We start from the raw sequence: 112,668 nt of genomic DNA on the forward strand, positions 1-112,668 counted from the left end.
TCGCCGCTATGAAACCCGCACACGCCTTTGCCGCCCTGCTGGCCGGCTTTTCGACCATCCTCGCCTCGGGCCCCGCGCTGGCCGACGCAGCACCAAGCAAGAAGGATTCCGCCCAAGTGAAGCAGTCCGCGAGCGTCGCGCCCCCTATCGCCGAGAAGCGCGACTACGAATATACCTATCACGGGATCACGATCGCCGATCCCTATCACTGGCTTCGCGACAGCAGCTATCCGGTGATCGACGACAAGGACATTCTCGATCACCTCAAGGCCGAGAACGCCTATTTCGAAGCCCAGATGGCACCGCACGAGGGGCTGGTCGAAACGATCTTCCAGGAGATCAAGGGCCGGGTGAAGGAAGACGACAGCTCGGTCCCGCAGAAGGACGGCGACTGGGTCTACTGGGAGGAAACCGAGGAAGGCGCGCAATATTCCAAGCACTATCGTCGCCCGGTGGCCGGCGGCGAAGCCCAATTGCTTCTCGACGAGAACCAGCTGGCGGAAGGTCACGAGTATTTCCGCCTCGGTGCCTTTTCCATCAGCAAGGACGGGCGCTACCTCGCCTATTCGACCGATACCGACGGGTCGGAGCGCTACACCGGTGTCGTCAAGGACCTGGGGAGCGGCGAACTGCTGCCCGACCGGATCGAGGGTATCAACGGCGGGCTGACCTGGCTCGCGAACGACACCATGCTCGCCTACGGCCGCGCCAACGAGCAATGGCGGGTCGAGCACGTCCGGCTGCACAGGCTGGGCACCGATAACGAGGCCGACCTGGAGATCTTCACCGAGCCCGGGCGACCTGGCTTCACCGTGTCGAAGTGGCTGTCGGCGCAGGAAGACTGGCTGATCATCTCGACCGGCAACCACGACACCAACGAGATCCGCATCGTGCGCGCCGACGATCCGACCGGCGAGCAAATCCTGGTCCGCGCGAGCCAGCCGAAGATCGAATATACGCTCGACGTGCGCGGCGACACGCTGTTCATCCGCGCCAACGACACCCACGACAATTTCCGGCTGGCGACCGCGAAGCTTTCCGAGCCGGGCAAGTGGTCGACGCTGATCGAGGGTTCGGACGAATTCTACCTGACCGATTTCGACCTGTTCAAGGATTTCTACGTCACCGAAGGGCGGATCGACGGCCTCGACCAGGTGCAGGTCCGCAGCTATGCGGACCCGGCCGATTTCAAGGCGATCAGCTTCCCCGAAGCGAGCTATTCGACCGGGCTGTCAGACAATCCCGAATACAACGTCGACAAGCTGCGCCTGTCGTATGATTCGATGGTCACGCCGAGCTCGGTCTATGACTACCACGTCGCAGACGGACGGCTCGAACTGCTCAAGCAGCGCGAAATTCCCTCGGGCTACGACCAGTCGCAATACGTGACCGAGCGGCTGTTGATCCCGGCGCGCGACGGCACGATGGTCCCGGCGACTCTGATGATGCGCAAGGATCGCGATGCCATCAACGGCGGGCCGGGCGGGCCGCTGCATGTCGAGGCCTACGGCTCCTACGGCAATGCCTTCCCGCCCTATTTCAGCGGGGCGCGCCTCAGTCTCGTCGATCGCGGCGTGGCCTATGTCATTGCGCATGTTCGCGGCGGCGACGACCTCGGCAAGCGCTGGCACGACCAAGGCAAGCTCAACGCGCGGACCAACACGTTCAACGACGTCATCGACGTTGCCGAGGGGCTGGCCGAGCGCGGCTATACCAGGGCCGGACGGATCAGCGCCTCGGGCGGCTCGGCGGGTGGCACGCTGATGGGCGTGATTGCCAACCAGCGACCCGACCTGTTCCGCGCCATCGTCGCCGACGTGCCTTTCGTCGACGTGCTCAATACGATGCTCGACGATACGCTGCCGCTGACCCCGGGCGAGTTCCCCGAATGGGGCAATCCGATCGCCAGCAAGCAGGCCTTTGCCTATATCCTCAGCTACAGCCCGTACGACCAGGTGATCGCGCAGGACTATCCCGCGATGCTGGTCACGGCCGGGCTCAACGATCCGCGGGTGACCTACTGGGAGCCGGCCAAATGGGTCGGCAAGCTGCGCGAACTCAAGACCGACGACAACACGCTGCTGTTCAAGATCAACATGGGCGCGGGGCACGGCGGCAAGTCGGGACGCTACGAGGCATGGCGCGAGACCGGCCAGCAGTACGCTTTCCTCCTGTGGCAGCACGGCCTGGCCAAGTGAGCGCGATTCGCAACATCGTCTTCGACATCGGCAATGTTTTCGTGCGGTGGGACCCGCTCGCCATAGTCGAGGCGGCGTTCGGTATCTCCGGGGATGACGCGCTGGCACGGCGCCAGGCGATCTTTGCGGACAACGACATCTGGCGTGCGCTAAACCGGGGCGAGTACACGCAGGACGGCGCGCGCGACGCCTATGTCGAAGCGGGCCTGTTCACGCAGGACGAGGCCCACGGCTTCTTCGCGGCGGTCTACGACAGCTTCCACCTTCTGGAGGACACACCTCCGCTCCTGGAGCGCTTGGTCGCCGCCGACTATCGCACCTTCGCGCTGACCGACAACGTGATCGAGGTGGTCGCGCACCTGTCGCAAACGCATGACTGGTGGGCGCATTTCGAAGGGGTGACCAATTCGGCCGAGGTGGGCGTGCTCAAGCCCGACCCGGCCATGTACGCGCACGTGCTCGAAACCAACGGCCTCGCGCCGCACGAGACGGTCTTCTTCGACGACATGCCGCGCAATGTCGACGGCGCGAAAGCGGCCGGCATGCATGCCTTCCTGTTTACCGACGCAGCGCAGGCGGAGCGCGACCTGGCAACACTGGGAGTGCAGGTTTGACGGCCCGCTTCAGGCAGGAATTCGTCGCCGAGCCGCAGCACATCGACGAGCTCGGCCACGTCAACAACACAGTCTGGGTCGGCTGGGTGCAGGACATGGCGACCGCGCACTGGCAGGCCGCCGCAGATGCAGAACATCGCGAGCGCTTCTTCTGGGTCGTGATCCGCCACGAGATCGATTATCGCGGCAATATCGGGCCCGGCGAAACGGTGACCGGTGAAACCTGGATCGAAGGCGGGCCGAAAGGCGCCAAGTCGCTGCGGCGGGTCGATTTTCGCGATTCCGAAGGCCGCCTGATCGTCTCTGCCGCTACCACCTGGGCGATGCTCGAGCGCGAGAGCCAGCGCCTCGCGCGGGTGCGCCCGGAAATTCTCGCCCCTTTCCAATAGCCTCGCCGCGACCTCGGCGCGATGTCGCGTTGTGGACATCTTTTGTGATGGTTTGTCACATATCCGTCATGCACGGCGCATAGAGGCGACCCCGAAACGTCACAAATGACATCAGGCGGGGTACCGACACATGAAATTCCCGATTACGAGCGCGGTGGTGGCCGTTGCGGTTGCAAGTGGCTGGGCGCTTCCCGCCCAGGCGCAGGACGCCGACAGCGCGGCCGTGCAGCAGGAACTTGCCGAGATGCGCGCGATGATGGCCCGCATGGCCGCCCGCATCGATACGCTGGAAGGCGAATTGGCGCAGGCCGAGGCGAAGGCCGACGCGGCGCAGACCAGCGCCGGCGAAGCAGTCGCAAGCGCGGCCGCAGCACAGGAAACCGCGTCCAAGGCTCCGTCGATTGCATGGAAGGGCGCCCCGCTGATCGAGGGCGAGGGTGGCTGGAGCTTCAAGCCGCGCGGGCGCCTGATGTACGACGTCGGCTTCAGCAGCGCGCCGTCTTCGACCGGGCGTGCCGACGGTTTCGGCAACGAGGCGCGCCGCGCCCGTCTGGGCGTCGAGGGCGATATCCCCGGCGGCTTCGGCTACAAGTTCGAGCTCGATTTCGCCGGCGGCGAGGTCGATGCGACCGACGCGTACCTCTCCTACGGCGATGGCCCGATCGAGGTGATCGTCGGCCAGCACAACAACTTCCAGTCGCTCGACGAGCTGACCAGCAGCCTGCATTCGAGCTTCATCGAGCGGGCCGCCTTCACCGACGCCTTCGGCTTCGAGCGCCGGGTCGGCGCTTCGGTGACATACAAGCAGGGCATCGTCCTCGCGCAGGCGGGCCTCTTCACCGACAACATCAACGACACGTCGAGCAAGAACCGCGGCGCGGATGCCCGGCTGGTGCTGATGCCCAAGATGGGCGACGCGCAGCTCCACCTCGGTGGCTCGGTCCATTACAACGACCTCGACGATCCGGCGGCGAGCGTGCGCTACCGCCAGCGACCTTTCGTCCACTTCACCTCGGAGCGCTTCGTCAACACCGGCAATCTCGCCGCTGCGAGCGAGACCGGCTACGGCCTCGAGGGCGCCGTCATCGCCGGGCCGTTCCACGCCGCGGCGGAAGGGTTCTGGCAACAGGTCTCGCGCCCCGGCGCGCTGTCCGATCCGACCTTCTTCGGCGGCTATGCGGAAGTCGGCTACTTCCTGACTTCGGGCGACAGCCGCGGCTACAAGAGCGGCAAGTTCGACCGCGTGAAGCCCGCCAACCCGGTCGGCAAGGGCGGCTTCGGTTCGGTCCAGGTCAACCTGCGCTACGACTATCTCGATCTCAACGATGCCGGCATTACCGGCGGCATCCAGAACGCCTACCAAGCCTCGCTGATCTGGAAGCCGACCGACTACGTCCTGTTCAGCCTCAACTACGGCAAGCAGGCCTACGACGACGCGGTCTATGCCGCGGCCGGCGGCGACACCTCCTACAGTGTCGATGCCTTCGGTGCGCGCGCCCAGGTCGACTTCTGATCGCCTGTCACGTTTGTGTCATGAACCGCGCCTAATCGCGCATGCATCCATCCAACGGGGAATACGAAAAATGAAACTCTTCAAATCCGCCTGCTTCGCTGCCGTCGCCACCCTGGCGCTTGCCGGTTGCGGCGAGAATTCGGCTGGCGGCGGCGCGCGCGATTCGATCCGTGCGGTCGGCTCGTCGACGGTCTATCCCTTTGCCAAGAACGTCGCCGAAAGCTTCGTGCGCTCGCACCCCGACTACAAGTCGCCGATCATCGAATCGATCGGTTCGGGCGCAGGCATCGCCGAATTCTGCAAGGGCGTCGGTGCCAACACCGCCGACATCGCCAATGCCTCGCGCCGGATGAAGGCGAGCGAGTTCGCCGACTGCCAGGCCAATGGCGTCAATGAAATCGTCGAAATCCAGGTCGGCCTCGACGGTATCGCGCTCGCTTCGGCCAAGGGCGGGATCGACATGGCTCTCACTCCCGAGCTCGTCTACAAGGCGCTGGCCGCCCGTCCGTTCGGCAAGGAACAGATCGCCAAGACCTGGAAGGACGTCGATCCCTCGTTCCCGGCCACCCCGATCCTCGTCTACGGCCCGCCGTCGACCTCCGGCACGCGCGACGCGCTCAAGGAGCTGATCCTCGAGGCAGGCTGCAAGACCGATCCGGCCACCGCGGCGCTCAAGGACAGCAACGAGGACGAGTTCAAGAAGGTCTGCACCGAAGTGCGTTCGGACGGCGCCTACGTCGACCAGGGCGAGCAGGACAACCTCATCGTCCAGAAGATCGAAGGCAATCCGAACGCCGTTGGCATCTTCGGCTACAGCTATCTCGAAGAGAACGCCGACAAGGTCCACGGCCTGACGATGAACGGGGTCGAGCCGACCTACGAGAACATCGCCAGCTTTGAATATCCGGGTGCGCGCCCGCTGTTCATGTACGTCAAGAAGGCGCATCTCGACGCCATTCCGGGCCTCAAGGAGTTCCTCGCAGAGTGGACGACGATGTGGTCGAAGGACGGCCCGCTCGCCAAGATCGGCCTGGTCGCTTCGCCCGATGACGTGATGGCCAAGAACCAGGCTGCCGCGACGCAGTTCACCACGCTCGATGGCAGCGAACTGAAGTAAGCCTGCGATCCGCCCCGGCGGAATGCAGCATCAAGAAAAAGGGCCGCTCCGTCAGTGCGACGGGGCGGCCCTTCTCGTTTGGGCAGGTGAGCCGGGTCAGAAGGTGACCGTGCCCCGGACGTAAAGGAAGCGGCCGCTGAACCCGAACGGCGAGAGCGAGGAATAGGGCAGGAAGCTGTTGTTCGTGCCGAAGTTCACCCCGTCGACCACGCCGACCGGCAGGCGGTCCGGATATTCGTCGAGCAGGTTGTTCGCGCCAACCGCCAGCTCGAAGAAGTCGGTCGGCTTCACCCGTGCCTCGAGGTCGACGACCCATTTCGGGCTCAGTTCGATGTCACCCGGCGCCTCGCCCGCAGGCACGCTGATGTCGTTGCGGATCTGCGGATTGGCGTCGGACGAAGCCAGGCCGTTCAGCGTCGCGGTGGTGACGCCATCGGCCAGCAGGATCTTGCCGTAGCGGTTCGCATTGACCGTGAGGCCGAACGGCCCGTTGTCGAGCGAGGCCCCCAGGTTCAGCTTGTTGCTCGGCTGACCGTCGGTCAGGCGCAAGCTTTCCTGCCGGGCGAACAGGCGGTTGGCGGTAAAGCCGCTGAAATCGCGCCGGTCGGTGATCTTGGTGTCGTTGATGTTAAAACCGACGTTGAGGCGCAGCGTGCCGATCCCGAATTCGGGGACACGGTAGCTGCCGACGATGTCGAGGCCCTGTGTCCGCGTGTCGATCCCGTTGATGAAGAACCGACCCGAAGTGCCGACCACGCCGGCGTTCTGCAGGATCTGCTCCACGTCGGCACCCTGCAGGTTCTCCGTCAGGACGATGCGGTCGTTGATCTCGATATTGTAGTAGTCGGCGGTGATGCTCAGCCCCGGGACCATGGTGAAGACCACGCCGGCGCTGAGGTTGAGCGATTCCTCGGGCTCGAGCGGCTGCGAACCGAGCGCGATCGCGATCGGCGAACCGACCGGGAAGGTCCCGACTTCGATCAGCTGACCGCCGACGTTGTTGGTCGAAGTGGTCGAGAAATACTGCTGGGCCATGCCGGGTGCACGGAAACCGGTCGATGCCGAGCCGCGGATGCCCAGCCCGTCGATCGGCTCGAAGCGCGCGGCCACCTTGCCGTTGATCGTGCTGCCGAAGTCCGAGAAGTGCTCGTAACGGCCCGCGACCTGGATGTTGAACATGTCCGACAGGTCGGTGTCGAGCTCGGCGTAGACCGCGTAACTGTCACGCGATTCGTCGATCGCCGTGCTCGGCGAGAAGCCCGGGAAGACCTGTGCGCCGGGGGCCGAGGCAGGTGTCGTGAAGGCGAACGGCCCGGCGACGTAGCTCTGCAGTTCGCCCGCAACGATCTTGTAGTTCTCGTTGCGCCATTCGGCACCGAGCGCGAGCGAGGAATCGCCGATGCCCAGGTTGATGTCGCGCTGCGCGTCGAAATTGACCGCCGTCTGGCCCGCACGCAGGCCGCCGGCGTTGAAATTGCGCTTGCTGACATCGCCGCCGAGCGAGGCGTTCCAGCTGTTCGACACGCCGTAATCCAGACGGTTCGAACCGTAGCCGATCGAGAGGTCGAGGTTCCATCCTGCGGCATCGCCGCGGACGCCAAAAGTGCCCGCGACATCCTCGATCGTGCTGTCGATCTGCGGCAGGAAGCCGTCGGGGTAGTAGGGCACCCCGCCGTTGGCGAGGTCGCGGTTACGGGTATCGAGCGATCGGCGGTAGAAGCCGGTGCCGTTGCCGTCGCGGATGCCGTAGCTGCCGAAGCTGTAGAGCTCCCAGTCGGCGCCGAGGTCCATCCCGGCGTTGACGAAGAAGTTGAACGCTTGCGATTCGCCGTCGCCATAACGGTGGCTGAAACGGTCGAAACTGGTTTCGCGCGGGTCGCCCGTGCCCGAATACTGGCGACGCAGGTCGGGGCCGGACCGGTTGGTCGGCGAACGGTCGACATATTCGGCGGTGAAATTGAGATAGCCGCCGACGCCGACCGGCAGACCGATGTTGGTGCCGATCGTCCAGGTTTCGCCGTCGCGGCGCTTGCGCTCCTCGTCGCTGAAGACGATGTTCGGATTGTCGCTCGCGCCGGTTGTCGGAGAGACGCTGGCGATCTCGAACACGTCTTCCATCGTGGTGCGGTACTTGCCGTAGGACGCGCGGGCGATCCCGCCTTCGCTCTTCTTGAGCTGGATGTTGATCACCCCGGCAATCGCGTCGGATCCGTAAAGCGACGAGGCGCCGTCGCGCAGCACTTCGATGCGGCCGATCGCCAGCGGCGGGATGGCATTCATGTCGACGCCCGCCGAACCGCGACCGATCGAGCCGTTGAGGTTGAGCAGCGAGGAGATGTGGCGGCGCTTGCCGTTGACCAGCACGAGCACCTGGTCGGGCGCGAGGCCACGCAGGGTCGCCGGACGCAGCGAGTCCGTACCGTCGGTCAGCGAGGGCTGGGGGAAGTTGAACGAGGGAACGAGATTGTTGAGCAACCTGTTCGTTTCGGTGGTTCCTTGCTGGAGCAGGGCATCGGATGAGATGACGTCGATCGGGACCGAGCTTTCGGCCACGGTGCGATCGGTCCGGCGGGTACCGGTGACGATGATCTGCTGTTCGGGCACGGCTTCGCCGGCTTCGCTGGCGCCGTCGATTTCCTGCGCCAGCGCGGGCTGGGCGAATGATGCCAGGCCGACGCCGCTGGCGGCCGCGAGCAGATAAGTCTTGAAACGCATAACCATTTCCTCCGCATGGTATGAACCGCGCGAGGATGGCCACTTGCGTCTCAAAAGATAAGCGTCACCGCCACTTGAACAGCATTATTTCACCGACTGTAACTTCTCCGTCACAATGCTGCGCGGATCACTTTGCGGCAGCTTCCGCCAGTCCCCGCGTGATCTGGTCGCCGACTGCTTCCCGCAGCGCCGCGCATTCCCGCACGACTGCCAGCGAACGATCGAGATCGAGCTGGCCGCTGCCCTGGCTGGCGATGAAGGGTGTCAGCGCGGCCTGGACCGCTTCCGCTTCGCTGGCGCTGCAGAACCCGCCGCCCAGCCCGAACATCTGGTTGCCGAAGCCGGAGAACCAGTCGGCCACGGTGTCGAAGTTCGCCACCGCGTAGTCGAAGGTCGCCTGCCGCGTGGCGGGTGAGCCGAGGAGCGGGAACAGCGTGTAGATCTTCTCGAGGCTGTTGAGCTTGGGATTGTCGGTCAGGCCGAAGACGTAGGGCGCGAGGTCCGGGCGATCGATGCCGCCCAGTGCCTGCACCCCCGCCTGCCGGAAGCGCGAGTCCGTGCTGGCGAGAACCGCTTCGAACAGGCGCTGCGAAGCCGGCTGGCCGCCTTGCTGTACGTAAGCCGAGAAAGCCTGCGCCTGGTATGCCGGGTCGAGCGCATCGGCGTCTCCGGCGAGCGACGCTGCAGCTGCCGCGGCGAGCTTGTCGCGCAGAGCCTCATCCTCGCCGGAGCCGAAAAGGAAAGCGACCAGGCGCTGGCGGAGCGAGGACACTTCGGGATCTTCGCTCGCGTAGGCACCGCGCGAGAAATCGGTGCCGAGGCTCGCCAGCCGCTCGGAGTAGAGCGAGCGGATGAAGGCGGCGTAGTTCTTGCGATCCTGTGCCGTCATCAGCCGGTTCTTGAGGCTCGACAGCTTGCCGGGGATGAAGGCGGCGACATCTGCTTCCGGGTGGGCTGCAAGGACTCTCGCCGTAGCGAGAACCTGGCTGAAATCGGTCGCGCCGGCCATGAAGCCGGCATAGGCGCTGTCGGCAACCGCCAGTGCTTCGCGCGCGGGCAGGCCGGGGGCAGCCGCGATCAGCCGGCTCCAGTCCTGTTCGGGCAGCGCGAAACGGTAATAGCCGTTGCCTCCGGCGTTGGGCATCAGATACGCGCCCTTGCCCACGTCGAAGCCGGGCAGATCCCCGCTCTTGCCGTCGAGCAAGGTGCATTCCTGCTTGATCCCGTTGCTCGCGCAGACCGGGATGATCCACTGCGACATGCTTTCGCGCTCGACCCCGATCGGCGTGAAGTGCGATTGGGCGATTGCATATCCGTCGCCCTTGCGGGTCACGGTAACCAGGGGCACGCCGCGCTGGCTGGTGAAGCTCTGGAACGCGGGAACGATGCGCGGGTCGTCCGACACGCTGCCGATCGAGTCGTAGAATTCCTCGGCCGTGGCATTGCCCCAGGCGAACCGCTGCAAGTGTCGGCGGACGCCCGCTTGGAAGGCCTGTTCGCCGAGGTAGCTTTCGAACATGCCGAGGACGTGGCCGCCCTTCTGGTAGGTGATTCCGTCGAAAGTCGCCTTGATGTCCTCGTTGCGCAGGACTTCCTGGTGGATCGGACGCCCGATGGTGCGCGAATCGTCGTCCATCGTGGCGAGCGCACCGGAAATCTGCGCGACCCCGATCCCGAGGCTCGGATCCCAGGCTTCGCCGATCTTGTCGCCCATCCAGCTGGCGAAGGCCTCGTTCAGCCAGATGTCGTCCCACCAGCGCGGGGTGACCAGATTGCCGAACCACTGGTGCGCCAGCTCGTGCGCGACGACGTTGCCGAAACTCGCCTTCTGCGAATTGGGCGCATCCTCGCCCATCAGCAGCAACGGGTCCATGTAGGTGATGAGCCCGGCGTTCTCCATCGCGCCGCCCATGATCGGCGAGGCGATCTGGTCGAGCTTTTCGTAAGGATATTCGATGCCGAAATAGTTCTCGAGCAGCCCGAGGATCTCGGGCGTTTCCGACAGGCCGTAAGCGAGCTTGTCTTCCTGCCCCGCGGTCGCGATGTGCCGCAGTTCGAGAGGCCTTTTCCTGACTTCGTTGGCCGGGACGGTCAGGCCCTTCTCGGTGAAATCACCGACCGCGAGCGCCACCAGATAGCTCGGCAGCGGCTTGGTCGGGGCGAAATCGTAGCGCACCCGGTCGCCTGCCAGCGGACGCTCGCGCACCAGCGGCGTATTGGCATAGGCCCACTGGTCCTTCGGCACGGTGATGGAGATCTGGTAGGGCGTCTTGTGGCGGGGTTCGTCGAAGCCAGGGAACATCCGCCGCGCATCGAACGGCTCCATCTGCGTCCACGCGTACCACTTGTCGCCGACCTGGACACGGTAGAGCCCCTCCGCGCCGACCCTGAACTGCGAGCTGTAGTCGAACACGAGCCGGTAGTCCCCGGCGGGCAGTTCGCGTGCGAAATCGAGCGCGGCGACGCCGGTGGTCAGGACCTGTTCGTAGGTCGCGCCGATCACGCTGCCATCGGACGCGACGGCGCTGACCGAGTGCATGTCGAGCCCCATCCCGTGCAGGTAGAGGCGGCTGGTCGCCTCGTTCAGCGTCATGTCGATTTCGGTGTGCCCGCTGAAGGTTTCCTTCGCCGGGTCGACGGCCATGTCGATGCGATAGGATCTGGGCGCGGCGCGATCGCTCAATTCGCCGACGGGCGGCTCTTCTGCGGCAATGGCTGCGGTGGTGGCGAAGAGCGAAGCGGACAGTGCGAGCACTGCGGAAAAGCGACGGCGCATACATTCTCCCGGAAAAGGAAAGGGCAAGCCGTCAGTCCCTCCGGCCCGCCCCGTCCGATAGCGCAACTGCTAACAGTTGAAACCGGTTTTGCAAGCGCCGACTGCGCCGCCTATTCCGCCACGGTCCAGCTGGTGACGATGCGGTTGGAAGGGCCGTCGGGCTCGATCACCACGATCGATCCGCGCGAGCGCAACCGCTCCGCCAGCGCTGCCACCGGCGCCTCCGGCCCCGCGAGCGAAACCGGGGTTCCGGTGCGCCGCGCCGCCCATTCGAGCAGGTGCAGTTGGTCGGTCGCGCTGTCGGGCACCTTGCCGTCTTCCACGGGGATGTCGGGCAGCGCGACCAGCGGCGGGCGCAGTTGCACGCTCCAGCCGGCCACGCTGGCGGAGATCCGCTGTTCGAGCGCGCGGTATCCGGACAATGTCAGCCCGTCGAGCGGCCTTGCCGTGACCATCGCGCGCCGGTTGCTCCGGTCGATCGTGACGTCTTCCTTGCCGACCCCGGCGACGAGCGCGAGCTCGCTGGTCATGGTCGCGATCTGGCGTTCGGTCGCGGCTTCCTGCTCGGCAGCGCGAGCCCGGGCAAGCTCGGCCTGCTCGGCAGCGCCCGGATTTGCGCCGACCCGGAACTGGTCGATCGACACGTTGGCATTTTCGCCGAGCTGGCGCTCGACTTCGGCAGTGACACTGGCATTGGCGCCCGACCGGAATTCCGGCGTCAGGACCGTCGCGGTGATGCCCACCGGACTGCTGTCCCAGTCGATCTCCAACGAGCTGATCCGTGCCTTGGGCGGAAAGGCAGCGGTGATCGCCGTGCGCGCGATGCGCGTCCCGTTCGTCTCGGTGACGATCTGTCGCAGCGACAGGAAAAGCGGAATGGCGAGCGCCACGAACACGACGAAGATCCCGATGCTCTGAAACCAGCCCTGCCGGCTCGAAAGCGTGGTCCTGAAGCCGTAAAGCCGCGCCATGACGGTTGCCGTCAATGCAATGGTCAGGAAGTTGGTCACGTAGAGCGCCAGTGCGCCGCCGAACACGGTCCAGTTGAGCGTCGCCAGGCCGAAACCGACGACCGCGAGCGGCGGCATGAGGGCGGTCGCGATGGCGACGCCGACGATTGTCCCCTCGCGCCCGCGGATCATCGCATAACTGCCGGCGAGCGAGGAAAACAGCGCCACCATCAGGTCGAAGATATTGGGCCGGGTGCGCGAGGCGATCTCCTCGGTGACCGTCTGTAGCGGCGAGACCAGCACGATAAGCGCGCTGAACCCGACCGCCACGATCGAACCGATGGCCAGCGACTTGGCGCTGATCCGCAGCCACTTCTGCTTGCCCGACGCCAGCGCGAATCCGACGCCGAGGATCGGGTTCATCAACGGCGAGAGCAGCATGGCCCCGATGACGACCGCGGGGGAACTGAGCAGCAGGCCCAGGATCGCGATGCCCGCCGACATCGTCGTCATGAAGATATAACGCGGCGTCGCCGGGCTTTCGGAAGCGATCTTGGCGATCACCGCCTGCTGGTCGATGCTGTCGCGCACGTCGCGCTGCCACCAGCCGCGGATCGGCGCGATGGCGCGGCCGATCGGACTGTAGACCCAGCTGGCGACCCGTTCCGCCTGTTCCATGGCGGTGGGATCGGGCCGACCGAGCGCTTCTTCTGCGGGCTCGCTATCGGCGCGTTGTTTGCCGGAGGTGGTCGTGGGGCTGTCCATGCGGCGGCGCGACTACAGCGGGTTGCCGTCCTGGTCGCGGAAAATCTCGCGCCGGCCGACGTGGTTGGCAGGGCCGACGAGGCCTTCGGACTCCATCCGCTCGATCCACTTGGCCGCCGTGTTGTAACCGACACCCATCTGCCGCTGGAGCCACGAACCCGATGCCTTCTGGTTCTCGATCACGATCTGGCAGGCCTGGCGATACTTGCGCTCGTCGGGATTGTCCGAGGCGGTGAACTCGTCCTCGAAGTTGAAGCCACCGCCATCTTCGGGCTCTTCGGTGACCGCATCGATGTAGTCCGGGCTGCCCTGGCCGCGCCAGTGGCTCGCCACTTCCTCGACTTCCTCGTCTGAGACGAACGGCCCGTGGACGCGCACCAGCGCCCCGGTCGACGGCTTGTAGAGCATGTCGCCGCGCCCGAGCAGCTGTTCCGCGCCCTGTTCGCCCAGGATGGTCCGGCTGTCGATCCGGCTGGTGACGTTGAAGCTGATGCGGGTCGGCAGGTTGGCCTTGATGACGCCGGTGATGACGTCGACCGAGGGGCGCTGCGTCGCCATGATCAGGTGGATGCCAGCCGCGCGCGACTTCTGGCTTAGGCGCTGGATCAGCACTTCGATTTCCTTGCCGACGGTGACCATCAGGTCGGCGAGCTCGTCGACGATCAGCACGATCTGCGGCAGCACCTCGTAATCGAGCTGTTCTTCCTCGAACAGTTCCTCGCCGGTGTCCGGGTCGAAGCCGGTCTGCACCCGGCGGCCCAGCGGCTTGCCCTTGGCGATCGCGGTCTTCACCCGGTCGTTGAAGCCGCCGATGTTGCGGGCGCCGATGCTCGACATCATGCGATAGCGGCGCTCCATTTCCTCGACCGCCCATTTCAGTGCGCGAACCGACTTGTGCGGCTCGGTCACGACCGGCGAGAGCAAGTGCGGGATATCGTCGTAGCTCTTGAGTTCGAGCACCTTGGGATCGATCAGGATCAAGCGGCATTCAGCCGGCGTGAACCGGTAGAGCAGGCTCATCAGGATGCAGTTCAGACCGACCGACTTGCCCGAACCGGTGGTCCCCGCGACCAGCAGGTGCGGCATGGCGGCAAGGTCGGCCACGATCGGCTCGCCCGCAATGTCCTTGCCCAGGATGATCGGCAGATTGCCCTTGTTGTCGGCGAAAGCCTCGCTCGCCATCAGCTCTTTCAGAGCGACCATCTGGCGATCGGCATTGGGCAGTTCGATGCCGAGCACGGTCTTGCCGGGAATCGACGAAACGCGCGCCGAGATCGCGCTCATGTTGCGGGCGATGTCCTCGGCGAGGCCGACCACGCGGCTCGCCTTGATCCCGGGTGCAGGCTCCAGCTCGTACATGGTCACGACCGGGCCGGTGCGGACAGCGGTGATCTCGCCCTTGACGTTGAAATCGTCGAGCACGTTCTCGAGCAGGCGCGCGTTGCGCTCCAGCGCCATCTTGTCGAGCTTGGGCGCATTGTTCGCCGGCGGATCGGTAAGCAGTTCCAGGCTCGGCAGCTCGTAATTGGCGAACAGGTCCTTCTGCTGCGCCTTGGGCTTGGCTTTCGCGGGCCGGGGCGGGGCACTCGGATCGGTGATTTCGGGTGCCCGGCGCGGCGCGATGGCGGTGGCTGCCTCGTCGTCCTCCTCCGCCGTCTCGCTCTTGCGCACGCGCCTGGTCTTGACCGGCTTGTAGGCAGCGTCGGCCTCGATCACGCGGCTCGAACGGTGGAACAGATTGCCCAGGAAATTGGGCAGGGTGAACAGGCGGCCCCAGTCGATCGCGAAAACGCGGGTCGCCAGCGCGATCCCCGCGGCCAGCCATGCGGTTGCAAGGCCCAGGACGACCCAGCCCTCGATCTCGGGGCCGAAACGCGCACCGATTGCTTCTGTCACGCGCGCACCCAGCAGTCCTGCGGTGCCGCCGAGGCTCGCCGGAAGCGAGCCGCCGACCCCCGGGATCGCCAGCGCAAGCACGGTCCCGACCAGCACGATCGCCAGCATCAGCATGCCGAGCGGCAGCCACCAGCGATAGTCGGTCTCGTCCTCTTCGTCCTCGACTCCGCGGATGAGGTTGCGGGCGGCGACATAGAGGAACGGCAGCAGCAGCAGGCCGGGCAGGCCGAACAGATAGAGCAGCTTGTCCGAGGCCCAGGCACCCGGCGCGCCCATCCAGTTACGGATGTCGTTGCCAGATGCCGCGGTCGATGCGCTCGGATCGGTCTGGGTATAGCTCGCCACCGCCAGGCCGATGAACACCATCAGCGCGAACAGCAGGCCGGCACCCGTTATCTGGCCCGCACGGCGCAGCGAACGACGGAAGGCGGCCCGCCAGTCGACGTTGCTCCGGCTCATCGCGCGGCTTGCCATGTGTGCTTCCCCTATCCGTAATCGCGGGAGAGATTCGCAGAGCGGGGACTCGCCGTCAAGAAAGCCCGTCGATAGCGGCCCAGCGTGGCCAATCGAGCACACGTGCCTTGGCGGACGTCATTCCGCCGAGCGCGATGACCGGAAGTCGCGCGTGCCGGGCAAGCAGGCGAAAGAGCGCCGGCCCGAGCGTGGCCGCGCCTTCGTGCGAGCGCGTCCCGAAGACCGGCGAGAGGAGCACCGCGTCCGCGCCGAGCCTGTTTGCAAGGCCGATCTCTGCCAGGTCGTGGGCAGTCGCGAGGTGCAGCAGTTCGCGCCGGCGCGGAACGAGGCTGCGCGGCGCGCCATAGATCCCGTCGGCTCCCCATTCGCGCGCCGTCAGCGCGCTGTCGGCGAGGACCACTACATGGCCGCGCGCCTTCGCCAGGTGACGCAGCTTGCGGAATCGCTGCCAGCGTTCGCGGTCGGGAAGGTGATAGTGCCGGTAGATGAAGCCGCTGCCGCGCGGCATCCGGACCAGCGCCTGTTCCAGCACGCTGTCGTTGCGCTCGTCGGAGATCAGCCAGAGGTGGGGGAGGGCCTTCCTATCCGTCACCGCCTCGCTATAGCGGCGCGCGATGGAAGCACCAGCCACAGCACTCGAAGAAGTCGAAGCGAACATAGCGCTCGCCTGCAAGCGCGCGCGTCGCGAAACCGGCGAAGTCACGCTGATCGCAGTCAGCAAGACGCATCCGCCAGAGGCCATCGAGCCGTTGCTGCAGGCCGGTCATCGCGTATTCGGCGAGAACCGCGTTCAGGAAGCGCAGGGCAAGTGGCCTGCGCTGCGCCAGCGCTATCCCGACGTCGAGCTGCACCTGATCGGGCAGCTGCAAAGCAACAAGGCAGACGATGCGGTGGCGCTGTTCGACTGCATCCATTCGGTCGACCGGTCGAGCCTGGTCAAGGCGCTCGGCAAGGCAATGGACAAGGCAGGCAGGCGCGTCCCGTGCTTCGTGCAGGTCGATGTCGGAGAGGAAGAACAGAAGGGTGGCTGCGCGATCGCCGAACTGCCCGACCTGCTGGCACAGGCGCGCGAGGCGGGCATTCCGGTCGCCGGCCTCATGTGCATTCCGCCCTTCGATATCGAACCCGCTCCATTCTTCGCGCTGCTCGACAGGCTGGCGGCGGACAACGGGCTTACCGGGCGGAGCATGGGCATGAGCGGCGATTACGAGACCGCCATCATGCTCGGGGCAACGCATGTCAGGGTTGGAACGGCGCTGTTCGGGCAGCGGGGGTGACGCGAGCGCGCAGATAGACCCCTGGTTCGCGGAAGCGATTCAGGGCCGCTCGTGGGGCTTGGTTGCGTCGGTCACGTTTTCGTCGTGGCCACTCTTGTCGCTGAAGAAGGCCAGCGCGAAAAGGCCGGTACCCAGAAGAACGGACACGAACACACCCAGTATCGTCGCTACGACCATGTGGATCGAAACCGGCCCCTGGCTACTGAGGAAGAACAGGGCGCCGACGACCATGAGAACGCCGGCGCCGAGGACTATCAGCAGCATTTGCTTAAGCTCGCGTTTTGCTTTCTCACGCCTCAAAGGCATTGTTGTCTCCGATCAGCCAGGCCCGGTAATTGGTGAATGGGCCAGCTCGATAGCTTCTATCTAAGCTCTTCGTGCCAAGCCTGGCCAACGCCTTTATCGGCTCACACTGAACGATCACCCCGATGATGGATGCTTGTCCATCGCCCGGCAAACCGCTGGTTCACGCGTCTTCGAGTTCGGCCTGCCGCTCGTCGCTCGCAGCTTCGAGCAGGCGCTCCTCGATCTGGCTCATCCGCCCCTTGCCCTCGACCTTGTGGCCGGTGAGATCGGTGACGTAGAACGTGTCGGTCGCCCGCTCGCCGTAATTCGTGACATGCGCCGAATGGACCACGAGGTTGCTTTCGAACAAGGCGCGCGCGAGCCGGTTCAGCAAGGCCGGGCGGTCGCGCGCGGTCACTTCCAGCACGGTGAAGCGGTTGGAGGCGCTATTGTCGAACACCACGCGCGGGCGCACGTCGAAGGCCTTGGCGCGGTTCCTCGCCAGCGGGCGCTGCGCGAGCCGGGGCACGAGTTCGATCCGGTTGCCCAGCGCATCGGCGATCGACTTGCGCAGCCGTTCGATCTGGCCATCCTCGCGGAAAGGTTGGCCGAGGGGATCCTGCACCAGGAAATTGTCGACCGCATAGCCGCGCCGCGAGGTGTGGATCCGCGCATCGATGATGTTGCCGCCGGCAAGGTGGATGCCGCCCGCGATGCGATAGAACAGGCCCGGGTGGTCGGCGGCAATGATGCTCACCAGCGTCGCCCCGCGTGCTTCGTAGTATTCGCAATGGATCGAGAGGTGTTCCTCGATCTCGCGCGCCACCTGGTACTGGACGAGGTTGAGCGCGATGATGTCGTCCGGCTCGGCGATCCAGTAGGCATCGTCCAGCAGGCCGCCGATCTCGTCGACCAGCGCGGCGCGCTCTCCCAGCCGCTCGCGCACCATTGCCTTCTTCGCCTCGACCCGCTCCTTGCGACCGTGCCGGACGTGGCCCAGTCGCAAACGCTCCTGCGCCGCGTCGTAGAGTTCCCCGATCAGCTGGCCCTTCCAGCTGTTCCACGTCCCCGGGCCGACCGCGCGAATATCCACCGCGGTCAGGATGGCGAGGTTCTTGAGCCGCTCGAGGCTTTGCACTTCGCCGACGAAATCCTCGATCGTCTTGGGATCGGTCAGGTCGCGCTTCTGCGCGGTCGAACTCATCAGCAGATGGAAGCGAACGAGCCAGGCGACGAGTTCGGTTTCCGCATCATCGAGCCCGAAGCGCGGGCACAGTTCCTCGGCGACGTCCGCGCCGAGCACCGAATGGTCGCCGCCACGCCCTTTGGCGATATCGTGGAGCAGCACCGCGACATAGAGAGCGCGGCGCGAAGCCAGCTTGTGAATCAGCTTGGTCGCGCGCGGGTGATCGACTTTCAGCTCGCCCTTCTCGATCTGGTTCAGCAGGCCGATCGCGCGGATCGTGTGTTCGTCGACCGTGTAGTGATGATACATGTCGAACTGCATCTGCGCGTTGACCTTGCCGAAATCGGGCACGAAGCGGCCGAAGACGCTCGCTTCGTTCATCCAGCGCAGCACCATCTCGGGATCGTTGCGGCCGCACAGCAGATCGAGGAACAGGGCATTCGCGCGCGGATCGTCGCGCACCTCGCGCCGGATCAGCCCGCTGTCGCGGTCCGCGATGCGCATCGTTTCCGGGTGGATTTCGAGCTGGTGTTCCTCCGCGATCTGGAAGATCTCGATCAGCCGGACCGGGTCCTTGCGAAACCAGTCGTCGGACGGCGCCGCGATCCGGCCACCATCGACCTTGTACCCCTTGAGCATGCGAGGCTTGGGATTGAAGCCGGCGAGCAAGCCGGTGCGGCGGCGACGCTTCGCGAAGGTCTCGTCGATGTGCGCCAGGAAGATGCCGGTCAGGCTGCCGACCCGCTTCGCCTGCAGGAAATAATACTGCATGAAGCGCTCGACCGCGCTCTTGCCGGGCCGGTCGGCGAAATTCATCCGCTCGGCGACTTCGCGTTGCAGGTCGAAGGTAAGCCGGTCCTCTGCGCGCCCGGTAATGATGTGCATGTGACAGCGCACCGCCAGCAGGAAGCCCTCGGCGCGGCGGAAGCTGCGATATTCGGCCTGGGTGAAAAGCTCGGCATCGACGAGGTCGGCGGCGCTCCTGACCCGGTGGATGTATTTTCCGATCCAGTAGAGCGTCTGCAGGTCGCGCAGCCCGCCCTTGCCGTCCTTCACATTGGGTTCGACGACATAGCGGCTGTCGCCCATGCGCTTGTGCCGGTCGTTGCGCTCGGCCAGCTTGTCGGCGACGAATTCGCGTTCCGTGCCGGCGACGACATCCTTGCGGAAACGGTGCGAAGCCTCGTCGTAGAGTTCCTGGTCGCCCCACACGTAACGCCCTTCGAGCAGCGCGGTGCGGATCGTTACGTCCTCGCGCGCGAGGCGTATCGAATCGTCGATCGTCCGGCTCGAATGCCCGACCTTGAGCTGCAGGTCCCACAGGAAATAGAGGATCGATTCGATCACCTGCTCGCACCACGGCACGCGCTTGCCGGGGGTCAGGAAGGCGATGTCCACGTCCGAATGCGGCGCCATTTCCGCGCGCCCGTATCCGCCGACCGCCATGATCGTCAGCCGCTCGCCCTGCAACCGGTTTCCCGGCGGATAGACGTGGGCGACGATGTGATCGTAGATCAGCCGGACCAGTTGATCGATCAGAAAGCTCTGCCCGGCGGTGCATTCGTGCCCGGCGGAAGGCTTCGCGTCCAGGCGGCGGGCTATCTCCGCACGCCCGTCGTCGAGCGCCTGCTTCAGGATCGCGACGACCGCCGGGCGCGACTTTTCCCCCTCGGCTTCCCACGCGGCGGCGATCGCCTCGGCCAGCGCTCGCCGGTCGATGATCTCGCGCTGCCTCGGGATGCCGAGATCGTTCAAGCGGCCTCGACCTGGCCCTGATAGGCCGCCTTGACGGTGCGCTTGTCGACCTTCTGCGTGCCCAGCCGCGGCAGCGGTTCCTCGCTCTGCCACAGGTGCTGCGGCACCTTGAAGGGTGCGATGTGATCGCGCAGGAACGCGGTCAGTTCTTCCGGTGACAGGCTCTCGCCCTCGCGAACGAAATAGACCGCCGCGACGACTTCACCCAGCCGTTCGTCGGGCAGGCCGAACACGCTGCATTCGGCGACCGCGGGGTGCGAATAGATCGATTCCTCCACCTCGATGCAGGCGATGTTCTCGCCGCCGCGGATGATGATGTCCTTCTTGCGATCGACGATGAAGAGATAGTCGTCCTCGTCCATGTAGCCGAGGTCGCCGGTGCGGAAATAACCGTCGTCGGTGAATGCTGCGGCAGTCGCTTCCTCGTTGCGCCAGTAGCCGTTGAAATTGCAGACCGAGCGGATCGAGACCTCGCCCACCTGCCCCGCCGGCAGCGGCTTTCCGGCATCGTCGAGGATTGCCATGTCGACCAGCGGTTTCGAGGGCATCCCGGTCGAGCCGGGTTTGGCGAGGTAGTTCTCGTTGAGATTGCCCGCGCCGACGCCATTGGTTTCGGTCAGGCCGTAGCCGAGCACCGGGAAGCCTTCGGGAAAGGCCTCGCGGATCTTCTTCACGTGCTCGGGCGGGCGGGGCGCGCCGCCGGCGGCAAAGGTCTTGCATGCCGACAGGTCGTATTTCTCGCGGTCCGGGTGGTTGGCGATCTCGTAGCTCATCAGCGGCACGCCGACGAAATAGGTCACCTGTTCTTCGGCCAGCAGTCGCAGCGCCTCGCCGGCGTCCCACCTGGGCATCAGCACGAGCTTGCGCCCCATCGCGAGGCTCTGGAGGAACAGCGGCACTTCGCCGGTGACGTGGAATAGCGGCACAGTGATCAGCGCGGAGGGCTGGACTGTCGGCATCTCGCCACGCTCGGTGAACAGCTGCACGATCATCGCGGTCTGCGCGACGTAGTTCATCACCCCGCTGACGACCCCGAGATGATCCGAGTAGGCCCCCTTGGGAAAACCGGTCGAGCCGGAGGTGTAGAGGATCGTGGCCAGGTCTTCCGGGCCGAGCTCGCCGAGCATCGCCATCGCGGTGTCGCCTTCGGCCCAGTATTCGGAAAGCCCCTTGGCGAGGTCTGCGTCGTGGTCGAACACCACGACCTTGGCGCAATGTTCCTCGCCTTCAAGCCGGGCGGCGCGCTGCGCGTCGGCCAGCACCAGAGAGCATTCGCACAGGTTGATGCCGTAGGCGAGTTCCTCGCCCGTCCACCAGCCGTTGAGCAAAGTGGCGCAGCCGCCCGCCATCAGCGTGCCCATGTAGCTGACGATCCAGCCGATCGAGTTGCGCGCGGCAATCCCGACCCGGTCGCCTTTCCGGACGCCCTGCCTGGTGGCAAGGCCGTGCGCGACGTTGCGTGCAGCGGCGTAGACTTCGCCGAAGGTCATCCGCTTGTCGCCGTCGACGAGGAAGAGCGCGTCCTTGTGCTCGTTGCAGAAGTGCGCGAAATAATGCGAGAGGCTGGGCGGCGCGTTCACGAAGGCGGGCATCTTGACCCCGCGCCGATCGATATCCTTGAGTTCGAACATCTGTCCCGGGGCGGTGACAGCGTTGGTGATGCGTTCGATATCCTTGTCGAGTTCGGTCGGCATGGTCGTGTCTGGTCCTCTCCAATCGGTGCGCAGCCGCTATCGGCCTTCGCTGTCTGAAATGGGCATGTGCGCGCAGGGTTTCCCCAAACCCCCTGCTATGCCAAAAGCCGCGCGAACGATGCCGCGTGGCGTCGAACCATTCCTAGGGGGTTCGCAACTTGCTGTCACTACTGCTCGCCCAGAGCGCTTCCGATGCGATCATGTGGGAAGATTTCGGGTTGCGGCCGGGCATCGATCTCGGCTTCTTCACCTTGCGATTCTACGCCCTTGCATACCTTGCAGGCATCGCGCTCGGCTACTGGCACCTGACCAGGATGATTAAGGCACCCGGCGCGCCGATGGCGCAGCGCCATGCCGAGGACCTGTTCTTCTACTGCACGCTCGGGATCATCCTGGGCGGACGGCTGGGATATTCGATCTTCTACATGCCCAGCCTGTGGGACAATCCGATCGACGTGCTCAAGACCTGGGAAGGCGGGATGAGCTTCCACGGCGGGCTGATCGGGGTGCTGATCGCGATCGGCTGGGTCTGCTGGCGCGGCAAGCTGCCGTTCCTGCGCGTGTGCGACTACATCGCGGTCAACGTCCCGTTCGGGATGCTGTTCGGGCGGCTGGCCAATTTCGTGAACGGCGAGCTGTGGGGCCGCCCGGCCGACGTGCCGTGGGCGATGATCTTTCCGACCGATCCGCTGCAGGTCCCGCGCCACCCGAGCCAGCTGTATGAGGCGGGTCTCGAAGGCGCATTGCTGGTCATCGTGATGCTCTATCTCTTCTGGCGCACGCGGGCGCGCTTCCGTCCGGGACTGCTGGTCGGCATCTTTACCGCAGGGATCGCGGCGGGCCGCTTCGTCGTCGAATTCTTCCGCGAGCCGGACGCCCAGCTGGCGGAATTCGCGCGCGAAACCGGCCTCAACATGGGCCAGTGGCTGACCATCCCGCTGATCCTGGTCGGCATCGGCCTCGCGATCTGGTCTCTGATGCGCCCGCCGCTGGCGAGTGGCGCGGCCACTGCACCCGCGGCGACCGGGGCCGGGACCGCTCCTACGACGTCATGAGCGATCATGCCCGCGGCGATGCGGCGGAGCGTTTCCGCCGGCTGATCCGCGCGCACGGGCCGATCTCGGTCCCCCAGTACATGGGCGAATCGAATGCGCTCTATTATGCCTCGCGCGACCCGCTCGGGGCCGCGCGGGAAAGCGGCGGCGATTTCGTCACCGCGCCCGAAGTCAGCCAGATGTTCGGCGAATTGCTGGGCGCCTGGCTCGCCGACATGTGGGCGCGGGCGGGCCGGCCGGAGCGGATCGCCTATGTCGAGGCGGGTCCAGGTCGCGGAACGCTGGCGCGCGATGCGTTGCGAGTGATGGGCGGGGCGGGTCTCGCGCCGCAGGTTCATCTGGTCGAGGCCTCGCCCGCCCTGCGCGCCATCCAGCGCGAGGCGTTGCCCGATGCGCAGTTCCACGACGATCCCGCGAGCCTGCCGGACGACGTGCCGCTACTGGTTCTCGCCAACGAGTTCTTCGACGCGCTGCCGATCCGCCAGATCGTGCGGCAGACGGCAGACGGCGAGGGCGGCTGGCGCGAGCGCATGGTGCGGCTGGACGAGGCCGGTTTCGCTTTCGTCGCCGGCGACCGGCCGATGGACCAGGTGGTGCCGCCCCGGTTTGCCGATGCGCCGGCGGGCACGATCATCGAAAGCAATCCCGGTGCCGCGGCTGTCATGCGCGAGCTGGCCGGACGGATCGCAGCCCAGGGCGGCGCCATGCTCGCGATCGACTACGGCTATGGCGAGCCGCGGACGGGATCCAGCCTGCAGGCTGTCCGCGCGCACGAGAAGGTCGATCCCTTCGCCCATCCGGGCGAGGCGGACCTGACCGCGCTGGTCGATTTTCACGCGCTCGTCGAGGTCGCTGGCGAAGCAGGCGCCAGGGTCCTAGGGCTGGCGGAGCAGGGTGCGTTTCTCGAAAGCCTCGGGCTCGCCGCGCGGGCGAGTGCCCTGGCGAGGAATGCGCCACAACGGCTGGAAGAATTGCGCGCCGCGCACCGTCGTCTCGCTCACTCCGAGGAAATGGGGTCGCTGTTCAAGGTGCTGGGCCTTGCCGCTCCGGACTGGCCTGACGGAGCGGGTTTCGCCGGCTAGCGCCCGATCCGCTCGGCCAGCCGCCGCGCAGCTTGCGCCGCCGAGAGCTTGTCGTCCTCGCGATCGACGCTGAAATTCGCTTCGCGCATGGCGGTTACGTCGATCGCGTCGACCAGTGGCTCCAGCGCCTGGAGCAGTTCCTCGTCCGCCGCGGCCTGTGAGTTCACGAGAACGATCGCGTCGTAATTGGGGAAGGCGCCTCGCGGATCCTCGAGCACGGTCAACCGGTCCGCGGCGATCCGCCCGTCCGAGGTATAGGCGCTGATGATGTCCGCCTCGCCCGACTTGAGCGCATTGTACATGAAGGTCGGAGAGAAATTGCGCTGCGCTTTGAATTTCAGGCCATAGGCATCGCGCACCGCGATCCATTCGGGGCGCTCGAAGAACTCGGGGTCGCCGCCGATGACCAAGTCCTGTCCGCGTGCCGCAACGTCCGCGATGCTCTCGAACTGGCCGAAGGTCGCATCCTCGCCCCGCATGGCGAGCCCGTATGCGTTCTCGAATCCCAGCCGGCCGAGCACATGCGTCCCGCTGGTCTCCCGCTCCCACTGGACGATGGCCGCGTACATGGCATCGCGCGGCGGTGTGTCCTCGCGCTTCATCTGGTTGGTCCAGATCGTGCCGGTGTAGTCGACGAGGATGTCGATCGCCCCGCTGGCGACGGCATTGTGCGCGATGGCCGAGCCAAGCCCGTCGCGATATTCGACCTCGTACCCTTGCGCCTCGAGACGCTGGCCGATCAGCCGGGCCAGGATCAGCTGTTCGGAAAAGGTCTTCGCCCCGATCACCACGCGCTCGTCCTCGCCGTATTCCATCTGCGAGGCGAATGCCGCGCCGACCCCCAGCACCACCGCCACGAGGCCGCCCAGCCACAGTGCCCTCGTGCGTGTCGCAAAGCCGCGTTCCACAAGGCCGAGCAGGAAGTCGGCAACCAGCGCGAGACCCGCCGAAGCCACGCAACCGGCCAGCACCAGCGCCCAGTTCTGGGTCTGCAATCCGGCGAAGATCGGATCGCCGAGGCTCGGCTGGCCGATGGTCGTCGCGAGCGTGGCCGCCCCGATGGTCCAGACGGCTGCGGTGCGGATCCCGGCCATGACGAAGGGCGCGGACAGCGGCGCTTCCACCAGCCGCAGCTTCTGCCATTTGGTCATGCCGACGCCATCGGCAGCCTCCAGCACGCCGGGGTCGAGATTGGCCTGCGCCGTCACCGCATTGCGCAGGATGGGCAGCAGTGCATAGAGCGCCAGTGCAAGCAGCGCGGGCAGGAAGCCGAGCGTTGGAAGCCCCTCGCCGAAGACGGCGCGCAGGCTCAGCAGGATCGGAAAGAACAGCGCCAGCAAGGCCAGCGCCGGGACCGTCTGCACCAGGCTCGCGAAACCCAGGGCCACGCGCGCCACGGTCTGCGATCGGCTCGCCCGGACGGCGACCGGCAGCGCGACGATTATGCCGAGTGCTAGCGCGGCGGCAGCCAGCACGACATGCGCGGCCAGCTTGTCGCCGAGGCCCAGCAGGTGGTCCCAGAAGCCGTTCATTGCTCCATCGCCGCCAGCTTCTCGGCCTGCGCCCGCGGCACGGCGACAAGGCCCTGGGCAATGTCGCCGCCGGCCCCGGCGAGCAGCGCGGCAGGCGTCTCATCGGCAACGATGCGCCCTGCATCCATCACCAGGACGCGGTCGGCCAGGAGCAGCGCCTCGGTCATGTCGTGCGTGACCATGACCGACGTCAGGCCGAGCCGGTCGTGCAGCGCGCGCACCCGCTCGCCCAGCGCATCGCGGGTGATCGGGTCGAGCGCGCCGAAGGGTTCGTCCATCAGCAGCAGCTTGGGATCTCCGGCCAGCGCGCGCGCCACGCCGACCCGCTGGCGCTGCCCGCCCGAAAGCTCGTCGGGCATCCGGCTCGCCATGGCCGGTTCCAGTTCGACCAGCTCCAGTAATTCGCCGATCCGCGCCTCGCCGATCGGGTTGCCCGCCAGCCGCGGCCCGATCGCGATGTTTTCGCCCACGTGCATGTGCGGGAAGAGGCCGATCCCCTGGAAGACATAGCCGACCGAGCGCCGCAGCGCGGACGGCGGCAGGCTGGCGACGTCGTCGCCGTCCAGGATGACCCGTCCAGTGCTGGGTTCGACGAGCCGGTTCACCGTCTTGAGCAGGGTCGACTTGCCCGACCCGGAAGCCCCGACCAGCGCGACGAAACTTGCCGCACCGATGGTCAGGTCGACGCCATCGACCGCGGTGACGTCACCGAAATTCCGGGCGATGCCGTCGAAGAGGAGGAACGCGCCCTGTTCCGGAATCAGTCTTCTTCCGCCGGCTGGTAATCGATCTGCTGCAACTCGATCCGCCGACCCGCAGAATCGATGGCGATCATATTGCCCTCGCTGTCCTGGTTTTCCAGCTCCCAGCAATCGCCCTCGACATTCTCGCCATCGGGAAGGAAACAAAGGGCATCGTCGTCGCGGATGTTCCACGTGCCGGTGCCGTTCGGCTCGCCGTTCTTGCGTTCGCGATAGGTCCCGTCGTCATCGAGGAAGGTCGCAAAGACCGACCCGTCCGCGCTTTCGCTGCGCCAGCCGCTGTGGCGCATCATCGGTCGCGGGCCATCCGGCTGGTCGCTGCCGGTCGGCGTGGGCGTGGGCGTCGTTTCGTTCCCGGCAGCCACATCGGCAGCGGTCGCGTTGTCTGCCGCCGCCTCCTCTGCCGGCGTGCAGGCGAGCAGCGCCAGCGCGAGCGTGGTGCAGGAGAGGGGAAGGATGATGCGCATCACACGCGGCCTTTCGGTTGCTTGGTGCGGCATTAGCGCGTGCGGCAACGAAAGGTCAAAGATCGCCGCTGCTTGTCCGTGTTCGCGGTTTGCGCCCGTCCGGCAGCTTCGCTAAGCGCCGCTTGCAACCGAAACCACATACCGTGCCAGGAGAGAGCATGCGCGCGACCCCCGATTTCGACTTCCAGCTGGGCGAGAGCGCCGAGATGATCCGCGAGACGGTCGCGCGGTTCGCCGACGAGCAGATCGCCCCGCTCGCCGCGCGCGTCGATCGAGAGGACTGGTTTCCGCAGGAACTGTGGCCCGCGATGGGCGAACTCGGCCTCCACGGCATCACCGTCGATCCCGAAGATGGCGGCCTCGGCCTCGGCTACCTCGAGCATGTCATCGCGGTCGAGGAAGTCAGCCGAGCGAGCGCGAGCGTCGGCCTTTCCTATGGCGCGCATTCCAATCTCTGCATCAACCAGATCCGCCGCTGGGGCAGCGACGAGCAGAAGGCGAAATACCTCCCCGGCCTGATTTCCGGCGAGCATGTCGGCTCGCTCGCCATGTCGGAGGCGAGCGCCGGGTCGGACGTCGTCTCGATGAAGCTCAAGGCCGAGGAAGTTCAGGGCGGCTACGTGCTCAACGGCACCAAGTTCTGGATCACCAACGCGCCCTATGCCGATACGCTGGTGGTCTATGCCAAGACCGATGGTCATGCAGGATCGCGCGGCATAACCGCTTTCCTGGTCGAAAAGGGCGACGAGGGCTTCTCGATCGGCCAGAAGATCGAGAAGATGGGCATGCGTGGCTCGCCCACGGCGGAACTGGTGTTCGACGACTGCCATATTCCCGAAGACCGCATCATGGGACCATTGAATGGCGGCGTCGGTGTGCTGATGAGCGGCCTCGATTACGAGCGCGTGGTGCTCGCCGGGCTGCAGCTGGGCGTGATGCAGGCGTGCCTCGACACCGTCATTCCCTATCTTCGCGAGCGCAAGCAGTTCGGCAAGCCCATCGGCAGTTTCCAGCTGATGCAGGCCAAGGTCGCCGACATGTATGTCGCGCTGCAATCGGCCCGCGCCTACACCTATGCCGTCGCCAAGGCGTGCGATGCCGACCAGACGACGCGCTTCGACGCGGCGGGCTGCATCCTTCTCGCATCCGAAAACGCGTTCCGCGTGGCCGCCGAGAGCGTCCAGGCGCTGGGCGGTGCGGGCTATACGACCGACTGGCCGGTCGAGCGTTACCTGCGCGATGCCAAGCTGCTCGACATCGGGGCAGGGACGAACGAGATCCGCCGGATGCTGATCGGGCGCGAGCTGATCGGGGCGGCAGGCTAGGCCGCCACGCAGTTCCCGTCGCGAACCCCGCTGACGCTCCCGACGCCGAGGACGATCTTCGCCCTGCGAGAGAAGGTCAGTGCCTGCCAGCGCCCCGAATTGCCGGTCGCCGTGCGGCTGCGCAGGAAGGTTAGGTTGAGCAGCTCGTACTGTTCAGGATCGATCCGCCCTGCATGGAGCATGCAGCGCCACTGGGCGACGTTCCACGCGTAATCGCGCCCGATCCCGTCCTGGTCGATCGTTTGCGAGATCGCGTCGTACCAGCCGAAGATCGCATCGAGCCGCTGCCAGTATTCCTCGCGCGGCATTGCCGAAAGCTTGCGGCGCAGACGATTGATGTCCTCCGACGAGGGAAGCCCGCCCTGCTGCACCCGCGTATCGATCGCCCAGCGAACCTTGCGCATGGTGATCGGCCCATTGGGGAAGACGCGCTGCAGGTCGCCGCGCACGAGTTGCAGCAGGTCGAGGTAATGATCGAGCTGGACCTGCAGCATCCGGGCGCTTTCGAAGAGCGCGGTCAGTTCGCCCATGATGACGGGGTTCAGCTTGCCGTCCGGCCCGTGCGCGGCGAGGATGCCTTCGCGACACGGCTCGCGCACCGGCACGGCGAGGCAGTCCTTGGAGAAGAGCAGCTTGCCATATACCGGAGCAAGCCGCGCGATCTCGCGCTTCGCCTTGCGTTTCGAGCCGAACGAACTGCGCCATTCGAGGAGTACCGGTTGCAGGCTCCCAGTCCCGTAATTCCATTGCGCCATGCCTACCGAGACCAGCTGGCTGTCGAAATTGCCGACCGGCATGGCCCAGCAACCCATGGTCTCGGGGATCGAGGTTTCCTGCATCCTCTCGAAGATCGCCGCCCGGTCGAGCCCGATTTCGGCCAGCTCTCCCGCTACCTGCGGCTCGATGGTCAGAGAAGGCACATCGCCGACCCTGTGACACGGCGGCGGTACGGGGGGCACGTAAGCTCCCTCCTGCGCGGCAACCGGTTGCGACAGAGACATGAACAGCAGCGCGGCTGCAAGCAGGCGGATCGACATCGTTTCCATTGTGACCGCTTGGCGATGCGATGCAAGACCGTTAGGGCGAGGCCCCAAGGAGACACGATGACCGCACCCGCACTCACCTCGAAAATCGACCGGGAAAGCCCGGAGGCAAAGGCGCGCTTCGAGCACAACAAGGGCCTCGCGCAGGAGCTGCGTGCGAAAGTCGCCGAGGCCGCGCTGGGCGGGCCGGAGAAGCACCGCGAACGCCATGTAAGCCGCGGCAAGCTGCTGCCGCGCGAGCGGGTGGAGCGCTTGCTCGATCCGGGCAGCCCCTTCCTCGAGATCGGGCAGCTGGCCGCCAACGGGATGTACGAAGGCGACGTCAACGGCGCCTCGATGATCTGCGGTATCGGCCGCGTCTCGGGTCGCCAGGTGATGATCGTGTGCAACGACCCGACGGTGAAGGGCGGCTCCTACTACCCGATGACCGTCAAGAAACACCTGCGCGCACAGGAAATCGCTCAGGAGAACCGCCTGCCGTGCATCTACCTTGTCGATAGCGGGGGGGCGAACCTGCCCTACCAGGCGGAGGTCTTCCCCGACCGCGAGCACTTCGGGCGGATCTTCTTCAACCAGGCGAATATGTCGGCGCTCGGCATCCCGCAGATCGCCTGCGTGATGGGCAGCTGCACCGCGGGCGGCGCTTATGTCCCCGCCATGTCTGACGAGACGGTCATCGTGCGCAACCAGGGCACGATCTTCCTTGCCGGCCCGCCACTGGTGAAGGCCGCGACCGGCGAAGAGATCAGCGCCGAGGACCTCGGCGGCGGCGACCTCCATGCGAAGAAATCGGGCGTCGTCGACCACCTTGCCGAGAACGACGAACACGCGCTTACCATCGTGCGCGACATCGTCAGTCACCTGGGAGAGAATACCGGTGCGGCGAAGGACGTCTCGCTGAAGGAGCCGCGCCCGCCCAAATTCGATGCGGACGATCTCTACGCAATCGTGCCCGATGACGTGCGCGCGCCCTACGACGTGAAGGAAATCATCGCGCGCCTCGTCGACGGCAGCGAGTTCCACGAGTTCAAGGCGCAGTACGGCAGCACGCTGGTCTGCGGTTTCGCCCACATCTGGGGCATGCCGGTCGCGATCCTCGCCAACAACGGCGTGCTGTTCTCTGAAAGCGCGCAAAAGGGCGCGCATTTCATCGAACTCGCCTGCCAGCGGCGCGTGCCCTTGCTGTTCCTGCAGAACATTTCGGGCTTCATGGTCGGCGGGAAATACGAGGCGGAGGGCATCGCCAAGCACGGCGCAAAGCTCGTCACCGCCGTCGCCACCGCGACCGTACCGAAGATCACCGTCGTCATCGGCGGCAGCTTCGGCGCAGGCAATTACGGGATGGCAGGCCGCGCCTATTCCCCACGTTTCCTCTTCACCTGGCCCAATGCGCGCATCAGCGTGATGGGCGGGGAGCAGGCCGCAAGCGTGCTGGCCACCGTCCACCGCGACGCCGACAGCTGGACGCCCGAAGAGGCCGAAGCCTTCAAGGCCCCGATCCGGCAGAAGTACGAGGACGAAGGCAACCCCTATTACGCCACCGCGCGGCTGTGGGATGACGGCGTGATCGACCCGGTGCAGACCCGCGACGTCCTGGGCCTTGCCTTTGCCGCCTGTCTCGAGGCCCCGATCGCAGAGCGCCCAGCCTTCGGCGTGTTCCGGATGTAGGAACGCAGTAGCGCAAGCGGCGTTGGGAGACTCGTAAGGGGTGGACGGGGAACAAGGAGAGTTCCCGTGAACGACCAGACTACCACACTCCTGATCGTCGCGCTGATCGTGGTAGCCGGTGCTATTGTCGGCTGGCTGCTCATGCAGCGCCGACAGACCAAGGAATTGCGCGAACGCTTCGGCGACGAATACGACCGCACGCTCGATGCGCGCGGCGGTCGCAGCAAGGCCGAAGCCGACCTGCTCGAACGCGAAAAGCGCGTTGCCGAACTCGAAATCCGCAAGCTGACACCTGCCGAGCACGATCGCTACGCCGCCGACTGGACGGCGACCAAGGCGCTGTTCGTCGACGACCCGAAGGCTGCGGTCGGCAAGGCCGATGCACTGCTGACCGACGTCATGCAGTCCAAGGGCTACAAGGTGTCTGACTTCGAGCACCAGCATGCAGACCTCACGGTCGAACATGCCGACGTGGCCACGCATTACCTCGCCGGTCACACCTTATGCGAACGGTGCGAGGCGGGCGAAGCCTCGACCGAGGATTTGCGCCAGGCGATCAACCATTACGAAGCGCTGTTCGATCGCCTCGTCGACGACATCGCGACCCCCGACGATGACGTGACGGTGCGCGGCACCCGGATGGACGAAGCTCCTGCGCGCCCGGCTACCACGGATACCGATGCGCCCCGACCCAATCCCGCGATCGGCGAACCCGTCGTGATCGACCGCGATATCGATGCGGAGGGCACCGTCACCTCCACGTCCACCCAACGCACGACCCTTTGACACGAACCGGCCGCTTGGACGCCTAGACGCGTTTCAAGGTTCGTCACGGAAGGCGGGGCCGCAAGGCCTCGCCTTTTGCGGTTTGCGTGCTAAGGCGATTTTTCAGGGAGAGGGCATGGCCACGCAAACAGAGCGCAAGCCGTCGCTGTCGTCGCGCATCGTGCGCGCGATCATAGAGGCGGTCTATCGCTGGCAGGGTTGGCGGATCGAAGGCGATCTGCCCGACATTCCCAAGTATGTCATCGCCGGCGCGCCGCACACTTCCAACTGGGACTTCGTATTCTTCACCGGGGCCACCGCGGCCCAGGGTGTCAGGCCCAATTTCATGGGCAAGCACACGCTGTTCACGGGCGCGATGCGCAACTTCATGTTCGACATGGGCGGCATTCCCGTCGATCGCACCAAGCGGGCCAATTACGTCGAACAGGTTGCCGACGAATTCGAAAAGCGTGACCGGCTCGCGCTCGTGATCGCCGCTGAAGGGACGCGTTCGTCGAACGGGGAGTGGCGCTCGGGCTTCTATCATATCGCGCGCGCCGCCAACGTGCCGATCGTGCCTGCTTGGGTGATACCGAAGCAGCACCGGCTCGGCTTCGGCCCGGCGATCATGCCGCGCGAAAGCTATGCCGAGACGCTCGCGGAAATCGCCCGCTTCCTGCGTTCCAAGCGGCCGGACTTCAGCCGCTACAAGGTGCTCGAGGCGCAGGCGCAGCGTCTCATCGAGGAGGAAACACATGGTTGAAGCCCTGCTGGTCAATGCGGTAATCCTGCTGGCGGTCGTCCTGGCGCTATGGGCGATTTCGGTGCGGATCGACGACGTGTCGTTCATCGACAGCTTCTGGGGCGCCGGGATGGGCCTCATGGCGATCACCAGCTGGCTGCAGCTCGAGCGGCCAGGCGCGCTTGCCGGCCTGCTGCTGGCTATGACCTGCGCCTGGGGATTCCGGCTCGGCATTCACCTTCTGCGCCGCTGGCGGCGCGAGGGCGAGGACCAGCGCTACAAGCGCATCTTGCGCAAGGATCGCGAGAAGGGGCGCTTCGCCTTTGCCGCGCTGACCAAGGTGTGGCTGGGCCAGGCGGTGCTGCTGTTTCTCGTCTCCAGCCCCGCGCAGGTCGGCATCCTCGCCAGCGAGGCACCGGCTCCTGTCGCCGGCATCGCCTGGGCAGGCATCGCGCTTTACCTGGTCGGCATCTTCTTCGAATGGACCGGCGATTGGCAGCTTGCCCGGTTCAAGGCCGATCCGTCCAACGAGGGCAAGATCCTCGACACCGGCCTGTGGCGCTACACGCGGCACCCGAACTATTTCGGCGATGCCTGTGCGTGGTGGGGCATCTGGCTGGTCACCGCGTCGGCGGGGTGGGAGTGGGCGCTCTACACCGTGGCCGGTCCGATCTTCCTGACCTTTACGCTGACGAAATGGTCGGGCGCGGCCTTGCTCGAATCGGGGATGAAGAAGAAGCGGGGCGACAAATACGCCGACTACATCGCGAGAACTTCCGCCTTCATTCCGATGCCCCCCAAGGCGCGCGGCTGAAAAATCCGAAACTTACGGCTGGTCCGCCCGTTGGAGACACAATCGCTTCAGTGGAGACAACCAGATGAATACCAGGATCCTTCTCGCCTCGCTTGCACCGATCGCCCTCGGCCTTGCCGCCTGCGGTGGCAATGAGACGGCCGAACCGACCGTCGACGATACCGCGGCGACTACGCCCGCGGACACCGCCGTCGCCTATCCCGAGGCGCCGCTCGATGCGCGCGGATCGGTCGATTACGCCGGGACCTATACGCAGAAGGCCGCCGATGGCACGACCCGTTCGATCGTGCTGGGCCCGGAAGATGGCTACACGATCACCAATGCCGATGGCTCGACCAGCACGGGCACTTTCAACTGGTACAGCGACAACAGCCGCATCCTGATCAAGGAAGGCGGCACCAACGAGGTGTACGCAGTGGCGGATGGCTACCTCTACCGCCTCGCAGACGAGAATGCGCCGCTCAACGGCGCGGTCACCGCGGGTAACGCCTATACCAAGGTCAACACGCCCACGATGTGATCGCGAGCCTTTTGGCTTTAAGACCGGCTCTCCGCGTCCTACATTGGAGCGCGTACAGCGATCCGAGGACGTGGAGAACCAGCCGGGATGACCGGAGAAGCAGAAGACCGCCACGCCCTCGTCAAGGCGGCAATGCAGGCGATCGAGCGGCGCGGCGAAGCAGTCTCGCGTGCCACTCTCGCCAGCGAAAGCGGCATTGCCCGCGCCCGGATCGAGCGCATTTTCCCGGAAGAAGAAGACCTGTTCGACGCGGTCGTCGAACAATGGTTCGCGCCCCACATCGCGATCATGGAAGAGGTGCTGGCATCGGACCTGCCGATAACGCGCAAGGTCTACGAATTCTTCGCGCGGCGCTTCAAGGTCCAGCGCGATCGCTATCTCCGGGATCCGTCGGCATTTGCGACCTATTGCGACCTTGGTGGTACGCACTTCGAACGCGTTCGCTCCTATGTCGACCTGGCGGATCACTACACTTGCGAACTCATCGCCCAGGCGCAGGCCGAAGGGCATTTCCCGGGGCTCGAGATCGACGAGGCTCTCTCGCTCATCAACCAGATGGTCACGCCCTACACCATGCCCGACGTGCTGCTGTACATGGAAGAGCGGCTGACCGAGGCGAAGCTGGCACGGATCGTCGAGACGATCTTCGCCGGGCTTTCGGGCGAGGATCGCGGTTCGGCGGGCGTGGCAGGGTTGCGCACCGCGCCCTGATTGCTCAGTCGATCGCGGTGACGCGTCCGAGCGAAGGCAGTTCGCGCACGGGAACGGCGACCAGGTAGGCTTCAAAGGCGTCGAGATCGACCGGACCGGTCACTGCATCGGCGCCGTCCTTGAAGACCGTGAACGTGTCGCCACCGGCGGCCAGGAAGCTGTTCATCGTCACACGGTACCGTGCCTGCGGCGCGATGGGCGTCCCATCGAGGCTCGCGGACACGATGCGGTTACCGGCAGGCCGGGTCATGTCATAGGCGAAGGCAAAGCCCTTCGATGGCGAAAACGTCTGGACGACTCCGTCATCGTCGACCTGCTGTTCGAGCAGCGCGATCAGCTGGGCTCCGGTGAAAGTCTTGGTGACGAGCGCGTTGCCGAACGGCTGCACCGCGTAGATGTCGCCGAAGGTCACCGACCCGTCTTCTGCCGGCGTCAGGTCTGCGCGGATGCCGGTGTTGTTCATGAGCGCGATGACCGCGCCCGCACTGCGCGTGGCGGCGAGCTGGCCGTCGGCGATCAGGTTGCCGAGCTTCGTTTCCTCGGTCGCCGGACCCGGCTTGCCCGCCTGGCCGGCCAATTTGCCGACGGGCCGGTTGGCCGCGTCGCTGGCTGCGGCGACATAGCGTGCGACATAGTCCGCGATCTTGGCATCGGGGACGATCGTGCCGAGCCGCGGGTCGGTCGGGAGCGGCCGCCCGTCGCGGTCCTTGCCCTCGCTCTGGATGACCGTGTTGCTCGCACTGGAAGCAACGACGTCGCCCGTCCTGCGGTCGATCTCGAGGACCGCTTCGGTCAGGTAGGACCCGCCATAGCCACCGCTCGTGACGATGAAATGCCTCGTCGGATCGATGGTGGCATAATCGCACACGTACTGGTTGTGCGTATGGCCGGAGTGGACGTAATCGATCGCCGGATCGAGCTGGGACAGGATGTCCAGCAAGGGTCCGCTGATCCCTTCGCACCCGCCTTCGGAATAGGGCAGATTGCTGTAGAGCCCCTGGTGGATGGCGACGATGATCGTCTCGATCCCGCGCTCCCTGATCTGGGGGACGAGGGAATTGATGGTCGCCGCTTCATCGCGGAAATGCAGCCCGGCGACGCCGCTGGGCGTGACGAGGTTTGGCGTGTCCTCGAGCGTCAGGCCGATGATCGCGACCGAGACGGCATCCTCGCCCTGGCCGAAGGTCTTGGTTCCGTAAGCGGGAAACAGCGTCCGGCCTTCGTCGGTGACGACATTGGCTGCCAGGAAGCTGAAGTCTGCGCCTTCGAACGGCTGCTCGACCCGACATGGTTCGCGCAGGGTGAACTTCGCGCAGCCGCCGTCCTGCAGCCGCCGCAGTTCCTGCCAGCCATTGTCGAATTCGTGATTGCCGACGGCGTTGAAGTCGAGGCCGATCCGGTTCATCGCGCCGATCGACGGCTCGTCGAGGAAGATCGAGGAAACCAGCGGGCTCGCCCCGATCAGGTCGCCGGCGGAAATCACCAGCACGTCGTCGCCCTTTGCACGGACCGTCTCGACCGCGCCGGCAAGCCAGGCTGCCCCGCCGACCGGGACGGTGACAGTCTCTGTTTCGCTCAAGCGTACGCCGAACTGGCGCGGGATCGGCTGGAGGTTTCCGTGAAAATCGTTCAGCCCGACGATGCGCAGCGTGTGGGTCGCCGCGGTAGGCGATCGGTCGGCTTGCGGGACGGTGGCGCAGGCGCCGAGCGAGAGAGCGGAAAGTGCGGCTAGCAGGGTGAATCGCATGGCCGGGGCTTAGCTTGCCGGACCACGCACCGCAAAGCCAAGTCGTTCGAAAAGCGTCAGGCCGCTTGCCGCGCTCCGCCGCCGGGCCTGGGCAGCCAGCGCTCCAGCACCTGCTGCAGGCGGGCGATGGTGAGCGGCTTGGAACAATGCTCCTGCATCCCGGCCGCGAGGCAATCGGCGACATCCTCGGCAAAGGCGTTGGCAGCGCCTCAGGTTGTGATCGTGCTTCCACTTTCCTTTTTCATGCCAATCGCACAGTTGCGCCCTGGCACGAGCATGGTTCAGGCTATGGCCGCTTTCCTATCCGCAGGAATACCTAGGCAGATCAGACATCCAGGTTGGCGACGTTGAGCGCGTTGTCCTGGATGAACTCGCGGCGCGGCTCCACCACGTCGCCCATCAGGCGCGTGAAGATCTCGTCGGTCACGTCGGCGTCCTCCACCTTGACCTGCAGCAGCGCACGGTTTTCCGGGTCGAGCGTGGTTTCCCACAGCTGCTCCGCGTTCATTTCGCCCAAGCCCTTGTAGCGCTGGATCGAGAGGCCCTTGCGCCCACCGGACAGCACGGCATCGAGCAGCTCGGTCGGGCGGGTCAGCGCATCGGCATCGGATGCCGCGATTTCCACCTCATCGGTGTCCTCTGCGTCGTCGGGCACGGTGTCGGGCGCCGCCGTTCCGGTCTTCACCAGTCGGACCGGCTGAGCGAAGACCTCGGCGTGTTCGCTGGCGAGCCGGTGGAGTTTGCGCGCTTCGGCGCTGTCGACGAAATTCGCATCTATATCGTGGACGTCGGTCACGCCGCGCCACACGCGATCGAAGCGCAGCGACCCGTCATCGTTGAGAACCGCGGTCCAGCGTGCCTCGGTGTCGCCGGCCTGGATGCGCCGTGCCGCCAGTTCGAGCGCCTGGCGACGCGAATCGGCGTTGAGCTCGGGGTCGAGCGCGCCCGACAGCGCCATTTGCTCGATGATCGCCGTGTCGTACTTGCGCGGAACGAAGGCGAGGAGGTTGCGGATCCGCAAGGCGTGTTCGACCAGCTGGCGCAGGCCCGGTGCCGGGATCGGCCCGTCCACGGTTTCGAGCTCGCGCCCGTCGAGACCGCCATCGACAAGGTAGCGATCGAGCGCGGCCTGGTCCTTGAGATAGACTTCGCTGCGGCCCTTGCTCACCTTGAACAGCGGCGGCTGGGCGATGAACAGGTGCCCGGCCTTGATAATCTCCGGCATCTGCCGGTGGAAGAAGGTCAGCAGCAGCGTACGGATGTGCGCGCCGTCGACGTCGGCGTCGGTCATGATGACGATCTTGTGGTAGCGCAGCTTCTCGAGGTTGAACTCGTCGCGCAGGCCGGTGCCCATCGCTTGGATCAGCGTGCCGACTTCCTTCGACGAGATGATCCGGTCGAAGCGCGCGCGCTCCACGTTGAGGATCTTGCCCTTCAGCGGCAGGATCGCCTGCGACTTGCGGTCGCGCCCCTGCTTTGCCGAGCCACCTGCCGAGTCACCCTCGACCAGGAACAGCTCGCTGTCCGCCGGATCGCGGTTCTGGCAATCGGCCAGCTTGCCGGGAAGCGAGGCGACGCTCATCGCGCCCTTGCGGCTCATCTCGCGGGCGCGGCGGGCGGCCTCGCGCGCGGCGGCGGCATCGATCACCTTCTGGATGATCTGCTTTGCATCGCCGGGATTTTCCTCGAGCCACTCGGTCATCTTCTCGCCCATCAGGCTTTCGAGCGGCTGGCGCACTTCGGAAGAAACCAGCTTGTCCTTGGTCTGCGAACCGAACTTGGGATCGGGCAGCTTGACCGAGACGATGGCGGTCAGGCCTTCGCGCATGTCTTCGCCCGACAGGCTGACCTTTTCCTTCTTCATGAGGCCGGATGAGGTCGCGTAATTGTTGAGCGTGCGGGTCAGGGCGGCGCGGAACGCGGCCAAGTGCGTGCCCCCGTCGCGCTGCGGGATGTTATTGGTGAAGCACAGCACGTTCTCGTAGTAGGAATCGTTCCATTCGAGCGCGACATCGATGCCGATGCCGTCCTTTTCCGCGCTGACCGAGATCGGCTCTGCGACCAGAGGCTGCTTGTTGCGGTCGAGGTATTTCACGAAGGCCGCGATGCCGCCTTCGTAGAACAGGTCGTGCTCCTTGGGTTCCTCGTGCCTGCGGTCGCGCAGCAGGATGCGGACACCCGAATTGAGAAACGCCAGTTCTCGGTAGCGATGCTCGAGCTTCTCGAAATCGAACTCCGTCACGTTCTTGAACGTGTCGTCGGAGGCCATGAAGGTGACGCGCGTTCCCTTCTTGTAGCCGTTCTCGTCCGAATTGCCGTCCACCTTGGGCGCATCGCCGACGACGCGCAGGCTTTCCACCGCGTCGCCGTGCTCGAAGCGCATCCAGTGCTCCTGGCCGTTGCGCCAGATGACCAGCTCGAGCCATTCGGACAGGGCGTTTACGACCGAAACGCCGACACCGTGCAGGCCGCCGGAGACCTTGTAGGCGTTGTCGTCTGAGGTGTTCTCGAACTTTCCGCCCGCATGCAGCTGGGTCATGATGACTTCCGCTGCCGACACGCCTTCTTCCTTGTGCATGTCGACCGGGATTCCGCGCCCATTATCCTCGACGCTGACGCTGCCATCGGGGTTGAGCTCGATCAGGACGAGGTCGCAATGCCCGGCGAGCGCTTCGTCGATCGCGTTGTCCGACACCTCGAACACCATGTGGTGCAGGCCGGACCCGTCGTCGGTGTCGCCGATGTACATGCCGGGCCGCTTGCGGACCGCGTCGAGCCCCTTGAGGACCTTGATCGAATCGGCGCCGTAGTCGTTCTTGTTCGCGCCGTTGGCAGGCGTCTTTCCCGTGTTTTCGTCCATGCTGATCATATAGGGATCTGCGCCCCCGATCCCAAGGAAATCGGCCCTTCGGCGCACGGTTTTCCCCAGTCTGCGCGGCAACCAAGTCAAGCGTGCCGCGTTGTGGCTCCATGGTGCTGATGTTGACCGTCGTGCTGGTGGTGTCGGGTGCGCTGATAATCGGCGCGGCCTGGGGCATTTACGGCACGCTGAAGCCGCAGACCGAGGGCTTCCTGGTCGCGCTGGCCGGCGGTGCGCTGCTGCTGTCGGTGGTCACCGAACTTATTCAGCCGAGCATCGACAAGAGCTCCGTCTACCACGCGATGCTGGGCGTTGCCGCGGGCGCGATCGTGTTCAGCGCGGTCGATTACCTGATCGACGAGAAATGGGGCTCCGATTCGGGCGGCGGACTGCTCGCCGCGATCACGCTCGACGGTATTCCCGAAAACCTCGCGCTCGGCGTGGCGCTGATCGGCGCGGGCAGCCTGGAAGTCGCAGCGCTCGCGGGTTCCATCCTGCTGTCCAACCTGCCCGAGGCCGCCGGTGGCGCACGCCAGATGGCGCAGGGAGGCAAGTCTAAGGGCAAGATCCTGCTGCTCTGGGTCGCGACGGCCGCGCTCCTGTCGGCCGCGGCCATCGTCGGCAATCTGGCGCTCGAGGGCGTGGGCGAAGAAGTCCTTGCTCTCATCCGGTGCTTTGCCGCCGGCGCGGTGATAGCGAGCCTTGCAACCGAAGTGTTTCCGCAAGCCTACAAGGAAGATCACCACCTGGCCGGCATCGCCACTGCCCTCGGCGTGATCCTCGCGCTCGTCCTGGGATCGCTGGCAGGCGGTTGAGGCTCGACAAGCGCTCTGCATTCCATAAGAAGCGGCGCATGGGAGATACACCGAGCGCCGCCATGCTCGCCGAGCCCTTCGGCGACTTTCCGAAAATCATCGCCCGCTGGGCCGCAGCGCAGCCCGACAAGCCCGCCCTGCGCGACGACGCGGGCGAGCTGAACTGGGGCGAGCTGGGCGACCGGGTCGAACGCATCGCCGCGCGCCTGCAGGAAACCGGCCTTGCGAAGGGTCAGTCGGTCGCGATCCTCGGTCTATCGTCGATCCCCTATGCCCTCGTGTTCCTGGCCGCGGTCCGCGCGGGCGGGGTGGCCGCCCCGCTCACGACCAGCGCCAGCCGCGAGCAGCTTGCCGGTATGCTGGCCGACAGCGGAGCGGATCACCTGTTTGTCACGCGCGCCCGCCTTGCCGAACTCAATGCCGGCTCGGACCAGGATTTCGGATCGGGCGTGCCGCACCGCGTGATTCTCGATGAAGAGCTGGATAGCTGGATGGCGAAGCCGGGGACCACGGCCGCGCCGTTCGATCCCGGCCCGAAGGACGACTTCAACATCATCTACTCCTCGGGCACGACCGGCATTCCCAAGGGCATCGTGCATTCGCACCAGATGCGCTGGCGGCAATTCGCCTTCACGGCGGCGAGCTGGCTCGAAAGCGCTGCGGAAATCCGCAGCCTCGCATCCACCCCGCTCTATTCGAACACGACCATGGTCGCCTTCCTCGCGCCGCTGCTGGCGGGCGGGACCGTGCGCGTGATGGGCAAGTTCGACACGGCGCGGTGGCTGCAATACGCGCAGGACGAGAAGGTGACCGTCACCATGCTCGTGCCGGTCCAGTACCAGCGGCTGATGGATTTCGACGGCTTCGACGATTTCGACCTGTCCGCCCTGCGCGTCAAATACTGCACCTCGGCACCGTTTTCCGCGCAGCTCAAGCGCGAGGTGCTCGACCGGATGCCGGGTACGCTGGTGGAGATCTACTCGATGACCGAGGGCGGCGTGGTCTGCCTGCTCGCCGCGCATGAGTTCCCGGACAAGTTGCACACCGTGGGGCGGCCTGCGCCGGGGAGCGAGCTCAAAGTGCTCGACGACGAGGACAACGAGGTGCCGCCGGGTACGCCGGGCAATCTCGTCGGCCTCTCGCAGACGATGATGGCCGGCTACAAGAACCAGCCGGGCAAGACCCGCGAGGGCTACTGGACCCACCCCGAGACCGGGCAGGCCTGGCAGCGGATGGGCGATATCGGCCGCATCGACGAGGACGGCTTCGTCGAACTGGTCGGCCGTTCCAAGGACATGATCATTTCCGGCGGGTTCAACATCTTCCCATCCGATCTCGAGGCGGAACTGGAGAAGGAAGACGCGGTCGCCGAAGCCGCCGTGATCGGCGTGCCCTCGCGGCGCTGGGGCGAAACGCCGGTCGGTTTCGTGACCTTGAAGGATCGGACGGCAGACCCGGCCGAGGTCATGGCGGCGGTGAACGGTCGGCTCGGCAAGACACAGCGGCTGGCCGCGCTCCACGCGATCGACGAGATGCCGCGCAGCCATATCGGCAAGCTGCTGAAAACGGAGCTGCGCGAACTGGCGGCCACGCTCGATCCGGTGGAATAATAGCGCCGTTTGACGCGCTGGAACGGAATCCTGTGCGACCCTGACGCGGCTGCGTCCCGGGGGGACTGGGAGAGGGTTGCAGCCGCGTCTAGGTCGCTGTCTTCGATGACGGTCAGGCGATGGTCGCGCTGAAGGTCACGGTGGTGACGAGACCCGCCACCAGGAAGACCAGGATGTGCGATGCAAGTTTCTGCATAGCTTCCTCCTGTTGCTGCCGGGCGGGAATCAGGGGGAGGGAGAGGGAGATCCGCCGCCCGGCTATGGCAGTGAAATAATATTACTGCGCTGCAACATAAAGTGAGAAAACGTCAGGCGTTGTTGCGCTTTACGCAACATTCAGGGCAAAAGCCGCATGGCGCAAACACGAAGGGCGACACTTTCGTGCCGCCCCCCGCATTGCTGCATTCGCGCCGTTTTCAGTTCGCGCTGGCGACCCGGTTGGTGCGCCGCTGTTCCAGCTGTGCGAGCGCTTGGCGGGTGGCACCAGCGACGCACTCGCGATCGACGGCCTTGCCGCCGGGGATCGCTACCGAGCGATAGGTGCAGGCCTTGTCGACCGCGCTGGCGATCCGCTTCTCGAGGACGGCGAGGTCTGCGGTCTTGGTCAGGTCGAGATCGGCGTGATCGATCTGGATTTCGACGCGCTCGGGCTTCGCCGCTGCCGGAGCAGCGATCGCAACGACGGTTGCGGCGAGAACGGGCATGAAGAGGTTACGCATGATTCATCTCCTGGTTCGTGTGCCGCCTTTGTGAAAACATCCCTGTTGGTGTCCCGGTCTAGAGCGCGGGTTCGGGCGTTATGGTGCGTTGCAGCAAGCCGTGCTGCAAGTGCGAAAAGAGTCACAGTGCTTGCGTCGAACGCACCGAACTGCGGACGGGTGCACGGTCCGGCTGGACAGCTTCGCCTGCCGCCGCCAAGGGTTCGCGGATGGACGACGTGCTTCTTTCCGATTCCGCCAGTGACACGATCCTGATCGTCGATTTCGGCAGCCAGGTGACCCAGTTGATCGCCCGCCGCGTGCGCGAGGCTGGGGTCTATTCAGAAATCGCCCCGTTCACGCAGGCTGAGGAGGCATTCCGTCGCCTGCGGCCCAAGGGGATCATCCTGTCGGGATCGCCCGCCGGCGTGCCCGAAGAGGGAAGCCCGCGTGCGCCCGAAATGCTGTTCGAGGCCGGCGTGCCGATCCTGGGCATCTGCTACGGCCAGCAGGTGATGAGCCACCAGTTGGGCGGCGAGGTGCGGCCCGGTCACGAGGTCGGAGACGGCGGGGAGTTCGGCCGCGCCTATCTCACCGTCACTCAAGACTGTGCGCTGTTCGACGGTTTGTGGAAAGTGGGCGAGCGTCACCAGGTCTGGATGAGCCACGGTGATACGGTGACCCGCTTCGCGCCCGGCTTCGAGATCGTCGCCATATCCGATGGCGCGCCGTTCGCGGTCATCGCCGACGAGAAGCGCAAGTTCTACGGCACGCAGTTCCACCCGGAAGTCGTCCATACGCCCGACGGCGGCAAGTTGCTGGCCAATTTCGTGCACAAGGTCTGCGGTCTCGCCGGCGACTGGACGATGGCGGCCTATCGCGAAACCAAGAAGGCCGAGATCCGCGCCCAGGTCGGCGACGGCAAAGTCATCTGCGGCCTTTCGGGAGGCGTGGACAGCTCGGTCGCCGCGATCCTCATCCACGAGGCGCTGAAGGATTCGGGCACCGACCAGTTGACCTGCGTATTCGTCGACCACGGCCTGCTGCGCCTGAACGAGCGCGAGCAGGTCGAGACGCTGTTTCGCGATCACTACAACATCCCGCTCGTCGTGGTGGACGCCGAAGAACGTTTCATGAGCGGGCTGGCGGGCGTCACCGACCCCGAGAAGAAGCGCAAGTTCATCGGCGCGGAATTCATCAACGTGTTTGAGGAAGAGGCAAAGAAGATCGGCGGGGCCGACTTCCTCGCCCAGGGCACGCTTTATCCCGACGTGATCGAGAGCGTGTCCTTCACCGGCGGACCGTCGGTGACGATCAAGAGCCACCACAATGTCGGTGGCCTGCCCGAACGCATGAACATGAAACTGGTCGAACCCTTGCGCGAGCTGTTCAAGGACGAAGTCCGCGAACTGGGCCGCGAGCTGGGCCTCAACGACCAGTTCGTCGGACGGCACCCTTTTCCCGGCCCCGGTCTGGCGATCCGCATTCCCGGCGAGGTCACCAAGGAGCGCTGCGATATCCTCAGGAAAGCCGATGCGATCTATCTCGACGAGATCCGCAAGGCCGGGCTCTACGATGCGATCTGGCAGGCCTTTGCCGTGCTGCTGCCGGTCAAGACCGTGGGCGTGATGGGGGATTATCGCACCTACGACAGCGTTTGCGCCTTGCGCGCCGTGACCAGCACCGATGGCATGACCGCCGATGTCTATCCCTTCGATGCGGCCTTTCTGACCCAATGCGCCACTCGCATCGTCAACGAGGTGCAGGGCGTGAACCGCGTCGTCTACGATTACACGAGCAAACCGCCCGGCACGATCGAGTGGGAGTGATCTGACGGCATTCCGGCGCCTCGGACGCAGCCGGAACCGGAACATCGTGTGCCCCCTCTCGTTCACCCTGCAACGCACCAAGCCGCAAGGGGAACCTGCATGATCCGCCGACTTCTCGTCATCGCTACCGCCGCCGTTGCCCTGACCGGGTGCGAAACCGTCCAGCAAACCTATACCGAGGCGATCTCGTCGACCTACAAGGCAGAACTGCGCGGTGCCAACGAAGTGCATCGCGGCGATCCCGACGGGTCGGGTACGGCAGATATCAGCTTCGCCGATGAATTGAAGCGCGTGTGCTGGGACTTGAACGACCTGCGCGGCCTCGGACCGATCACCGGGGCGCATATCCATCGCGGGTCCGCAGGCGTCGACGGCCCGGTCGTACTGGCGTTGCAGCAGGCGACCGAAGGCGGCTGGCGCGGTTGCAGCAGCGACACCTCCTGGGTCCAGCGGGCTTTCGATGAAGGCCTGTCGAACTATTACGTGAACGTCCACACCGCCGAATATCCGAAGGGCGCCATTCGCGGCCAGCTTCGCCAGTAACACTTGCCCGCCCGCATCTGTTCGCGATGCAGTTCGATCTCGGTCCCGATCCGCGCAGCGAGATACTGCGCAGGCTGCAACCCCTGCTCGTGCAGCGTTTCGGGCGGATCGAACGGGCGGCGGCCGAATGGCGCAAGCCGGAATGGGTGCTGGTGCAAGGCGTCATTGGCGCGCGGACCAAGTCACCCGTCTCCAACGCGGCGACCGATCGCCTGTTTGCCAGATACGGCTCCTGGGAGGCGGTAGCCGAGGCGCCGCTCGAAGAACTCCAGGCCGAGCTGGCGACCCAAACCTATCCCAACATCGCCGCCGAGCGGTTGAAAGCCAGTCTGACCGCATTGATCGAGCGGCGCGGATCGGTCGACCTGGCGCATCTCGCCGGGATGGAGACGGCGGCGGCGATGCGATGGCTCGAGCAGCTTCCCGGCATCGGGCGCAAGATCGCGGCTGGCGTGATGAATGCCTCGACTCTCGATCGGCGTGCGATCGTGCTCGACGGGCATCACACCCGCATCCTCCAGCGCATGGGACTGGTCCCGCCCAAGGCAACGACCGACCGGGCGTTCGACGCGATCATGCCCGCCATGCCGCCTGAGTGGTCGGCATCCGATTACGACGAGCATCATTTGCTGATGAAGAAGCTCGGCCAGAGCTACTGCCGGCCGAGCCATCTCGAATGCGGGCAGTGCCCGGCCCAGGCCTTGTGCGAGACAGGCCGGACGCGGCTGGCGACGTAGCCGCGGAACGCGCACCGGCCGATGCCGTTGGGAGTGCAAAGACACCCATCGGAGACCGCATGACACATTCCACCCCGACCAAGACCGAACTCGCCCCGCTGTTCGATCCCGTTCGCATCGGTGCATTCGAAGCGCCCAACCGTATCTTCATGGCGCCGCTCACCCGTTCGCGCTCGGATGCGAAGGTCAACACGCAGACAGGGCTCCACGCCCTCTATTACGCGCAGCGCGCAGGCGCGGGACTGATCGTGTCGGAAGCGACGCAGATCAGCCAGCAGGGACAGGGCTATGCCTGGACGCCGGGCATCTTCACCGATGAGCAAGTCGAAAGCTGGAAGCCGGTGACCGACGCGGTCCACAATGCGGGCGGGCGCATCTTCTGCCAGCTCTGGCACGTCGGCGCGGTCAGCCACCCGGTTTTCCAGCCGGACGGAAAGCAGCCGGTCTCGTCAAGCGCGTGGACGCCGGAAGGCGAAGCCTTCGTCGGCGATCGCCATCCCGATGGTCCGCAAGTTCCCTTCCAGGAAGCGCGGGCGCTGACGACCGACGAAATCTGCCAGGTGCTGGACGATTACCACCATGCCGCGCGCTGCGCCGCCGCCGCCGGCTTCGACGGCGTCGAGCTCCACGCCGCGAACGGCTACCTGATCGACCAGTTCATGCGGTCGGGCGTCAACAAGCGCGACGACGACTATGGCGGGAGCCTCGAAAACCGGCTCCGCCTGCTCGGCGGGGCGATCGAGGCGGTGACTGCAGAACTTCCGGCGGATCGCGTCGGCGTGCGCCTGACCCCGATCGGCGGGGCGGGAGGCAGCGCTGACGAGAAGCCGGAAGAAACCTATCCCGCTGCTGCCAAATTGCTCGCCGGACGAGGCTTGGCCTATCTGCACGTCGTGCGCGCGACCGATCACGGCGGTGCGGACGGCGAGAAAAACGAAGGCGACCAGATCCTCCACGACATGCGCGCCGCTTTCGACGGTCCGTTCATCGCCAACGGCAATATCTCGCCCGAACTCGGCGCCACATGGATCGCCGACGGCCATGCCGATGCCATCGCTTTCGGGCGCATGTTCCTCGCCAATCCCGACCTGCCGGAACGGATCGCGCAGGACGGTCCCTATAACGAGGACAACCCCGACACATATTACGGTGGCGGCATGGAGGGCTACACCGACTATCCCGCGCTGGAGAAGGTGGACGATCCGCTGCCGTGCTGAGCGCGCCGCAGGTCGAGGAAGTCTACCGCATCCTGGCCGAGGTCATGCCGGGCCGCACGAATGGCGCGAAGGGCCCCAAGGGGCAGCCCGACGCCTTCCGTTCGTGCCTCTCCTGCATGCTCTCGGCCCAGTCGCTCGACCGGAACACGGCGGCTGCGACCCGGAACCTGTTCGCACTGGCACGCACTCCGCAAGCGATGCTGGCGCTGGACGACGAGACGATCGCGGCGGCGATCAAGCCTTGCGGGCTCTACAACATGAAGACGCGCAATATCCGCGCCTTTTGCACGGCCTTGCTGGAGCGGCACAGCGGGGTCGTCCCGGACACCCGTGAAGGGCTGATGGCACTGCCGGGCATTGGCCGGAAATGCGCGGACATCGTGCTGAGCTTCACCTTCGGCCAGGACGTGATCGCGGTCGACACGCATGTTCACCGCGTGTGCAACCGGATCGGCCTGACCGATGCGAAGACCGCTGACAAGACCGAGCAGCAGCTGGAGGAACGCTCGCCCGAATGGACGCTACGCGACGGGCATTTCTGGTTGATCCAGTTCGGCAAGCGCGTGTGCAAGGCGCGCAGCCCGCGCTGCCCGACCTGCCCGGTTTCCCATGTGTGCGAGTATTATGCGGCGACGCAAACCGCCGCAGCCGGTCAGCCTTCCGCGCCGGCTGGCTTGCGGTAGGGGACGAAGTCTTCGAGGAAGATGACACCCGAGAAGAAATTCCCGCCGCGATCGCGCGTGGTCACATTGTCGAGCCGGCACAGCTGGCCGGTCGTCCCGTACTTCTTGATCACCAGGTAATCGTTGTCGTCGAGGGTTTCGGGAAAGCGGGTGCGATTGACCCAGATCGTGTCGCCGCGCTTGTAGACCAGCGCGGTCTTGTCGATCACGGTGAGATTGCCGTTGCCGAAGGTGCGAATGCAATTTTCCGGCTCGCCCGCGACACGGCCTTCCAGCATTTCCGCGAGCTTTTCCTCGCCCGTCTTCCGGTCCATCGAGGCTGCCGGCGAGGCGGCAAGCAGACCTGCGCAGGCGGCGATCAGGGCGGACATTGCGACTCGGGTCATCAGGTAACTCCTCTAAGCGGCGACCAGATTACCAGAAAGCGCTGAATGGTGCATGAGCGCCGTGTGAGCGGGCGCGACATGAACCGGTGGCGCGAGCGCGCTCAGGCGGTCCCGCCGACCGTCAATCCGTTGATCAGCAGGGTCGGCTGGCCGACCCCCGCCGGGACGCCTTGTCCGGCCTTTCCGCACATGCCGATGCCCTCATCAAGCGCAAGGTCGTTGCCGATCCCGATGACCCTGGTGAGCACACTCGGTCCGTCGCCGATCAGCGTCGCCCCCTTGATCGGCGCGCCGATCCTGCCCTTTTCGACCTTATAGGCCTCGGTGCAGCTGAAAGTGAACTTGCCCGACACGATATCGACCTGGCCGCCGCCGAAGCTCTTGGCGAAAATCCCCTTGTCGACGCGGGAGAGAAGTTCTTCCGGATCGTCGGTGCCGGAGCGCATGAAGGTGTTGGTCATCCGCGGCATGGGGGCATGGGCATAGCTTTGCCGGCGGCCATTGCCGGTCGGCTCCATACCCATCAGGCGCGCATTCAAGCGGTCCTGCATGTATCCTTTGAGGATACCGTCTTCGATAAGGACCGTTTCCGTGGTCGGCGTGCCCTCGTCATCGATGGTGAGCGATCCGCGCCGCGCGGCGATGGTCCCGTCATCGACGACGGTCACGCCGGGCGCGGCCACGCGTTCACCGATCCGTCCGCTGAAGGCGCTCGTGCCCTTGCGGTTGAAATCGCCTTCGAGCCCGTGTCCGACTGCCTCGTGGAGGAGCACGCCGGGCCACCCGGGCCCGAGCAGGACGGTCATTTCGCCCGCGGGCGCCGCTTCGCTCTCGAGGTTCACCAATGCCTGCGCCAGGGCTTCGTCGACTGCGCGCATCCACACGCTCTCGTCGATGATCCGGTCGTAGAGATAGCGGCCGCCGCAACCGAAGGTGCCGCGTTCGCGCCGGCCGTTTGCCTCGGCCACGATCGAAACGTTGAGGCGAATGAGAGGGCGGATATCCTGCGCCCGGTATCCGTCCGGGCGGATGATCTCGATCACGTTCCACTCGGCGGTGAGGCTGGCGGTTACCTGCGCCACCCGGGGATCGCGCGCGCGGGCCGTCGCATCGATCGTCTCAAGCAGCCTGACCTTCTCGGCGAAGCCCAGCGAATCGAGCGGATTGTCGGCGGTGTAGAGATGCCGGTTGGACCGCTGGGGCGGCGCGGCCATCTGCTGCGCCGTCGGGTCGAGCAGCCGGAGGGTCTCGCCAGCCCGCGCGATCGCGGCCGCGCTGATTTCGTTGGCATGGGCAAAGCCGGTCATCTCTCCCGACACGCCGCGCAGGCCGAAGCCCGAATCGCGCGAGTAGTCCGCGGTCTTCAGTCGCCCGTCGTCGAAGGTGAAGCTCTCGCTCGCACTGAACTGGAGGTAGAGTTCGCCGTCGTCGCATTCGGCCAGCAGCCGTGACGTCAGCGCCTGCGCCTCGTCGGGCGAAAGGCGCGAGGGATCGTAGAGATGGATTGCAGGATCGGCTGTGGTCATCCGATCAATATAGGGTCTGCGCGCCCGCGGGCAAACGACAAGCGCACGGATGGACTGCGCTCAGAAATTGTCGATCCCGAAATTGAACGTCCCTTCGTAGACGCCGGGGGCCTGCCCCGCCGACACGAACAGGATCCCGCCGGCATGGTAATATTGCTCGAGCGCGGTGGCCCTGACCGATGTGAAGATCGGCCCGTTCGCGAGGCCCGTGCCGCGCGAATAGAGCAGCGTCGCCGTCATCTGTTCCGTTCCGCCGATGCGCGTCAGCGTAACGCTCGGATCGCCGCCGTAGAACAGCACCGTGCCCAGCGGCCAGCGCGAGCGGAACGTGGCGCGGTGCGCCGATCCCCCGACGGAAGTGACCGTGCCCCCGGTCGTCACGAGATTCGTCGTCCCGTCGACCACGAGCGTGCCGCCGGAACCCGCATCGACGAGCGGCCCGAAATCGAGATCCTCGATCACTTCGAGCGTCTGCGGCAGAACGACCGCCACCACCGCGTCGGAATCGCTATCCTGCGCAATGGCCGCAAGCGGTGCCATCGCCAGGACGGCTGCAGCCAGACTGGCCATCCCCCTGTCGAGCGCCGGACCGGATCCGATAGTCATCACGTCATACCCCCATTTCGGTGGCTGCGTGATAAGCTCGCGCCTCTGCAATTTTGGTCAAGGGACGGAGTTAATCGCGCCCTAACGCCGACTGGCGTTCGTCAGCTGGCCGAGGAGGAGATGTCGCGCAGTTCCGACTGGTCGGCCCCGTCGGCAGGGCCGCCCTTCAGGATGAAGCGCCGGTCGCAATATCCGCAATCGACGTAGCCGTGTTCGTCGATTTCGAGGAAAACGCGCGGGTGGCCGAGCGCGGCCGGCCGGTAGGCTTTGCCGCCACGGATGCCGCCGGCTCCGTCACAGCTGACGCGGCGGGTTTCGACCAGGGTCGTCTCGGGCGGAGGGATGCTCATGCGGCCCGCCGATAATCCGGCGCGGGCAGGCCGTCAATCGGCGCGACACGCTCGCCGGCCCGGCGGCGGTCAGTTGTACTGGATATCGACCTGGAACGTGCCGGTGTAGACGCCCGGGGCCTGGTTTGCCCCGACATTGAGCGTTCCGCCGATCCGGAACTCGAAGATACCGGTCGGTGAATTGATCCGGAAGCGGCTGTAGCCGCTGGTCGCCTGGACGAGAGTCAGGTCGGGACTGCCATTGAGGACCAGGCTGGTGATCGTCATGTTGGCACCGGGCCCGGTCAGCGTGATCTTGTTGCTGGGCGGTTTCTTGATGCGGACGATTCGGCCCGTCTCGCCGCGGCCGCCGAACTCGGCCGGCTGGCACACGCCGGACTGGACCAGGCCCGCGCTCGCGGTGCAGGTCGGACTGGCGGTCGCGGTCATCAGTACCGTGCCGGTAACCGGCGCGACGATATTGCCGAAATCGAGGTCGTTGACTTTGGTGATCGTCAGTTCGCCGAAGATCGCCAGCCGCACATCGACCGATCTCTGGGCCTGCGCCTGTGCCGGATTTGCCCACGCGAAGGAAAAAACCACGACAAAGCAAAGGCTTGCGAACAAGCGCACCAACCCTGGCGGGAATCGATCGGCGAGGCTCAGCGTTTTCATGCAGGCCCTTGTTAACGATGGACATCGCAAGAATGCGCGAAGGATCGTGGTTAACGCGGCGATAACCGATTACCTTGCTTCCCGGCCGCCCCGCTCGCGAACAGGACTTTACCTGTGCGCGTCTGCGGCCCAAAGCGTCGCCCATGTCCGACACACCTCCCGCCATCGCCATCCGCAACCTCCAGAAACGCTACGCTCCCGCCGGCGAGGGCGAGGGCACGCTGGCGCTCAGGGGCGTCACCTTCGACGTGCCGGAAGGCGGCATCTTCGGCCTGCTCGGCCCCAACGGCGCAGGCAAGTCGACGCTGATCAACATCCTTGCCGGGCTGGTCACCAAGACCGGCGGCGAGGCGGAGATCTGGGGCTTCGACATCGATCGCAATCCGCGCAATGCGAAGCGGGCGATCGGCATCGTGCCGCAGGAAATCGTGTTCGATCCGTTCTTCACGCCGTTCGAGGTGCTGGAGAACCAGGCGGGCTTTTACGGCATCGCGAAGGAATTGCGGAAATCGCAGGAGCTTCTCGAGGCGGTTCGCCTAGCCGACAAGCGCGATGCCTATGCACGCACGCTGTCGGGCGGCATGAAACGCCGGCTGCTGGTGGCCAAGGCGATGGTTCACTCGCCGCCGATCCTGGTGCTCGACGAGCCGACCGCCGGGGTCGATGTCGAACTGCGGCGCCAGTTGTGGGAGCTGGTGATGCGGCTCCACGACGAAGGCGTGACGGTGGTGCTGACGACGCACTATCTCGAGGAGGCCGAGCAGCTGTGCGACCGGATCGCGATCATCGACAAGGGCCAGCTCATCGCGAACAAGCCGACGCGCGAGCTGGTGGAGATGGCGCGCGAGAAGATCGTGCGGGTCACTCTCGACCGCGACGTCGTGGCAGCGCCCGCGAACGACGCCTTCGCCAAGAGCGAGAAGCTCGACGAGCGGACGATAGAGATCACCTATGACAAGGACCGGATGAGCGCAGGCCAGGTGCTTTCGGTGATCCAGGAGCAAGGCTTTACCATCGAGGACGTGACCACCCGCGAAGCCGACCTGGAGGATGTCTTCGTCCAGCTGACCGGCGCGGCGTGAGCGCCCTCTACGACGAGATCGGCGTCGATTACGCCGATCTCAGGAAGCCCGATGACAGGATCGCCCGGCGGATCGACGCGGCCCTCGGCCCTGCGCGCACCGTGCTCAATGTCGGCGCGGGCGCGGGCTCCTACGAACCGACCGATCGTGACGTCACCGCGCTGGAGCCGTCGGCGGAAATGATCGCGCAGCGCCCGTCCGGCGCCGCGCCCGTCGTCCAAGGGGCGGCCGAGAGCCTGCCCTTCGCGGACGACAGCTTCGATGCGGTCATGGCCGTGCTGACGATCCACCACTGGGCCGACCAGGCGAAGGGCCTCGCGGAGATGCGGCGCGTAGCGCGCCAGCGCGTGGTGCTGCTCACTTTCGATCCGGCCCATCGCGGCATCTGGCTGCTGGATTACGTCCCGGCGCTGGCCGAACTCGATGCCGCGCAGATGCCGCCGCTCGATTTCTATCGCGAGCACCTGGGCAGGGACGTCGTGATCGAAACGCTCGCCGTTCCGCGCGACTGCACCGACGGGTTTCTCTATGCCTACTGGGCGCGTCCGCAGGCCTATCTCGACCCGCGCCTCAGGAAGGGAAGCTCGTCCTTCTGGAAACTGTCCGGCCTCGACGAGGGATTCGCCCGTCTCGAGGCCGACCTTGCCAGTGGTGCCTGGCGCGAGAAATACGGCCGTCTTCTGGAGCGACCGGATTACGATGCGGGCTACCGGCTGGTCATCGCTCCGGCGGGCTGACCGCTATCACCCGCCGGTCACCGGGCGGTGCGTCGCCAGTCTCCATGCGACTCGCGATAGATCGTCGCTCCGCAATCCCTGCAGGTGCCGGTAAAACTGGGGCCGTCGGTCCTGACGCGATCCCGGATGGGCCGGTGCGAATTGAACAGACAGCGTATCCACGTAAATGCCATGAGTGCGACCTCCACGGCACTGGACGGTCGAACCTGAGAAAAGTTCCATTATAACATATGTTTATGGCGCGCACTTTGGCGTCAGTTCCGCGGCAAGCCACCCCCCGGCGCCAGTCGATCCTCCCGCCACCGCTTGGGAGTCTCGCGATAGATCGGGGCGTGGCAATGGCAGCAGAGCCCGCGAAAGATCGCGCCGTCTGTATGGACCCGGTTGCGGACCGGCTCGTGCAGGTTGATCCAGCAGCGCAGCCGGTCCTTGAGCATGGTTGCGACCTCCCGTAGCTCCATCGCCGGAGTACTACGGTGTTGCGCGAGGGCTCCGTTACAAGTCTGTAACGCGCGGGAAATTCGTCCCGTCCGCATCAGGTTCGTACCGGCCTCGCAGCGCGCTTGCGCCGCCGCGCGGCACGCGCCATGACGCGTGGATGACCACGCCCCACGACGTCCTTGTCATCGGGTCCGGCGCCGCCGGGCTCACAGCTGCCCTCGCGCTTGCCGAACGGCGCAAGGTGCTGGTGCTCGCCAAGGGTTCGCTGACCGGCGGTTCGACCGCATGGGCGCAAGGGGGCATCGCCGCCGTGCTCGACGCGGGCGACACCTTCGAGAACCACATCCGCGACACGATGATCGCCGGCGCGGGACTGAACGATCTCGAAACGGTCGAATTCGTGATCGAGAACGCGCCGGAAAGCATCGACCGGCTGATCGAGCTCGGCGTGCCGTTCAACCGGGAAAGCGGCGACCTCCACCTCACGCGCGAAGGCGGACATAGCCACCGCCGCATCGTCCATGTCGACGATGCGACCGGCTGGGCGGTGCAGGAAGCCCTGCTCAAGGCCGCCGAGGCGAGCCCCAACATCACCCTGCTGCCGGGGCGCAGCTGCATCGATTTCATCACCGGCCGCAACGCCGAGAAATATTCGGGCAATGGCCGGGTGTGGGGCGTCTATGCGCTCGACGAGGCGAGCGGCAAGGTCGAGGCGCATGTCGCACGCGCGACGGTGCTCGCTGCCGGCGGCGCGGGCCGCGTCTACCTGTTCTCGACCGCGCCGCGCGGTGCGACGGGCGACGGGATCGCGATGGCCTGGCGCGCAGGCTGCCGCGTGTCGAACATGGAGATGATGCAGTTCCACCCGACCTGCCTCTACAATCTCGACGTCAAGAACTTCCTCATCACCGAGGCGGTGCGCGGCGAGGGCGGGCGGCTTTTCAACCCGGTCACGGGCGAGCGCTACATGGAGAAATACGATCCGGAGCGCATGGAGCTGGCTCCGCGCGATATCGTGGCGCGCGCCAACGACGACCAGATCAAGCGTTACGGCCTCGACTACGTCCATCTCGACATCAGCCACCAGCCCGCCGACTTCGTGCGGGGGCATTTTCCGACCATCTACGAGAAGCTGATGGGCCTCGGCATCGACATGACCAAGGAACCGATCCCGGTCGTGCCCGCGCAGCATTACACCTGTGGCGGAGTCAAGGTCGGGCTTGACGCGCGGACCGACCTGCCGGGCCTGTGGGCGGCGGGCGAATGCACCGAAAGCGGGCTGCACGGCGCCAATCGCCTCGCGTCCAATTCCCTCCTCGAATGCTTCGTCTTCGGCGAGGCGGCGGCAAAGGACATCCTCGAATGCTGGGACGATCTCGACGATCCGCCAGCGATCAAGGAATGGGATGAGAGCCGCGTGACCGACTCCGACGAGGAAGTCGTCATCAAGCAGAACTGGACGGAGATCCGCCGCTTCATGTGGAACTACGTCGGGATCGTGCGCACGACCAAGCGGCTCGAACGCGCGGCGCACCGGATCGACACGCTGGGGCGGGAGATTGACGATTATTACGGCTCGTTCCGGGTCACGACCGATCTGATCGAGCTGCGCAATCTGCACCAGGCGGCCGACCTGATCGTGCAATCGGCCCTCAAGCGGCATGAAAGCCGCGGGCTGCACTTCACGCTCGATTATCCGGAAACCGATCCGGTGGCGCGCGACACGGTGCTGGTGCCTTGAGGTCCCGCGCTGGACTCTTGCGATAGCTGTGAGCATGTTTTCTCCCTGAGCGAGGGAGAGGGCGATGGAGAAGCCGCAGGAAATCGACGCAATCATTGTCGGGGCGGGATTTGCCGGCCTGTACATGCTGCACAAGCTTCGCGGCCTGGGCTTCTCCGCGAAAGTCATCGAAGCGGCGAGCGACGTGGGCGGGACGTGGTTCCATAACCGGTATCCAGGCGCGCGCTGCGATATCGAGAGTTTCGAGTATTCCTTCTCGTTCGACGAAGATTTGCAGCAGGAGTGGGAATGGTCCGAGCGCTACGCCACCCAGCCCGAAATCCTGCGGTATGCCCAGCACGTAGCCGAGCGGTTCGACCTGCGCCGCGATATCCGGTTCGACACCCGGATCGAGAGCGCTTTCTGGAACGAGGGCGAAAGTCGCTGGGACGTTGCCACGAGCGACGGTGCGCGCTTTTCTGCGCAGTATTTCATTACTGGCGTCGGCTGCCTTTCTACATTCAATCGGCCGGATATTCGCGGCCTCGATGATTTCGCGGGGGAAACCTACGCGACAGGACATTGGCCGCACGAAGGCGTCGATTTCAAAGGCAAGAAAGTCGCCGTGCTGGGAACCGGATCGAGTGCGATCCAGTCGACCCCGATCATCGCCCAGCAAGCCGAGACCCTCACGATATTCCAGCGCACGCCCAACTATGTCGTGCCGGCGCAGAACCATCCCAATGACCCCGAGTTCATTGCCGGCCTCAAGGCTCGCTACGCAGAGTTTCGCAAGGCCGAACGGGAGTCGCTGCTCGGTGCGGCGCGCATATTGCCGCAGACGCGCAAGTTCGTGTGGGACATCCCCGAGGACGAGTTCCAGGCCGAGATGGAAGAGCGCTGGCAGATGGGCGGGCTGGTGGGCTTCATGATTTCCCACCTCGATTCGGGAACCGACATCAAGGCCAACGAGCGTGTGGCGGAGTTCGTCCGGGCCAAGATCCGGGAAAGGGTCGATGATCCGGAAACTGCCGAGTTGCTGACGCCGCGCAGCTATCCGATCACGACCAAGCGACTATGCGTCGACATCGGTTATTACGAGATGTTCAACCGCGACAATGTCGAGCTGGTCGACCTCAATGCCACGCCGATCGAGCGGATCGAACCGGGCGGCGTACGCACTTCGGGCGCGTTCTACGAAGCCGACATACTGGTGCTGGCAACGGGCTTCGACGCCATGACCGGCGCGCTGGTACGGATCGACATACGCGGGAAGGGCGGCGAGAAGCTCAGGGACAAATGGGTGGACGGTCCGCATACGCATATCGGTCTGATGAGTGTCGGTTTCCCCAACATGTTCATGATCACCGGTCCGCAAAGCCCTTCGGTCGGCTCCAACATGATCGTCTCGATCGAACAGCACGTCGAGTGGATCGCCGATGCAATGGTCCACTTGCGGGAACGGGGAGCGACCACGTTCGAGCCTCTGGCAGACTCCGAAAAGGTCTGGGGCGAACATGTGGACGAGCTCTTCAACATGTCGCTGCATCCGCAGGCCGACACCTGGTATCTGGGCGCCAACGTGCCCGGCAAGCCGCGTGTGTTCACGGTCTATCTCGGGGGGGGTCAATGCTTATCGCAACATATGCGACGAGATCGCCGAGAGGGGCTATCCCGGCTTCGCGATCGACGGCGAAGGCAAGCGGAACGATGTCGATTTCGCGAACCACGTCGAGCGGCTGATGCCCGAGGAGTTGTCACAGGGCATGGCCGCCTGAACTCGCGCCAAATTGGCTACTACAATCCGAAGCGGTAGCCGAAGCCCAGGCCCAGCGTGAACTGCGTGCGCTGGCCGCGCTCGCGTACCAGCGGCGAGTCCGTCGCCTCCTTGCCCAGCCGCTCCAGGCTGGTGAACAACGTCACAGCGGTATTGCGATCGAAGGGATGGACGACCGAGCCGCCCGCGCCCCAGGACAGCACGCCGCCACCCGCATCGTACTCGGCCAGCCCGCTGTTCGCCGACTGCACGGCATCGATCCCGAAGTAGGGCTGCATATAGCCCTTGCTCGCAAGCGTCAGCCGCGGGCCGAATGCGGCCATCGTGCGTCCGCTGCGAAAGCGCCGGTCGAGCGAGAGATCCGCGACCACGCCCTCGTGCCCTCCGAAGCCGCGCAGCACGCGTGCGCCGACTTCCCATTCGCCGCGCGCGCCGAAGCGTTTCTCGACGAAGCCGCCGGCCTCGATCGAGCCGTCTATGTCGCCGAGGCCGAGCAGCGCGTCGCTGCCGCCGGTGATCAGGAAGGGCGAGCCGCCGTCGTCCTCGTCGCGGCCGAAGCGGTATCGCACCACCGGGCCGGCGCGCCAGCCGTCGGCATCCAGCGCGCTCCAGACGATGCCATCGGGGACGGAAGCGGTCAGGCCGTCACCATTGTCGAGCCGGATGTCCGGGAAGACCGACAGCGACATCTCGTCCGAGCCTTGCCATGCAGGGCTCAGGATCGGCGCGATGCCGACCGTGACCGACCAGCCTTCGGGCCGGGCGGGCGGCGGCCCGCCGGCTCCCGCAGGCCCGGCCACTCCGGGCGGCGGACCGCCTTGCGCGAAAGCGGGCGCGGCAAGGGCGAGCGGGGCGATCAGGGCAAGGCATGCGAGTTTGTTCATGGGCGCGACCCTAACCGGCAGTGGCCTGATCGTCGCCTGAATAGTCGGTGCAATCGCGAGTTCGCCATGGACTTTTGCGACAAAACGCGCTCACCTGCATTGCAAAGAGAAACGCAAAAAGGGGACCGAGCGCATGCCCGAAACAAAAGCCAACGGCATCACCATCCATTACGAGGATCGCGGCGACACGAATGCGCCCCCGATCTTGCTGATCATGGGCTTCGGCGCGCAGATGACCCTGTGGCCGGACGAACTGGTCGACGCGCTGGTCGAACGCGGCTTCCGCGTGATCCGCTACGACAACCGCGACATCGGCCTGAGCCACAAGTTCGACGGGGTGAAGGCGCCGGGCATGGTCAAGCTCACGATCATGCGCAAGCTCGGCTTCAGTCCCAAGGTGCCCTATACGATCGGCGACATGGCCGACGACGGGGCCGGCCTGCTCGAGGCGCTGGACATCGACAGGGCGCATATCGTCGGCGGCTCGATGGGCGGCATGATCGCGCAACGCTTTGCCGAGCGGCACGCGGACAAGACCATCACGCTGACATCCGTCTTCTCGACCACCGGCAACAGCAAGCTGAAGCCGGCGAAGAAGGAGGCGATGCAGGTGCTGGTCCAGCGCCCGGCGAGCCTGGAAGAAGACGTGCTGGTCGAACACGGCATCAAGGTTGCGCGCACGATCGGCAGCCCGGGCTACCAGGCGCCCGAAGACCGCCTGCGCGAGCGGACCCGTGCCGCGGTGCAGCGCAGCGTCTACCCCGAGGGGCCGCTGCGGCAGATGGCCGCGATCATCTCCGATGGCGACCGCACCCGGATGCTCCAGCAGCTCGATGTGCCGACGCTGGTGCTGCATGGCGAGGACGATCCGCTGATCCCCGTCGAGCACGGCCATGCGACGGCAGCGGCGATTCCCGGCGCGAAGATCAAGACCATTCCGGGCTGGGGACACGACTTGCCGCTGGAACTGGTCGACGAGCTGGCCGAGGCGATCGCCGAACATGCGAAATCGGCTGGCGGCTGATCGCCGCGCGGCCGCGCCGCCAGGCGAAATTGCGTGCGCCGGAGGGCGCGCCCGGATTCGAAAATTGCGCGCCCGGATTCGATTGGGTCGCAACCCTTGAAACCATGATTTTGCCCGGCATTTTTTTTGCCGGATTCATTTTGGGGCTTGCGCACCGGCCAAGCCTAGGAATTCCGGCGCGTCGCTGCGTTGTGCGAGGCTAACACACCTGCGTCTACTGCTCGCAACGGACGGTAAATCGCGATTTACCCTCTTGCGTGCAATTCGCTCCTGATTCACTATCTAGTGGTTCGAAAGGCAGGGGCACCTACTAGACCTAGTTGTTACGCCGGATTTGCGGTAACGCTCCGGTGGACGCGTTCGCGGGCCGTCAAGGCACGCTCTGTGGACAGTCCGGGTATAAGTAATTGCCGCCTGGTCGCTGCGAAATGCTAGGAATGGTGCTTCGCGCTGATTCGAACACAAGTGGAACATCGGTCCTGCGGGGCCGTTGCATATTTTGGGGCTGAACGGGGCGGGATGACAATGGATTTCAGGACCGGGGACGAAGCGGCAATGGGGCTCGAAGAGGACGTGATCGGCGACAACGCCGAGCTCGATACGACCGCGCGTGATGACAAGGCTGTGAGCATGGACAAGAGCGATCTCGGAAGCGAGGAACTGGTCAGCGACAAGGCGAATGCCGCGCTGGCCGAAGCGGTCGCGGCCGCGGCTGTGGCCAATGCGGAAAAGGCCGACAGCAAGAAGATCCTCGACCGCCGGTTTGACATCGTCACCGATGCGGAGCGCGACGCGCTGCTGACCGAATTCGGCAAGGAAACGCTGATCGACCGCTACCTGCTGCCCGGCGAGACGTTCCAGGATCTCTTCGCCCGCGTGGCCGACTGCTATGCCGACGATCAGGAGCACGCCCAGCGGCTCTACGATTACATCTCGAGCCTGTGGTTCATGCCGGCAACGCCCGTGCTTTCGAACGGCGGCACCAACCGCGGCCTGCCGATCAGCTGCTATCTCAACAGCGTCGAGGACAGCCTCGAAGGGATCGTCGGCACGTGGAACGAGAACGTGTGGCTCGCGTCCAAGGGCGGCGGCATCGGCACCTACTGGGGCCAGGTTCGCGGCATCGGCGAGCCGGTCGGCCTCAACGGCAAGACCAGCGGCATCATCCCGTTCGTACGGGTGATGGATTCGCTCACCCTCGCCATCTCGCAGGGCTCGCTGCGGCGCGGCTCGGCAGCCTGCTACATCGACATCTCGCACCCGGAGATCGAGGAATTCCTCGAGATCCGCAAACCCTCGGGCGACTTCAACCGCAAGGCGCTGAACCTGCACCACGGCGTGCTCGTCACCGACGAGTTCATGGAAGCGGTCCGCGCGGGCGACAGTTTCGACCTGAAATCGCCGCGCGATGGTTCGGTCCGCGGGTCGGTCGATGCGCGCTCGCTGTTCCAGAAGCTGGTCGAAACCCGGCTGGCGACTGGCGAGCCCTATATCGTCTTCAACGACACCGTGAACCGGATGATGCCCAAGCATCACCGCGAGCTCGGACTCAAGGTTTCGACCTCCAACCTGTGTTCGGAAATCACCCTGCCGACGGGCCGCGACCACCTGGGCAACGATCGCACGGCGGTCTGCTGCCTCAGCTCGCTCAACCTCGAGAAGTGGGACGAATGGTCGGGCGACAAGACCTTCATCGAGGACGTGATGCGCTTCCTCGACAACGTCCTGCAGGATTACATCGACCGGGCACCCGAAGAAATGGCGCGCGCGAAGTATTCGGCCATGCGCGAACGCTCGGTCGGCCTCGGCGTGATGGGCTTCCACTCCTTCCTGCAGGCCAAGAACCTGCCGCTCGAAAGCGCGATGGCGAAGGTCTGGAACCTGAAGATGTTCAAGCACATCCAGTCGAAGGCTTCGGAAGCCTCGATGCTGCTGGCGCAGGAACGCGGAGCCTGCCCGGATGCCGAAGAGATGGGCGTGATGGAACGCTTCAGCTGCAAGATGGCGATCGCGCCGACCGCGTCGATCTCGATCATCTGCGGCGGGACCAGCGCCTGCATCGAGCCGATCCCGGCGAACATCTATACCCATAAGACGCTGTCGGGCAGCTTCGTGGTCAAGAACCCGTATCTCGAAAAGCTGCTGCGCGAAAAGAGCAAGGATTCGACGAATGTCTGGAACTCGATCCTGGAGAAGGGCGGTTCGGTCCAGCACCTCGACTTCCTGACGCCGGAAGAGAAGGCGACCTTCAAGACCAGCTTCGAGATCGACCAGCGTTACCTGCTCGAGTTCGCGGCCGATCGCGCGCCCTACATCGACCAGGCCCAGTCGCTGAACCTGTTCATCCCGGCCGACGTCGACAAGTGGGACCTGATGATGCTGCATTTCCAGGCGTGGGAGAAGGGCATCAAGTCGCTCTACTACCTGCGGTCGAAGAGCGTGCAGCGCGCAGGCTTCGCGGGCGGCGTGGAAGCGGACAACACCAAGGACGCGACCAAGTTCGAACTCGCCGCGGCGGCCGGCCAGGAAACCGACTACGAGGAATGCCTGAGCTGCCAGTAGGCCGGGCTGCAAGGCAAGGGGCGGGTATCGACATCACGTGATGAGAACCCGCCAGCAGCCTCGCAAAGCCATCGATACCACCGGCCATTGCCGAACCATGCGCGGCATGGAGTGGGACGTACGGCTGGCCGATATCTCGCAGGGCGGCTGCCGGATCTGCGAACCGCGCGGCGCCTTGCAAAGCGGCGAGACGATCAGGCTGTTCATCGCCGGATCCGGCCCGCACCGCGCACGCGTGATGTGGCGCGACGGCCAGGATGTCGGCGTCCATTTCGAACGCCCGCTGACGCCCGCGCTGCTCGAACAGATCCACGCAGGCAAGGTCGAGACGCCGTCGCAGGATGCCATGGCGGGCGCCGGTCAGGGTTTCGGCCGGCGAACGGGCCTCGGCCCGCTCCGCCCGGTCTGACCGACCCCTCTTTCCCGATTACTTGCCCAGCAGATATTGCTGGAGGAACATCAGCTGCGCGAGCGTGTAATAGTCCGCGTTTTCCTTCTTCGCGAAACCGTGCCCTTCGTTCATCGCCAGGAAGTGCCGGGCCTCGACCCCGTTTGCGCGCACCGCGGCGATGATCTGGTCGGCTTCCGATGCGGGCACGCGCGGATCGTTCGCCCCGGTCGAAACCATCAGCGGGATCCGCAATTCGTCCACGCGGGTCAGCGGGCTGATTTCCTTCAGCTTGGCGCGCTGGACCGGGTCGCGCTCGTCGCCGTACTCGACGCGGCGCAAGTCGCGGCGATAGTCCTGCGTGTTCTCGAGGAAAGTGACGAAGTCCGAGATCGCGACCACGCAGCTCGCCGCATCGAAGCGGTCGCCGTAGAAGATCGCGCTGGCATAGCACATGTAGCCGCCGTAGCTGCCGCCGCGCACCGCCATCCGGTCGGCATCGATCAGCGGATCGGCTTCCAGCGCGTCGAGGAACGCGCCGATGTCTTTCACTGAGTCCTCCCGCTTGAACGGTCCGTTGTCGAGGCTGACGAAGCGCTTGCCGTAGCCGGTCGACCCGCGCACATTGGGGAAGAACTGCGCGATGCCGAGCTCGTTGACGTAATAGTTCATCGACCCGATCGAGCCCGCGGTCGACTGGCCTTCCGGGCCGCCGTGAATGCTCACCAGCAGCGGGCGCTTGCCGGGGAACTTCGCCGGATCGGGCCGGTAGAGGAAGCCGGAGATCCTCTCGCCATCGAAGCTCTCGATCTCGACCAGTTCGGGGTCGACGTTGCGCGCCGGATCGAGGCCGGCAGTCTCGCTGTAGGTCCAGCGCGTGACCTTCAGCGTCTTGGGATCGACGCTGTAGGCATCGGCAGGCGAGCGGTTGGAGGAGAAGGTGAACCCGATTTCGCCCCACGGAGCGATCTCGATACCGCCGATGATCCCCGGTGGCAGATCGACCTCGCGGGTCGCCCCGGTCGCCATGTCGCGGATCTTCAATACCGACTGGCCTGCCCGGTTGATCGTGTAGGCCATAAAGCTCTCGTCTTCGGACATGTCGAGGTCGGAAACGTCCCACTCCTCGTCGATCACCGGCGTGAACTTGCCGGTCTGGCGATCGATTGTCCCGACCCGGCGAAAATCGCTGTCGACGTCGGACAGCGCCCAGATGCGGCCCTGCTTGTCGAAGCCGCCGCCGGCGTAGAACGCCGTCTCGTTCGGATCGGTCAGCGAAGTGATCGCGCCGCTTTCGATATCGAGCAGGTACATGTCGGACTTGGTGACCTGGATGTAATTGACCAGCGTCATCGTCTTGTTGTCGGGTGAAATGTCCCCGACGCCCCAGCCCCCGCCGCTGCGCTCTGCCACGAGGCGTGTGGTCGAAGGATCGCGCGGGTCCATCAGGTAGATGTCGTTGTCGCGGCCCGTGCGCCTGGTCGAGGTGAAGGCGATCAACGAGCCGTCCTCGCTCGTCGCGCCGATCCAATTGCGGCTCTTGCCGTCGGTCAGCAGGACGAGCTTGCCATTCTCGACCCGGAAGATCTGGTTGAACTCGCTACCGCCGATATCCTTCGTCGTGAGCAGGACCTTGCCGTCCCCGGTGTAGACGGCCGAACCGACCGGCTCGCTTTCGAAGGTGATCTGCGTGCGCGCCGCGCCGGGGGCCATGACCCGGTGCAATTGCGAAGTGTCGGCGAAACGGGTGGCGATGATCATCGCCCGGTTCGCTTCGTCCCATCCGCGGAAGGCGGCGCTGCGGCTGTCGGTGTACTGGCTCAGCGCGTCGGCCAGTTCGATCGGGATCGGCGGCAATCCGTCCGCCACGACGGCATCGGGCTTGGGCAGGTAGGCGGTGTCGTCCGCCTGCTGGGCGAAGGCGGCAGAGGAAACCGCCAGAGCGGCGGTGGCAAGAGACAAGCTACGCATGGGCGACCTCGCGACTGGATAATCGAATAGACCGGGCCTCCATTGCAAAATCCTTTCGCCTGCGAAAGGGCGGGGCATGCGGAAAGCCCCGGAACCGCTCATGCGGGCCGGGGCTTCGCCATCGCTACGACTCGTTATGAGGAGCGACCATGTCGGTATGGGAGATCAGGCGCGTTCGAGCACGGCCTTGTTGCCCAGACCTTCGGGAATGCGTGCGCCTTCCTTCAGGTAGATGCGGTTGTCATCGATCTTGTCGACATCGTCGAGCGAGAGGAAATGATGCATCTCGTCGCTGCTGTCGGACCTGGTCAGCTTGATCGCGTCATCCCTGGTGTCGTCCACCGTGCCGACATGCTGGCCCTTGTAGTCGACGACTTCCATGTGTTCCTTGATGCGTAGCTTCTCGAACATAAAACAATCTTTCTGCGGGATTGGCCCGCCTTTTGAATGGGTTATGTTTATATAACGGCCGGCCGGAGCAATCGGTCCACGCTTCGCCGACGCTTGTGCACGGGTGGTGGAGAATGGCGAACCGGGCAAAAATAAAGACGCCCCTTCGGCGATGAAGGGGCGTCTCGGGTCCGCGATCGTCGCCCGCAAAAGGGGAGAAAACAGGCGACGCCTCGCTTGCCTTTCTTCTAGGCCTGACCGGCTTAACCGGGGCTGGCTCGGCGGTTCATTTACGTCGCGGTTTGTATCGCAAATCTTCCGCCCGAAATCCGCCTAGCTGCCGCCCAATGGACGCGCCGCATCAGCCTTTGCGCGGGCCGCCGGATCGTCGGAGATCTCGCCGGGAACCGGCTTGCCCTCGCCGCCGGGAGGGTTGTCCGATGCCTGCCCTTCGAAATGATCGTCGGCTGCCGGGTCGGGCAGTTCCTCCGCCTGCTCCTGCTCCATGTGGCCGTCCTCGTCGCGGCCGTTGCCGTAGCCGCCCTGGGCCCCCGCCTCGGGCGCCTTGGCATTGGTGGAGGAGGGCTGGTTGACCTCGTACTGGTCGTAGACCGGGCGCGCATCGCCGGCGGGGTTCTTGATCGCCTGCGGCTCGTCGGTCTTCGTCGGATCGTATTTCGGGGTGTCGCTCATGGTGGAAAGTCCTTTCCCCCTGACAACCCACGAGGCGTTTCGACCGTTCCCCGCCGCTTATCCCCAAGCGCGCTCCGTCCGGCCCTTCGCAGCCGCGCCGATGAGTCATAGCTTGGGGACCAGAGGGGGCGAGTACCGCGATGATTCGGGCGATCGTGCCGCGAGCTGTTGCATCGGTGACTCACCTTCGGGCCAAGCGCGGATAACCCGCGCGAAAGCCATACCAATCGGGCTGCCAATCGCTATATCTGGTGGCCAACGCGTAACGGAGATACGAGATGTCGCTGCTGGAAGCCCGCAAGACCTACAAGCCCTTCGAATATCCGTGGGCCTACGAGTTCTGGAAGCGGCAGCAGCAGATCCACTGGATGCCGGAAGAAGTGCCGCTGGGCGAGGATTGCCGCGACTGGGCGCAGAAGATCACCGAGCACGAGCGTAACCTGCTCACCCAGATCTTCCGCTTCTTCACCCAGGCCGACGTCGAGGTGCAGGATTGCTACCACGACAAGTACGGCCGCGTGTTCAAGCCGACCGAGATCAAGATGATGCTGACCGCCTTCTCCAACATGGAGACGGTCCACATCGCGGCCTACAGTCACCTGCTCGACACGATCGGCATGCCCGAGAGCGAATATTCCGCCTTCCTCGAATACGAGGAGATGAAGGACAAGCACGATTACCTGCAGCTGTTCGGCGTCGACACCGACGAGGACATCGCCCGCACGCTCGCCGTGTTCGGCGGCTTCACCGAAGGGATGCAGCTGTTCGCCAGCTTCGCCATGCTGATGAACTTCCCGCGCTTCAACAAGATGAAGGGCATGGGCCAAATCGTCAGCTGGTCGGTCCGCGACGAGAGCCTGCATTGCGAAGGCATCGTGCGCCTGTTCCACGAATTCGTGCGCGAGCGCGATTGCTACACCAAGGCGGTGAAGGAAGACATCATCGACATCTGCCAGAAGTCGGTGCGGCTGGAAGACAACTTCATCGACCTCGCCTTCGAAATGGGGCCGGTCAGCGGCATGACGCCGAAGGAGATCAAGAAGTACATCCGCTACATCGCGGACTGGCGGCTGGGCCAGCTCGGCCTGCAGCCGATCTACATGGTGGAAGATCACCCGCTGCCGTGGCTTGCGCCGCTGCTGAACGGGGTGGAGCACGCCAACTTCTTCGAACAGCGCGCGACCGAATATTCCAAGGGCGCGACCAAGGGCAACTGGCAGGACGTGTGGTCGACCTTCGACAAGCGCGCCAAGGCCCGCGTCGCGAACGAGGAAGTCGCCGAGGACGAAGGTCCGGACATGTTCGGCGAAGTCGCACCCAAGGGCGATGCCGGAGTCCAGGCGGCGGAGTAGGGCGGTCCACATAGCCGCTAAGGCGTTCGAATATTCGTGGCTTTGTTAGTGGAACTAAAAAGTTTGCGCAGTTCACGCTGACGACAAATGGCCCATTTGGCTGCGACTATTCGTAATAGCCGACAAGTCTCTCCTTCCCCAAGAAGGGGGGAGCATTTTTGGCACGACCAATACCCGCCGAGCGGAACTCGGTATCAGCAACCATTCCTGAACCATGCTCGCTTTAAGACCGCGCGATGCAGTGGTTTGAACTGGCCATCTACTATCTGATCGCGATCAACTTCGTCGCTTTCGCCGCCTTCGGCTTCGACAAGGCCCAAGCGGAGCGCGGGAGTTGGCGAGTGCGGGAGAGTTCGCTGGTGACGCTCGCCAGCATCGGCGGCATTGCAGGGGCGCTCGCCGGACGGGCGCTATTCCGGCACAAAACGCGCAAGAAGGGCTTTCTCGATCGGATGGTTTCCGGTGCGCTCGCTCCGCCGATCCTCGCCGCGGGGGTCTGGTATTTCGCACCCGCCGTCATGCCGCTCGATCCGCAGGAGAATGCGCGTTTGGAACAAGTCATGGCTAGCGTGTATTACCCTGGCTGCGACCAGGTTCGCGCCGCGGGCAAGGCGCCGTTGCGCTATGGCGATCCGGGCTATCGCCCTGAAATGGATGGCGACGGCGACGGGCTCGCCTGCGAACCTTTTTAATAGGGCACTGCCCACCCCATCCTGTCCTACAGCGCCCGCGCGGTGCTAGCCGGGGCGGATGGACGCCGCTCCGATCCGCACCGCATCTCCCGCTCGAATGCGCGGCGCGGGCGGGCCGGACAATTGCTCCATAACCCTGCTCCATGTGCTCCATCCTGTCGGGCTGGCGCAGCGGCATTCCAAACCGGCCGCACCATCGCCCGCCCCGTCAGCCCCAGTCGCACCAGCCTTCGCGCAAGCCGCCCGAGTAACTGCGGGCGAGGCCTTCGGCGCGCATGACGTCGGCCACATCCTCGTACGTGCCGTCGGGCTGCTCGCGGCGCAGCGTCATCAGGTCGCGGCCATAGCGATCGACCGGATCGTCTGCCCGCGCGACCATCTCGAACGGCCCTTCGTTGAGCCAGGCCTGCAGCCGCACCGTCGCCGCTTCCGCCAGCGCGGCCTCGCCCGCGCAGCGCGATGCCATTTCGGGGGTGTCCATGCCGACGATCCGGACGCGGCGCTCGTCGAAACGGATCGTGTCGCCGTCGACCACGCAGGCATCGTCGCCCCAGCCGCTCTTGCCGCCGCAGCGCGAGAAGTCTTGATCCACCGGTTCCGGTTCACCTTCGAGGAAGGCGGGCGGGCCGACGAAGCCCGGGCTCTGCCATCCGATCGTCACCACCGTCACCAGCGCGATGAACAGCACCCAGGGCCGCGTCTCGCGCCAGGCCTGCCCCCAAGTCTTGCGGCTCTTGCGGCGGATCGGCCCGCGCGTGTGGAATTTCGGCAGCCTGGGCGCTTTGCCCGGGCGATAGCGGCGGCCGGTGCCACGACCCTTTCGCTTCGGGAACTTGACGATCCTGCCCATGCGGTTCGTCCTAGCGCAGCCGGTCGCACCGCGCACCTGCCAAGGCGCGGGCGGGCACGCCGATTTGCCCTTGCGAGCGCATCGTGCGACACTCCTGCTCGGGTCGGACTGCGTGGGGGAGACGGGGACATGACCATCGGGCTGGGGCGCCGCGCGCGCTCGATCGAGGAAATGGGGATCAACATGGGTGCGCTGCACGCGCGTGTGCAGCCGCGGCCCGCTCACGCGATCACCCCGGAGCCGGGCGATGTCTACATCACAAGCTGGGCCAAGAGCGGCACGACCATGACCCAGCAGATGTTCCACCAGTTGCGCATGATCGCCGCGACCGGCGAGGCCGACATGGATTTCGACGACATCAGCCGGATGACGCCGTGGGAAGACACCGCCCACATGCTCGACTTCGACGTGAACGTGCAGCAGCGCGCCGAGCCTCGCGGGTTCAAGAGCCATCGCGAATACGAACGGCTGCCGGCGGGCGGGCGCTATGTCGTCACGCTGCGCGATCCGCACGAGACCTTCGTTTCGCTCTACCGCTTCTTCGATGGCTGGCACATCGAGCGCGGGGCGATCGCGATGGAGGACTTCATGCCCTTCTGGCTGGGCGGCGGGCCGGGCGGATGCGACTATTACACCCATCTGCTGAGCTGGTGGGCACGGCGCGACGAGCCCGATACGCTGCTCGTCGCCTATCGCTGGGCGGCCAAGAACCAGCCGGCGATGATCCGCAGGATGGCGGACTTGCTCGGGATCGCGGTGGACGAGGCGCAAGTGGCCCGGATCGCGGAATGCACCTCGCGCGAATTCATGGTGGCGCACAAGGATCGCTTCGACGACGCCATGATGTGCGCGGTGATGGAGGAGCATCTCGGCATCCCGGCCGCCAGCGATTCGACCAAGGTCCAGGCGAAGGGCAGCGATGGCGGGGCCGTACCGCCTGCCATCGCGCAGGAGATCGACCGCATGTGGGCCGAGCGGGTCGCGCCGGTGACCGGCCATGCGGACTTCGCCTCGCTCGCCGCCGAACTGGACGCCTCCGCCTGAGCGGCCGCCCTGTCCCATCGCGGAACACGCCCTTTCGCGGGGGATGGCGGGCTGCGCGGAAGCGGCCTAGCCCGTGCCTTGCGACCCGAGGGCGGTTTTCGAGCCACCTTCCACCTTGAACCCCGCTTCACTCCCGTGCGGCGGGGTTTCCTTTGCCCGGTGCCGGCGAGCCATCGTCGGAACAGGCATCCGCGTCCGCTCATTATGCCTATGAAACCAGCAACAGGAGCACATCATGAGCGATCCCCTTTCGAGCAAGTCCCCCGCGAAATACCTCTGGCTCGCAGCCATCGTCCTGCTGGCCGTCGCCGCGGTCATCTTCTTCTTCAATGCCGACGGTGACGAGGATCTGGAGACCATTCCCGACTATGCCGTCACCACCGACGAGGAGCGGATGAACACCGACCTGCCGCTGAGCGAGGGCGAGAGCGAGGACATCTCCGGCATGGTGAATGGCGCTGGCGCCGAGGCCACCGCTACCGGTGCCGCCACGGAAGAGCCGATCGTGATCGACGAGCTGGAGCCTGCCGAAACGCAGTAACCGGCGCGATGCGGGGGCGGGGCTGCGAACAGGCTCCGCTTCCCACGCTGCCTGTCCCGCGCTAAGGGCGCGCTCGCACGAGCGAAGGACAGGAAGATGAGCGACAGCGACCAGAAACGGATGCTCTCCAAGGCGGAAACGCTGATCGAGGCGCTACCCTATTTCCAGCGCTACGCGGGACGTACTTTCGTGGTGAAATACGGCGGCCACGCCATGGGCGACGAGAATGCGGCGAAGGATTTCGCGCAGGACATCGTGCTGCTGAAGGCCGTCGGCATCAATCCGGTGGTGGTCCACGGCGGCGGGCCGCAGATCGGCGACATGCTCAAGCGGCTGGGTGTCGAATCGAGCTTCGTCGACGGGTTGCGGGTCACCGACAAGCAGACCGCGGAGATCGCGGAAATGGTCCTGTCCGGTGCGATCAACAAGCAGCTGGTCGGCTGGATCGCCAATGCCGGCGGCAAGGCGATCGGAATATCCGGCAAGGACGGCGGGCTGGTCACCGCGACCAAGGTCGAACGCACCGCGAAGGATCCCGAAAGCAATATCGAGCGGGCGGTTGACCTGGGTTTCGTCGGCGAGCCGGCGCATGTCGACACCACCATCCTCGAGACCGCGGGCGCTTCCGGCATGATCCCGGTGGTCGCGCCGATCGGTGCTGGCGAGGACGGCCACACCTACAACATCAATGCCGACACGATGGCCGGCGCGATCGCCGCGGCGCTGGGCGCGGCACGGCTGTTTCTGCTCACCGACGTATCGGGCGTGCTCGACAAGGACGGCGAATTGCTCACCGACCTCACACCCGACGATATCGCGAGACTGCGCGCCGACGGGACGATCAGCGGCGGGATGATCCCCAAGCTGGAAACCTGTGTCCACGCGGTCGAGGGCGGGTGCGACGCGGCCGTCGTGCTCGACGGGCGGGTGCCGCATGCGATGCTGCTCGAATTCTTCACCGCGCGCGGCGCGGGCACGCTGATCCGCAACGGCGGTTGACCCGCCGATCGACCAGAAGGCGGGGGGCAGCCCGTCTTACGAGGTTGATACACCCCGCCACGCTCGGCTAATACGAAGCGAACCTTAGCGAAAGGCCGCAAGCTTGCTCCTCTTTACACTCGTCCAGATCGTTGAACTGCTGACGAACGTGCTGGTGATGCTGATCATCGTCCAGTTCGTGATCGGTCTCCTGTTCGCCTTCAATGTGATCAACACCGGCAACCAGTTCCTGCTGACGGTCTACAATTCGATCAATTCGCTGCTCGAACCCGTGCTGGCGCCGATCCGCAAGATCATGCCGCGCACCGGCGCGCTGGACTTCTCGCCGCTGGTTCTGATCGTGCTGCTGCAGATCCTGCTGATCGTGCTCAGCAACGTGGCCTACGCGACGGCATGAGCGCGACGATTATCGACGGCAAGGCCTTCGCGGCAGGCCTGCGCGAGCGCGTCGGGAAGCTGGCTGGCGAATTCGAAGCCAAGGCCGGTCGCAAGGCTGGCCTCGCGGTGGTGCTCGTCGGAGAAGACCCCGCGAGCGAGGTCTACGTCCGGTCCAAGGGCAAGGCGACCGTGGCGCTCGGCATGGAAAGTTTCGAGTATCGCCTGCCCGCCGACACGCCGCAGGAAGAACTCGTCGCGATGGTGGAGAGGCTCAATGCCGACCCGAGCGTCGACGGCATCCTCGTGCAGCTTCCGCTCCCCAAACACCTCGACGAGAAAGCGGTCATCGCCGCGGTCGATCCGGATAAGGACGTCGACGGGATCACGCCGACCAATGCCGGCCGGCTGGTGCTCGGAATGGACACGCTGGTGTCCTGTACTCCGCTCGGCTGCACGATGATCCTCAAGGACATGCTGGGCGACTTTTCCGGGATGGACGCTGTGATCGTCGGGCGATCGATCCTTTTCGGCAAGCCGATGGCGCAACTGCTGCTGGCCGAGAACTGCACCGTCACCATGGCCCACAGCCGCACGCGCGACCTGCCCGGACTGCTGCGCCGGGCCGACATCGTCGTCGCCGCAGTCGGGGTCCCCGAGTTGATCAGGGGCGACTGGCTGAAGCCGGGGGCAATCGTGCTCGACGGCGGGATCAACCGGCTTGAGGCCGGACCCGGCGAGGCAAAGGGGCGGCTGGTCGGCGACGTCGCTTTCGACGAAGCTCTCGATCACGTGAAGGCGATCACGCCCGTCCCCGGCGGAGTGGGCGCGACCACCATCGCCGTGCTGATGCGCAACACCATCGTCGCGGCCTATCGCAACGAAGGTCTCGATTTGCCGGACGACACGCTGTGAGGCTGCTCGCCACCGCTGCGATCGTGCTGGCGCTGGCCGGCTGCGCGACCCAGCGGCCGCGCTATTCGGCGCAGGTGATCGACCGCGTGCTCGCCGATGCGCCCTACGAGGCGCAACCGGGCAAGGTCGTTGCCGCCGAAAGCGCTTTTGCCCGCATGGCTCGCGAGGAAGGGCAGTGGACCGCGTTCCGCGAATTCTCGGCCGAAGGCGCGATCATCCACGGCCGCAATGGCCCGATCGATGCCCGCACTTGGCTGGCTGGGCAGAAGGATCCGGAACAGGCCGTCCAGTGGGGACCGCGCGCGGTCTGGCTGAGTTGCACGGGCGACGTCGCGATCAGTCGGGGCCGGCTCGTCGATGCCGATGGCATGGTCGGAACCTATGTCACCGTGTGGCAGCGCCAGTCCGACGACAGTTACAAGTGGGTCTACGATGTCGGGACGCTCGACGATCCGCAGCCGCCCGCTGCCGAGAAGCCTGGGCCCGACGAGATCGTCGTGAGCGGCATGGATCTGGTCCGGGGACACGTCGCCGATTGCCGCGAGGCTGCCGGGCCTCCGCCTCCGCCCATGCCCGAAGGGTTGTATCCCGAAGGAACGCGGCAGGGCGGCGGGCAGGCGCGCGACGAAACCTTGCGCTGGAACTGGCTGCAGCTGGCCGATGGCCGGCGGGTCTTCACGTCATACATTCTTCGCGACGGCACGTGGGAAGCCGCCGCGAAGCTCGATATTCCGCCAGCGGGCTGAGTCATGACCCAGTTGTTCATCTCCGCCTTCATCACCCTGTTCGTCGTGATCGATCCGCCCGGCTGCGCTCCGATCTATGCCGGGCTGACCAAGGGCGCGTCTGCCGCGCAGGCACGTACCATGGCGCTTCGGGCGGTGTTCATCGCCTCGATCATCCTGTTGATCTTCGCTCTGTTCGGGCAGGAATTGCTCGGTGCGCTGCATATCGAGCTCGACAGTTTCCGGATTGCCGGCGGGATGATGCTGTTCTGGATCGCTTTCGAGATGGTGTTCGAGAAGCGCACCCAGCGGCGCGAGGAGCGTGCCGAGAAGATCGCCGCCACTCCCGAAGTGGAAGATGTCTCGGTGTTCCCGATGGCGATGCCCATGCTCGCAGGACCGGGTGCGATCGCCGCGATCATGCTGCTGATGAACGAGGCGCGCGGCATGGACGAAACGCTGGTCGTGCTGGGCGCGCTGGCGGCGGTGCTGCTGCTGACCGCGATTGCCCTGGTCGCGGCCGGGCCGCTGATCCGGATGCTGGGGGACAAGGTCGAGGCCGTGATTACGCGCCTGCTCGGCGTTCTCTTGGCAGCGCTCGCTGCGCAATATGTGATCGACGGGCTGAAGGGCAGCTTCGGGCTCTAGCCCCGGACTGCGGCCTTTTCCCCGGGGCTATTGCAGCGTGATGATCTCTTCGCCCGGATCGCCGAGGCTGAAGAACTGCATCAGCTGGACGAGCAGTTCGCACCGTTCGGCGAGCGAATTGGCTTCGAGCAGCGCCTGCTTGGACGCAGCGTCGAAGGGCGCGATCTGCGACACGCCGTTGATCAGCGACATGTCGTCGAGCCGCTCGACCGACTTCCAGTCGACGCTGTAGCCCTGCGCATCGGCGAAACGCCGCGCTTCGCGCTCGAAGCTGGCGCGTTCGATGCTGGACAGGGCCTCACCCTCGTCGTCGACGATCGGTTCGACCTCGAGCTGGCGGAACAGCGTGTCGGCATCGAGTTCGCGGCTCCACCGAAAGCGCGCCTCGCCGGTGAGCACAATGTTGTAACGGCCATCTTCCAGCGCCTCGACATCCTCGATCCGGCCGATGCAGCCGACCGAATAGAGCGGCGCGTTTTCCGCGGCGCGTTGCGGCTGGATCATCCCGATCCGCCGGTCGCGCACCAGCGCATCGCCGACCAGCGCACGGTAGCGCGGCTCGAAGACATGCAGCGGCAATTGCAGCCCCGGGTAGAGGACCGCGCCGGACAGGGGAAAGATCGACAGCTTCATCGCGCCGGTCAGCCGAACAGGATCTTCGACAGGCGGCGGCGGGTGCCGGACACCCACGGATCTTCGAGCCCGATCGCCTCGAAGATCTGGAGCAGCTTGGCCTTTGCCGCGCCCTCGTTCCATTCGCGGTCCGCCTCGATCATGGCGAGCAGGGTGTCTGCCGCCTCGTCACGCTGACCTGCGACATAGGCTGCTTCGGCAAAGGCGTATTGCGCGCCCATGTCCGCCGGGCTTTCGGCAGCACGTGCGCGAAGCGCCTGCAACTCGCCATCGTCAACTTTCGTCCCTGCCAACTCGAGCGCGCTCCTGGCCGTCTGGACCATCGGGTCGTCCGCGACCGCCGGATCGAGCGAATCGAGATGGGCCTGGGCATCCTCGGCCCTGTCCGCCTGCACCAATGCGCGGATCAACCCGGCATGGGCGGCGGCATTGGTCGGCGCCATCTGCACCACCTGGCCGAAAATGCCGGCAGCACGCTCCGCATCGCCGCCCGCGAGCACTTCTTCGCCCATGGCGACGAACTGCTGGATTTCCTCGTCGCTCGGTCCGGCCTGCGCGCCCGCATCGCCTGCTGCGCCAGCCTGCACCGGAACCTGTGCGAGGATCTGGTCGAGCGTCTGCTTGAGCTGGCCTTCGGTGCGGGCATTGGTCAGGTCCGCCACTGGCTGACCCTGGAACATCGCGTAGACGGTCGGGATCGACTGCACTTGGAACTGCGCGGCAATGAACTGTTCCTGGTCGACGTCGATCTTCTTCAGCACCACGCCCTTGTCGGCATAATCTGCCGCAACCTTCTCCAGCACGGGTGCAAGCTGCTTGCACGGTCCGCACCACTCGGCCCAGAAATCGAGGATCACGAGCTTGGTCATCGAAGGTTCGACGACCTCCGTGCGGAAGCGGTCGACCGCTTTCTGTTCGTCGATATTGAGACCCATGCTGGCCAAGGTGTGCTCCTGTCGCGTGTTCATGTAGCTGATGTCGTGCCCCATGTGGGCACTCGGCAGGCAATGTGAAGGGCGCGCGGGCGGCGCGCAAGGCGGCTGGGCGACAATTGCGATTTTGGGCTTGCGAGCGTTGGGGGTCGCTGCTAACCGCGCGCTTCCCCACGATGGTTCGCCCATCGGGAGCGTCAGTGAGCGGGCGTAGCTCAGGGGTAGAGCATCACCTTGCCAAGGTGAGGGTCGGGCGTTCGAATCGCCTCGCCCGCTCCATTTTCCGATTGCCGGACCTCCACATCACGGATTGCGACGAATCGTGCGCCGCTGTTGCTGCGCTGCGGCAAAAGCGCTTGCTTGGAACGGCGGACCCGCTATCTGCTCGCGTAATGTTGTATCATCAAAAACGCCTCGCTTCGTTCGGAGCCTCGCTACTCGCCCTTTCGATTGCTGCCCCTGCATGGGCGCAGGACAAGCCCACTCCTCCGCAATCCGGTGATCCGTCTGCCGACGAGCGGGTCGAGGACGATTTTCACGATCGACGCCTGGACGAGCAGGGGACGATCATCGTCACGGCCCAGGGTCTTCGCCAGTTCGATCTGCTTGCAGGGACCAGCGTGGTCGAGGGTGCCGAGCTTTCCGCTAATATGAATGGCCAGGTCGGCGAGGTCCTCGCCAAGTTACCGGGTGTTACGGCCAGCGGATTCGCGCCCGGTGCCTCGCGCCCGATCCTGCGCGGTTTCTCGGGCGAGCGGGTGAAGGTTCTGGTCGACGGGATCGGCGCGATCGACGTCAGCAACACCTCGGCCGACCATGCGGTCTCGATCGATCCGCTGACGGCGGAAAGCATCGAGGTCCTGCGCGGGCCTGCCGTGCTGCTCTACGGCAGCCAGGCGATCGGCGGCGCGGTGAACGTCATCGACAAGCGCATCCCGCGCCGGGTTCCCGACGAGCCGATTCACGTCGACGCGATCGCGCGGGCGGACAGTGCGACCGACCTGCGCGAAGCGGGTGCATCGGTGGATGCACCGCTGGGCGGGGGCTTCGTCGTCCATGCCGACGGTTCGTGGCGCAAGACCGGCGATCTCGAGATACCCGGCTACGCCCTGTCCGACGAGTTTCGTGCCGAGATTCTCGCCGAGGCGGAGGAAGAGGCAGGGGAAGGCCATCTCGACGAGGCGGAGGAACTGCGCGAAGCGGCCGAACAGCGCGGCTTCGTGCCCAATACCGCGACCGAAACCTGGACCGCGAATGGCGGGATCGCATTCTTCCGCGGCGGCAGCAACTTGGGCGTATCGGTCGGCATCTACGACACGGCCTATGGCATTCCGGGACGGCCGGGCACCGGCCATGCGCATGGCGGGGACGAAGGAGAGGGTGCCGAAAGCGGCGAAGAGGAAGAAGGTCCGGTCACGATCGGCCTGCGCCAATGGCGCGCCGACCTGCGCGGGGATGTCGAGCTTGGCGACGGCCTCTTCGACGAGCTGAAGATCCGCGGCGGATATTCCGATTACACCCACACCGAGTTCGAAGGCGACGAGGTCGGCACGGTATTCGACGTCGAGGGTATCGAGGCGCGGATGCAGCTGGTCCAGAACGAGCGCGGCGCCTGGCGCGGCAGCATCGGATCGCAGTTCATGTACCGCGATTTCGTGGCGACCGGGGCCGAGGCCTTCATCGCGCCTAACGAGACCGAGCAGTTCGCGCTGTTCGCCTTGCAGGAATACGGCAACGGCCCGTTCCAGATCGAAGGGTCGGCGCGATACGAGATGACCTCGGTCGACGATACGCAAGACCGGATCGCTCGCGACTTCGATACCTTCTCAGGCGCCATCGGCCTTGCGTACGAAGGGCCGCGGGCACTGCGTGCCGGGGTCAACTTGTCGCGGGTCGCCCGTGCACCGAGCGCGGAGGAGCTGTTCTCCGACGGACCGCACATCGCGACGCAGGCTTACGAGCTCGGCGATCCGGGCCTGGTCAAGGAAAGCGCATGGGGCGTGGAGCTGTTCGCGCGAGGCAAGGTCGGCCGGGCCGAATTCTCGCTCGCCGCCTACAAGAACTGGTTCGACAACTACATCTACCTGTCCGAGACCGGAGCCGAAGAAGACGGGCTGCCCGTCTTCGCCTATCTCCAGGACGATGCGACCTACACCGGCTTCGAAGGCGAGGTGACTTACGACATCGTCGATACCGGGCCGCTCACCGTTTCGACCGACCTGCGCGGCGAATACGTGAGGGCCAAGCTGTCCGACGGGAGATCGCTGCCGCGCATTCCGCCCTTGAGCCTGCTCGGGGCGCTGGAAGCGGAGACCGATGCGTTCGATGCCCGAGCCGAAGTGCAGTGGTTCGCCGCACAGGACAAGGTCGCCCCGTTCGAGACGCGAACCGACGGTTTCACCATGGTCAACGCGTCGCTGACCTGGCGACCGATGGGCCGCGATTCGATCAGCGTGCTGGTGAAGGCCGACAACATCTTCGATGCGACCGGCCGCCGCCAGGCGAGCTTCACGAAGGATTTCGTGCCGCTCGCGGGCCGCAACTTCACCGTGGGCCTGCGCGCCAGCTTCTGATCAGTCCTCGACCTCGAAGCTGATCTCGGCATGGTCGCGCAGCCGCTCGACCAGCGCCTCGCCGAGGAACGAGCCGGGCGTACCGACTCCGCCTTCGGCATCGCTGTCGAGCAGCGCCATGCCGGTCTCGGCCAGCATCCGGCTGGTCGAGCCATAGCCCGGATCGTACTTGCCCTTGACGCCGTAGCGGATCGTCCGGTCGTCGGGCATCAGGCCGATGAACAGCACGTCGTAGAAGCCGTTTTCACGCTGCTCCGGCGTCGGCCCTTCACCGGGCTTGGGCGGCTTCGCGCCGAACGGGTTCTTGAGCATCTCCAGCGCGGCATTGGCCGCCGCCTTGCCCGCTTCGCCCGGACTGGTGACCATCATCTCGTCGTAGCGGAAGTCCTCGCCATAGGGATGGCCGCGCAGGAAATTGGTGCGGTGGACGTTCTTCGTGTTGATCGTCGCCATGATGAAGGGCGCGGCCCACTTGCCGGTCTCTTCCTCGTGCCGCGGGATCATGCCGTTGGGCTGATCGGGCCCGTCGAAGGCGGGTGTCAGCGCGAAGGGGTCGTTCAGCAGCAGGGCGAGCTTGGGCTTCTTCGCGACCGCCTTCATCGTCTCCGTCAGGCTCGCCGCCGTCCCGCCTGAGAACGTGCCGGCCATCGCACGCACGCGGCCCTTCACGCGCGGGGCGGGCGCGCCGAACCGCTCGACGGCTTCCTTCTGGAGCATCAGCACGCCGAGATCGAAGGGGATCGAATCGAAGCCGGAGGAAAAGCAGATTCGCGCGCCGGTCGATTTCGCGGTTTCATGATGCGCGTCGATCTGCTCGCGCATCCATGCAGGCTCGCCGCACAGGTCGGCATAGTCGGTCCCGCTCTTCGCGCAGGCTGCAACCAGCGCATCGCCGTAGAGCTGGTAGGGGCCGACCGTGGTCAGCACGACCCGGGTCTGCTGGCACATGGCATCGAGGCTTGCCGGGTCGTCTGCGTCGGCGACGATCAGTGGGGTCGAAGCGGGTGCGCCGATCAGGTCGCGCACTTCTTCCAGCTTGGAAAGGCTGCGCCCGGCCATGGCCCACTTCGGCCCGCCTTCGCGCTTGCCGTATTCGCGCACGAAATGCTCGGCGACCAGGCGTCCGGTGTAGCCGGTCGCGCCGTACACCACGATGTCGAGGGGACGATCTTTCTTGCTCATGGTTCTCTCCTTTGCCGCGCGTGATGCGCGCAGGCCGGGCCGGAGTCAAAGCCGTTACGGCCCAGGGACGGCGCTCAGTATCCGAACTGGCGGCTCGCGAGATCGTACATGATCTCCTCCGATCCGCCGCCGATGGCCATCACCCGCACCTCGCGATAGATCCTCTCGATCCGGCTGCCGCGCACGAAGCTCGCGCCGCCGAGGATCTGGCACGCCTCGCGTGCGCAATGCTCCAACGTCCGCGTCGCTTGCACCTTGAGCAAGGCAAGCTCTCCGGGCTGCGCCGTTCCCTGGATGACCGTGTAGGTGCAATGATCGATCATCGCCTGCGTCGCGAGGATCCTGCGCAGCATCTCGGCAAGCTTGTGGCGGATGGTCTGCCGCTGGGAGAGCGGCTTGCCGAAGGTTTCGCGCTCCTGCGCCCAGGAGAGCGCGTCCTCGTAGCAGATTCGCGCAAAGCCGGCGGCCTGCTGAGCCATGCCGAGCCGTTCGCCGTTGAAGTTGCGCATGATGCCGAGAAACCCCTGATTCTCCGGCCCGATGAGGTTTTCTTCCGGTACTTCGACATCGTCGAAATGGATCGTCGCCGTGTCCGACGAATGCCAGCCCATCTTGCGCAGACCGGTACGCGAGACACCCGTGCGGTCGGTCTCGACCAGCAATAGCGAGATCCCGCCGAAGCCTTCGCCGCCGGTCCGCACCGCGAGCGTGATGTAATCGGCGCGCATGCCGCTCGTGATGAGAGTCTTGGCGCCGTTGACCATGAAAGCCGCGCCCTTCCTCTCCGCGCGGGTCTTCAGGTTCGCGACGTCCGAGCCGCCGCCCGGCTCGGTGATGCCGAGGCAGATGATCTTGTCGCCCGAGAGGACCTGCGGCGCGATGCGCTGCTTCATCGCCTCGCTGCCCATCGCCAGGATCGGCGGCAGGCCGATACCGTGCGTCATCAGGGAGGCGGCGATCCCGCCTGCCCCCGGGCGGCACAGTTCCTCCGTCTGGACCAGCGAGTGGAAGCGGTCGAACCCGTCGGAACCGCCATCGACGATCGTCCCGCTGCCGCCGTATTCCTCCGGATAGCCGAGGCCGAGCACGCCCGCTTCGGCGGCCTTGCGGTGAAGCGCGCGTGGCAATTCGCCCGCCTCCTCCCATGCGTCGACATGGGGGATGATCTCACGGGTGACGAACGCACGCACGCTCTGCGCCACGGCATCATGCGTCTCGTCATAGTGCGGCGAACGGCTGCGCCACTGGTCGAACAGGAATTCGCTCATGCTTTGTCTCCCGCCACACTGATGCGCGGGAGCATGGCCGGAGTCAAAGCCGGGGAAGCGTCACCCCGCGCTGGCCCATGTATTTGCCTGCCCGGTCGGCATAGGTGACCTCGGGCCGTTCGTTGCCTTGCAGGAACAGGAACTGGCACGCGCCTTCATTGGCATAGATCTTGGCGGGCAGGGGAGTGGTGTTGCTGAATTCCAGCGTCACATGGCCTTCCCAGCCCGGCTCCAGCGGCGTGACGTTCACGATGATCCCGCAGCGTGCATAGGTCGATTTGCCGAGGCAGATAACCAGCACATCTTCCGGGATGCGGAAATATTCGACCGTCCGGGCAAGGGCGAAGGAATTGGGCGGAATGACGCAAACGTCGGTATCGCGATCGACGAAGCTGTTGCTCGCGAAATCCTTGGGATCGACCACCGCGCTGTCGACATTGGTGAAGATCTTGAACTCGGGCGCGACCCGCGCGTCGTAGCCGAAGCTCGACAGTCCGTAGCTGATGCAGCCCTCGCGCCGCTGCGCCTCGACGAAGGGTTCGATCATCCCTTCGCTCGTCGCCTTTTCGCGGATCCACTTGTCGGAAAGAATCGCCATGCAGGGGTGATTCCCGATGGCGGCGGGCAGGGCAAGCGCCCGCGCCTCAGTCGACGGGTTTTGCCCCCAGTTGCGGGTTCCTCCCGGTGATGTGGTTCAGCCACATCTTGGGCCGGCGAAGCATGTCCTGCGGGTAATCGACCTTAACCCCGACCAGCTTCGCGATCGCGCCGACGAAATGGATGCAGTTGCGCGTGTCGAGGTCGTAATACTTGCCCGGCGCGTTGCGCCACCGGTCCACCTCGCGCCGGATCGCCCAGTATTTGGCATCGTCGATCTGGACCGAGAAATGGCGGTTGGTCGAGGTGATGTACTTCTGCTTCTCGGTCATCACGACGTGTTCGACCGGCCCGCGCAGCACGGCGGGCCCTGCGCTCTTCGCGCTGAAGCCATAGTTCTCGTTGATCCGCGTCCCGTCGTCGAGCGTACCCTGCATCACCACGAAGGTATGCGGATAGCGGCCGACCAGCACCGAGCCGTTGAAGCTGTGAAACGAGAGAGTGACCTCTGCCAGCGCGGGATGCGCGACGACGAGCGCAAGCAGCGCAGCGAAGATGCGAAGGAAGCGGCCCATGGATGCAGCTACTAGCGCGCGGCGAGCCAGCGGTCGATAACCGATGATATGTCGCCCTTGATATGGAGGCCGAGCTTGGAGCGACGCCACAGGACATCCCGGCCGGTCTGCGCGAACTCCTCGTCGACCAGGTATTGCAGTTCCGCCTCGTAGAGATCGCCCGCGAAATGCTCGCCGAGCCCGCTCAGCCCGGTCGCATCGCCGATCACCCTTTCGATCCGGGTCCCGTAGGCACGCGCAAGTCGCAGCAGCATCTCGGGCGGCAGCCACGGCCAGCGCTCGCTTGCAGCCCAGAGGAAGGCCTTGAAGTCGGCGTCCGGCATGTCGCCGCCGGGAAGCGGCGCGTTCCTGGTCCATGGCGTCTCGTCCGCTCCGAGCAGGGGCGCAAGCTTTTCGAGCGCGTGTTCGGCAAGCCGCCGATAGGTCGTGATCTTGCCGCCGTAGACCGAGAGCATCGGCGCGCCTTCGTGGGTATCGACCTCGAACACGTAGTCGCGGGTGACGGTCGAATTCTTCGCCGAATTGTCCTCGTAGAGCGGACGGATGCCCGAATAGGTCGAGACGATCTCGTCTGGCGTCACCGGGCTGCGGAAATATTCCGATGCCGCGCTGCACAGGTAGTCGATCTCCTGCGCCGAGATTTCCGGCGTGTCGCGGTCCCCCTCGAACAGGAGGTCGGTGGTCCCGATCAGGGTGAACTCGCGCTCGTAGGGTATGGCGAAAATGATCCGCCCGTCGCCGTTCTGGAAGATGTAAGCGGTCTCGCCGGCGAACTTGCGGGGAACGATGATGTGGCTGCCCTTGACAAGCCGCAGGTGCACCTTGGCCTCTCCCGCAAGGCCAAGCTGAGCGAGATCGTCCACCCATGGACCTGCGGCATTCGCGATGGCGCGGGCCTCGATCACTTCCTCGCCATTCCCGGTGGCGAGCGTGGCGCGCCACCGGTCCGGCAGGCGCTCGAGCGCGGTCACCCGGGTCCGCGTGCGGACCTCCGCTCCCCGATCCCGCGCGTCCATGGCGGTCAGGACGACCAGCCGCGAATCCTCGACCCAGCAGTCCGAGTACTCGAAGCCGCTGGTGAAGCGTTCCTTCAGCACCGGACGGTGCGGCAATTCGCGCAGGTTCACGCCGCGGCTTTTCGGCAGCGCGCTTCTCCCGCCCAGGCGGTCGTAGAGAAACAGCCCCGCGAGCAGCATCCATTTCGGGCGCAGCCCCTTGTCGTGCGGCAGGACGAAACGCAGCGGCCAGATGATGTGCGGTGCGTTGCGCAACAGCACGTCGCGTTCCTGCAGCGATTCGCGGACCAGCCGGAATTCGTAATGCTCGAGATAGCGCAGCCCGCCATGGACCAGCTTGGTGCTGGCGGAGGAGGTGTGTGCAGCGAGATCGTCCTTCTCGCACAGGATCACCGACAGGCCGCGCCCCGCCGCATCGCGAGCGATGCCCGCGCCGTTTATTCCGCCGCCGATGACCATGAGATCGCGCATTGGCGATCATCTCTAGGGAACGGCTGCCCGGTTGGCGAGTGTCTTGGGAGAACACGCCCGGCGGTATAGGGCGGTGGCAAGCGCAGGAGGCACAGCATGGCCGGACACAGGATGGAAAGCGACACGATGGGCGAGCTCGCAGTCCCCGCCGACAAGTTATGGGGCGCGCAGACCCAGCGCTCGCTCGAGAATTTCCGCATCGGCGGCGAGACCATGCCGCTCGGCATTGTCCATGCGCTCGGGCTGGTGAAGCGGGCGGCGGCGCGGGTGAACATGCGGCTGGCCGGGCTGGATGCAAGGCTTGGCGATGCGATCGTGGAGGCGGCCAGCGAAGTCGCCGATGGCAAGCTGGACGAACATTTCCCTCTGGTCGTGTGGCAGACCGGCTCGGGCACGCAGTCGAACATGAATGCCAACGAGGTGATCGCGAACCGGGCAAACATCCTGCTTGGCGGCGAGGCGGGGGCCAAGTCGCCGGTCCATCCCAACGATCACGTCAACATGAGCCAGTCGTCGAACGATACCATTCCGACCGCGATCCACGTCGCTGCGGCGCGTGCGATAGCGGGCGACTTGCTGCCTGCGTTGCGCCACCTCCACCAAGCACTGGCCGACAAGGCCGCTCGCTGGGGCGATATCGTCAAGATCGGCCGCACGCATACGCAGGATGCCGTGCCGCTGACTCTGGCGCAGGAATTCGGCGGCTATGCCGCGCAGGTCGAGCAGTCGATCGCGCGGATCGAGGCGACGGTGCCCGGCGTTATGGAACTGGCGCAAGGCGGCACGGCGGTCGGCACCGGGCTCAACGCGCCTGATGGCTTCGGCGCGGCTTTCGCCAGCGATCTGGCGGAAGATACCGGCCTTGCTTTTACCAGCGCGCCCGACAAGTTCGCGGCGCTGGGGGCGGAAGATGCGCTCGTCTTCTGCCACGGTTCGCTCGCGGCGCTGGCGAGCGCGCTCTACAAGATCGCAAACGACATCCGCTTCCTTGCCAGCGGGCCGAGGGCGGGCCTCGGAGAATTGTCGCTCCCCGCGAACGAGCCGGGCAGTTCGATCATGCCGGGCAAGGTCAACCCGACCCAGTGCGAAGCTCTGACGCAGGTCGCGGCGCGGGTGATGGGCAACCAGTCGACCATGCAGTTCGCTGGCAGCCAAGGGCAGTTCGAGCTCAACGTGTTCCGCCCGGTGATCGGCTACACCTTGCTCCAGTCGATCCGGCTGCTGGCCGACGCTTCTGTCAGCTTCACCGACAATCTCGTGATCGGGATCGAACCCAATCGCGACCGGATCGAGGAACTGGTCGAAAGCTCGCTGATGCTGGTGACCGCGCTCGCGCCGCACATCGGCTACGACAAGGCCGCAGAAATCGCGAAGAGAGCGCACAAGGACGGCACGACGCTGCGCAAGGCGGCCCTGGATCTTGGCTATGTGGAGGAGGAGGAATTCGACCGCATCGTGCGGCCCGGCAGCATGGTCTGAGCTATTGGCCGCGGGCCATGCGCAGCAGTCGCCCGGCAACCGCATCGAGCCTCGCGACCAGTTGTGGGTCGTGATTGTCGGGCGCGGTGATCACGGCATCGTCCAGCGTCGTGTCGATCGGTGAGGGCGCACGCTTTTCCGGCAAGGCCGCGACAAAAGCCTCGATCGTCTTTCTCGCCAGCGCGCTGTTCGACCCCATCTGCTCGATCACTTCCGAGACGTCGACCGGCTTTTCGTTCTCGCGCCAGGCATCGTAGTCGGTGACCATGCCGAGCAGCGCGTAAGGCAGCTCGGCCTCGCGCGCGAGGCGGGCTTCGGGAAAGCCGGTCATGCCGATCACGTCGGCGCCCCACTCGCGGTACAGCCGGCTTTCGGCGCGGGTGGAAAACTGCGGCCCTTCCATCGCCAGGTAGGTTCCGCCGAGCGTGGCCTTGCCGCCCCCTTTTCCGACCGCTGCCGCAGCCATCTTGCTTAACCGCGGGCAGACCGGGTTGGCCATCGACACATGGGCGACGAAACCCGAGCCGAAGAAACTGTCCGCCCGCGCCTTGGTCCGGTCGATGAACTGGTCGACGGCGACGAAATGGCCGGGCGGCAGTTCCTCGCGCAAGCTGCCGACCGCGCTGATCGCCAGCACATCCGTGCAGCCAGCCCGCTTGAGCACGTCGATATTGGCCCGCGCGTTCAGTTCGCCGGGCGCGATGCGATGGCCGCGTCCGTGGCGGGGCAGAAACCGCACGCGCACATCGCCAATCCGGCCGCACAGGATCTCGTCCGACGGCTCGCCGAAGGAAGACTTCACCCCGATCCACTGCGCGTCTTCGAGCGAATCGAGCGCGTACAGGCCCGAGCCGCCGATGATGCCGATGGTCCATTCGCTGCTCATGTCGGGCTTCCCTTACGGCAGCGCGGAATGCGCGGCATCGCTCGTCGGCGTTCCTTGCCAGAGCTACCGCTGCGCGCCAAGTTTGGTCGCGAATCACAAGCACAGTTCCGGGAGAGAACACCATGAAGACCCGCATCACCGAATTGTTCGGCATCGAGCATCCGATCATCCAGGGCGGCATGCACTACGTCGGTTTCGCGGAAATGGCCGCGGCGGTGTCCAATGCGGGCGGGCTCGGCATCATCACCGGGCTGACGCTCGGCACGCCGGAGAAGCTGGCCGACGAGATCGCCAGGTGCCGCGACATGACCGACAAGCCGTTCGGCGTGAACCTGACCTTCCTGCCGACCGTCAATGCGCCCGACTATCCGGGCCTGGTCAAGGCGATCATCGACGGCGGGGTCAAGGCGGTGGAGACGGCGGGTAACAACCCGGCGCAGGTGCTGCCCTTCTTCAAGGACGCGGGCGTCAAGGTCATCCACAAGTGCACCAGCGTGCGCCACAGCCTGAAGGCGCAGGCGATCGGCTGCGATGCGGTTTCGGTCGACGGTTTCGAATGCGGCGGCCATCCGGGCGAAGACGACATCCCGAACATGATCCTGCTGCCGCGCGCCGCGGACGAGCTCGAAATCCCCTTCGTCGCAAGCGGCGGCATGGCCGATGCGCGCAGCCTCGTCGCCAGTCTCGCGATGGGCGCGGAAGGCATGAACATGGGCACGCGCTTCATCGCGACGAAGGAAGCGCCGGTTCACGAGAACGTGAAGCAGGCGATCCTCGCGGCGAGCGAGCTCGACACCCGGCTGGTCATGCGCCCGCTGCGCAACACCGAGCGGGTGCTGACGAACGAGGCGGTCGAGCGGCTGCTGGAGAAGGAGCGGCGCCTGGGCCCCGACCTCAAGTTCGAGGACATCATCGAGGAAGTCGCAGGCGTCTACCCGCGCGTGATGACCGAAGGCGAGATGGACGCAGGCGCCTGGTCCTGCGGCATGGTCGCCGGGCTCATCAATGACATCCCAACCTGCAAGGAACTGATCGACCGGATCATGGCCGAGGCGGAGGAACTGATTTCAGGGCGGCTGGCGGGCCTGCTGAAAGACTAGCTTTCGCGCGCCTCGATCCATTCGAGCAGCGCGGCAAGGCAATCGCGCGCCAGCATCTTGGAGCGTTCCGGGCTCCACCCCTGCTCGGGGTCGGGCAGGTCGTCGTTGTCCTTGAACGGCATCTCGAGCGTCATCGCGACAGCGCCGAAACGCTCGGCGACGTGGTTGGTGCTCATGGTGAGATTCGCCGTGCCGGGCTTAGAGACCGGATAGCCCTTGGCCGTCTGGAAATCGGGCGTGCGCCGTTCGAGGATCGAGCGGTAGGAGTAGAAGCCGTCACCCTGCGCATCGGTCCAGGACGGAATGCCCTCGAAGCCCGCGAGGAAGACCGCCGCGATCGCCTCGTCGCCGTGAACGTCCATCGCGAAGTCGACGCCGGTTTCGTCCATCGCGTTGCGGATCGCGAGCACTTCGGGCGATTTTTCGGCCGTCGGCGTTTCCCACTCGCGGTTGAGATTGCTGCCGACCGCATTGGTCCGCAAATGCCCGCGGCGCGATCCGTCGGGATTGCAATTGGGCACGATATGGAAGGCACAGCGCTGGCGCAGCGCACGCGCTACGGAATCGGTCGGGTCGGTCAGGCATTCTAGCGCGCCTTCCATCCACCACTCGGCCATGCTTTCGCCGGGGTGCTGGCGAGCATAGAGCCAGACCTGCAGCTCGCCGTCGCCCAGTTCGAGGCAATCGAGCGATTGCCCGTCGAGCGTCTCGCCCAGCCTGCGATAGGTCACGCCTTCGCTGGCCGACGCCTCGGCAATCAGATCATGGTGCCGTTCCATCGAATAGGGTGCGAAATAGGCAAACCAGGCGATGTCGCTCGCCGGCGTATAGGTAATCGTCAGCGTGCCGTTGTCGGCGTTCTTATCGTAGCTGCTCGCCGCACGCGCCCAGTATTCGCGGTCTTCGCTGACGCAGGCATTGTAGCCCGGCCAGCCCTGCGGATAGGCGCTCGTCTCGAGATCGACGATCCTGAGAGTGACCTCCCGGCCTGCAGCGCCGGAAACGCGGAAATGGAACCACTGCGCGAAGTCCGACTGGTGGTCCTTGCGGATCGCCAGAGTGGCGGTCGGCCCGTCGATCGACCGGACTTCGATATTGCCGCTATCGAACGCCGTATCGATCGCGATGTCGCTCACTATTTCACTCCGACTTCCACCGTTTCGCCATTGCCGCCGGGAAACTCCCGGAACAGCGCGGAGGCGACCGTCTGGGCGTTCGCTTCGGTGCGCGCAAGGTCCGAGTTCTCGGCAACGGCGAATTGTGCGCGGCCTTCCCACAGATTGTTGCCCGAGGCCTTGTCCTTGATCGCCACGGCGAGATCGGTCCCGACCTTGTCCTTCGCGCCGCCGCCGAGATTGAGTCCCACGCCGACACCCAGGCCCGAGCCATAGCTGCCGGTGGAGCCGCCGACACCCACGCTGACCGGGCCGCGTCGATCGCCTTCGCGCGACTTGTACCGGTCGAGCGAGACCTGTGCGATCTGGTCTGCCTGGGCGCGGGTCGTCTCGCGATAGCCGAGTGCCGTCAACTGCCGCGCGATCGCGGCCTTGTAAGGTGCCATCTCTAGGCCGGAGGCGTCTTCGCCCGGCGCTGCCTCGATGAAGATCGTCCCGTTTCCGAGCCGGCTTAGCGCGCTGGCATCGTGGAAGCGGGTGACTTCGACCGGCCCGGGCGCGGTAGCACAGGCGGCGAGTGTTGCGGTGCCGAGCGCCAGCGCGGCCAGTTTTGCGAATTTCATCAAAGCGACTCCTCTCGATCGACAGGCGCGCGGTGGCGCGGTGCCATCAGACAACGCAGTGCAAGCCGGCATGGGTCCGGGGGGTGGAGTACCGACATTCGAAAAAGCCTACCCCTGCGTAACTGCACGTTGCTATCAGTCCCGCCATGAACTGAAGCGAAACACCATGCGCCGGTCAATTGGGGGCAGAAATTGGCTTCGCGGCTCGTCGATTCCTGACTTCGGTTCTTGACTCGCATCCGGCCACCCACTAGGCGCCCGCACTTGAAATTCCGGCATCGGAGACCACCTCCGGTGCCCTTATTTTTGGAAAATGGTACCATGAAAGTCCGGAACAGCCTCAAGTCGCTGAAGAACCGCCACCGCGATTGCCGTGTCATTCGCCGCCGTGGCCGTACGTATGTAATCAACAAGACCAACCGTCGCTTCAAGGCCCGCCAGGGCTAATGGTTGCCGCGCCGCGCACGATGCGCGGTCGCGATGAAGTGCAAAGCCTCTGCATCAGCGGAGGCTTTTTGCATGTCTGAAATCGACGCGGTGGTGTTCGATGTCGGGCGCGTGATCGTGCAGTGGGATCTGCGCGCCCTGTTCGGCAAGCTGATCGAGGACGAGGGCGAGCTCGACTGGTTCCTCGCCAATGTCGTGACCGAGGAATGGCATTTCCAGCACGATGCGGGCAGGCCGCTCGCCGCGATGCTGCCCGAGCGAAAGGCGCGCTTTCCGGACCACGCCTGGCTGATCGATGCCTATGCCGAGCGGTTCCTCGAGACCATTCCGGGCCCGGCCGAAGGCACTGCGGACATCATCAACGAACTGGACGATGCGGGACATCCGCTGTTCGCGATCACCAATTTCGGCGCCGAGTTCTGGTCAATGTTCCGCCCGACCGAGCCGGTTCTCGGCCGGTTTCGCGACATCGTCGTGTCCGGCCAGGAGCGGCTGGCGAAACCCGATCCGGCAATCTTCCGCCTGGCCGAGCGCCGATTCGGCTTTCCTGCCGACCGCATGCTGTTCATCGACGACAATGCGGCGAACATCACGGCGGCCGATCTGGACGGGTGGCACACACATTTGTTCACCGATCCGGCAGGCCTGCGCGCCGACCTCACCGATCGCGGACTGCTCCCGACCTGACGAAAAAAGGCCTCCGGCATGGGGATGCCGGAGGCTCTCGAGGGGGATCCGCCCGATGGAGAGGAGGGAGGATCGAGAAAGGGTGGGGGCTTACTCGCCGTTGCAGGTCGCGAGCTTCGCCTCGTCGAGCGTCTCGCCCTTCGCCGAGAAGCTGGCGATACTGCCGACTTCCTTTGCAAGGCTGCGGCAGACCCGCAGCGGGCGCGACGTGCCCTTGCCGGCAACGCAGGTCGTTTCCTTGCAGAACCAGGCGACGCCGCCGGCCACGGTGCGGGCCTCGCTCACCGGCTGGGCCAGTTCGGCGCGATAGAAGACCTCGCTCGCCGCCACGGGTTGCGGAGCGAGAGTGGCACCGAAAGTGAGGGCGGTGTAGGCGAGCGCGAGGACGGCGGCGCCTGCGCTGCGGCCGACGGAGAGATGCGGGAGGGAGAGGGACATCTGTCTTCCTTTCATGTATGTAAGTTGCGAATCACAACCAGTTGCTATTCACTACCTATAAATGTCAGTTGCACTATGCAACCTAAAAATGAACTTTTTGCGAAAGGGCGCGGTTCGGCTATGCTGCGCGGGCTACGAAAGGATCACGATGGGCAAAATTCGCGAGAACTTGCGGGAACTGAACGGTTGCGGGCTTCCGGCAGCTCTGGAAGTCATGGGCGAACGCTGGTCCTTCATGATCCTGCGGGCCAGCTTCAACGGCCTCCACCACTTCGAAGAGTTCCTCAACGAACTGGGCATCGCGCGGAACATTCTCTCCAACCGGCTCGCCAAGCTGGTCGAGCACGGCATTCTGAAGCGCGAACCGTGCGCGGACGATCGCCGCAAGATCGAATATCGCCTGACCGAGAAGGGCTTCGACCTGCTGCCGGCGATGATCGCGCTGCGCCAGTGGGGCCACAAGTACGGCGGCGAGTTCGAGGAAAACCCGGTGCTCGTCGACGAACGCGATCGCCTGCCGATCGGCCCGATATCGATCATCGCGCATGACGGGCGGATCCTGACCGGTGCCGACCTGCATCTGGTCCATCCCGAAGACCTCGGCCTGCGCGCCGACGGCACGCGCGCCACTCCGGCCCGCAAGCCGGACCTGAAGGTCGTCGCCAGCTGAACGAAGCCGCAAATGCGCTCCGCACTCCGGACGGGCGCTACATCGTCGTGCGCGGTCGCCTCTGGCGGACCAGCAATCCCGCATTGCCGGAAAAGGACCGCGAGCGTCTCGTCAACGAGCTGATGGAGGCGCGCCGCGCTGTTGGCGTGGCGCTGAAATCCGGTGACGAGACAGCCGAGAAGGCTGCCCGCGCCGGCGTCCATGCAGCCAAAGTCGCACTCGGCGAGCGCGGGCCGGTGTGGTGGGACGATGGCGCGCCGGACCAGAACCGCAAGCTCGCCAAGAACTCCACCTATGCCGACTGGTGGGCCACGGTGGAGGGACCTCCGGCTCAGTAAGGCTCGACTTCGGGCGTGAACTCCTGCGGGTCGGCGATCCGCCCGATGAACAGTACCTCGCCTTCCTGTAGGTCGCGAATCACGATCACGAAGGGCTGATCAACGACGAATGGTACCGGCTTCACCCGGTAGATGCGCGAGCCGGTGGTGATGATGCTGACGGTAGTGACGGCGGCGGCGCGCGTTCCCTCGTCGAACACCTGCAATTTCGTCAGATGGCGCACGTCGCTGACCCACACCGGTGTCTGCCCCGGCTCGACCATGGCCGACAGGTCGGCCCGATCCTTTTGAAACGGCAGCGTCAGCCCGAGCGCCTGCAAGGTCGGCACCAGGCCGGTATCGTATTCGACCTCGAACTGCGGGATGGCGATGTCGACCGGGCGCGGCGTGGCTGCATCGAGCGCCTTGCCCATGCTCTCGATCCGGTCGGTCTGCGGCGCAGTCCCCATGACGCCACGCTTGCTCGGCACGATGATGTCCATCGCATAGCGCGTATTGCGATAAGGCAGGCGGAGCGCGGTCAGCCCGCCCGTTTCGACCAGCTTCTGCTCCTGCACGTCGCCCACGAACTTGAACAGACGCTCGCTGCCGTCGCCGTAGAGGAAGTCGCGCGTCGAGCCGTGCAGCAGTTTTTGCTGCCACTTGCCATCAAAATAGAGCGCATTGGCCAGCACGGCGACGAGATCGGGCGTGATTGCGCTCGGGCTGATGACTTCCGGGATCAGCCCTTCGGTCGCCTTGTCGGCCCAAGAGTTGATCTGCTTTGCCGAGGCATCGGGCTTTGCCACGTCGATGGCCTGTGCGGTGGCATCGTAGCGGCGCTTGGCGGAAACGAGATAGCTCTCGCGGAACCGGAAGTCGTCCGACAGGAACAGGGCATTGGCGATGCGGACCTCGACATCGTCCTTGTCCGTTCGCAGGTAGTCGGCGCTACGCGGCGCGGGCAGGATCGCATCGAGCTGCGCCGCCGTGTCGCCCGAGGCACCCAGCCGCAGGAGGCCGAAGGCCTGGTCGACGCCGGCCGGCGAATAGACCACGTTCTTGTCCGGCCCGGCCTCCCGGTCGAGGATCGGGAACAGCGCGAGCGCCCCCGATGCCTCGCGGTCGACCAACGTGTCGGAAGAGCTATCGGCCGATCCGCCGGACTGCGGGACGGTCGCGCACGCGGACAGGGCCGCGGCGCCGACGAGAGGAAGTAACTGCCTGATCATAGGAGAGGAAACGCAAGCGCGGCGGATCGGCTCCCGACCGCCTTCAGCACCTCCCCTTGACGATTGCCACTCGCCAGATGGCGGAAAGTGAGCGCAAACCCCGAATGCCCCAAAGGCGAATAAGCGCCCTACACCCGCTCAAGCGGAAGGAAAGGTGGATCAGGCAGTTGCACAGTGACGGGATCACCGGCGCGAACACGACCGCCCGTAAGGACCACCGTCATAATTCCAGATTTGCGTCTCAATTCGCCGCTCGGACCTTTGTCGAGCACGGCTGACAGCAGGCCTTTCTGGAAGTTGTCTATTTGCGCGCAGGGATTTCGGAGACCCTTAACTTGCAAACGCACTTCCTCGCCGATCTCCAGGACTGAATGACGAGGAAGGCCCAACAGGTCTACGCCCTTGGTCGTGATGTTTTCGCCAAGGTCCGCTGGCTTCACCGAAAAGCCTTTTTCGGCAACTTCATCGAACAGCTCAGAGTGGATCAGATGGACTTGGCGGAGATTGGGTTGGGCTGGATCGGTTCTTACGCGTGAACGGTGCTTCACCTTTTCACCCAGATGAGCGTCACCAGCAACGCCCAGACCTGCGATGATCTCGATCTCCGCAACAACCCTCTTCGAGAAGTTGTGTCGCTCATCCCTGGCTACTGCGATGACCGTCCCTGACACTACGCCAACCCCAACCCGAAGCCTTGATTGGTATTAGCTGCATAACCACCGGAAACCAGACCTTCCGCTTCCCACCACCAGCAGACATCAAGATTCAAGCCCGCGGCGGCTGGCGGCGGTAGCTGAGCGCTTCGGCGATATGGATGCGTCCGACCTGTTCGGCGCGCGCGAGGTCGGCGATGGTCCGCGCGACGCGCAGCATCCTGGTATATCCGCGCGCGGTCAGCCGCATGGCCTCGGCCGCCTGCAGCAGCAGCTTGCGACCTGCCTCGTCGGGCGTCGCCCAGCGTTCGAGCGCATCGCCGTCGAGTTCGGCATTGGTCCGCGCGCCGCTCTCCCGCCCGCGCTCCGATTGCAGCGCACGGGCACCGGCTACGCGCCGGGCGACCTCGGCACTGCCTTCGGCGGCAGGCGGCAGCGCGAGGTCGCTGGCGCTGACCGGCTCGACTTCGACATGCAGGTCGATCCGGTCGAGCAGCGGGCCCGAGACCTTGCTTTGATAATCGGCGGCGCAGCGCGGCGCGCGGCTGCAGGCGAGGGCAGGATCGCCGAGATGGCCGCAGCGGCACGGGTTCATCGCCGCGACCAGTTGGACCCGGGCGGGGAAGGTAACGTGAGCATTGGCACGCGCGACGTCGACGTGGCCGGTCTCGAGCGGCTGGCGTAGCGAATCGAGCACCGCACGCTGGAACTCGGGAAGTTCGTCGAGGAACAGGACGCCCAGGTGCGCCAGGCTGACTTCGCCCGGTTTCACCTTGAGGCCGCCGCCGGTCAGCGCCGCCATGCTCGCCGAATGATGCGGCGCGCGATAGGGCCGGGTCCGGCTGATCTTGCCGCCTTCGAGTAGGCCCGCAACCGACGCGACCATCGAGCTTTCGAGTGCCTCCGCGCTCGTCAGGGGAGGCAGGATGCCCGGCAAGCAGCTTGCCAGCAGGCTCTTGCCCGCACCGGGCGGCCCGACCAGCAGCAGATTGTGTCCGCCTGCCGCGGCTATTTCCAGTGCACGCTTGGCCGTCTCCTGCCCCTTCACGCGCTTCAGGTCGGGGCCGTGATCCGGCTCTTCCACCGTGCCGGGTACCGGATCGGGCAGGCGCTGCGTGCCCTTGAGGTGATTGAGCAGGCTGACGAGATCGGGAGCGGCGAGGACAGGGATGCCGCTCGCCCAGCGCGCCTCGCTCCCCTGGTCGCGCGGACAAATCAGCCCCGCTTCCTCGCCGTGCGCGTGAATCGCTGCCAGCAGCACTCCGGGCGAGGGGACGACCCGCCCGTCGAGCGCCAGTTCGCCGACCGCGATCCAGTCGGCCAGCTGTTCCGCATCGGTCACCCCGATGCTGGCGAGCAGGGCAAGCGCGATCGGCAGGTCGTAATGGCTACCTTCCTTGGGCAGGTCGGCAGGCGAGAGGTTGATGGTGATCCGCTTGGGCGGCAGGGCGAGGCCCATCGAGGCGAGCGCGGCGCGCACCCGTTCCTTGCTTTCGCCCACGGCCTTGTCAGCGAGGCCGACGATGTTGAAATTGGGCAGGCCCGGCGCGATCGAGCACTGCACCTCGACGGCGCGCGCTTCCAGCCCGAGATAGGCGACCGTGCGGACGAGTGCGACCACGAAACCCCCGAAATTACTGTCCGGGTCGCTATCAGTCAGGGGCCGGCAGTTCCGGTTAAAGCCCTGTAATGGGGCGGGGCCGCCGCCCCGGTGTTTGGCTTGACTTGGCGCCGGTCTTGGCCTAGCTGCGCGCTCCATCAGGCGGTCGCCTTTCGCGGGCGGCCCTTTTTGTTGGCGACACCGGATCGGCCGGACCGCCATTTTGAATATTCGAGGACGATATGAAGCGGACTTTCCAGCCCTCCAACCTGGTGCGTGCCCGTCGCCACGGTTTCTTCGCGCGCAAGGCGACCCCCGGTGGCCGCAAGGTGCTGCGCGCTCGCCGCCGTCGCGGCCGCAAGAACCTCTGCGCGTAACTTGAATTTTGCGACGCCCGTGCGGGCGCGCGATCTCCTCGCTGACGCGACCTGACAGTCGCTTTGGCGCGGTCGGGCATCCGGCCTTGCGGGCTCCCTTCGAGGAGCCCGTTCGCGTATCAGCATCCCATGACCGAATCACCGTCCGTGATCACGAAGCGCGCCGACTTCCTCGCGGCGAATCGCGGCCTGCGGGTGGCGCGTCCCGGCTTCGTGCTGCTGGCGCAGCCAAACGACGGGAAGGGCAAACGCTACGGCATCACCGTTACGAAGAAGATCGGCAACGCGGTCGTCCGGAACCGGATGAAGCGGCGCTTTCGCGAGTTGCTGCGGGCGCAGCTCCCGGTTCGCGGACTGCCCGATCACGACCATGTCCTCATCGGGCGCGACGGCGGAATCGAGCGGGCTTTTGCTCGCCTCGCCGAAGAACTGGATGACGCGCTGGCTAGGGCTGCTGCCGGCAAGGGCGATCCGCGGCGCCGCCGACCCGCCCGGGGTAACAGGCGATGAAACATGTTCTTATCCTGATCGCGCGTCTCTGGCAGTGGGGGCCGAGCCGGATCCTGCCACCGACCTGCCGCTTCCAGCCATCCTGCTCGCAATATGCGATCGAGGCGCTCCGGAAACATGGTGCGATCAAGGGTGGATGGCTGGCGACTAAGCGTATATTGCGCTGCCAGCCCTGGGGCGGGCACGGACACGATCCGGTTCCCTGATCGCAATTTGACCGCACCACTGTATTGATAATCTAATACACCGCCCTAACTGGGCGAAGACGTAATTGACGGGATCGATTTTTGGACAACCAGCGTAATCTCCTGCTCGCCGTGGTTCTGTCGGCAGCCCTGCTGTTCGGCTGGGACTTCGTGATGAGCCGCTATTATCCGCAGCCCGACCCGGTCGTGCAGACCGAGGCGCAGGCGGACGCGGCGATCGAGGCGACCGATACCGTCGATGCCGACGTGACCCCGGGTCGCCGCGGGCGCAATCTGGAAGGCGGGCTTACCAACCCGGCGGACATTGCGCTCGAAAATGCCGACCTGGAGACAGAACTGGCGTTGCCGAGCCGCGTGGCGATCGATGCGCCGGAGTTGTCCGGTTCGATCAACCTCGTCGGTGCGCGGGTCGACGATATCACGCTGAAGGATCACCGCCAGACGGTCGACAAGGACAGCGGCCCGGTCCGCATCTTCTCGCCGCAGGGCACGCCGGCGCAGCATTTCGCGCAGTTCGGCTGGGTCGGTGACGGTATCGCGGTGCCCGACGCGCGCACGCTGTGGGAAGCCGACGGGCAGCAGCTGACCCAGACCACTCCGGTCACTTTGCGGTGGGACAACGGTCGCGGCCAGCGCTTCACGATCGAGCTGTCGGTCGACGAGCATTACATGATCACCGCTCGCCAGACGGTCGCCAACACCGGGCGCGGATCGATCGTCGTGCAGCCGTTCGCACTGATTAATCGCACTAGCCGCACCGCATCGAGCGACATCTGGAACGTCCACTCCGGCCCGATCGGCGTCTTCGGCGATTCGGCGCAGTACGGTCCCGACTACGACGACCTCGTCGACGAAGGCCGCGCGCGGACCGAGGGCCAGCCCAAGTGGCTCGGCTTCACCGACATCTACTGGCTGTCCGCACTGGTACCGGGTTCGGGCGGCGCGGAAGCGGACTTCCGCTCGCTCGGCAACGACCTGTTCCGCTCCGACCTCATCTACGAGCCGTTCACGGTCGTTCCGGGTCGCCAGATCAGCCGCACCACGCAGCTGTTTGCCGGGGCCAAGGACAGCGTGATCCTCGACCAGTACGAAGCGACCGGAATCGAGAAATTCGGCCTCGCGATCGACTGGGGCTGGTTCCGCTGGTTCGAGAAGCCGATCCTGTGGCTGCTGCGCCAGCTGTTCGAGCTCGCCGGCAATTTCGGCGTGGCGATCATCCTGCTGACCGTCATCATCCGCGGGCTGATGTTCCCGATCGCGCAGAAGCAGTTCGCCAGCATGGCGGCCATGAAGGCGATCCAGCCCAAGATGAAGGCTATCCAGGAACGCTACAAGGACGACAAGCCCAAGCAGCAGCAGGAGATCATGGCGCTCTACAAGAACGAGGGCGTCAATCCGCTGGCCGGCTGCCTGCCGATCCTGATCCAGATCCCGATCTTCTTCGCGCTCTACAAGGTGCTGATGCTGGCGATCGAAATGCGCCACCAGCCCTTCGTGCTGTGGATCAAGGACTTGTCCGCACCCGATCCGGCGACGATTCTCAACCTGTTCGGCCTGCTGCCGTTCACGCCGCCCAGCTTCCTCGCCATCGGCGTGCTGGCCGTGCTGCTCGGCATCACCATGTGGCTGACCTTCCGCCTGAACCCGACGTCGATGGATCCGGTCCAGCAGCAGATCTTCTCGATCATGCCGTGGGTGCTGATGTTCGTCATGGCGCCGTTCGCCGCCGGCCTGCTGCTCTACTGGGTCACCTCGAACCTCCTGACGCTGGCCCAGCAGACGTATCTCTACTCCAAGCACCCGCAATTGCGGGCGGCATCGGAGAAACAGAAGACCGATCAGAAGACGGTTGCCGCGCGAGACAAGAAGAAGGGCAAGGCGTGAGCGGCGAAGGCCCGACCGCCGAGGAGCGCGCGGCACGCAAGCTGTTTTCCGGCAGGGTGGATTTCCTGCTGTCGGCCCCGCAGCTGAAGTTCCTGCCCGAACCGACCGTTCCGGAGATCGCCTTTTGCGGACGCTCGAACGTCGGCAAGTCGAGCCTGCTGAACGCGATCACTACGCGCAAGGCGATCGCGCGCGCTTCGGTGACGCCCGGCCGTACGCAGGAGCTCAACTTCTTCGAGGTCGGCGAGCCGACCGTGCTGCGGCTGGTCGACATGCCCGGTTACGGCTTCGCCAAGGCCCCGGTGAAGGTGGTCGAGAAGTGGAAGAACCTCGTCCGCACCTATCTCAAGGGCCGCGCCGCGCTCGCGCGGACGCTGGTGCTGGTCGATGCCCGGCACGGCCTCAAGGACGTCGATCGCGAGATGATGAAGATGCTCGACGAGACGGCGGTGACCTATCGCATCGTCCTGACCAAGGCGGACAAGATCAAGGCCAGCGAGCTGGAAGCTGTTTCGGCCCGGGTGGCCGAGGAAGCGAAGAAGCACGTTGCCGCCTTCCCCGAAATGCACATCACCAGCAGCGAAAAGGGCATGGGTATCGACGCGCTGCGAACCGCGATCCTAGCCGACGCCGGCGTGTCGATCTGACCTTTGCGCGGCGCTCAGCCGCGATTGCCGGGCGCAAAGACCCTGCGCATCACTTCGGATAGTCCGGACCCGAGGGTCTGCCACATCTGCATTCGCATGCGCCCGTCGATCGGACCGAGCCCGCCCTGCTGACCCGGTTCGAGATGGTCCATCGGCTCGCCGTGGGCCTTGAACACGAAGGTTTCGAACATGGTCCGCCACGCATCGCGCATCGGCGGCGGGAGGTCGCGCAGCACCAAGATGGCGTGGAGCATCGCGTCGATCGGCGCACCCATGGCGTCGTGCTCGTTCCACCAATAGTTCACCAGCATGTTGAACGGCTCGAGCGCCCTGACGTGATGCCACCACATGTACGGGATGAAGATCGCGTCGCCCGGCTCGAGTTCTGCCACCAGGGCTTGGTCGAGTGCTTTGCGAAAGCGCGGGTAGCGCTCGAAATCGGGGCCTTCGAGCCGCACCATGGAAACCGGCGCGCTCGACGGCGAACGTTCGAGCGGAGCCATGTAGAGGTTGGGCGTCTGCTCGGGCGGGAACAGCGTGAAGCGGCGCCTGCCGGCCACGAAACAGGCGATGTTCTGCTGCACGTCGAAATGCGTGTGCGTGCCGGTCCGGTTGCCCAGCCAGACGAGCGGCGGCACGTTCGGGGGAGCCAGCGGCAGCTGGATTGCGCGCGCCAGATCCACGCTCAGTTCTTCCGCTTTCGTCGATTCGATATAGACCATCCGCCGATCCGCATCCGGGGCCAGCACATGGTCGATGAAGCGGGCAAACGGCATCCGTCCGCGCTCGAAATTCAGCCGCGAGGGATCGCCGTCGAAGAAGAACGTTGGGCCGGCATCCGGTCGGGCGGCGAGCACGTTGACCGGCGTCTCGCCGATCGCATCCTTGAGATAGCGGGCGAAGGCTTCGGTACCTTGGCGGGCGATCCGTACAGGCTCTAGCTCCGCTCCCACCCCGCGCAGGATCGCGGGCCTGGCGCCCGGATAGATTTCTTCGCACAAGGTAGTCGCGTCCGGGCGGTCGTATTCGGCGATCTGGGGCATGGCGCGATGGTGATAGCCGATCGTCCGGCTATTCCAAATCGGCGCGCCGGCTATCGTTCGAATGCGGGGATGACCGCGCGCGCCTCGCGCATACGCGGCTTGCCGTCGAGTAGGCGTTCCTTCGCCCGGCGCTGGATCAGCGGCTCGGGTCCGATCGCGAGAAAGAGCGCGTAACCGAGCAGCAGGGTCAATACCACCACCCCGAGCAGATAAGGATCGCGGACGACCGGATGCAGAGCGAACACCAGCACTTGGCCGAGAACGAAATGGTTGAGGTAGAGAGGGTAGGTCAGCTTGCCGATCGGTCGGGTGACGGCCCAGGCCGGACCCTGCATCAGCCGGTCGCCGTGGCGAACACTGAGGTAGCCCAGCGTGACCGCCGCCGCCCATACCGAAATCGCCGCGAACCCGCCCGCCTCGCCAAGGGCATTAATCGCGATCTCGACCATCGAGAGCACCGCGAACCAGGCGATCAGGGCCGTGCGGACTGCGCTACGATGCCCTTCGAGCGCTTGATAGAGGAGCATGCCGAGGGTGAAGAAAACGCCGTGTTGCAGCAGGCCTACCTTGAAGGCGAACCAATTGAAAATCGATCCGTCCACCCCCAGCGCCAGCGCGCCGGCATGGATCAGCAGGAACAGCGAGCTCACCGCACCGATTGCGATCGCGGCAACGAACAGCCGCCGCTCGAAGCCTCCGAAGCGATCGGGGACCGACAGCACCAGCGCGACGATCGCGTAGAACACGGCTTCGACCACCAGAGTCCAGATGACCCCGTCGATGTAGGGACCCTGCGGCAGGAGCAGTATGGAACGGATCGCTGCCTCGACCAACTCGCCTAATGGCTCGCCGCTCCATGCGCGCAGAGCGAACGCAAGTGGGACCGATAGCCACAGCACGGGCAGGACGCGGATCGCGCGCTTCTTGGCAAAGGTCCAGGCGCCCGTGCCCCGGGCACTGGCCGAGATGATCAGACCCGACAGGACGAAGAAGATCTCGACCCCGACCCAGCCGAAGCTGCCGACCGGCGCGAGCCAGGCCAGCGGAGCGTCGGCCGGAGCGACCGGCCAGGCGACCCGCGACCCGCTGGATTGCGAGAGGTGAAAGAAAACGACGAGCAGCGCGGACACGAAGCGCAGCAGGTCTAGGCCGTTGTAATGTCGCAGTTGGATTTCCCGTCGTTTAGCTACTTCGACAAGAAACCTAGGGAAATCTCCGCAGGTATGGAGTCGCCTTCGGGCTTACACCGTAGGGGTCAGCGCTGCTGATCCCTACGCGCCGTGCTTACGTGGCGAACAGCATGCCGTCGTCGGCAAAGGCCTTGAATTCGAGCGCGTTGCCGGACGGGTCGCGGAAGAACATCGTCGCCTGTTCGCCCGGCTGGCCCTTGAAACGCACGGTCGGTTCGATCGCGAAGTGAGTCCCCGCCCTTGTCAGCCGGTCGGCGAGCGCCTGCCAGTTTTCCATCGTCAGCACGATGCCGAAATGCGGGACCGGGACATCGTGCCCGTCGACAGGGTTCGACCCGGCATCGACACCTGCGGCCTCGCTCCCGGCCCGGTGCACCACCAGCTGGTGACCGAAGAAATCGAAATCGACCCAGTCGGTGTCGCTGCGCCCCTCGGCGCAGCCCATCACGCCGCCGTAGAAGCGCCTTGCATTGGCAATATCGTCGACGGGAATGGCGAGGTGAAATGGGCGGAGCGTCATTGCTGCAGCGTACCCGTTCAGTCTCGACAGTGCCAGCATGAACAGCTAGCGCGCGAGGAAAGGGGCACCAGGGGCACGCATGAAACTCATCGTCGGCAACAAGAACTACTCGAGCTGGTCGCTGCGCGGCTGGCTCGCGGCCAAGCAGTCGGGGCTCTCTTTCGAGGAACTGACCGTCAATCTCTACGGCGAGGAATGGCAGGCGGCGAAGTCGGAATCGGGCGATATCATGCCCAGCGGAAAGGTCCCGATCCTGTGGGATGACGAGGTCGTCGTGTGGGACAGCCTCGCGATCCTCGACTATCTCGCCGACAAGGTCGGGCGCGATCGCTTCTGGCCCAAGGACGATGTGGCGCGCGGGCTCGCCCGTTCGATGGTCGCCGAGATGCACTCCAGCTACATGCCGCTGCGCAAGTTCTGCCCGATGAACATGCGCAAGCGCTTCGAAGGCGTGCAATTCCCGCCCGAGGTCGAGGCCGATATCGTTCGCATCCTGACGCTCTGGGCGGAGGCGCGCGCGCGCTTCGGCGGCGGCGGACCGTTCCTGTTCGGCACGTTCGGGGCGGCGGACGTGTTCTATGCGCCCGTGGTCAGCCGCTTCATCACGTACGGAGTTACTGTGCCGGGCTTTGCCGCGACCTATATGCAGTCGGTCTGGGAACACGAATGGATGCAGGGCTGGCTGGCCGCTGCCGAGGACGAGCAATGGGTCATGGAACAGTACGACCAGGCGCCGGTCGCGTGACGCGAGAACCGGTTTCGCGCATCGTCCGCAGCCTCGTCGCGGCGGTCGTCATGGCGGCGCTGGCCTTGCCGGGGGCGGCCTCGGCTTGGGGTTACTACGCGCATTCGGTCACGGGTGAGATCGCCTGGGCCAACGTGTCCCCGCACACCCGCGCTGCCATCACGCGGCTGCTGGCGAGGCAGGACCAGCTCGGCACGCCCGGCTGCCCGGTCGCCGACCTGGCCGAGGCGGCGACATGGGCCGACTGTGTCCGCAGCGAAGGCTGGCGCTGGGGATATACCGCAGCATGGCATTACCGCACGACGCCGATCTGCCGGGCATACGACCCGCGCGCCAATTGCAGCGGCGGCAATTGCGTGACCGCGCAGATCGAGCGCAACCAGCGCATTCTCGCCGACGAGAGCCTGCCCGACAATGTCCGGCTCGAAGCGCTGCTGTTCCTCGTCCATTTCGTCGGCGATGTGCACATGCCGCTCCATTCGGGCGACAAGGACGATCGCGGCGGCAACGATCGCGAGACGGCCTACGGAATCGTGCCCGGCAGGAACCTCCATTCGATCTGGGATACCGCCCTTGCCGAACGAGCGATCACCAGCGCCGATCCGTCGCTCGTGCGCCGCTACACCGCCGCCGAGCGCGCCGATCTCGCCGGCGGTACCCCGGCCGACTGGGGCCGCGAGAGCTGGCAGGCGGCGCGCGAGTTCGTCTATCCCAATGCCTTCGACCGCGATCCCTGCGACGAGACGCAAGGCGAGCTGCCCGACGAGACCGCGCTGACACAGGAGGATATCGTCGCCGCGATTCCGCTGTCGCAGCGCCGGGTCACGCAGGCGGGCCTGCGAATGGCGCAGATGCTCGACGAGGCGTTCGCCTCCGGGCCGTTGCCTGTGCGCGCAAGAGACTGAAAAGGACGGCAAGGCTCCCATGACTTCGGCAGCAGACCTCGCGCAAAGGCTGATGGCGGCGCCCAGCGTCACCCCGGCGACCGGCATGGTGTTCGACGTATTCGAGGAGATGCTCCTACCGCTCGGGTTCGAGGTCCACCGCTTCACCCGTGGCGAGGGCGAGCCGGGGAGCGACGAGGCACCGGTCGAGAATTGCTTCGCGATCCGGCGCGGACCTGCCGGAACGCGCCATTTCGCCTTTGCCGGACACCTCGATGTCGTACCCCCGGGAGAGGGCTGGTCGAGCGGAGCCTTCGCGCCAGAAGTACGTGCAGCACCCGGCGGCGACTTGCTCTACGGGCGCGGCGCGGTCGACATGAAGGGCTCGATTGCGAGCATGATCGCCGCGATTGCGGAGATTCCGCCGGATGCCGGAACCGTGAGCTTCATCATCACCGGCGACGAGGAGGGGCCGGCGCTTCACGGCACGCGCGCGCTGATCGACTACATGCGAGCTGCCGGGGAAATCCCGGACCTGATCCTGGTGGGTGAGCCGACGAGCGTGAACCGCCTCGGTGACATGGCCAAGATCGGCCGGCGCGGATCGGTCAATATCTGGCTCGAGGTCGCGGGCGTGCAGGGCCACGTCGCCTATCCGCACAATGCCGACAACCCGGTGCCGAAACTGGTCGCGATGCTGGCCGAACTGGATGCTCTGGTGCTGGACGAGGGGACCGACTGGTTTCAGCCGTCCAATCTGGAAATCACGCATATCGACTGCATCAATCCGGCGCACAACGTCATCCCGGCGAGGGCTACCGCGCGAATCTCGATCCGCTTCAACGACCTGCACTCCGGCACTTCGCTGTCGGAAAGGGTCATGGCGATCGCGGAAAAACACGGTGGGACGGCGCGGCCGATGATTTCGGGCGAAAGCTTTCTCACGCCGCCGGGCGCGTTTTCCGACATGATCGTGGCCGCAGTCGAATCGGAGACGGGCGTAACGCCGGAACTTTCGACCAGCGGCGGGACGTCCGATGCGCGTTTCCTCAAGGATGTCGCGCCGGTTATCGAATTCGGTCTGGTCAATGCGACGATGCACAAGACCGACGAGGCGGTCGCGGTCGACGACCTTGAAATTCTCGCGCGGATCTATCGCCGCATCGCGCTGGCGGCGTTGGCGGGCTAGCGACCCTTCGGCTTCTTCAGCACCTTCTTGCGGAAGCTGCACAGGTCCGCGACCTGGCAGCGCCAGCATTCGGGCGTGCGTGCCTTGCAGACATAGCGGCCGTGCAGGATGAGCCAGTGATGCGCGCCGAGACGGAAAGGGGCGGGCACCCGCTTTTCCAGCTTGGCCTCGACCGCTTCGGGCGTCTTGCCCTTGGCGAGCCCCGTGCGGTTGCCGACGCGGAAAATATGCGTGTCGACGGCAAAGGTTTCCTGCCCGAACCAGCAATTGAGAACGACATTGGCGGTCTTGCGCCCCACTCCGGGCAGGCGGATCAGATCCTCGCGCGTATCCGGCACCTCGCCGTCGTATTCGTCGACCAGCAACTGGCTGAGCGCAATCACGTTCTTGGCCTTGGAGTTGAAGAGGCCGATGGTCTTGATGTGCTCCTTGAGGCCGTCCTCGCCGAGATCGAGCATGGCCTGCGGCGTTTTCACCTCGCGAAAGAGCGCGCGGGTCGCCTTGTTCACACCGACGTCGGTCGCCTGTGCCGAAAGCGCGACCGCGACGACGAGCTGGTAGGCATTGCCGTATTCCAGCTCGGTTTCGGGCGATGGGTTGTCCTCGGCGAGGCGCCGGAAAAACTCGAAGATCTGGTCCTTGGTCATGGGCGCGCGATCAGAGGGCGAGCACGTCCTGCATCGAGTATCGTCCCGGCTCCCTGCCGATCAGCCAATCGGCCGCGTGCACCGCGCCAGTGGCGAAGATCGCGCGGTCTTCCGCCTGGTGCGACAGCCTCAGCCGTTCCTGCGAGCCGGCGAAGATCACCGAATGATCGCCGGCAACGGTCCCGCCGCGAAGCGCCGCAAACCCGATCGCTCCGTCCGCCCGCGCGCCGGTGTGTCCGTCGCGGCCGCTTTCCGAATGCGACGCCAGTTCGATCCCGCGCCCTCGGGCTGCCGCCTCGCCCAGCAGCAGCGCGGTCCCCGACGGCGCGTCGACCTTCATGCGGTGGTGCATCTCGACGATCTCGATATCCCATTCGGGCCCGAGACGGCTGGCAGCCTCCTGCACCAGGTACGCCAGCAATGTCACGCCGAGCGAGGTATTCCCGGTCTGGAGCACAGGAATCGCTCCGGCCGCCTCGTCGATCAGCGCGTGGTGTTCAGCGCCGAGGCCGGTCGTGCCGATGACGAGGGGAATGCCGGGCACGCGGGCCGCGGCAAGGTTCGCTCCGAGCGCCTGCGGGGCCGAGAAATCGACCAGCACGTCCGAACGCGAGGCCAGTGGCCCGGGCTGCTCGCCCTGATCCACGCCGCCTGAGTGTTCGTGTCCCGCGGCCTCGATCGCCGACGCCAGCGCCTGGCCCATGCGCCCCTTGCTGCCGATGATGCCGATGCGTGCCATTGGGTTTCCTTTTGTCGTGCCGCTTCGCTACTTGCGGGCAATGACCGACATTCGCAACATCGTCGTCCTGACCGGGGCCGGGATTTCCGCCGAAAGCGGGATCGACACCTTTCGCGATGCCGGCGGGTTGTGGGAACAGCACCGGGTCGAGGATGTGGCGACACCGGAAGGTTTTGCCCGCGACCCGGGTCTGGTGCTCGGTTTCTACGACATGCGCCGCGCGGCATTGGGCGACGTCAGGCCGAACGATGCGCATCGTGCGCTCGCCCGGCTTGAGAAAGCCTTCGACGGCAAGCTGCTGATCGTTACCCAGAATGTCGACGATCTGCACGAGCGGGCGGGTGCCCGAAACGTGCTTCACATGCATGGCGAGCTCAACAGCGCGCTGTGCAATATCTGCGGCACGCGCAGCCCCTGGAATGCACCGATGTCTGCCGACGTGCACGGGCAGCGGCCCGAATGCCCCGCTTGCGAGGCGCGGTCGCTGCGGCCCGATGTCGTGTGGTTCGGCGAGATGCCGTACCAGATGGAGCGGATCTATGCCGCGCTTCGAGAAGCCGATCTCTTCGTATCGATCGGGACGAGCGGAGCCGTCTATCCCGCGGCTGGCTTCGTGCGCGACGCGCGCGAGCTTGGCGCGCGGACGCTCGAACTCAATCTCGAGCGCAGCGAGGGCTCTCACTGGTTTCACGAATCGCGTCAGGGAAGGGCGGGCGAGCTCGTTCCGGCCTGGGTCGACGAGGTTCTAGGCAGCTGATCCGCAGGCCTTGCAGGCCGGGTCCTTGGCCACGCTAAGGGTCCGCATGCCGGGCTTCATGCCGTCGAGTAAGTGCAGTCTGCCGAACTGCGGGTCGCCGAATGCGCTGATACCGTCGAGCAGGGCGCGAATCGCCTGAAGGGCCGCGAAGGTGCCCACCCATCCGGCCATCGCACCAAGCATTCCGTCTTCGGCGCAGGTGTCGCAATCCTCGGCATCGAAGGCATCGCCGACGAAACAGCGATAACAGGGCTGGTCGTCCAGGTGACCGGCAAAGGCGCCGACCTGGCCCTGGAAACGGCCGACCGCAGCCGACAGCAGCGGCACGCCCGCCGCCACGCAGCAGTCCGACACGGCGAGCCGGGTCGCGAAATTGTCCGTCCCGTCGACCACCAGATCGACACCGGCGAGCAGGCGGGCGGCATTATCCGGCCCGATCCGCGCATCGCTGATCTCGACTTCCAGCTTGCGGTCAAAATCCGCGAGCCACTGGCGCGCGATCACCGCCTTGCCATGCCCTGTATCGCGTTCGGAATAGATCGTCTGGCGCTGGAGGTTGCTCGGATCGACCGTGTCGTCGTCGACCAGGGTGAAGCGTCCGATGCCAGACCCGGCGAGATATTGCAGCGCGGGACTGCCGATCCCGCCGACGCCGATGACGGCGACATGCGCCTGCGCCAGCGCGAACTGGCCGGCACCGCCGATCTCGGGCAGCACGATGTGGCGCGCGAACCGGTCCAGTCGTTCCGGGGAAAAGCTCATGGACAAACTGTTGGCAGCCTGTGCGCAAGCTGTCGACAGGCCTGTGGGCAGACCTGTCGATGGCATGTCGAAAGGCTGCGGATTGCGGCGAGGTTGTCCCCGCAATCCACAGGCATATTCCGGCTAGGCTTCGATCAGCTTTCGAGCTGGCGCAGCAGGCTCCGAACGTCGCCGTCCATGTCGGCATCGCGCTTGCGCAAATCCTCGATCAGGCGAACCGCGTGGATCACCGTCGAGTGGTCGCGCCCGCCGAACTTGCGCCCGATTTCGGGGTAGCTGCGCGGCGTCAGTACCTTGGCGAGATACATCGCGACCTGTCGCGGTCGTACCACCGCGCGCGCCCGGCGCTTGGAGCTCATCTCGCTGCGGTCGATCCGGTAGAACTGGCAGACCGTGCGCTGGATCTCGTCGATCGTGATGCGGCGGCGGTTGGCCGAGAGGATGTCGGTCAGCTGTTCCTCGGCCAGCTGGAGCGAGACCTCCTGGCCGGTCAGCTGGGCGTAGGCGATAAGCTTGTTGAGGCCGCCGACCAGCTCGCGCACGTTGCGCGTGATGGTGCGGGCGAGGAATTCGATCACGTCGCCCGGCACTTCCAGCGGGGCGAAGCGGGTAAGCTTCGATTCGAGAATCTTGCGGCGCAGCTCGATGTCGGCCGCCTGGATGTCGGCAACCAGCCCCATCGAGAGGCGGGAAAGCAGCCGCGGCTCGACCCCGTCGAGAGCCTGCGGCGCGCGGTCCGCGGCGAACACCAGGCGTTTGCCTTCAGCCAGCAGCGCGTCGATCGTGTAGAGCAGTTCTTCCTGCGCGGATGCCTTGCCGATGATGAACTGGATATCGTCGACCAGCAGCAGGTCGAAGCTGCGCAGCCGGGCCTTGAACTCGATCATCTGGTTCTGCTTCAGCGCCTGGACGAATTCAACCATGAAGCGCTCTGCCGAGCAGTAGAAGATGCGCGCACGCGGGTGGGCCTGCAGATATGCATGTCCGATCGAGTGCATCAGGTGGGTCTTGCCCTGACCGGTGGCCGCCTTGATGTAGAGCGGCGAGAACTGCGGCGTTTCCGTCGCCGCCATCCGCTGTGCGGCATTGCAGGCAAGGATGTTGGTTTCGCCGGTGACGAAGGCGGCGAAGGTCAGCGACGGGTCGAGCCCGACCGAGCTGGTGAAGCCGTGTTCGCCGATGGTGCCCGCGGCAAGGCCGAGGGCGCTGGCATCGACGCCGTCATTGGCTGCGCGCCGGCCGTCGCTCAGCCGCAGTTCGGGCATCTGGCGCCGACCGGGATGGACGCTGATCTTCACGTGGCGGACTTCGCTGCGCGCGATCTTCCAGGCAAGCGAAAGCCGGTCGTGGAACCGGTCCTGCACCCAGTTGGCCGAGAATTCGGTCGGGAGGAACAGGTCGAGCGTTCCGGTATCTTCCGAAAAGCCGCCGACCTGGATCGGCTTGATCCACTGGCTGTGGAGCTGGTGACCCAGATCCTTTCGCAGCCCCTGGCTGATGTCGGCCCAATCGGCTGCCAGGTTTACCGCTTCCAGATCTTCCATAGCATCCTCTTGACGCCGGCTTACCGTGCCGGATTTTCTCACCCCATCGCCCATTCGAATTCGATCCCCATCGCAGTCCGGCGAGCCCCCTTTTCGCTCGCCGTCAAATTCCAATCCCGAAGAGAGCAAGGCTCTGCCGTTCCCCGAAAGCGCTGCTTCCGAAGGGCCCCCCTTCAAGCCAAAAATGTAAAAGCCCGAGCTGTCCGGCCCCAGGCGATGGCCCGATTTATGAAGCACCGCCCGATTCAAGCAAGGGGGGATAGTGCAAAAAAACTGAAATAAAGATGTTGACTCGATGCGAGGCGCAGGCCTGCGTTTAACTATTTGATTTTAAACAATTCGAGGCCGATTGCGCGCGCGAATCGTGGAATAACCTAGCTTTACTGGCGAGCGGTCGATGCAATCGCGCTGCCTCGCCGGCGCACATGTAAAAAGGGCCGACGCTTTCGCGCCGACCCTCGTGTCCGGATTGTCTTGCGATCGGCCCGGCCCGAAGCCCGGCGAGCCGAATCGGCCAGCAGCTCAGAGCGCGGCGACGCGCTTCGTCAGGCGGCTCATCTTGCGGGCGACGGTGTTCTTGTGCAGCACACCGCGGGCCACGCCGCGCGCCATTTCGGGCTGGGCGGCCTTGAGGGCAGTCTGTGCAGCTTCCTTGTCGCCGGCTTCGCAGGCGACTTCGACCTTCTTGACGAAGTTGCGGATGCGGCTGATGCGCGCACCGTTGATCTCTGCGCGGCGGTCGTTGCGGCGGATGCGCTTCTTGGCTTGCGGCGTATTGGCCATGGTCGTCCTTGGTATCCGTTCAAATGGGGTCGCGCGGGCGACCGCTGGTAATCTCTGGAATTAGCGAAAATCGGCGATTCACCGCCGGAAAGCGCGCCACATAGGCATGGACGGCGGCGAGGTCAAGAATTCCCTCACTTCTGGCAGGCGGAACAGAACCAAGTGCTGCGTCCGCCCTGGACGATCCGCCTGATCGCGCCGCCGTCGCACCTGCGGCATGGTTCGCCCTCGCGGCCGTAAACGTCGAAGCGGGTCGCGAAATAGCCAAGCTCGCCATCGGGCTGGGCATAGTCGCGCAAGGTCGATCCGCCGTCCGCGATCGATTGCTCGAGCACCTCGCGGATGGCCGGCACGAGCCGCTCCAGCATCGGGCCGGTCACCCGCCCACCGGCGCGGCGCGGCGATATCCGCGCGCGGTACAAGGCCTCGCAGACATAGATATTGCCGAGCCCGGCAACGATCCGCTGGTCGAGCAACAGCAACTTGATCGCCTGCTTGCGGCCCTTGAGAGCGGACTTCAGATGGCTGACGGTCAGATCCGGCCCGAGCGGCTCGGGCCCCATGGCGGCAAAGCTCGGCCACGCGGAAAGCTCATCGGTCGCGACCAGATCGACCCAGCCGAACCGGCGCGGATCGCACAGCGCAAACCGGTGCCCGGTAGTCTCGATGACGAGGTGATCGTGCTTGTCCGCCTCGGCCGGATCGATCCGCCAGCGGCCGCTCATGCCGAGATGGAACACGACCGTCTGGTCGCGATCGGTATGGATGAGCCCGAATTTTGCCCGCCGGCCGAGCCCGGTCACCCGCGCGCCGGTCAGCATCTGGACGAGCTGCGGCGGGAAAGGGCGGCGCATGTCGGGGCGGTTTACCCGCACGCTGACCAGTTCCTCGCCATCAAGGAAGCGCGCGAGCCCGCGTACGGTGGTTTCGACCTCTGGGAGCTCAGGCATGGCGCGCTCTTAACACCCTTTGCGCGCCGCACAATTCCCCCTAAGGCTCGCCCCCATGAACGATACCGTCTCCTTCGGCTACGAAGACATCGACGCGAGCGAGAAGGTCGCCCGCGTGGGCGAGGTCTTTTCCAACGTCGCGCGCAAATACGACATCATGAACGATGCCATGTCGGGCGGCATGCACCGGTTGTGGAAGGATCGGTTCGTGCGCCGGGTGAAACCGCAGCCGGGCGAGGCGATCCTCGACATGGCGGGCGGCACGGGCGATATCGCTTTCCGGCTCGCCGCCGAAGGCGCGGAAGTGACCGTGGCCGACATCAACCAGGACATGCTCGACGTCGGGATCGAGCGGGCGATGGATCGCGGGATAGATGGCCTCGTGTGGTCGTGCCAGAATGCCGAGACGCTGAGCTATCCGGCGCGGCAGTTCGATGCCTATACGATCGCATTTGGTATCCGGAACGTGACCCATGTCGACAAGGCACTGGCCGAGGCGCACCGGGTCCTGAAGTTCGGCGGGCGGTTCTACTGCCTCGAGTTCTCGACCACGACCTGGCCCGGTTTCAAGGAAGCCTACGACGCCTACTCGCACAAGCTCGTGCCGCAGATCGGCAAAGCGATCGCGCAGGACGAGGACAGCTATCGCTATCTGATCGAATCGATCCGCCGCTTCCCCGACATGCCGAGCTTCGAGCGGATGATCCGCGATGCGGGCTTTGCGAATACCCGGGTCGAGCCGATCATGGGCGGTCTCGTCGCGATCCATTCGGGCTGGAAAATCTGAGCGCGTGACAAGGCCCGCCACTCATATCCTGCGCCTGCTCAAGTGGGGTCGCACGCTGGCGCGGCACGGTGCGCTGCGCGGGATCGAGCGCGATCCCAACACGCCCGGTCCGGTCAAGCGCCTCGCCCGCATCGCGCGGTTCGGAACGGTCCAGCCCAAGGAGCCCGACTATGCCGGGGCGTTCCAGGATATCGGCCCGGCGGCGATCAAGCTGGGCCAGACGCTGGCGACCCGTCCCGACCTGGTCGGGGAAGACGCGGTGCACAACCTGCTGAGCCTGCAGGACAGCCTGCCGCCGGTGTCCTTCGAACGGGTCGAGGCATCGATCCGCGATACGTTCGTCCAGCCGCTCGAGGAAATTTTCGCCGAGATCGATCCGGTGCCGGTCGGCTCCGCTTCGATCGCGCAGGTTCACCGCGCGGTCACGAGCGACGGGCGCCCGGTTGCCCTCAAGGTCCTGCGGCCCGGTATCCGCGAACAGTTCGCGCGCGACATCCAGACCTACGAATGGGCGGCAGCGCACCTCGAGGCGCTCGGGGGGGAGGCTGCGCGCCTGCGCCCCCGGCTGGTGGTCGCCAACCTCAAGCGCTGGACCAATCGCGAACTGGACCTGCGGCGCGAGGCGGCCTCCGCCAGCGAGCTTGCCGAGGCGATGGCCCCGATCGAAGGCTATCACATTCCCGCGATCGACTGGGACAGGACCAATGGCCGTGTCATGACGATCGAATGGGTCGACGGCATTAAGATCAGCGAAGTCGACCAGCTGCGCGCCGCCGGTCATGACCTCAAGGAACTCGCGCAGCGGCTGGTGCTGGCTTTCCTGCACCAGGCGATCGATGCCGGATTCTTCCACGCGGACATGCACCAGGGGAACCTGTTCGTGCGTGCAGACGGCACGATCGTGGCCATCGATTTCGGGATCATGGGCCGGATCGACCGGCGCGCACGGCTGTGGCTTGCCGAGATCCTCTACGGCCTGACCACCGGCAATTATCGCCGCGTCGCCGAAATCCATTTCGAAGCGCAATACGTGCCGAGCTATCACTCGGTCGACGAGTTCGCGACCGCATTGCGCGCTGTGGGCGAACCGATGCGCGGCAAGCCGGTGAGCGAGCTGTCGGTCGGCCAGATGCTCGACGGCCTGTTCGCCATCACCCGCGATTTCGACATGCAGACCCAGCCGCACCTGCTGCTGCTGCAAAAGACAATGGTGATGGTCGAGGGCATCGCCACGCAGCTCGATCCCGAGATCAACATGTGGGATACGTCCGCGCCCTACGTCCGCGCCTGGATCCGCGACGAACTGGGTCCCGAGGCGCTGATCGCGGACCGGCTACGCGAGGATGCCGAGACCCTTCTGCGCCTGCCCGAGCTGATCCGCCGGATCGAGGATCGCTTCCCGCCGAAGGGTGGCGCGCCCGAACCGCCGCCGCTGCCTGAGATCGAGCTGATCTGGGATCGGCGGGAGCGCAAGCGTGGTGACGGACGCTGGCTGTCGTACCTGATCGCCGCGGGTGCCGGCGGCCTTGCGACCTGGGCTGCATTTGCGGCTGGCCTTATCGGCTGACCATGGACCGGGGGGCGGCATCGCAGGCGGACGCGACGCGGTTCGCCGCGCTCGCCCGGACCCCGGCGCGAATCGTCCTGGCCTTGGTCGCGGCGATCCTGCTTGCCGCTGCATTGTTCTACACACCGTCCGAACCCGAAGATCGGACAGTGGTTGCGCGTCCGGTCTCCACTTTGCAGCAAGGGCCGTCCTCCTCCGCCGCCGACGGCACCGATCCTGGGAAGCGCGACGACGACCTTGCGCTTTACGATGCGATCACGGCCCGCGTCGCGGCGGGCGAGAACTACTACCGGGTCGCGGTCGAGGAACAGCGCGCGCGCAATTTCCCGGTGAGGCCGGGCTTCGCGGTGCGCCTGCCGACGCTGGCGACAGTAAGCGCCGCGATCGGACCGACCGGCATCGCACTGGCTGCGCTGCTCCTCGCCGCGATCACCGCCGCTGCCTGGTGGGTCCGCCTGACCCCGATCCTGGATCGCCCGGTGCGTCGGGTCATGGCGGTGGGCCTGCTCGCGGTGGGCGCTGCGGTCGGATTCAAGCCGATCTATTTCGTGCTGCACGAGGCGTGGGCGGGGATGCTGCTCGCGCTCGCGCTGGCGCTGCACCGCCCGGGAAAGTGGCGCGGCGCATGGGTGGCGGCGGCGCTGGCGCTGGCGATCCGCGAACATGCCTTGCCCTTCGTCCTGCTGATGGGCGCGCTGGCGGCATGGCGGCGCGAGTGGCGCGAGCTTGCCTTCTGGGGTCTGCTCGTCGCAGCCTTCCTCACCCTTCTCGCCTGGCACGTTCAGACCGTTGCCGTGCTGACGGGGCCGGACGATCCGCTATCTTCCAGCTGGCTGACCTTGCGTGGCCCGAACGGCTGGCTCGAATACATCATCCTGTGCAGCGGACTCTACCTGATCCCGCAATGGCTCGGCGCGCCGCTGGCGCTGCTGCCGCTGCTCGGCTGGGCCGCGCTCAGGCGGCCGCTCGGGCTCGAGGCCTTCCTGCTGTTTGCCGGGTACGGCCTGCTCTTCATGCTCGCCGGGCGGGCGAACAATTTCTACTGGGGGCTGATGGTCACCCCGGCCTGGTTCGTCGGCATCTACTGGGTGCCCTTCGCCCTTCGCGATCTCCTGAACCGCGCAAGGGGCAGGGCAACCTAGCCGATCCGGTGCGGCAATACCCGGCTGGCGATCAGCAGCACGATCACGGTGACCGCTTCGACCAGCATCGGGAATGCGAAGCCATCGTAGGTCCCGTCCGCGATCAGGCTGACGATGCGGCCGGTCAGCGCGATGCCGAACAGCGCCGCGGCGACCAGCAACAAGTCGCCGTTCCTCCGCCAGGCGCCCAGTACCATCGACACCGCCGCCACGACGAAGAAGGCCGTCATGTCCGCGCGCATGGTGGATAGGCCCTGCGGCCCGTCGGCTTTCATCCCGAAATCCACCCCGGATGATGCCGGATCGATCAGGAACCCGATGCCGATCAGCAGGAACATAAGGCCGCCTGCGAAAATCAGGCCGGTTAGTACAAGTCTCATGAAACCCTCTCCCTCGTTCTTTTTTGTGCAGAAAAGCGCTGCGTCAGGCAATCCTTAACCATATGCTTGGCAAGGAGCGTGGCTGAACGGTAAGGTTCGGGGTAATTCACGGGGGTTTCCGGAATGGATCGAGGTTTCGATCATGCGCAGGGCATGACGGACTCCGGCGTCGATCCGGACGAGTTTGTCGAGGATGAAAGCGAGCGCGCAATGGCAGAACCCAAAGTCCTGCTGATCGTCGGTGGCGGCATCGCCGCCTACAAGGCGTGCGAGGTCGTCCGGCTGATTCGCAAGGGCGGCGGCAGCGTCAGCTGCGTCGTCACCGAGGGTGGCCAGCAATTCGTGACGCCGATGGCGCTCGCGGCGCTGAGCGAAAACCCGGTCTACACGACGCTGTGGGACCTCAAGAACGAATCGGAAATGGGGCACATCCAGCTCAGCCGCGAGGCCGACCTGGTCGTGGTCTGTCCGGCGACCGCAGACATTCTCGCCAAGATGGCCGCCGGCATCGCCGACGATCTGGCGACCACGCTGATCCTCGCCACCGACAAGCCGGTCATGGTGGCTCCTGCGATGAACGTGCGGATGTGGGAGCACGAGGCGACCCAGCGCAACGTCCAGTGGCTGCGCGAAGCGGGCGTGACCGTGCTCGAACCCGACGAAGGCGAAATGGCCTGCGGCGAATACGGACCCGGTCGCCTGCCCGATCCCGAAGCGATCTGGGCGGCGATCGCACAAGCCTCGGGCATCGCTTACGAGGC

108 protein-coding genes and 1 tRNA gene (1 of these 109 cut by a window edge) are annotated in these 112,668 nt (G+C 65.4%); 59 read left to right on the top strand and 50 right to left on the bottom strand.

The window, feature by feature from the left end:
• Positions 1-8 precede the first annotated feature (8 nt).
• The 5 genes from GRI48_RS09615 to GRI48_RS09635 all read left to right on the top strand — a co-directional run bounded on the left by GRI48_RS09615 (position 9) and on the right by GRI48_RS09635 (position 5,831).
• Positions 9-2,198 (top strand): S9 family peptidase, encoded by a 2,190-nt coding sequence (locus tag GRI48_RS09615; RefSeq protein ID WP_160674628.1) that lies wholly within the window; start codon positions 9-11, stop codon positions 2,196-2,198.
• Positions 2,195-2,812: an HAD-IA family hydrolase gene (locus GRI48_RS09620; protein ID WP_160674631.1), complete on the top strand. Its 618-nt coding sequence runs from the start codon at positions 2,195-2,197 to the stop codon at positions 2,810-2,812. Before GRI48_RS09615 ends, GRI48_RS09620 begins: the two co-directional genes overlap by 4 nt.
• Complete coding sequence (locus tag GRI48_RS09625) at positions 2,809-3,201, top strand: acyl-CoA thioesterase (RefSeq protein WP_160674634.1); 393 nt, start codon at positions 2,809-2,811, stop codon at positions 3,199-3,201. The genes GRI48_RS09620 and GRI48_RS09625 overlap by 4 nt, the downstream gene beginning before the upstream one ends.
• Before the next feature lie 130 nt (positions 3,202-3,331).
• Complete coding sequence (locus tag GRI48_RS09630) at positions 3,332-4,714, top strand: OprO/OprP family phosphate-selective porin (protein WP_160674637.1); 1,383 nt, start codon at positions 3,332-3,334, stop codon at positions 4,712-4,714.
• Positions 4,715-4,784: 70 nt separating this feature from the next.
• Positions 4,785-5,831, top strand: a complete 1,047-nt coding sequence (locus tag GRI48_RS09635; protein WP_160674640.1) for a substrate-binding domain-containing protein — start codon at positions 4,785-4,787, stop codon at positions 5,829-5,831.
• Between the two features lie 96 nt (positions 5,832-5,927).
• On the opposite strand, the gene GRI48_RS09640 is transcribed toward GRI48_RS09635, so the two are convergent.
• The 5 genes from GRI48_RS09640 to GRI48_RS09660 form a co-directional block, all read right to left on the bottom strand.
• The gene (locus GRI48_RS09640) at positions 5,928-8,546 is read right to left on the bottom strand and encodes a TonB-dependent receptor plug domain-containing protein (RefSeq protein ID WP_160674643.1); all 2,619 of its coding nucleotides are present in this window, start codon (positions 8,544-8,546) and stop codon (positions 5,928-5,930) included.
• A 127-nt stretch (positions 8,547-8,673) separates the two neighbouring features.
• Positions 8,674-11,322 (bottom strand): M1 family metallopeptidase, encoded by a 2,649-nt coding sequence (locus GRI48_RS09645; protein WP_160674646.1) that lies wholly within the window; start codon positions 11,320-11,322, stop codon positions 8,674-8,676.
• Between the two features lie 110 nt (positions 11,323-11,432).
• Complete coding sequence (locus tag GRI48_RS09650) at positions 11,433-13,037, bottom strand: DUF389 domain-containing protein (protein ID WP_237451800.1); 1,605 nt, start codon at positions 13,035-13,037, stop codon at positions 11,433-11,435.
• Positions 13,038-13,049: 12 nt separating this feature from the next.
• Complete coding sequence (locus tag GRI48_RS09655) at positions 13,050-15,407, bottom strand: FtsK/SpoIIIE family DNA translocase (protein ID WP_160674649.1); 2,358 nt, start codon at positions 15,405-15,407, stop codon at positions 13,050-13,052.
• 55 nt (positions 15,408-15,462) lie between these two features.
• Positions 15,463-15,999, bottom strand: coding sequence for a thiamine phosphate synthase (locus tag GRI48_RS09660; RefSeq protein ID WP_337190800.1), 537 nt, complete (start codon positions 15,997-15,999; stop codon positions 15,463-15,465).
• A gap of 22 nt (positions 16,000-16,021) precedes the next feature.
• Here GRI48_RS09660 and GRI48_RS09665 point away from each other — a divergent pair, with 22 nt between their 5' ends.
• A complete protein-coding gene (locus tag GRI48_RS09665; RefSeq protein WP_160674655.1) occupies positions 16,022-16,684 on the top strand; it encodes a YggS family pyridoxal phosphate-dependent enzyme in 663 nt (220 codons plus the stop codon).
• A gap of 39 nt (positions 16,685-16,723) precedes the next feature.
• Here the strand turns inward: GRI48_RS09665 and GRI48_RS09670 are convergent, their stop codons facing one another.
• The 3 genes from GRI48_RS09670 to GRI48_RS09680 form a co-directional block, all read right to left on the bottom strand.
• The gene (locus GRI48_RS09670; protein ID WP_160674658.1) at positions 16,724-16,948 is read right to left on the bottom strand and encodes a hypothetical protein; all 225 of its coding nucleotides are present in this window, start codon (positions 16,946-16,948) and stop codon (positions 16,724-16,726) included.
• 202 nt (positions 16,949-17,150) lie between these two features.
• Positions 17,151-19,910, bottom strand: a complete 2,760-nt coding sequence (locus GRI48_RS09675) for a [protein-PII] uridylyltransferase (protein ID WP_160674661.1) — start codon at positions 19,908-19,910, stop codon at positions 17,151-17,153.
• Entirely contained in the window at positions 19,907-21,604 is a 1,698-nt protein-coding gene (locus GRI48_RS09680) for a class I adenylate-forming enzyme family protein (protein ID WP_160674664.1), read from the bottom strand. Before GRI48_RS09680 ends, GRI48_RS09675 begins: the two co-directional genes overlap by 4 nt.
• A gap of 200 nt (positions 21,605-21,804) precedes the next feature.
• Here GRI48_RS09680 and lgt point away from each other — a divergent pair, with 200 nt between their 5' ends.
• Both lgt and GRI48_RS09690 read left to right on the top strand, forming a co-directional pair.
• Positions 21,805-22,659, top strand: a complete 855-nt coding sequence (gene lgt / locus GRI48_RS09685) for a prolipoprotein diacylglyceryl transferase (RefSeq protein WP_160675650.1) — start codon at positions 21,805-21,807, stop codon at positions 22,657-22,659.
• Positions 22,656-23,741, top strand: a complete 1,086-nt coding sequence (locus GRI48_RS09690) for a class I SAM-dependent methyltransferase (RefSeq protein WP_237451805.1) — start codon at positions 22,656-22,658, stop codon at positions 23,739-23,741. Before lgt ends, GRI48_RS09690 begins: the two co-directional genes overlap by 4 nt.
• Here the strand turns inward: GRI48_RS09690 and GRI48_RS09695 are convergent.
• The 3 genes from GRI48_RS09695 to GRI48_RS09705 are packed head-to-tail and all read right to left on the bottom strand — an operon-like array spanning position 23,738 to position 26,501.
• A complete protein-coding gene (locus GRI48_RS09695; RefSeq protein ID WP_160674667.1) occupies positions 23,738-25,273 on the bottom strand; it encodes an ABC transporter permease/substrate-binding protein in 1,536 nt (511 codons plus the stop codon). The two genes, GRI48_RS09690 and GRI48_RS09695, sit on opposite strands and share 4 nt — an antisense overlap.
• Complete coding sequence (locus GRI48_RS09700) at positions 25,270-26,037, bottom strand: ATP-binding cassette domain-containing protein (RefSeq protein ID WP_202389309.1); 768 nt, start codon at positions 26,035-26,037, stop codon at positions 25,270-25,272. The genes GRI48_RS09695 and GRI48_RS09700 overlap by 4 nt, the downstream gene beginning before the upstream one ends.
• Positions 26,034-26,501, bottom strand: a complete 468-nt coding sequence (locus GRI48_RS09705) for a hypothetical protein (RefSeq protein ID WP_160674670.1) — start codon at positions 26,499-26,501, stop codon at positions 26,034-26,036. The genes GRI48_RS09700 and GRI48_RS09705 overlap by 4 nt, the downstream gene beginning before the upstream one ends.
• A gap of 158 nt (positions 26,502-26,659) precedes the next feature.
• On the opposite strand from GRI48_RS09705, the gene GRI48_RS09710 reads away from it, so the two are divergent.
• Positions 26,660-27,826 (top strand): isovaleryl-CoA dehydrogenase, encoded by a 1,167-nt coding sequence (locus GRI48_RS09710; protein ID WP_160674673.1) that lies wholly within the window; start codon positions 26,660-26,662, stop codon positions 27,824-27,826.
• On the opposite strand, the gene GRI48_RS09715 is transcribed toward GRI48_RS09710, so the two are convergent.
• Entirely contained in the window at positions 27,823-28,863 is a 1,041-nt protein-coding gene (locus GRI48_RS09715; protein WP_160674676.1) for a hypothetical protein, read from the bottom strand. The two genes, GRI48_RS09710 and GRI48_RS09715, sit on opposite strands and share 4 nt — an antisense overlap.
• 66 nt (positions 28,864-28,929) lie before the next feature.
• Here GRI48_RS09715 and GRI48_RS09720 point away from each other — a divergent pair, with 66 nt between their 5' ends.
• The 6 genes from GRI48_RS09720 to GRI48_RS09745 all read left to right on the top strand — a co-directional run bounded on the left by GRI48_RS09720 (position 28,930) and on the right by GRI48_RS09745 (position 34,089).
• A complete protein-coding gene (locus GRI48_RS09720) occupies positions 28,930-30,537 on the top strand; it encodes a carboxyl transferase domain-containing protein (protein WP_160674679.1) in 1,608 nt (535 codons plus the stop codon).
• Between the two features lie 66 nt (positions 30,538-30,603).
• Entirely contained in the window at positions 30,604-31,323 is a 720-nt protein-coding gene (locus tag GRI48_RS09725) for a hypothetical protein (RefSeq protein WP_160674682.1), read from the top strand.
• Between the two features lie 115 nt (positions 31,324-31,438).
• Complete coding sequence (locus GRI48_RS09730) at positions 31,439-32,065, top strand: 1-acyl-sn-glycerol-3-phosphate acyltransferase (protein WP_160674687.1); 627 nt, start codon at positions 31,439-31,441, stop codon at positions 32,063-32,065.
• Entirely contained in the window at positions 32,058-32,858 is an 801-nt protein-coding gene (locus tag GRI48_RS09735) for a DUF1295 domain-containing protein (protein ID WP_160674690.1), read from the top strand. The genes GRI48_RS09730 and GRI48_RS09735 overlap by 8 nt, the downstream gene beginning before the upstream one ends.
• A 64-nt stretch (positions 32,859-32,922) precedes the next feature.
• A complete protein-coding gene (locus GRI48_RS09740) occupies positions 32,923-33,378 on the top strand; it encodes a hypothetical protein (protein WP_160674693.1) in 456 nt (151 codons plus the stop codon).
• 87 nt (positions 33,379-33,465) lie between these two features.
• A complete protein-coding gene (locus GRI48_RS09745; RefSeq protein WP_160674696.1) occupies positions 33,466-34,089 on the top strand; it encodes a TetR/AcrR family transcriptional regulator in 624 nt (207 codons plus the stop codon).
• A gap of 4 nt (positions 34,090-34,093) precedes the next feature.
• Here GRI48_RS09745 and GRI48_RS09750 read toward each other — a convergent pair whose 3' ends face one another.
• Together GRI48_RS09750 and gyrB are read right to left on the bottom strand one after the other, a co-directional pair.
• Complete coding sequence (locus GRI48_RS09750) at positions 34,094-35,836, bottom strand: bifunctional metallophosphatase/5'-nucleotidase (RefSeq protein ID WP_160674699.1); 1,743 nt, start codon at positions 35,834-35,836, stop codon at positions 34,094-34,096.
• A gap of 325 nt (positions 35,837-36,161) precedes the next feature.
• Positions 36,162-38,696 carry a DNA topoisomerase (ATP-hydrolyzing) subunit B gene (gene gyrB / locus GRI48_RS09755; RefSeq protein ID WP_160674702.1) on the bottom strand — a complete coding sequence of 845 codons (2,535 nt, stop codon included), beginning with the start codon at positions 38,694-38,696 and terminating at the stop codon, positions 36,162-36,164.
• A gap of 110 nt (positions 38,697-38,806) precedes the next feature.
• Between gyrB and GRI48_RS09760 the strand changes: the two genes are divergently transcribed.
• Together GRI48_RS09760 and GRI48_RS09765 are read left to right on the top strand one after the other, a co-directional pair.
• On the top strand, positions 38,807-39,511 hold the full coding sequence (locus tag GRI48_RS09760) for a ZIP family metal transporter (RefSeq protein ID WP_160674705.1): 705 nt from the start codon (positions 38,807-38,809) through the stop codon (positions 39,509-39,511).
• Positions 39,512-39,549: 38 nt separating this feature from the next.
• Complete coding sequence (locus GRI48_RS09765) at positions 39,550-41,121, top strand: class I adenylate-forming enzyme family protein (protein WP_160674708.1); 1,572 nt, start codon at positions 39,550-39,552, stop codon at positions 41,119-41,121.
• Positions 41,122-41,537: 416 nt separating this feature from the next.
• On the opposite strand, the gene GRI48_RS09770 is transcribed toward GRI48_RS09765, so the two are convergent.
• A complete protein-coding gene (locus tag GRI48_RS09770) occupies positions 41,538-41,840 on the bottom strand; it encodes a UrcA family protein (RefSeq protein WP_160674711.1) in 303 nt (100 codons plus the stop codon).
• 209 nt (positions 41,841-42,049) lie between these two features.
• Here GRI48_RS09770 and guaA point away from each other — a divergent pair, with 209 nt between their 5' ends.
• From guaA to GRI48_RS09795, 5 genes are all read left to right on the top strand, one after another.
• Positions 42,050-43,648 (top strand): glutamine-hydrolyzing GMP synthase, encoded by a 1,599-nt coding sequence (gene guaA / locus GRI48_RS09775; protein WP_160674714.1) that lies wholly within the window; start codon positions 42,050-42,052, stop codon positions 43,646-43,648.
• A 99-nt stretch (positions 43,649-43,747) separates the two neighbouring features.
• Positions 43,748-44,191, top strand: a complete 444-nt coding sequence (locus GRI48_RS09780) for a CHRD domain-containing protein (protein WP_160674717.1) — start codon at positions 43,748-43,750, stop codon at positions 44,189-44,191.
• Between the two features lie 26 nt (positions 44,192-44,217).
• Positions 44,218-44,928, top strand: coding sequence for an endonuclease III domain-containing protein (locus tag GRI48_RS09785; protein WP_160674720.1), 711 nt, complete (start codon positions 44,218-44,220; stop codon positions 44,926-44,928).
• A gap of 59 nt (positions 44,929-44,987) precedes the next feature.
• Entirely contained in the window at positions 44,988-46,145 is a 1,158-nt protein-coding gene (locus GRI48_RS09790) for an alkene reductase (RefSeq protein WP_160674723.1), read from the top strand.
• Positions 46,139-46,828 carry an endonuclease III gene (locus GRI48_RS09795; RefSeq protein ID WP_160674726.1) on the top strand — a complete coding sequence of 230 codons (690 nt, stop codon included), beginning with the start codon at positions 46,139-46,141 and terminating at the stop codon, positions 46,826-46,828. The genes GRI48_RS09790 and GRI48_RS09795 overlap by 7 nt, the downstream gene beginning before the upstream one ends.
• Here the strand turns inward: GRI48_RS09795 and GRI48_RS09800 are convergent.
• The 5 genes from GRI48_RS09800 to GRI48_RS09820 form a co-directional block, all read right to left on the bottom strand.
• On the bottom strand, positions 46,798-47,214 hold the full coding sequence (locus GRI48_RS09800) for a hypothetical protein (RefSeq protein WP_160674729.1): 417 nt from the start codon (positions 47,212-47,214) through the stop codon (positions 46,798-46,800). The two genes, GRI48_RS09795 and GRI48_RS09800, sit on opposite strands and share 31 nt — an antisense overlap.
• 101 nt (positions 47,215-47,315) lie before the next feature.
• Complete coding sequence (gene tldD, locus GRI48_RS09805) at positions 47,316-48,740, bottom strand: metalloprotease TldD (protein ID WP_160674732.1); 1,425 nt, start codon at positions 48,738-48,740, stop codon at positions 47,316-47,318.
• A 60-nt stretch (positions 48,741-48,800) separates the two neighbouring features.
• On the bottom strand, positions 48,801-49,346 hold the full coding sequence (locus GRI48_RS09810) for a DUF4402 domain-containing protein (protein WP_160674735.1): 546 nt from the start codon (positions 49,344-49,346) through the stop codon (positions 48,801-48,803).
• 101 nt (positions 49,347-49,447) lie between these two features.
• On the bottom strand, positions 49,448-49,696 hold the full coding sequence (locus GRI48_RS09815; RefSeq protein ID WP_160674738.1) for a zinc-finger domain-containing protein: 249 nt from the start codon (positions 49,694-49,696) through the stop codon (positions 49,448-49,450).
• A 69-nt stretch (positions 49,697-49,765) separates the two neighbouring features.
• On the bottom strand, positions 49,766-50,278 hold the full coding sequence (locus tag GRI48_RS09820) for a DUF4402 domain-containing protein (RefSeq protein WP_160674741.1): 513 nt from the start codon (positions 50,276-50,278) through the stop codon (positions 49,766-49,768).
• Positions 50,279-50,493: 215 nt separating this feature from the next.
• On the opposite strand from GRI48_RS09820, the gene GRI48_RS09825 reads away from it, so the two are divergent.
• Together GRI48_RS09825 and GRI48_RS09830 are read left to right on the top strand one after the other, a co-directional pair.
• Positions 50,494-51,432 (top strand): ABC transporter ATP-binding protein, encoded by a 939-nt coding sequence (locus GRI48_RS09825; protein WP_160674744.1) that lies wholly within the window; start codon positions 50,494-50,496, stop codon positions 51,430-51,432.
• Positions 51,429-52,169, top strand: coding sequence for a methyltransferase domain-containing protein (locus GRI48_RS09830; RefSeq protein WP_160674747.1), 741 nt, complete (start codon positions 51,429-51,431; stop codon positions 52,167-52,169). The genes GRI48_RS09825 and GRI48_RS09830 overlap by 4 nt, the downstream gene beginning before the upstream one ends.
• Before the next feature lie 254 nt (positions 52,170-52,423).
• Here the strand turns inward: GRI48_RS09830 and GRI48_RS09835 are convergent, their stop codons facing one another.
• Positions 52,424-52,630, bottom strand: a complete 207-nt coding sequence (locus GRI48_RS09835) for a hypothetical protein (RefSeq protein WP_160674750.1) — start codon at positions 52,628-52,630, stop codon at positions 52,424-52,426.
• 137 nt (positions 52,631-52,767) lie between these two features.
• Between GRI48_RS09835 and nadB the strand changes: the two genes are divergently transcribed.
• Both nadB and GRI48_RS09845 read left to right on the top strand, forming a co-directional pair.
• Positions 52,768-54,351 (top strand): L-aspartate oxidase, encoded by a 1,584-nt coding sequence (nadB, locus tag GRI48_RS09840; protein ID WP_160674753.1) that lies wholly within the window; start codon positions 52,768-52,770, stop codon positions 54,349-54,351.
• A gap of 64 nt (positions 54,352-54,415) precedes the next feature.
• Positions 54,416-56,146 (top strand): flavin-containing monooxygenase, encoded by a 1,731-nt coding sequence (locus GRI48_RS09845; protein WP_237451807.1) that lies wholly within the window; start codon positions 54,416-54,418, stop codon positions 56,144-56,146.
• Here the strand turns inward: GRI48_RS09845 and GRI48_RS09850 are convergent.
• Complete coding sequence (locus GRI48_RS09850) at positions 56,128-56,991, bottom strand: MipA/OmpV family protein (RefSeq protein ID WP_160674756.1); 864 nt, start codon at positions 56,989-56,991, stop codon at positions 56,128-56,130. The genes GRI48_RS09845 and GRI48_RS09850 overlap by 19 nt on opposite strands.
• A 133-nt stretch (positions 56,992-57,124) precedes the next feature.
• Between GRI48_RS09850 and GRI48_RS09855 the strand changes: the two genes are divergently transcribed.
• From GRI48_RS09855 to GRI48_RS09865, 3 genes are all read left to right on the top strand, one after another.
• Complete coding sequence (locus tag GRI48_RS09855) at positions 57,125-58,015, top strand: alpha/beta fold hydrolase (RefSeq protein WP_160674759.1); 891 nt, start codon at positions 57,125-57,127, stop codon at positions 58,013-58,015.
• 525 nt (positions 58,016-58,540) lie between these two features.
• Positions 58,541-60,577 (top strand): ribonucleoside-diphosphate reductase subunit alpha, encoded by a 2,037-nt coding sequence (locus tag GRI48_RS09860; RefSeq protein ID WP_160674762.1) that lies wholly within the window; start codon positions 58,541-58,543, stop codon positions 60,575-60,577.
• Between the two features lie 40 nt (positions 60,578-60,617).
• A complete protein-coding gene (locus GRI48_RS09865) occupies positions 60,618-60,986 on the top strand; it encodes a PilZ domain-containing protein (RefSeq protein WP_160674765.1) in 369 nt (122 codons plus the stop codon).
• A gap of 18 nt (positions 60,987-61,004) precedes the next feature.
• On the opposite strand, the gene GRI48_RS09870 is transcribed toward GRI48_RS09865, so the two are convergent.
• From GRI48_RS09870 to GRI48_RS09880, 3 genes are all read right to left on the bottom strand, one after another.
• Positions 61,005-62,936 (bottom strand): S9 family peptidase, encoded by a 1,932-nt coding sequence (locus GRI48_RS09870; protein WP_160674768.1) that lies wholly within the window; start codon positions 62,934-62,936, stop codon positions 61,005-61,007.
• Positions 62,937-63,101: 165 nt separating this feature from the next.
• Positions 63,102-63,347, bottom strand: coding sequence for a DUF2171 domain-containing protein (locus GRI48_RS09875; RefSeq protein ID WP_160674771.1), 246 nt, complete (start codon positions 63,345-63,347; stop codon positions 63,102-63,104).
• A 312-nt stretch (positions 63,348-63,659) separates the two neighbouring features.
• On the bottom strand, positions 63,660-64,019 hold the full coding sequence (locus tag GRI48_RS09880; RefSeq protein ID WP_160674775.1) for a hypothetical protein: 360 nt from the start codon (positions 64,017-64,019) through the stop codon (positions 63,660-63,662).
• A 278-nt stretch (positions 64,020-64,297) separates the two neighbouring features.
• On the opposite strand from GRI48_RS09880, the gene GRI48_RS09885 reads away from it, so the two are divergent.
• Both GRI48_RS09885 and GRI48_RS14335 read left to right on the top strand, forming a co-directional pair.
• Positions 64,298-65,371, top strand: a complete 1,074-nt coding sequence (locus GRI48_RS09885) for a ribonucleotide-diphosphate reductase subunit beta (protein WP_160674778.1) — start codon at positions 64,298-64,300, stop codon at positions 65,369-65,371.
• Between the two features lie 236 nt (positions 65,372-65,607).
• Positions 65,608-66,063, top strand: coding sequence for a DUF1294 domain-containing protein (locus GRI48_RS14335; RefSeq protein ID WP_237451808.1), 456 nt, complete (start codon positions 65,608-65,610; stop codon positions 66,061-66,063).
• Between the two features lie 208 nt (positions 66,064-66,271).
• On the opposite strand, the gene GRI48_RS09895 is transcribed toward GRI48_RS14335, so the two are convergent.
• On the bottom strand, positions 66,272-66,913 hold the full coding sequence (locus tag GRI48_RS09895; RefSeq protein ID WP_160674781.1) for a thermonuclease family protein: 642 nt from the start codon (positions 66,911-66,913) through the stop codon (positions 66,272-66,274).
• Positions 66,914-67,042: 129 nt separating this feature from the next.
• Here GRI48_RS09895 and GRI48_RS09900 point away from each other — a divergent pair, with 129 nt between their 5' ends.
• From GRI48_RS09900 to GRI48_RS09930, 7 genes are all read left to right on the top strand, one after another.
• Positions 67,043-67,957, top strand: coding sequence for a sulfotransferase domain-containing protein (locus GRI48_RS09900; RefSeq protein WP_160674784.1), 915 nt, complete (start codon positions 67,043-67,045; stop codon positions 67,955-67,957).
• Between the two features lie 235 nt (positions 67,958-68,192).
• Positions 68,193-68,498, top strand: coding sequence for a hypothetical protein (locus GRI48_RS09905; RefSeq protein ID WP_160674787.1), 306 nt, complete (start codon positions 68,193-68,195; stop codon positions 68,496-68,498).
• 96 nt (positions 68,499-68,594) lie between these two features.
• Positions 68,595-69,497: an acetylglutamate kinase gene (argB, locus tag GRI48_RS09910; RefSeq protein ID WP_160674790.1), complete on the top strand. Its 903-nt coding sequence runs from the start codon at positions 68,595-68,597 to the stop codon at positions 69,495-69,497.
• Between the two features lie 103 nt (positions 69,498-69,600).
• Entirely contained in the window at positions 69,601-69,894 is a 294-nt protein-coding gene (locus GRI48_RS09915; protein ID WP_160674793.1) for a YggT family protein, read from the top strand.
• On the top strand, positions 69,891-70,787 hold the full coding sequence (gene folD, locus GRI48_RS09920) for a bifunctional methylenetetrahydrofolate dehydrogenase/methenyltetrahydrofolate cyclohydrolase FolD (RefSeq protein ID WP_160674796.1): 897 nt from the start codon (positions 69,891-69,893) through the stop codon (positions 70,785-70,787). Before GRI48_RS09915 ends, folD begins: the two co-directional genes overlap by 4 nt.
• On the top strand, positions 70,784-71,533 hold the full coding sequence (locus tag GRI48_RS09925) for a hypothetical protein (protein ID WP_160674800.1): 750 nt from the start codon (positions 70,784-70,786) through the stop codon (positions 71,531-71,533). The genes folD and GRI48_RS09925 overlap by 4 nt, the downstream gene beginning before the upstream one ends.
• A 3-nt stretch (positions 71,534-71,536) precedes the next feature.
• The gene (locus tag GRI48_RS09930; protein ID WP_160674804.1) at positions 71,537-72,160 is read left to right on the top strand and encodes a MarC family protein; all 624 of its coding nucleotides are present in this window, start codon (positions 71,537-71,539) and stop codon (positions 72,158-72,160) included.
• Positions 72,161-72,187: 27 nt separating this feature from the next.
• Here the strand turns inward: GRI48_RS09930 and GRI48_RS09935 are convergent, their stop codons facing one another.
• Positions 72,188-72,793 carry an LON peptidase substrate-binding domain-containing protein gene (locus tag GRI48_RS09935; RefSeq protein WP_160674807.1) on the bottom strand — a complete coding sequence of 202 codons (606 nt, stop codon included), beginning with the start codon at positions 72,791-72,793 and terminating at the stop codon, positions 72,188-72,190.
• 8 nt (positions 72,794-72,801) lie between these two features.
• The gene (locus tag GRI48_RS09940) at positions 72,802-73,782 is read right to left on the bottom strand and encodes a tetratricopeptide repeat protein (protein ID WP_160674810.1); all 981 of its coding nucleotides are present in this window, start codon (positions 73,780-73,782) and stop codon (positions 72,802-72,804) included.
• 147 nt (positions 73,783-73,929) lie between these two features.
• On the opposite strand from GRI48_RS09940, the gene GRI48_RS09945 reads away from it, so the two are divergent.
• Positions 73,930-74,004: transfer RNA gene (locus GRI48_RS09945), tRNA-Gly, on the top strand.
• Between the two features lie 113 nt (positions 74,005-74,117).
• The gene (locus GRI48_RS09950; RefSeq protein WP_160674813.1) at positions 74,118-76,298 is read left to right on the top strand and encodes a TonB-dependent receptor; all 2,181 of its coding nucleotides are present in this window, start codon (positions 74,118-74,120) and stop codon (positions 76,296-76,298) included.
• Here GRI48_RS09950 and GRI48_RS09955 read toward each other — a convergent pair whose 3' ends face one another.
• The 5 genes from GRI48_RS09955 to glpD all read right to left on the bottom strand — a co-directional run bounded on the left by GRI48_RS09955 (position 76,299) and on the right by glpD (position 81,407).
• Positions 76,299-77,480, bottom strand: coding sequence for a saccharopine dehydrogenase family protein (locus tag GRI48_RS09955; RefSeq protein ID WP_160674816.1), 1,182 nt, complete (start codon positions 77,478-77,480; stop codon positions 76,299-76,301). It lies immediately after the preceding gene.
• A 74-nt stretch (positions 77,481-77,554) separates the two neighbouring features.
• A complete protein-coding gene (locus GRI48_RS09960; RefSeq protein ID WP_160674819.1) occupies positions 77,555-78,748 on the bottom strand; it encodes an acyl-CoA dehydrogenase family protein in 1,194 nt (397 codons plus the stop codon).
• Between the two features lie 43 nt (positions 78,749-78,791).
• The gene (gene dcd, locus GRI48_RS09965; protein WP_160674822.1) at positions 78,792-79,346 is read right to left on the bottom strand and encodes a dCTP deaminase; all 555 of its coding nucleotides are present in this window, start codon (positions 79,344-79,346) and stop codon (positions 78,792-78,794) included.
• A 46-nt stretch (positions 79,347-79,392) separates the two neighbouring features.
• On the bottom strand, positions 79,393-79,920 hold the full coding sequence (locus GRI48_RS09970; RefSeq protein WP_160674825.1) for a hypothetical protein: 528 nt from the start codon (positions 79,918-79,920) through the stop codon (positions 79,393-79,395).
• A gap of 11 nt (positions 79,921-79,931) precedes the next feature.
• Positions 79,932-81,407 (bottom strand): glycerol-3-phosphate dehydrogenase, encoded by a 1,476-nt coding sequence (glpD, locus tag GRI48_RS09975; RefSeq protein WP_160674828.1) that lies wholly within the window; start codon positions 81,405-81,407, stop codon positions 79,932-79,934.
• Between the two features lie 96 nt (positions 81,408-81,503).
• Between glpD and fumC the strand changes: the two genes are divergently transcribed.
• Positions 81,504-82,886, top strand: coding sequence for a class II fumarate hydratase (gene fumC / locus GRI48_RS09980; RefSeq protein ID WP_160674831.1), 1,383 nt, complete (start codon positions 81,504-81,506; stop codon positions 82,884-82,886).
• Position 82,887: 1 nt separating this feature from the next.
• Here fumC and GRI48_RS09985 read toward each other — a convergent pair whose 3' ends face one another.
• Positions 82,888-83,772 (bottom strand): phosphorylase family protein, encoded by an 885-nt coding sequence (locus GRI48_RS09985; RefSeq protein WP_160674834.1) that lies wholly within the window; start codon positions 83,770-83,772, stop codon positions 82,888-82,890.
• A gap of 122 nt (positions 83,773-83,894) precedes the next feature.
• Between GRI48_RS09985 and GRI48_RS09990 the strand changes: the two genes are divergently transcribed.
• Complete coding sequence (locus GRI48_RS09990) at positions 83,895-84,872, top strand: NAD(P)H-dependent flavin oxidoreductase (protein WP_160674837.1); 978 nt, start codon at positions 83,895-83,897, stop codon at positions 84,870-84,872.
• On the opposite strand, the gene GRI48_RS09995 is transcribed toward GRI48_RS09990, so the two are convergent.
• Both GRI48_RS09995 and GRI48_RS10000 read right to left on the bottom strand, forming a co-directional pair.
• Positions 84,869-86,008 carry a M14-type cytosolic carboxypeptidase gene (locus tag GRI48_RS09995; RefSeq protein ID WP_160674840.1) on the bottom strand — a complete coding sequence of 380 codons (1,140 nt, stop codon included), beginning with the start codon at positions 86,006-86,008 and terminating at the stop codon, positions 84,869-84,871. The two genes, GRI48_RS09990 and GRI48_RS09995, sit on opposite strands and share 4 nt — an antisense overlap.
• The gene (locus tag GRI48_RS10000) at positions 86,008-86,610 is read right to left on the bottom strand and encodes a DUF4136 domain-containing protein (RefSeq protein ID WP_160674843.1); all 603 of its coding nucleotides are present in this window, start codon (positions 86,608-86,610) and stop codon (positions 86,008-86,010) included. Before GRI48_RS10000 ends, GRI48_RS09995 begins: the two co-directional genes overlap by 1 nt.
• A 321-nt stretch (positions 86,611-86,931) precedes the next feature.
• Here GRI48_RS10000 and ykgO point away from each other — a divergent pair, with 321 nt between their 5' ends.
• Positions 86,932-87,057 (top strand): type B 50S ribosomal protein L36, encoded by a 126-nt coding sequence (gene ykgO / locus GRI48_RS10005; RefSeq protein ID WP_011415100.1) that lies wholly within the window; start codon positions 86,932-86,934, stop codon positions 87,055-87,057.
• A gap of 72 nt (positions 87,058-87,129) precedes the next feature.
• Entirely contained in the window at positions 87,130-87,744 is a 615-nt protein-coding gene (locus tag GRI48_RS10010; protein ID WP_160674846.1) for an HAD-IA family hydrolase, read from the top strand.
• A 90-nt stretch (positions 87,745-87,834) separates the two neighbouring features.
• Here the strand turns inward: GRI48_RS10010 and GRI48_RS10015 are convergent, their stop codons facing one another.
• A complete protein-coding gene (locus GRI48_RS10015) occupies positions 87,835-88,182 on the bottom strand; it encodes a CC_3452 family protein (protein WP_160674849.1) in 348 nt (115 codons plus the stop codon).
• Between the two features lie 148 nt (positions 88,183-88,330).
• Here GRI48_RS10015 and GRI48_RS10020 point away from each other — a divergent pair, with 148 nt between their 5' ends.
• Together GRI48_RS10020 and GRI48_RS10025 are read left to right on the top strand one after the other, a co-directional pair.
• Positions 88,331-88,852, top strand: coding sequence for a winged helix-turn-helix transcriptional regulator (locus GRI48_RS10020; RefSeq protein ID WP_160674852.1), 522 nt, complete (start codon positions 88,331-88,333; stop codon positions 88,850-88,852).
• 47 nt (positions 88,853-88,899) lie between these two features.
• On the top strand, positions 88,900-89,190 hold the full coding sequence (locus tag GRI48_RS10025; RefSeq protein ID WP_337190801.1) for a hypothetical protein: 291 nt from the start codon (positions 88,900-88,902) through the stop codon (positions 89,188-89,190).
• Here GRI48_RS10025 and GRI48_RS10030 read toward each other — a convergent pair.
• The 3 genes from GRI48_RS10030 to GRI48_RS10040 all read right to left on the bottom strand — a co-directional run bounded on the left by GRI48_RS10030 (position 89,184) and on the right by GRI48_RS10040 (position 92,675).
• Entirely contained in the window at positions 89,184-90,401 is a 1,218-nt protein-coding gene (locus GRI48_RS10030; RefSeq protein ID WP_160674855.1) for a serpin family protein, read from the bottom strand. The two genes, GRI48_RS10025 and GRI48_RS10030, sit on opposite strands and share 7 nt — an antisense overlap.
• Positions 90,402-90,529: 128 nt before the next feature.
• Positions 90,530-91,072, bottom strand: a complete 543-nt coding sequence (locus GRI48_RS10035; protein ID WP_160674858.1) for an MOSC domain-containing protein — start codon at positions 91,070-91,072, stop codon at positions 90,530-90,532.
• 94 nt (positions 91,073-91,166) lie between these two features.
• Entirely contained in the window at positions 91,167-92,675 is a 1,509-nt protein-coding gene (locus GRI48_RS10040) for a YifB family Mg chelatase-like AAA ATPase (protein WP_160674861.1), read from the bottom strand.
• 221 nt (positions 92,676-92,896) lie between these two features.
• Between GRI48_RS10040 and rpmH the strand changes: the two genes are divergently transcribed.
• The 5 genes from rpmH (at position 92,897) to yihA (ending at position 96,278) form a co-directional block, all read left to right on the top strand.
• A complete protein-coding gene (gene rpmH, locus GRI48_RS10045; RefSeq protein WP_160674864.1) occupies positions 92,897-93,031 on the top strand; it encodes a 50S ribosomal protein L34 in 135 nt (44 codons plus the stop codon).
• 129 nt (positions 93,032-93,160) lie between these two features.
• Entirely contained in the window at positions 93,161-93,541 is a 381-nt protein-coding gene (gene rnpA / locus GRI48_RS10050; RefSeq protein ID WP_160674867.1) for a ribonuclease P protein component, read from the top strand.
• Positions 93,538-93,747, top strand: coding sequence for a membrane protein insertion efficiency factor YidD (gene yidD, locus GRI48_RS10055; protein ID WP_160674870.1), 210 nt, complete (start codon positions 93,538-93,540; stop codon positions 93,745-93,747). The genes rnpA and yidD overlap by 4 nt, the downstream gene beginning before the upstream one ends.
• An 81-nt stretch (positions 93,748-93,828) precedes the next feature.
• Positions 93,829-95,631 carry a membrane protein insertase YidC gene (gene yidC, locus GRI48_RS10060; RefSeq protein ID WP_160674873.1) on the top strand — a complete coding sequence of 601 codons (1,803 nt, stop codon included), beginning with the start codon at positions 93,829-93,831 and terminating at the stop codon, positions 95,629-95,631.
• Positions 95,628-96,278 carry a ribosome biogenesis GTP-binding protein YihA/YsxC gene (gene yihA, locus GRI48_RS10065; RefSeq protein ID WP_160674876.1) on the top strand — a complete coding sequence of 217 codons (651 nt, stop codon included), beginning with the start codon at positions 95,628-95,630 and terminating at the stop codon, positions 96,276-96,278. The genes yidC and yihA overlap by 4 nt, the downstream gene beginning before the upstream one ends.
• A 14-nt stretch (positions 96,279-96,292) precedes the next feature.
• On the opposite strand, the gene GRI48_RS10070 is transcribed toward yihA, so the two are convergent.
• The 3 genes from GRI48_RS10070 to GRI48_RS10080 form a co-directional block, all read right to left on the bottom strand.
• A complete protein-coding gene (locus GRI48_RS10070) occupies positions 96,293-97,321 on the bottom strand; it encodes a cupin-like domain-containing protein (RefSeq protein WP_160674879.1) in 1,029 nt (342 codons plus the stop codon).
• Between the two features lie 50 nt (positions 97,322-97,371).
• Positions 97,372-98,493, bottom strand: a complete 1,122-nt coding sequence (locus GRI48_RS10075) for an acyltransferase family protein (protein WP_337190813.1) — start codon at positions 98,491-98,493, stop codon at positions 97,372-97,374.
• A gap of 112 nt (positions 98,494-98,605) precedes the next feature.
• Entirely contained in the window at positions 98,606-99,031 is a 426-nt protein-coding gene (locus GRI48_RS10080) for a VOC family protein (RefSeq protein WP_160674885.1), read from the bottom strand.
• Positions 99,032-99,110: 79 nt separating this feature from the next.
• Between GRI48_RS10080 and GRI48_RS10085 the strand changes: the two genes are divergently transcribed.
• Genes GRI48_RS10085 through dapE form a run of 3 tightly spaced genes read left to right on the top strand, consistent with a single transcriptional unit; the run spans position 99,111 to position 101,849 of the window.
• On the top strand, positions 99,111-99,776 hold the full coding sequence (locus GRI48_RS10085) for a glutathione S-transferase family protein (RefSeq protein WP_160674888.1): 666 nt from the start codon (positions 99,111-99,113) through the stop codon (positions 99,774-99,776).
• On the top strand, positions 99,773-100,681 hold the full coding sequence (locus GRI48_RS10090; protein WP_337190802.1) for a S1/P1 nuclease: 909 nt from the start codon (positions 99,773-99,775) through the stop codon (positions 100,679-100,681). Before GRI48_RS10085 ends, GRI48_RS10090 begins: the two co-directional genes overlap by 4 nt.
• Before the next feature lie 19 nt (positions 100,682-100,700).
• A complete protein-coding gene (dapE, locus tag GRI48_RS10095; RefSeq protein WP_160674891.1) occupies positions 100,701-101,849 on the top strand; it encodes a succinyl-diaminopimelate desuccinylase in 1,149 nt (382 codons plus the stop codon).
• Here dapE and nth read toward each other — a convergent pair.
• Together nth and dapB are read right to left on the bottom strand one after the other, a co-directional pair.
• Positions 101,846-102,496 carry an endonuclease III gene (gene nth, locus GRI48_RS10100; RefSeq protein WP_160674894.1) on the bottom strand — a complete coding sequence of 217 codons (651 nt, stop codon included), beginning with the start codon at positions 102,494-102,496 and terminating at the stop codon, positions 101,846-101,848. The genes dapE and nth overlap by 4 nt on opposite strands.
• 10 nt (positions 102,497-102,506) lie before the next feature.
• Positions 102,507-103,235, bottom strand: a complete 729-nt coding sequence (gene dapB, locus GRI48_RS10105; protein WP_160674897.1) for a 4-hydroxy-tetrahydrodipicolinate reductase — start codon at positions 103,233-103,235, stop codon at positions 102,507-102,509.
• Between the two features lie 40 nt (positions 103,236-103,275).
• On the opposite strand from dapB, the gene GRI48_RS10110 reads away from it, so the two are divergent.
• Positions 103,276-103,992: an NAD-dependent deacylase gene (locus GRI48_RS10110; RefSeq protein WP_160674900.1), complete on the top strand. Its 717-nt coding sequence runs from the start codon at positions 103,276-103,278 to the stop codon at positions 103,990-103,992.
• On the opposite strand, the gene GRI48_RS10115 is transcribed toward GRI48_RS10110, so the two are convergent.
• The 4 genes from GRI48_RS10115 to mutM form a co-directional block, all read right to left on the bottom strand.
• Entirely contained in the window at positions 103,981-104,754 is a 774-nt protein-coding gene (locus GRI48_RS10115; protein WP_160674903.1) for a HesA/MoeB/ThiF family protein, read from the bottom strand. The genes GRI48_RS10110 and GRI48_RS10115 overlap by 12 nt on opposite strands.
• 134 nt (positions 104,755-104,888) lie before the next feature.
• Complete coding sequence (dnaA, locus tag GRI48_RS10120) at positions 104,889-106,298, bottom strand: chromosomal replication initiator protein DnaA (protein ID WP_237451809.1); 1,410 nt, start codon at positions 106,296-106,298, stop codon at positions 104,889-104,891.
• A gap of 522 nt (positions 106,299-106,820) precedes the next feature.
• A complete protein-coding gene (rpsT, locus tag GRI48_RS10125; protein ID WP_160674910.1) occupies positions 106,821-107,081 on the bottom strand; it encodes a 30S ribosomal protein S20 in 261 nt (86 codons plus the stop codon).
• Between the two features lie 134 nt (positions 107,082-107,215).
• Entirely contained in the window at positions 107,216-108,031 is an 816-nt protein-coding gene (gene mutM / locus GRI48_RS10130; protein ID WP_160674913.1) for a bifunctional DNA-formamidopyrimidine glycosylase/DNA-(apurinic or apyrimidinic site) lyase, read from the bottom strand.
• 55 nt (positions 108,032-108,086) lie between these two features.
• Here mutM and GRI48_RS10135 point away from each other — a divergent pair, with 55 nt between their 5' ends.
• Genes GRI48_RS10135 through GRI48_RS10145 form a run of 3 tightly spaced genes read left to right on the top strand, consistent with a single transcriptional unit; the run spans position 108,087 to position 111,527 of the window.
• On the top strand, positions 108,087-108,818 hold the full coding sequence (locus tag GRI48_RS10135) for a class I SAM-dependent methyltransferase (RefSeq protein ID WP_160674916.1): 732 nt from the start codon (positions 108,087-108,089) through the stop codon (positions 108,816-108,818).
• 4 nt (positions 108,819-108,822) lie between these two features.
• The gene (gene ubiB / locus GRI48_RS10140) at positions 108,823-110,385 is read left to right on the top strand and encodes a 2-polyprenylphenol 6-hydroxylase (protein ID WP_337190803.1); all 1,563 of its coding nucleotides are present in this window, start codon (positions 108,823-108,825) and stop codon (positions 110,383-110,385) included.
• A 2-nt stretch (positions 110,386-110,387) separates the two neighbouring features.
• A complete protein-coding gene (locus tag GRI48_RS10145) occupies positions 110,388-111,527 on the top strand; it encodes a hypothetical protein (RefSeq protein WP_160674922.1) in 1,140 nt (379 codons plus the stop codon).
• On the opposite strand, the gene GRI48_RS10150 is transcribed toward GRI48_RS10145, so the two are convergent.
• Positions 111,524-111,907: a DUF4345 family protein gene (locus GRI48_RS10150; protein ID WP_160674925.1), complete on the bottom strand. Its 384-nt coding sequence runs from the start codon at positions 111,905-111,907 to the stop codon at positions 111,524-111,526. The genes GRI48_RS10145 and GRI48_RS10150 overlap by 4 nt on opposite strands.
• Positions 111,908-112,060: 153 nt before the next feature.
• Between GRI48_RS10150 and GRI48_RS10155 the strand changes: the two genes are divergently transcribed.
• On the top strand, positions 112,061-112,668 hold the start of the coding sequence (locus GRI48_RS10155; protein WP_419956949.1) for a bifunctional phosphopantothenoylcysteine decarboxylase/phosphopantothenate synthase. The gene runs 1,261 nt beyond the window's last position; only the first 608 of its 1,869 coding nucleotides appear in the window; it begins with the start codon at positions 112,061-112,063; its stop codon lies beyond the right edge, outside the window.

The sequence above is a fragment of the Qipengyuania oceanensis genome, from assembly GCF_009827535.1.
In the GTDB taxonomy this organism is placed as follows: Bacteria; Pseudomonadota; Alphaproteobacteria; order Sphingomonadales; family Sphingomonadaceae; genus Qipengyuania_C; species Qipengyuania_C oceanensis.

Bases quoted from the DNA above. Each gene is read 5' to 3' on its own strand.
- GRI48_RS09615 (WP_160674628.1), top strand. From the start codon at position 9: ATGAAACCCGCACACGCCTTTGCCGCCCTGCTGGCCGGCTTTTCGACC.
- GRI48_RS09630 (WP_160674637.1), top strand. From the start codon at position 3,332: ATGAAATTCCCGATTACGAGCGCGGTGGTGGCCGTTGCGGTTGCAAGT.
- GRI48_RS09635 (WP_160674640.1), top strand. From the start codon at position 4,785: ATGAAACTCTTCAAATCCGCCTGCTTCGCTGCCGTCGCCACCCTGGCG.
- GRI48_RS09640 (WP_160674643.1), bottom strand. From the start codon at position 8,546: ATGCGTTTCAAGACTTATCTGCTCGCGGCCGCCAGCGGCGTCGGCCTG.
- GRI48_RS09645 (WP_160674646.1), bottom strand. From the start codon at position 11,322: ATGCGCCGTCGCTTTTCCGCAGTGCTCGCACTGTCCGCTTCGCTCTTC.
- GRI48_RS09650 (WP_237451800.1), bottom strand. From the start codon at position 13,037: ATGGACAGCCCCACGACCACCTCCGGCAAACAACGCGCCGATAGCGAG.
- GRI48_RS09655 (WP_160674649.1), bottom strand. From the start codon at position 15,407: ATGGCAAGCCGCGCGATGAGCCGGAGCAACGTCGACTGGCGGGCCGCC.
- GRI48_RS09665 (WP_160674655.1), top strand. From the start codon at position 16,022: ATGGAAGCACCAGCCACAGCACTCGAAGAAGTCGAAGCGAACATAGCG.
- GRI48_RS09670 (WP_160674658.1), bottom strand. From the start codon at position 16,948: ATGCTGCTGATAGTCCTCGGCGCCGGCGTTCTCATGGTCGTCGGCGCC.
- GRI48_RS09680 (WP_160674664.1), bottom strand. From the start codon at position 21,604: ATGCCGACCGAACTCGACAAGGATATCGAACGCATCACCAACGCTGTC.
- lgt (WP_160675650.1), top strand. From the start codon at position 21,805: ATGTGGGAAGATTTCGGGTTGCGGCCGGGCATCGATCTCGGCTTCTTC.
- GRI48_RS09690 (WP_237451805.1), top strand. From the start codon at position 22,656: ATGAGCGATCATGCCCGCGGCGATGCGGCGGAGCGTTTCCGCCGGCTG.
- GRI48_RS09695 (WP_160674667.1), bottom strand. From the start codon at position 25,273: ATGAACGGCTTCTGGGACCACCTGCTGGGCCTCGGCGACAAGCTGGCC.
- GRI48_RS09705 (WP_160674670.1), bottom strand. From the start codon at position 26,501: ATGCGCATCATCCTTCCCCTCTCCTGCACCACGCTCGCGCTGGCGCTG.
- GRI48_RS09710 (WP_160674673.1), top strand. From the start codon at position 26,660: ATGCGCGCGACCCCCGATTTCGACTTCCAGCTGGGCGAGAGCGCCGAG.
- GRI48_RS09715 (WP_160674676.1), bottom strand. From the start codon at position 28,863: ATGTCGATCCGCCTGCTTGCAGCCGCGCTGCTGTTCATGTCTCTGTCG.
- GRI48_RS09720 (WP_160674679.1), top strand. From the start codon at position 28,930: ATGACCGCACCCGCACTCACCTCGAAAATCGACCGGGAAAGCCCGGAG.
- GRI48_RS09730 (WP_160674687.1), top strand. From the start codon at position 31,439: ATGGCCACGCAAACAGAGCGCAAGCCGTCGCTGTCGTCGCGCATCGTG.
- GRI48_RS09735 (WP_160674690.1), top strand. From the start codon at position 32,058: ATGGTTGAAGCCCTGCTGGTCAATGCGGTAATCCTGCTGGCGGTCGTC.
- GRI48_RS09740 (WP_160674693.1), top strand. From the start codon at position 32,923: ATGAATACCAGGATCCTTCTCGCCTCGCTTGCACCGATCGCCCTCGGC.
- GRI48_RS09745 (WP_160674696.1), top strand. From the start codon at position 33,466: ATGACCGGAGAAGCAGAAGACCGCCACGCCCTCGTCAAGGCGGCAATG.
- GRI48_RS09750 (WP_160674699.1), bottom strand. From the start codon at position 35,836: ATGCGATTCACCCTGCTAGCCGCACTTTCCGCTCTCTCGCTCGGCGCC.
- gyrB (WP_160674702.1), bottom strand. From the start codon at position 38,696: ATGGACGAAAACACGGGAAAGACGCCTGCCAACGGCGCGAACAAGAAC.
- GRI48_RS09760 (WP_160674705.1), top strand. From the start codon at position 38,807: ATGGTGCTGATGTTGACCGTCGTGCTGGTGGTGTCGGGTGCGCTGATA.
- GRI48_RS09765 (WP_160674708.1), top strand. From the start codon at position 39,550: ATGGGAGATACACCGAGCGCCGCCATGCTCGCCGAGCCCTTCGGCGAC.
- GRI48_RS09770 (WP_160674711.1), bottom strand. From the start codon at position 41,840: ATGCGTAACCTCTTCATGCCCGTTCTCGCCGCAACCGTCGTTGCGATC.
- guaA (WP_160674714.1), top strand. From the start codon at position 42,050: ATGGACGACGTGCTTCTTTCCGATTCCGCCAGTGACACGATCCTGATC.
- GRI48_RS09780 (WP_160674717.1), top strand. From the start codon at position 43,748: ATGATCCGCCGACTTCTCGTCATCGCTACCGCCGCCGTTGCCCTGACC.
- GRI48_RS09785 (WP_160674720.1), top strand. From the start codon at position 44,218: ATGCAGTTCGATCTCGGTCCCGATCCGCGCAGCGAGATACTGCGCAGG.
- GRI48_RS09790 (WP_160674723.1), top strand. From the start codon at position 44,988: ATGACACATTCCACCCCGACCAAGACCGAACTCGCCCCGCTGTTCGAT.
- GRI48_RS09800 (WP_160674729.1), bottom strand. From the start codon at position 47,214: ATGACCCGAGTCGCAATGTCCGCCCTGATCGCCGCCTGCGCAGGTCTG.
- tldD (WP_160674732.1), bottom strand. From the start codon at position 48,740: ATGACCACAGCCGATCCTGCAATCCATCTCTACGATCCCTCGCGCCTT.
- GRI48_RS09810 (WP_160674735.1), bottom strand. From the start codon at position 49,346: ATGACTATCGGATCCGGTCCGGCGCTCGACAGGGGGATGGCCAGTCTG.
- GRI48_RS09815 (WP_160674738.1), bottom strand. From the start codon at position 49,696: ATGAGCATCCCTCCGCCCGAGACGACCCTGGTCGAAACCCGCCGCGTC.
- GRI48_RS09825 (WP_160674744.1), top strand. From the start codon at position 50,494: ATGTCCGACACACCTCCCGCCATCGCCATCCGCAACCTCCAGAAACGC.
- GRI48_RS09835 (WP_160674750.1), bottom strand. From the start codon at position 52,630: ATGGAGCTACGGGAGGTCGCAACCATGCTCAAGGACCGGCTGCGCTGC.
- nadB (WP_160674753.1), top strand. From the start codon at position 52,768: ATGACCACGCCCCACGACGTCCTTGTCATCGGGTCCGGCGCCGCCGGG.
- GRI48_RS09845 (WP_237451807.1), top strand. From the start codon at position 54,416: ATGGAGAAGCCGCAGGAAATCGACGCAATCATTGTCGGGGCGGGATTT.
- GRI48_RS09850 (WP_160674756.1), bottom strand. From the start codon at position 56,991: ATGAACAAACTCGCATGCCTTGCCCTGATCGCCCCGCTCGCCCTTGCC.
- GRI48_RS09855 (WP_160674759.1), top strand. From the start codon at position 57,125: ATGCCCGAAACAAAAGCCAACGGCATCACCATCCATTACGAGGATCGC.
- GRI48_RS09860 (WP_160674762.1), top strand. From the start codon at position 58,541: ATGGATTTCAGGACCGGGGACGAAGCGGCAATGGGGCTCGAAGAGGAC.
- GRI48_RS09865 (WP_160674765.1), top strand. From the start codon at position 60,618: ATGAGAACCCGCCAGCAGCCTCGCAAAGCCATCGATACCACCGGCCAT.
- GRI48_RS09870 (WP_160674768.1), bottom strand. From the start codon at position 62,936: ATGCGTAGCTTGTCTCTTGCCACCGCCGCTCTGGCGGTTTCCTCTGCC.
- GRI48_RS09875 (WP_160674771.1), bottom strand. From the start codon at position 63,347: ATGTTCGAGAAGCTACGCATCAAGGAACACATGGAAGTCGTCGACTAC.
- GRI48_RS09880 (WP_160674775.1), bottom strand. From the start codon at position 64,019: ATGAGCGACACCCCGAAATACGATCCGACGAAGACCGACGAGCCGCAG.
- GRI48_RS09885 (WP_160674778.1), top strand. From the start codon at position 64,298: ATGTCGCTGCTGGAAGCCCGCAAGACCTACAAGCCCTTCGAATATCCG.
- GRI48_RS14335 (WP_237451808.1), top strand. From the start codon at position 65,608: ATGCAGTGGTTTGAACTGGCCATCTACTATCTGATCGCGATCAACTTC.
- GRI48_RS09895 (WP_160674781.1), bottom strand. From the start codon at position 66,913: ATGGGCAGGATCGTCAAGTTCCCGAAGCGAAAGGGTCGTGGCACCGGC.
- GRI48_RS09900 (WP_160674784.1), top strand. From the start codon at position 67,043: ATGACCATCGGGCTGGGGCGCCGCGCGCGCTCGATCGAGGAAATGGGG.
- GRI48_RS09905 (WP_160674787.1), top strand. From the start codon at position 68,193: ATGAGCGATCCCCTTTCGAGCAAGTCCCCCGCGAAATACCTCTGGCTC.
- argB (WP_160674790.1), top strand. From the start codon at position 68,595: ATGAGCGACAGCGACCAGAAACGGATGCTCTCCAAGGCGGAAACGCTG.
- folD (WP_160674796.1), top strand. From the start codon at position 69,891: ATGAGCGCGACGATTATCGACGGCAAGGCCTTCGCGGCAGGCCTGCGC.
- GRI48_RS09930 (WP_160674804.1), top strand. From the start codon at position 71,537: ATGACCCAGTTGTTCATCTCCGCCTTCATCACCCTGTTCGTCGTGATC.
- GRI48_RS09935 (WP_160674807.1), bottom strand. From the start codon at position 72,793: ATGAAGCTGTCGATCTTTCCCCTGTCCGGCGCGGTCCTCTACCCGGGG.
- GRI48_RS09940 (WP_160674810.1), bottom strand. From the start codon at position 73,782: ATGGGGCACGACATCAGCTACATGAACACGCGACAGGAGCACACCTTG.
- GRI48_RS09950 (WP_160674813.1), top strand. From the start codon at position 74,118: ATGTTGTATCATCAAAAACGCCTCGCTTCGTTCGGAGCCTCGCTACTC.
- GRI48_RS09955 (WP_160674816.1), bottom strand. From the start codon at position 77,480: ATGAGCAAGAAAGATCGTCCCCTCGACATCGTGGTGTACGGCGCGACC.
- GRI48_RS09960 (WP_160674819.1), bottom strand. From the start codon at position 78,748: ATGAGCGAATTCCTGTTCGACCAGTGGCGCAGCCGTTCGCCGCACTAT.
- dcd (WP_160674822.1), bottom strand. From the start codon at position 79,346: ATGGCGATTCTTTCCGACAAGTGGATCCGCGAAAAGGCGACGAGCGAA.
- GRI48_RS09970 (WP_160674825.1), bottom strand. From the start codon at position 79,920: ATGGGCCGCTTCCTTCGCATCTTCGCTGCGCTGCTTGCGCTCGTCGTC.
- glpD (WP_160674828.1), bottom strand. From the start codon at position 81,407: ATGCGCGATCTCATGGTCATCGGCGGCGGAATAAACGGCGCGGGCATC.
- fumC (WP_160674831.1), top strand. From the start codon at position 81,504: ATGGCCGGACACAGGATGGAAAGCGACACGATGGGCGAGCTCGCAGTC.
- GRI48_RS09985 (WP_160674834.1), bottom strand. From the start codon at position 83,772: ATGAGCAGCGAATGGACCATCGGCATCATCGGCGGCTCGGGCCTGTAC.
- GRI48_RS09990 (WP_160674837.1), top strand. From the start codon at position 83,895: ATGAAGACCCGCATCACCGAATTGTTCGGCATCGAGCATCCGATCATC.
- GRI48_RS10000 (WP_160674843.1), bottom strand. From the start codon at position 86,610: ATGAAATTCGCAAAACTGGCCGCGCTGGCGCTCGGCACCGCAACACTC.
- ykgO (WP_011415100.1), top strand. From the start codon at position 86,932: ATGAAAGTCCGGAACAGCCTCAAGTCGCTGAAGAACCGCCACCGCGAT.
- GRI48_RS10010 (WP_160674846.1), top strand. From the start codon at position 87,130: ATGTCTGAAATCGACGCGGTGGTGTTCGATGTCGGGCGCGTGATCGTG.
- GRI48_RS10015 (WP_160674849.1), bottom strand. From the start codon at position 88,182: ATGTCCCTCTCCCTCCCGCATCTCTCCGTCGGCCGCAGCGCAGGCGCC.
- GRI48_RS10020 (WP_160674852.1), top strand. From the start codon at position 88,331: ATGGGCAAAATTCGCGAGAACTTGCGGGAACTGAACGGTTGCGGGCTT.
- GRI48_RS10030 (WP_160674855.1), bottom strand. From the start codon at position 90,401: ATGATCAGGCAGTTACTTCCTCTCGTCGGCGCCGCGGCCCTGTCCGCG.
- rpmH (WP_160674864.1), top strand. From the start codon at position 92,897: ATGAAGCGGACTTTCCAGCCCTCCAACCTGGTGCGTGCCCGTCGCCAC.
- rnpA (WP_160674867.1), top strand. From the start codon at position 93,161: ATGACCGAATCACCGTCCGTGATCACGAAGCGCGCCGACTTCCTCGCG.
- yidD (WP_160674870.1), top strand. From the start codon at position 93,538: ATGAAACATGTTCTTATCCTGATCGCGCGTCTCTGGCAGTGGGGGCCG.
- GRI48_RS10070 (WP_160674879.1), bottom strand. From the start codon at position 97,321: ATGCCCCAGATCGCCGAATACGACCGCCCGGACGCGACTACCTTGTGC.
- GRI48_RS10080 (WP_160674885.1), bottom strand. From the start codon at position 99,031: ATGACGCTCCGCCCATTTCACCTCGCCATTCCCGTCGACGATATTGCC.
- GRI48_RS10085 (WP_160674888.1), top strand. From the start codon at position 99,111: ATGAAACTCATCGTCGGCAACAAGAACTACTCGAGCTGGTCGCTGCGC.
- dapE (WP_160674891.1), top strand. From the start codon at position 100,701: ATGACTTCGGCAGCAGACCTCGCGCAAAGGCTGATGGCGGCGCCCAGC.
- nth (WP_160674894.1), bottom strand. From the start codon at position 102,496: ATGACCAAGGACCAGATCTTCGAGTTTTTCCGGCGCCTCGCCGAGGAC.
- dapB (WP_160674897.1), bottom strand. From the start codon at position 103,235: ATGGCACGCATCGGCATCATCGGCAGCAAGGGGCGCATGGGCCAGGCG.
- GRI48_RS10110 (WP_160674900.1), top strand. From the start codon at position 103,276: ATGACCGACATTCGCAACATCGTCGTCCTGACCGGGGCCGGGATTTCC.
- GRI48_RS10115 (WP_160674903.1), bottom strand. From the start codon at position 104,754: ATGAGCTTTTCCCCGGAACGACTGGACCGGTTCGCGCGCCACATCGTG.
- dnaA (WP_237451809.1), bottom strand. From the start codon at position 106,298: ATGGAAGATCTGGAAGCGGTAAACCTGGCAGCCGATTGGGCCGACATC.
- rpsT (WP_160674910.1), bottom strand. From the start codon at position 107,081: ATGGCCAATACGCCGCAAGCCAAGAAGCGCATCCGCCGCAACGACCGC.
- mutM (WP_160674913.1), bottom strand. From the start codon at position 108,031: ATGCCTGAGCTCCCAGAGGTCGAAACCACCGTACGCGGGCTCGCGCGC.
- GRI48_RS10135 (WP_160674916.1), top strand. From the start codon at position 108,087: ATGAACGATACCGTCTCCTTCGGCTACGAAGACATCGACGCGAGCGAG.
- GRI48_RS10145 (WP_160674922.1), top strand. From the start codon at position 110,388: ATGGACCGGGGGGCGGCATCGCAGGCGGACGCGACGCGGTTCGCCGCG.
- GRI48_RS10150 (WP_160674925.1), bottom strand. From the start codon at position 111,907: ATGAGACTTGTACTAACCGGCCTGATTTTCGCAGGCGGCCTTATGTTC.